The organism is Neobacillus terrae (genome assembly GCF_011393025.1).
Classification (GTDB): Bacteria; Bacillota; Bacilli; order Bacillales; family Cytobacillaceae; genus Neobacillus_A; species Neobacillus_A terrae.
On sequence record NZ_JAAOEO010000005.1, the window covers coordinates 173,014 to 288,356 of the forward strand.

The 115,343-nt window shown below is 36.8% G+C and carries 106 protein-coding genes, 9 pseudogenes, 2 riboswitches and 1 other annotated feature (1 of these 118 running past the window's edge); of the genes and pseudogenes, 35 read left to right on the forward strand and 80 right to left on the reverse strand.

Annotation, left to right across the window (positions count from 1 at the left end; genetic code table 11):
• A protein-coding gene (locus G8761_RS09190; protein ID WP_166025832.1) for a GNAT family N-acetyltransferase crosses the window boundary here: on the forward strand, positions 1 to 229 show its 3' portion. It extends 218 nt beyond the left edge of the window; only the last 229 of its 447 coding nucleotides appear in the window; its start codon lies beyond the left edge, outside the window; it ends in the stop codon at positions 227 to 229.
• A gap of 65 nt (positions 230 to 294) precedes the next feature.
• Here G8761_RS09190 and G8761_RS09195 read toward each other — a convergent pair whose 3' ends face one another.
• The 3 genes from G8761_RS09195 to G8761_RS09205 are packed head-to-tail and all read right to left on the reverse strand — an operon-like array spanning position 295 to position 4,080.
• Positions 295 to 741 (reverse strand): flavodoxin domain-containing protein, encoded by a 447-nt coding sequence (locus tag G8761_RS09195; protein WP_166025834.1) that lies wholly within the window; start codon positions 739 to 741, stop codon positions 295 to 297.
• Positions 731 to 1,777 (reverse strand): ribonucleotide-diphosphate reductase subunit beta, encoded by a 1,047-nt coding sequence (locus G8761_RS09200; protein ID WP_166025836.1) that lies wholly within the window; start codon positions 1,775 to 1,777, stop codon positions 731 to 733. The genes G8761_RS09195 and G8761_RS09200 overlap by 11 nt, the downstream gene beginning before the upstream one ends.
• A 17-nt stretch (positions 1,778 to 1,794) precedes the next feature.
• Complete coding sequence (locus G8761_RS09205) at positions 1,795 to 4,080, reverse strand: ribonucleoside-diphosphate reductase subunit alpha (RefSeq protein WP_166025838.1); 2,286 nt, start codon at positions 4,078 to 4,080, stop codon at positions 1,795 to 1,797.
• Between the two features lie 139 nt (positions 4,081 to 4,219).
• Positions 4,220 to 4,414: riboswitch (cobalamin riboswitch) on the reverse strand.
• 414 nt (positions 4,415 to 4,828) lie between these two features.
• Between G8761_RS09205 and G8761_RS09210 the strand changes: the two genes are divergently transcribed.
• On the forward strand, positions 4,829 to 4,978 hold the full coding sequence (locus G8761_RS09210; protein WP_166025840.1) for a hypothetical protein: 150 nt from the start codon (positions 4,829 to 4,831) through the stop codon (positions 4,976 to 4,978).
• A gap of 774 nt (positions 4,979 to 5,752) precedes the next feature.
• On the opposite strand, the pseudogene G8761_RS09220 reads toward G8761_RS09210, so the two are convergent.
• Both G8761_RS09220 and G8761_RS09225 read right to left on the reverse strand, forming a co-directional pair.
• Positions 5,753 to 6,432: pseudogene (locus G8761_RS09220) on the reverse strand (sensor histidine kinase).
• Between the two features lie 169 nt (positions 6,433 to 6,601).
• Entirely contained in the window at positions 6,602 to 7,018 is a 417-nt protein-coding gene (locus tag G8761_RS09225; protein WP_166025844.1) for a PspA/IM30 family protein, read from the reverse strand.
• 475 nt (positions 7,019 to 7,493) lie between these two features.
• Here G8761_RS09225 and G8761_RS09230 point away from each other — a divergent pair, with 475 nt between their 5' ends.
• Positions 7,494 to 7,772, forward strand: coding sequence for a hypothetical protein (locus G8761_RS09230; RefSeq protein WP_166025846.1), 279 nt, complete (start codon positions 7,494 to 7,496; stop codon positions 7,770 to 7,772).
• 1,699 nt (positions 7,773 to 9,471) lie between these two features.
• On the opposite strand, the gene G8761_RS09235 is transcribed toward G8761_RS09230, so the two are convergent.
• Together G8761_RS09235 and G8761_RS27100 are read right to left on the reverse strand one after the other, a co-directional pair.
• Positions 9,472 to 9,891: a FixH family protein gene (locus G8761_RS09235; protein ID WP_338000933.1), complete on the reverse strand. Its 420-nt coding sequence runs from the start codon at positions 9,889 to 9,891 to the stop codon at positions 9,472 to 9,474.
• A gap of 400 nt (positions 9,892 to 10,291) precedes the next feature.
• A pseudogene (locus G8761_RS27100) lies at positions 10,292 to 10,448 on the reverse strand (beta-ketoacyl-[acyl-carrier-protein] synthase II); the annotation flags it as partial.
• A gap of 181 nt (positions 10,449 to 10,629) precedes the next feature.
• Here G8761_RS27100 and G8761_RS09240 point away from each other — a divergent pair.
• Entirely contained in the window at positions 10,630 to 11,007 is a 378-nt protein-coding gene (locus G8761_RS09240; protein WP_166025850.1) for a VOC family protein, read from the forward strand.
• A 119-nt stretch (positions 11,008 to 11,126) separates the two neighbouring features.
• Here G8761_RS09240 and G8761_RS09245 read toward each other — a convergent pair whose 3' ends face one another.
• The 3 genes and pseudogenes from G8761_RS09245 to G8761_RS09255 form a co-directional block, all read right to left on the reverse strand.
• The gene (locus G8761_RS09245) at positions 11,127 to 12,260 is read right to left on the reverse strand and encodes a bifunctional cystathionine gamma-lyase/homocysteine desulfhydrase (RefSeq protein WP_166025852.1); all 1,134 of its coding nucleotides are present in this window, start codon (positions 12,258 to 12,260) and stop codon (positions 11,127 to 11,129) included.
• A 1-nt stretch (position 12,261) separates the two neighbouring features.
• Positions 12,262 to 13,184: pseudogene (locus G8761_RS09250) on the reverse strand (PLP-dependent cysteine synthase family protein).
• Positions 13,185 to 13,263: 79 nt separating this feature from the next.
• Positions 13,264 to 13,902, reverse strand: coding sequence for a class I SAM-dependent DNA methyltransferase (locus G8761_RS09255; RefSeq protein WP_166025854.1), 639 nt, complete (start codon positions 13,900 to 13,902; stop codon positions 13,264 to 13,266).
• A gap of 180 nt (positions 13,903 to 14,082) precedes the next feature.
• On the opposite strand from G8761_RS09255, the pseudogene G8761_RS27825 reads away from it, so the two are divergent.
• Positions 14,083 to 14,271, forward strand: a pseudogene (locus G8761_RS27825) (LLM class flavin-dependent oxidoreductase); the annotation flags it as partial.
• Positions 14,272 to 14,306: 35 nt separating this feature from the next.
• On the opposite strand, the gene G8761_RS09265 reads toward G8761_RS27825, so the two are convergent.
• The 3 genes from G8761_RS09265 to G8761_RS09275 all read right to left on the reverse strand — a co-directional run bounded on the left by G8761_RS09265 (position 14,307) and on the right by G8761_RS09275 (position 18,440).
• Positions 14,307 to 16,649, reverse strand: coding sequence for a YhgE/Pip domain-containing protein (locus tag G8761_RS09265; RefSeq protein ID WP_166025856.1), 2,343 nt, complete (start codon positions 16,647 to 16,649; stop codon positions 14,307 to 14,309).
• A gap of 82 nt (positions 16,650 to 16,731) precedes the next feature.
• The gene (locus tag G8761_RS09270) at positions 16,732 to 17,298 is read right to left on the reverse strand and encodes a TetR/AcrR family transcriptional regulator (RefSeq protein ID WP_166025858.1); all 567 of its coding nucleotides are present in this window, start codon (positions 17,296 to 17,298) and stop codon (positions 16,732 to 16,734) included.
• A gap of 125 nt (positions 17,299 to 17,423) precedes the next feature.
• Entirely contained in the window at positions 17,424 to 18,440 is a 1,017-nt protein-coding gene (locus tag G8761_RS09275) for an AI-2E family transporter (protein ID WP_166025860.1), read from the reverse strand.
• 544 nt (positions 18,441 to 18,984) lie between these two features.
• On the opposite strand from G8761_RS09275, the gene G8761_RS09280 reads away from it, so the two are divergent.
• Positions 18,985 to 20,064, forward strand: coding sequence for a site-2 protease family protein (locus G8761_RS09280; RefSeq protein ID WP_166025862.1), 1,080 nt, complete (start codon positions 18,985 to 18,987; stop codon positions 20,062 to 20,064).
• A 945-nt stretch (positions 20,065 to 21,009) separates the two neighbouring features.
• Here the strand turns inward: G8761_RS09280 and aspA are convergent.
• A complete protein-coding gene (gene aspA, locus G8761_RS09285; protein WP_166025864.1) occupies positions 21,010 to 22,440 on the reverse strand; it encodes an aspartate ammonia-lyase in 1,431 nt (476 codons plus the stop codon).
• A gap of 15 nt (positions 22,441 to 22,455) precedes the next feature.
• On the reverse strand, positions 22,456 to 23,460 hold the full coding sequence (locus tag G8761_RS09290) for an asparaginase (protein ID WP_166025866.1): 1,005 nt from the start codon (positions 23,458 to 23,460) through the stop codon (positions 22,456 to 22,458).
• Between the two features lie 177 nt (positions 23,461 to 23,637).
• Here G8761_RS09290 and G8761_RS09295 point away from each other — a divergent pair, with 177 nt between their 5' ends.
• Together G8761_RS09295 and G8761_RS09300 are read left to right on the forward strand one after the other, a co-directional pair.
• Positions 23,638 to 23,979 (forward strand): helix-turn-helix domain-containing protein, encoded by a 342-nt coding sequence (locus tag G8761_RS09295; RefSeq protein ID WP_166025868.1) that lies wholly within the window; start codon positions 23,638 to 23,640, stop codon positions 23,977 to 23,979.
• A 205-nt stretch (positions 23,980 to 24,184) separates the two neighbouring features.
• Complete coding sequence (locus G8761_RS09300; protein WP_166025870.1) at positions 24,185 to 25,570, forward strand: branched-chain amino acid transporter BcaP; 1,386 nt, start codon at positions 24,185 to 24,187, stop codon at positions 25,568 to 25,570.
• Between the two features lie 19 nt (positions 25,571 to 25,589).
• On the opposite strand, the pseudogene G8761_RS09305 reads toward G8761_RS09300, so the two are convergent.
• Positions 25,590 to 26,410, reverse strand: a pseudogene (locus G8761_RS09305) (GNAT family N-acetyltransferase).
• Between the two features lie 180 nt (positions 26,411 to 26,590).
• On the opposite strand from G8761_RS09305, the gene G8761_RS09310 reads away from it, so the two are divergent.
• Complete coding sequence (locus G8761_RS09310) at positions 26,591 to 27,163, forward strand: DUF4865 family protein (protein WP_166025872.1); 573 nt, start codon at positions 26,591 to 26,593, stop codon at positions 27,161 to 27,163.
• A gap of 85 nt (positions 27,164 to 27,248) precedes the next feature.
• On the opposite strand, the gene G8761_RS09315 is transcribed toward G8761_RS09310, so the two are convergent.
• The 4 genes and pseudogenes from G8761_RS09315 to G8761_RS09330 form a co-directional block, all read right to left on the reverse strand.
• Complete coding sequence (locus G8761_RS09315) at positions 27,249 to 27,440, reverse strand: hypothetical protein (RefSeq protein ID WP_243449954.1); 192 nt, start codon at positions 27,438 to 27,440, stop codon at positions 27,249 to 27,251.
• 200 nt (positions 27,441 to 27,640) lie between these two features.
• The gene (locus G8761_RS09320; protein ID WP_166025874.1) at positions 27,641 to 28,009 is read right to left on the reverse strand and encodes a Gp49 family protein; all 369 of its coding nucleotides are present in this window, start codon (positions 28,007 to 28,009) and stop codon (positions 27,641 to 27,643) included.
• Between the two features lie 221 nt (positions 28,010 to 28,230).
• A riboswitch (cyclic di-AMP (ydaO/yuaA leader) is annotated at positions 28,231 to 28,368 on the reverse strand.
• An 804-nt stretch (positions 28,369 to 29,172) separates the two neighbouring features.
• On the reverse strand, positions 29,173 to 29,343 hold the full coding sequence (locus G8761_RS09325; RefSeq protein WP_166025875.1) for a hypothetical protein: 171 nt from the start codon (positions 29,341 to 29,343) through the stop codon (positions 29,173 to 29,175).
• Positions 29,344 to 30,010: 667 nt separating this feature from the next.
• Positions 30,011 to 30,262 (reverse strand): annotated as a pseudogene (locus G8761_RS09330) (MFS transporter); the annotation flags it as partial.
• 69 nt (positions 30,263 to 30,331) lie between these two features.
• Between G8761_RS09330 and G8761_RS09335 the strand changes: the two are divergent.
• The 4 genes from G8761_RS09335 (at position 30,332) to G8761_RS09350 (ending at position 34,024) form a co-directional block, all read left to right on the forward strand.
• On the forward strand, positions 30,332 to 30,808 hold the full coding sequence (locus G8761_RS09335; RefSeq protein ID WP_166025877.1) for a hypothetical protein: 477 nt from the start codon (positions 30,332 to 30,334) through the stop codon (positions 30,806 to 30,808).
• A 224-nt stretch (positions 30,809 to 31,032) separates the two neighbouring features.
• Positions 31,033 to 31,557, forward strand: a complete 525-nt coding sequence (locus G8761_RS09340) for a CBO0543 family protein (protein WP_166025879.1) — start codon at positions 31,033 to 31,035, stop codon at positions 31,555 to 31,557.
• A 171-nt stretch (positions 31,558 to 31,728) separates the two neighbouring features.
• Positions 31,729 to 32,733 (forward strand): DUF3231 family protein, encoded by a 1,005-nt coding sequence (locus tag G8761_RS09345; RefSeq protein ID WP_166025881.1) that lies wholly within the window; start codon positions 31,729 to 31,731, stop codon positions 32,731 to 32,733.
• A gap of 322 nt (positions 32,734 to 33,055) precedes the next feature.
• Positions 33,056 to 34,024: an NAD(P)-dependent alcohol dehydrogenase gene (locus G8761_RS09350; RefSeq protein ID WP_166025883.1), complete on the forward strand. Its 969-nt coding sequence runs from the start codon at positions 33,056 to 33,058 to the stop codon at positions 34,022 to 34,024.
• Positions 34,025 to 34,248: 224 nt separating this feature from the next.
• Here the strand turns inward: G8761_RS09350 and G8761_RS09355 are convergent, their stop codons facing one another.
• From G8761_RS09355 to G8761_RS09375, 5 genes are all read right to left on the reverse strand, one after another.
• Positions 34,249 to 34,683 carry an SRPBCC family protein gene (locus G8761_RS09355; protein ID WP_166025885.1) on the reverse strand — a complete coding sequence of 145 codons (435 nt, stop codon included), beginning with the start codon at positions 34,681 to 34,683 and terminating at the stop codon, positions 34,249 to 34,251.
• Between the two features lie 259 nt (positions 34,684 to 34,942).
• Positions 34,943 to 36,298: an amidohydrolase family protein gene (locus tag G8761_RS09360; protein WP_166025887.1), complete on the reverse strand. Its 1,356-nt coding sequence runs from the start codon at positions 36,296 to 36,298 to the stop codon at positions 34,943 to 34,945.
• 87 nt (positions 36,299 to 36,385) lie between these two features.
• Positions 36,386 to 36,541: a hypothetical protein gene (locus G8761_RS09365; RefSeq protein ID WP_420800236.1), complete on the reverse strand. Its 156-nt coding sequence runs from the start codon at positions 36,539 to 36,541 to the stop codon at positions 36,386 to 36,388.
• Positions 36,542 to 36,792: 251 nt separating this feature from the next.
• Positions 36,793 to 37,920 carry a DNA polymerase III subunit beta gene (gene dnaN, locus G8761_RS09370; protein ID WP_166025889.1) on the reverse strand — a complete coding sequence of 376 codons (1,128 nt, stop codon included), beginning with the start codon at positions 37,918 to 37,920 and terminating at the stop codon, positions 36,793 to 36,795.
• A gap of 379 nt (positions 37,921 to 38,299) precedes the next feature.
• Positions 38,300 to 38,893 (reverse strand): CBO0543 family protein, encoded by a 594-nt coding sequence (locus tag G8761_RS09375; RefSeq protein ID WP_166025891.1) that lies wholly within the window; start codon positions 38,891 to 38,893, stop codon positions 38,300 to 38,302.
• A 274-nt stretch (positions 38,894 to 39,167) separates the two neighbouring features.
• Between G8761_RS09375 and G8761_RS09380 the strand changes: the two genes are divergently transcribed.
• On the forward strand, positions 39,168 to 40,292 hold the full coding sequence (locus G8761_RS09380; protein ID WP_166025893.1) for a betaine/proline/choline family ABC transporter ATP-binding protein: 1,125 nt from the start codon (positions 39,168 to 39,170) through the stop codon (positions 40,290 to 40,292).
• Positions 40,292 to 41,854 carry an ABC transporter permease/substrate-binding protein gene (locus G8761_RS09385; protein ID WP_166025895.1) on the forward strand — a complete coding sequence of 521 codons (1,563 nt, stop codon included), beginning with the start codon at positions 40,292 to 40,294 and terminating at the stop codon, positions 41,852 to 41,854. The genes G8761_RS09380 and G8761_RS09385 overlap by 1 nt, the downstream gene beginning before the upstream one ends.
• A gap of 46 nt (positions 41,855 to 41,900) precedes the next feature.
• Here the strand turns inward: G8761_RS09385 and G8761_RS09390 are convergent, their stop codons facing one another.
• From G8761_RS09390 to G8761_RS09435, 11 genes are all read right to left on the reverse strand, one after another.
• Positions 41,901 to 42,515 (reverse strand): GntR family transcriptional regulator, encoded by a 615-nt coding sequence (locus G8761_RS09390; RefSeq protein WP_166025896.1) that lies wholly within the window; start codon positions 42,513 to 42,515, stop codon positions 41,901 to 41,903.
• 207 nt (positions 42,516 to 42,722) lie between these two features.
• Positions 42,723 to 43,334, reverse strand: a complete 612-nt coding sequence (locus tag G8761_RS09395) for an FMN-binding negative transcriptional regulator (RefSeq protein ID WP_166025899.1) — start codon at positions 43,332 to 43,334, stop codon at positions 42,723 to 42,725.
• 461 nt (positions 43,335 to 43,795) lie between these two features.
• The gene (locus G8761_RS09400) at positions 43,796 to 43,960 is read right to left on the reverse strand and encodes a hypothetical protein (RefSeq protein WP_166025901.1); all 165 of its coding nucleotides are present in this window, start codon (positions 43,958 to 43,960) and stop codon (positions 43,796 to 43,798) included.
• Positions 43,961 to 44,107: 147 nt separating this feature from the next.
• The gene (locus tag G8761_RS09405) at positions 44,108 to 44,569 is read right to left on the reverse strand and encodes a GyrI-like domain-containing protein (protein WP_166025903.1); all 462 of its coding nucleotides are present in this window, start codon (positions 44,567 to 44,569) and stop codon (positions 44,108 to 44,110) included.
• 296 nt (positions 44,570 to 44,865) lie between these two features.
• A complete protein-coding gene (locus tag G8761_RS28045; RefSeq protein WP_420800244.1) occupies positions 44,866 to 45,294 on the reverse strand; it encodes a hypothetical protein in 429 nt (142 codons plus the stop codon).
• A 647-nt stretch (positions 45,295 to 45,941) separates the two neighbouring features.
• The gene (locus tag G8761_RS09410; protein WP_166025905.1) at positions 45,942 to 46,097 is read right to left on the reverse strand and encodes a hypothetical protein; all 156 of its coding nucleotides are present in this window, start codon (positions 46,095 to 46,097) and stop codon (positions 45,942 to 45,944) included.
• 120 nt (positions 46,098 to 46,217) lie between these two features.
• Entirely contained in the window at positions 46,218 to 46,787 is a 570-nt protein-coding gene (locus G8761_RS09415) for a hypothetical protein (RefSeq protein WP_166025907.1), read from the reverse strand.
• A gap of 173 nt (positions 46,788 to 46,960) precedes the next feature.
• A complete protein-coding gene (locus G8761_RS09420; protein WP_166025914.1) occupies positions 46,961 to 47,863 on the reverse strand; it encodes an NAD-dependent epimerase/dehydratase family protein in 903 nt (300 codons plus the stop codon).
• A 157-nt stretch (positions 47,864 to 48,020) separates the two neighbouring features.
• Positions 48,021 to 48,500: a methylated-DNA--[protein]-cysteine S-methyltransferase gene (locus G8761_RS09425; protein WP_166025916.1), complete on the reverse strand. Its 480-nt coding sequence runs from the start codon at positions 48,498 to 48,500 to the stop codon at positions 48,021 to 48,023.
• On the reverse strand, positions 48,493 to 49,401 hold the full coding sequence (locus G8761_RS09430) for a DNA-3-methyladenine glycosylase family protein (protein ID WP_166025918.1): 909 nt from the start codon (positions 49,399 to 49,401) through the stop codon (positions 48,493 to 48,495). The genes G8761_RS09425 and G8761_RS09430 overlap by 8 nt, the downstream gene beginning before the upstream one ends.
• Positions 49,398 to 49,970, reverse strand: coding sequence for a bifunctional transcriptional activator/DNA repair enzyme AdaA (locus G8761_RS09435; protein ID WP_166025920.1), 573 nt, complete (start codon positions 49,968 to 49,970; stop codon positions 49,398 to 49,400). Before G8761_RS09435 ends, G8761_RS09430 begins: the two co-directional genes overlap by 4 nt.
• 349 nt (positions 49,971 to 50,319) lie before the next feature.
• On the opposite strand from G8761_RS09435, the gene G8761_RS09440 reads away from it, so the two are divergent.
• On the forward strand, positions 50,320 to 50,490 hold the full coding sequence (locus G8761_RS09440; protein ID WP_166025921.1) for a hypothetical protein: 171 nt from the start codon (positions 50,320 to 50,322) through the stop codon (positions 50,488 to 50,490).
• Positions 50,491 to 51,016: 526 nt separating this feature from the next.
• Here G8761_RS09440 and G8761_RS09445 read toward each other — a convergent pair.
• Together G8761_RS09445 and G8761_RS09450 are read right to left on the reverse strand one after the other, a co-directional pair.
• A complete protein-coding gene (locus G8761_RS09445; RefSeq protein ID WP_166025923.1) occupies positions 51,017 to 51,646 on the reverse strand; it encodes a hypothetical protein in 630 nt (209 codons plus the stop codon).
• Between the two features lie 756 nt (positions 51,647 to 52,402).
• On the reverse strand, positions 52,403 to 53,083 hold the full coding sequence (locus tag G8761_RS09450; protein ID WP_166025925.1) for a type 1 glutamine amidotransferase domain-containing protein: 681 nt from the start codon (positions 53,081 to 53,083) through the stop codon (positions 52,403 to 52,405).
• Between the two features lie 388 nt (positions 53,084 to 53,471).
• Here G8761_RS09450 and G8761_RS09455 point away from each other — a divergent pair, with 388 nt between their 5' ends.
• Positions 53,472 to 54,323: a peptidylprolyl isomerase gene (locus G8761_RS09455; protein WP_166025927.1), complete on the forward strand. Its 852-nt coding sequence runs from the start codon at positions 53,472 to 53,474 to the stop codon at positions 54,321 to 54,323.
• Positions 54,324 to 54,472: 149 nt separating this feature from the next.
• Here the strand turns inward: G8761_RS09455 and G8761_RS09460 are convergent, their stop codons facing one another.
• Positions 54,473 to 55,015 carry a 2'-5' RNA ligase family protein gene (locus G8761_RS09460; protein ID WP_166025929.1) on the reverse strand — a complete coding sequence of 181 codons (543 nt, stop codon included), beginning with the start codon at positions 55,013 to 55,015 and terminating at the stop codon, positions 54,473 to 54,475.
• Between the two features lie 104 nt (positions 55,016 to 55,119).
• Positions 55,120 to 55,920, reverse strand: coding sequence for a nucleotidyltransferase domain-containing protein (locus G8761_RS09465; protein WP_243449956.1), 801 nt, complete (start codon positions 55,918 to 55,920; stop codon positions 55,120 to 55,122).
• 381 nt (positions 55,921 to 56,301) lie between these two features.
• On the opposite strand from G8761_RS09465, the gene G8761_RS09470 reads away from it, so the two are divergent.
• The gene (locus G8761_RS09470) at positions 56,302 to 56,847 is read left to right on the forward strand and encodes an NADPH-dependent FMN reductase (RefSeq protein WP_207789171.1); all 546 of its coding nucleotides are present in this window, start codon (positions 56,302 to 56,304) and stop codon (positions 56,845 to 56,847) included.
• 101 nt (positions 56,848 to 56,948) lie between these two features.
• Positions 56,949 to 57,803, forward strand: a complete 855-nt coding sequence (locus tag G8761_RS09475; RefSeq protein ID WP_166025935.1) for a VOC family protein — start codon at positions 56,949 to 56,951, stop codon at positions 57,801 to 57,803.
• A gap of 33 nt (positions 57,804 to 57,836) precedes the next feature.
• Here the strand turns inward: G8761_RS09475 and argS are convergent, their stop codons facing one another.
• The 4 genes from argS to G8761_RS09495 all read right to left on the reverse strand — a co-directional run bounded on the left by argS (position 57,837) and on the right by G8761_RS09495 (position 62,014).
• Positions 57,837 to 59,519: an arginine--tRNA ligase gene (argS, locus tag G8761_RS09480; RefSeq protein ID WP_166025937.1), complete on the reverse strand. Its 1,683-nt coding sequence runs from the start codon at positions 59,517 to 59,519 to the stop codon at positions 57,837 to 57,839.
• A 49-nt stretch (positions 59,520 to 59,568) separates the two neighbouring features.
• Positions 59,569 to 59,789 (reverse strand) — a binding site (T-box leader).
• An 82-nt stretch (positions 59,790 to 59,871) separates the two neighbouring features.
• Positions 59,872 to 60,231 carry a hypothetical protein gene (locus G8761_RS09485; RefSeq protein ID WP_166025939.1) on the reverse strand — a complete coding sequence of 120 codons (360 nt, stop codon included), beginning with the start codon at positions 60,229 to 60,231 and terminating at the stop codon, positions 59,872 to 59,874.
• A 277-nt stretch (positions 60,232 to 60,508) separates the two neighbouring features.
• On the reverse strand, positions 60,509 to 61,162 hold the full coding sequence (locus G8761_RS09490) for a DsbA family oxidoreductase (RefSeq protein ID WP_338000937.1): 654 nt from the start codon (positions 61,160 to 61,162) through the stop codon (positions 60,509 to 60,511).
• Between the two features lie 207 nt (positions 61,163 to 61,369).
• On the reverse strand, positions 61,370 to 62,014 hold the full coding sequence (locus G8761_RS09495) for an SDR family oxidoreductase (protein ID WP_166025943.1): 645 nt from the start codon (positions 62,012 to 62,014) through the stop codon (positions 61,370 to 61,372).
• 298 nt (positions 62,015 to 62,312) lie between these two features.
• On the opposite strand from G8761_RS09495, the gene G8761_RS09500 reads away from it, so the two are divergent.
• Entirely contained in the window at positions 62,313 to 62,594 is a 282-nt protein-coding gene (locus G8761_RS09500) for an AbrB/MazE/SpoVT family DNA-binding domain-containing protein (RefSeq protein ID WP_166025946.1), read from the forward strand.
• Between the two features lie 59 nt (positions 62,595 to 62,653).
• Here G8761_RS09500 and G8761_RS09505 read toward each other — a convergent pair whose 3' ends face one another.
• From G8761_RS09505 to G8761_RS09515, 3 genes are all read right to left on the reverse strand, one after another.
• Positions 62,654 to 63,466 (reverse strand): aminoglycoside adenylyltransferase domain-containing protein, encoded by an 813-nt coding sequence (locus G8761_RS09505; protein WP_166025948.1) that lies wholly within the window; start codon positions 63,464 to 63,466, stop codon positions 62,654 to 62,656.
• A 57-nt stretch (positions 63,467 to 63,523) separates the two neighbouring features.
• Entirely contained in the window at positions 63,524 to 64,063 is a 540-nt protein-coding gene (locus G8761_RS09510; protein ID WP_166025950.1) for a GNAT family N-acetyltransferase, read from the reverse strand.
• A 389-nt stretch (positions 64,064 to 64,452) separates the two neighbouring features.
• Entirely contained in the window at positions 64,453 to 64,605 is a 153-nt protein-coding gene (locus G8761_RS09515) for a hypothetical protein (RefSeq protein ID WP_166025952.1), read from the reverse strand.
• A gap of 821 nt (positions 64,606 to 65,426) precedes the next feature.
• Here G8761_RS09515 and G8761_RS09520 point away from each other — a divergent pair.
• Positions 65,427 to 65,759, forward strand: coding sequence for a PadR family transcriptional regulator (locus tag G8761_RS09520; protein ID WP_166025954.1), 333 nt, complete (start codon positions 65,427 to 65,429; stop codon positions 65,757 to 65,759).
• The gene (locus tag G8761_RS09525) at positions 65,756 to 66,436 is read left to right on the forward strand and encodes a DUF1129 family protein (protein ID WP_166025956.1); all 681 of its coding nucleotides are present in this window, start codon (positions 65,756 to 65,758) and stop codon (positions 66,434 to 66,436) included. Before G8761_RS09520 ends, G8761_RS09525 begins: the two co-directional genes overlap by 4 nt.
• A 510-nt stretch (positions 66,437 to 66,946) precedes the next feature.
• Here the strand turns inward: G8761_RS09525 and G8761_RS09530 are convergent.
• The 6 genes and pseudogenes from G8761_RS09530 to G8761_RS09560 form a co-directional block, all read right to left on the reverse strand.
• A complete protein-coding gene (locus tag G8761_RS09530; protein WP_166025959.1) occupies positions 66,947 to 67,690 on the reverse strand; it encodes an alpha/beta hydrolase in 744 nt (247 codons plus the stop codon).
• A gap of 408 nt (positions 67,691 to 68,098) precedes the next feature.
• Positions 68,099 to 68,575: a hypothetical protein gene (locus G8761_RS09535; RefSeq protein ID WP_243449957.1), complete on the reverse strand. Its 477-nt coding sequence runs from the start codon at positions 68,573 to 68,575 to the stop codon at positions 68,099 to 68,101.
• A gap of 192 nt (positions 68,576 to 68,767) precedes the next feature.
• Positions 68,768 to 69,217, reverse strand: a complete 450-nt coding sequence (locus G8761_RS09540) for a YfmQ family protein (protein ID WP_166026202.1) — start codon at positions 69,215 to 69,217, stop codon at positions 68,768 to 68,770.
• A 40-nt stretch (positions 69,218 to 69,257) separates the two neighbouring features.
• Positions 69,258 to 69,620 (reverse strand): annotated as a pseudogene (locus tag G8761_RS28050) (EamA family transporter); the annotation flags it as partial.
• Between the two features lie 181 nt (positions 69,621 to 69,801).
• Positions 69,802 to 70,140 carry an EamA family transporter gene (locus G8761_RS09550; RefSeq protein WP_166025961.1) on the reverse strand — a complete coding sequence of 113 codons (339 nt, stop codon included), beginning with the start codon at positions 70,138 to 70,140 and terminating at the stop codon, positions 69,802 to 69,804.
• A 531-nt stretch (positions 70,141 to 70,671) separates the two neighbouring features.
• Positions 70,672 to 70,962, reverse strand: a complete 291-nt coding sequence (locus G8761_RS09560) for a hypothetical protein (protein ID WP_166025965.1) — start codon at positions 70,960 to 70,962, stop codon at positions 70,672 to 70,674.
• A gap of 249 nt (positions 70,963 to 71,211) precedes the next feature.
• Between G8761_RS09560 and G8761_RS27110 the strand changes: the two genes are divergently transcribed.
• Positions 71,212 to 71,559, forward strand: coding sequence for a hypothetical protein (locus G8761_RS27110; protein WP_243449958.1), 348 nt, complete (start codon positions 71,212 to 71,214; stop codon positions 71,557 to 71,559).
• Positions 71,560 to 71,641: 82 nt separating this feature from the next.
• On the forward strand, positions 71,642 to 72,028 hold the full coding sequence (locus tag G8761_RS27115; RefSeq protein ID WP_243449959.1) for a hypothetical protein: 387 nt from the start codon (positions 71,642 to 71,644) through the stop codon (positions 72,026 to 72,028).
• 98 nt (positions 72,029 to 72,126) lie between these two features.
• Here the strand turns inward: G8761_RS27115 and G8761_RS09570 are convergent.
• The 3 genes and pseudogenes from G8761_RS09570 to G8761_RS09585 all read right to left on the reverse strand — a co-directional run bounded on the left by G8761_RS09570 (position 72,127) and on the right by G8761_RS09585 (position 76,636).
• A pseudogene (locus G8761_RS09570) lies at positions 72,127 to 72,611 on the reverse strand (GNAT family N-acetyltransferase).
• Positions 72,612 to 73,291: 680 nt separating this feature from the next.
• Positions 73,292 to 75,265 carry a lipoteichoic acid synthase gene (gene ltaS / locus G8761_RS09575; RefSeq protein WP_166025967.1) on the reverse strand — a complete coding sequence of 658 codons (1,974 nt, stop codon included), beginning with the start codon at positions 75,263 to 75,265 and terminating at the stop codon, positions 73,292 to 73,294.
• A gap of 999 nt (positions 75,266 to 76,264) precedes the next feature.
• A complete protein-coding gene (locus G8761_RS09585; RefSeq protein WP_166025969.1) occupies positions 76,265 to 76,636 on the reverse strand; it encodes a hypothetical protein in 372 nt (123 codons plus the stop codon).
• Positions 76,637 to 76,787: 151 nt separating this feature from the next.
• Here G8761_RS09585 and G8761_RS09590 point away from each other — a divergent pair, with 151 nt between their 5' ends.
• Complete coding sequence (locus G8761_RS09590; RefSeq protein ID WP_166025971.1) at positions 76,788 to 77,309, forward strand: tubby C-terminal domain-like protein; 522 nt, start codon at positions 76,788 to 76,790, stop codon at positions 77,307 to 77,309.
• A 45-nt stretch (positions 77,310 to 77,354) separates the two neighbouring features.
• Here G8761_RS09590 and G8761_RS09595 read toward each other — a convergent pair whose 3' ends face one another.
• A complete protein-coding gene (locus tag G8761_RS09595; RefSeq protein WP_166025974.1) occupies positions 77,355 to 77,846 on the reverse strand; it encodes a sigma-70 family RNA polymerase sigma factor in 492 nt (163 codons plus the stop codon).
• Between the two features lie 256 nt (positions 77,847 to 78,102).
• Here G8761_RS09595 and G8761_RS09600 point away from each other — a divergent pair, with 256 nt between their 5' ends.
• From G8761_RS09600 to G8761_RS09610, 3 genes and pseudogenes are all read left to right on the forward strand, one after another.
• Positions 78,103 to 78,618: a P-loop NTPase family protein gene (locus G8761_RS09600; RefSeq protein WP_166025975.1), complete on the forward strand. Its 516-nt coding sequence runs from the start codon at positions 78,103 to 78,105 to the stop codon at positions 78,616 to 78,618.
• Positions 78,539 to 79,041: pseudogene (locus G8761_RS09605) on the forward strand (ASCH domain-containing protein). The gene G8761_RS09600 and the pseudogene G8761_RS09605 overlap by 80 nt, the downstream one beginning before the upstream one ends.
• 494 nt (positions 79,042 to 79,535) lie before the next feature.
• The gene (locus G8761_RS09610; protein WP_166025977.1) at positions 79,536 to 80,888 is read left to right on the forward strand and encodes an Nramp family divalent metal transporter; all 1,353 of its coding nucleotides are present in this window, start codon (positions 79,536 to 79,538) and stop codon (positions 80,886 to 80,888) included.
• Between the two features lie 50 nt (positions 80,889 to 80,938).
• Here G8761_RS09610 and G8761_RS09615 read toward each other — a convergent pair whose 3' ends face one another.
• Entirely contained in the window at positions 80,939 to 81,505 is a 567-nt protein-coding gene (locus G8761_RS09615) for a competence protein ComK (protein ID WP_166025979.1), read from the reverse strand.
• A 467-nt stretch (positions 81,506 to 81,972) separates the two neighbouring features.
• Between G8761_RS09615 and G8761_RS09620 the strand changes: the two genes are divergently transcribed.
• Complete coding sequence (locus tag G8761_RS09620) at positions 81,973 to 82,701, forward strand: YqcI/YcgG family protein (RefSeq protein ID WP_338000934.1); 729 nt, start codon at positions 81,973 to 81,975, stop codon at positions 82,699 to 82,701.
• Positions 82,702 to 82,726: 25 nt separating this feature from the next.
• Here the strand turns inward: G8761_RS09620 and G8761_RS09625 are convergent, their stop codons facing one another.
• Positions 82,727 to 83,158 (reverse strand): hypothetical protein, encoded by a 432-nt coding sequence (locus G8761_RS09625; protein WP_166025980.1) that lies wholly within the window; start codon positions 83,156 to 83,158, stop codon positions 82,727 to 82,729.
• Positions 83,159 to 83,337: 179 nt separating this feature from the next.
• Here G8761_RS09625 and hpaB point away from each other — a divergent pair, with 179 nt between their 5' ends.
• Positions 83,338 to 84,783 (forward strand): 4-hydroxyphenylacetate 3-monooxygenase, oxygenase component, encoded by a 1,446-nt coding sequence (gene hpaB, locus G8761_RS09630; RefSeq protein WP_166025982.1) that lies wholly within the window; start codon positions 83,338 to 83,340, stop codon positions 84,781 to 84,783.
• Between the two features lie 18 nt (positions 84,784 to 84,801).
• Here hpaB and G8761_RS09635 read toward each other — a convergent pair whose 3' ends face one another.
• From G8761_RS09635 to larB, 14 genes are all read right to left on the reverse strand, one after another.
• Positions 84,802 to 85,377: a cysteine hydrolase family protein gene (locus tag G8761_RS09635; RefSeq protein WP_207789172.1), complete on the reverse strand. Its 576-nt coding sequence runs from the start codon at positions 85,375 to 85,377 to the stop codon at positions 84,802 to 84,804.
• Between the two features lie 49 nt (positions 85,378 to 85,426).
• Complete coding sequence (locus G8761_RS09640; protein ID WP_166025984.1) at positions 85,427 to 85,726, reverse strand: hypothetical protein; 300 nt, start codon at positions 85,724 to 85,726, stop codon at positions 85,427 to 85,429.
• A gap of 17 nt (positions 85,727 to 85,743) precedes the next feature.
• Positions 85,744 to 86,280: an HD domain-containing protein gene (locus tag G8761_RS09645; protein ID WP_166025986.1), complete on the reverse strand. Its 537-nt coding sequence runs from the start codon at positions 86,278 to 86,280 to the stop codon at positions 85,744 to 85,746.
• 21 nt (positions 86,281 to 86,301) lie between these two features.
• Positions 86,302 to 86,574, reverse strand: coding sequence for a hypothetical protein (locus G8761_RS09650; RefSeq protein ID WP_166025988.1), 273 nt, complete (start codon positions 86,572 to 86,574; stop codon positions 86,302 to 86,304).
• Between the two features lie 88 nt (positions 86,575 to 86,662).
• Complete coding sequence (locus tag G8761_RS09655) at positions 86,663 to 87,268, reverse strand: undecaprenyl-diphosphatase (protein WP_166025990.1); 606 nt, start codon at positions 87,266 to 87,268, stop codon at positions 86,663 to 86,665.
• A 445-nt stretch (positions 87,269 to 87,713) separates the two neighbouring features.
• Positions 87,714 to 88,976 carry a nickel pincer cofactor-dependent isomerase, group 22 gene (locus G8761_RS09660; protein ID WP_166025992.1) on the reverse strand — a complete coding sequence of 421 codons (1,263 nt, stop codon included), beginning with the start codon at positions 88,974 to 88,976 and terminating at the stop codon, positions 87,714 to 87,716.
• 115 nt (positions 88,977 to 89,091) lie between these two features.
• Positions 89,092 to 90,093 (reverse strand): 4-hydroxythreonine-4-phosphate dehydrogenase PdxA, encoded by a 1,002-nt coding sequence (gene pdxA, locus G8761_RS09665; protein ID WP_166025994.1) that lies wholly within the window; start codon positions 90,091 to 90,093, stop codon positions 89,092 to 89,094.
• 142 nt (positions 90,094 to 90,235) lie between these two features.
• Positions 90,236 to 91,579: a four-carbon acid sugar kinase family protein gene (locus G8761_RS09670; RefSeq protein ID WP_207789173.1), complete on the reverse strand. Its 1,344-nt coding sequence runs from the start codon at positions 91,577 to 91,579 to the stop codon at positions 90,236 to 90,238.
• Positions 91,580 to 92,101: 522 nt separating this feature from the next.
• Entirely contained in the window at positions 92,102 to 93,874 is a 1,773-nt protein-coding gene (locus tag G8761_RS09675) for a PrpR N-terminal domain-containing protein (RefSeq protein WP_166025996.1), read from the reverse strand.
• A gap of 276 nt (positions 93,875 to 94,150) precedes the next feature.
• Positions 94,151 to 94,966 carry an ATP-dependent sacrificial sulfur transferase LarE gene (gene larE / locus G8761_RS09680; protein WP_166025998.1) on the reverse strand — a complete coding sequence of 272 codons (816 nt, stop codon included), beginning with the start codon at positions 94,964 to 94,966 and terminating at the stop codon, positions 94,151 to 94,153.
• 261 nt (positions 94,967 to 95,227) lie between these two features.
• Positions 95,228 to 96,574, reverse strand: a complete 1,347-nt coding sequence (locus G8761_RS09685; protein ID WP_166026000.1) for a gluconate:H+ symporter — start codon at positions 96,572 to 96,574, stop codon at positions 95,228 to 95,230.
• A gap of 793 nt (positions 96,575 to 97,367) precedes the next feature.
• Entirely contained in the window at positions 97,368 to 97,838 is a 471-nt protein-coding gene (gene larC2 / locus G8761_RS27625) for a nickel pincer cofactor biosynthesis protein LarC2 (protein WP_166026002.1), read from the reverse strand.
• Positions 97,839 to 97,873: 35 nt separating this feature from the next.
• Complete coding sequence (gene larC, locus G8761_RS27630; RefSeq protein WP_166026004.1) at positions 97,874 to 98,764, reverse strand: nickel pincer cofactor biosynthesis protein LarC; 891 nt, start codon at positions 98,762 to 98,764, stop codon at positions 97,874 to 97,876.
• Complete coding sequence (gene larB, locus G8761_RS09700; protein WP_166026006.1) at positions 98,761 to 99,525, reverse strand: nickel pincer cofactor biosynthesis protein LarB; 765 nt, start codon at positions 99,523 to 99,525, stop codon at positions 98,761 to 98,763. Before larB ends, larC begins: the two co-directional genes overlap by 4 nt.
• Positions 99,526 to 99,938: 413 nt before the next feature.
• On the opposite strand from larB, the gene G8761_RS09705 reads away from it, so the two are divergent.
• On the forward strand, positions 99,939 to 100,277 hold the full coding sequence (locus G8761_RS09705; protein WP_166026008.1) for a hypothetical protein: 339 nt from the start codon (positions 99,939 to 99,941) through the stop codon (positions 100,275 to 100,277).
• A 795-nt stretch (positions 100,278 to 101,072) separates the two neighbouring features.
• Here G8761_RS09705 and G8761_RS09710 read toward each other — a convergent pair.
• The 5 genes from G8761_RS09710 to G8761_RS09730 all read right to left on the reverse strand — a co-directional run bounded on the left by G8761_RS09710 (position 101,073) and on the right by G8761_RS09730 (position 106,594).
• A complete protein-coding gene (locus tag G8761_RS09710; protein WP_166026010.1) occupies positions 101,073 to 101,981 on the reverse strand; it encodes an alpha/beta fold hydrolase in 909 nt (302 codons plus the stop codon).
• 114 nt (positions 101,982 to 102,095) lie between these two features.
• Positions 102,096 to 103,022, reverse strand: coding sequence for an alpha/beta hydrolase (locus G8761_RS09715; RefSeq protein ID WP_166026011.1), 927 nt, complete (start codon positions 103,020 to 103,022; stop codon positions 102,096 to 102,098).
• A gap of 336 nt (positions 103,023 to 103,358) precedes the next feature.
• The gene (locus G8761_RS09720; RefSeq protein ID WP_166026013.1) at positions 103,359 to 104,858 is read right to left on the reverse strand and encodes a nitrate/nitrite transporter; all 1,500 of its coding nucleotides are present in this window, start codon (positions 104,856 to 104,858) and stop codon (positions 103,359 to 103,361) included.
• A gap of 114 nt (positions 104,859 to 104,972) precedes the next feature.
• On the reverse strand, positions 104,973 to 105,326 hold the full coding sequence (locus G8761_RS09725) for a YolD-like family protein (protein WP_166026015.1): 354 nt from the start codon (positions 105,324 to 105,326) through the stop codon (positions 104,973 to 104,975).
• Between the two features lie 941 nt (positions 105,327 to 106,267).
• On the reverse strand, positions 106,268 to 106,594 hold the full coding sequence (locus G8761_RS09730) for a PTS sugar transporter subunit IIA (protein ID WP_166026017.1): 327 nt from the start codon (positions 106,592 to 106,594) through the stop codon (positions 106,268 to 106,270).
• A 416-nt stretch (positions 106,595 to 107,010) separates the two neighbouring features.
• Between G8761_RS09730 and G8761_RS09735 the strand changes: the two genes are divergently transcribed.
• Entirely contained in the window at positions 107,011 to 107,559 is a 549-nt protein-coding gene (locus tag G8761_RS09735; RefSeq protein ID WP_166026019.1) for a hypothetical protein, read from the forward strand.
• Between the two features lie 270 nt (positions 107,560 to 107,829).
• Here the strand turns inward: G8761_RS09735 and cysI are convergent, their stop codons facing one another.
• Both cysI and G8761_RS09750 read right to left on the reverse strand, forming a co-directional pair.
• Positions 107,830 to 109,548 carry an assimilatory sulfite reductase (NADPH) hemoprotein subunit gene (gene cysI / locus G8761_RS09745; RefSeq protein WP_166026021.1) on the reverse strand — a complete coding sequence of 573 codons (1,719 nt, stop codon included), beginning with the start codon at positions 109,546 to 109,548 and terminating at the stop codon, positions 107,830 to 107,832.
• A gap of 26 nt (positions 109,549 to 109,574) precedes the next feature.
• On the reverse strand, positions 109,575 to 111,386 hold the full coding sequence (locus tag G8761_RS09750) for an assimilatory sulfite reductase (NADPH) flavoprotein subunit (RefSeq protein WP_166026023.1): 1,812 nt from the start codon (positions 111,384 to 111,386) through the stop codon (positions 109,575 to 109,577).
• Positions 111,387 to 111,986: 600 nt separating this feature from the next.
• On the opposite strand from G8761_RS09750, the gene G8761_RS09755 reads away from it, so the two are divergent.
• The 3 genes from G8761_RS09755 to G8761_RS09765 all read left to right on the forward strand — a co-directional run bounded on the left by G8761_RS09755 (position 111,987) and on the right by G8761_RS09765 (position 115,017).
• A complete protein-coding gene (locus tag G8761_RS09755) occupies positions 111,987 to 112,862 on the forward strand; it encodes an aldo/keto reductase (RefSeq protein WP_243449971.1) in 876 nt (291 codons plus the stop codon).
• Positions 112,863 to 113,358: 496 nt separating this feature from the next.
• Positions 113,359 to 114,525, forward strand: coding sequence for a glucose-1-phosphate adenylyltransferase (locus G8761_RS09760; protein WP_166026027.1), 1,167 nt, complete (start codon positions 113,359 to 113,361; stop codon positions 114,523 to 114,525).
• A 243-nt stretch (positions 114,526 to 114,768) separates the two neighbouring features.
• Positions 114,769 to 115,017 (forward strand): hypothetical protein, encoded by a 249-nt coding sequence (locus tag G8761_RS09765; protein WP_166026029.1) that lies wholly within the window; start codon positions 114,769 to 114,771, stop codon positions 115,015 to 115,017.
• Positions 115,018 to 115,343 lie beyond the last annotated feature (326 nt).

A 115,343-nucleotide genomic window follows, 5' to 3' on the forward strand; every position in this document is an offset into this window, starting at 1 on the left:
GACAGGGAAAAACATTGGCAACGTTTTTCATCTGTACGTCTTTCCCGGATACAGAAATTTTGGAATTGGAAAAAATTTAATAAAGGCTGGTATTCAAAATCTTTCTGCTTTAGGGGTTGAGACCATACAGCTGAATGTATTTACGGGTAATCCAGCTAAATCTCTTTATGAAAAGCTTGGCTTCAGAAGTATCTCTACATTTATGGAACTAAATGTAGGAAAAAGCTAATCGTTTGGTTACAGAAAAGCGTGCATTAACCTAAAACGATTAATGCACCTCTTCTCATATTTTTATCACTTTAATCTCAAGCGTTTTATTATAGAGTCCGAAAATTTAACACAACGTGTATAGTCCTTTGATTGAGGGGCTAACTCAATTTTCAAAGTTGCTGCTAGGTTCGTTTGAACAACAAGCATGTCTCTAAATGCATCAACGGCTCCGCAAAAATTAGGATAGAAGCTGTCACCAGTCCCCGCAACCCCTGTTACTAGGTTTCTTATATCCGGCCTTTCGAAGCCTCGATAAATTTGCCGTATTTCTTTAGGAATGCATCCATTTCCCCATGTATAGGTGGCAATAATAATAGCATCATAGGCCGCCATCTCCTCGATTGGAAACTCTTGAGCTATAAAAATTTGAAGGGAGTGAGAATATTTTTGGAAACACTTCTCCAATATTTCTATTAATCTTTTCGTATTTCCAGTGACCGAAGTATAAATAAGGGCTATTTTATAGCTCATCGAAGCCGTTGGACTGGGTAACCTTGGTATAGGTTCTGGATTTTTGCTCAAAGAAATCTGACTTTGTTTCATTGATCATCTCGTCACTGAATACCTGGATCCATGGCATTGAATTATTTCGATCCTCATAAAAATTTTCAAGTCCGAGCTGGCGAAGCCTTTTATTTGCCAGATATTCCACATAACCATTAAATTCTTTTAAGTCAATTCCATTAATATCTTTCAAAACAACTCCAGCCCATTCCTTTTCTAGGCAAACCGCTTTGCCGATTGTATCGTATATATACTGAATATTTTCTTCAGTATTAAGCTCGGGATTTTCCGCTAAAAGGATTCGGATAAATTGGGAAATAAAATAAGAATGCTGCATCTCATCCCTTTGGATATAGCTAATCATCGTACTCGTTTTGAGCATTTTTTGCTGACTTGCAAGATTATAGAAGAAGGCAAAACCTGCATAGAAATAAATACCTTCTAAATTAATAGAGTTGATCCCCAGTTCAAAAAGACTTTGGGGCGACGGATTTTGCCTGAACTTTTCATATGCTCCTAAAATAAGCTCGTTCCTCTTTTGAACAATCGGATCCTCCTTTGCCTCATTAAATCGATGATTTTGTTCACTCAAAGGGACTAAGGAACTCAGAATATAAGAATAGGATTCATTATGGACAGCCTCCTGCTGGGAAATGACAGCAAATATCGCTTTAAAGCTTGAATCTGTCACATAGTCCATCACCTGGCTCATTGTTGGTGTTTGAAGACTATCGAGGGAAGCAAGCTGAGTAGTTATTCTTAGAAAAATAACCTGTTCCTCCGGTGAAAGAGAATCCCATTGTTTAATATCATCCTGCATATTGATTTCCTGAGCCTTCCAGAAATTTGATAATAGTGTCTGATAAAGACCATACATTTGCGGATAGGCAATGTCATTCCAATTGAGCAATCCTGAAGACGCACCGTTGATAATACCTGTTGAACGGTTAGGCTCCAATGGATTTAATAATTTACTTTTATTTAATGGCATATTAATATTCATCTTTAATCTCCCTTTGATTAGCTATGGCAGGCTTCACATTCTTCGATTTCTGACTGAGAAGTACTTCTTACATAATAGGTGGTTTTCAAGCCCAGCTTCCATGCTTCTAGATGCAGGTTTAATAATTCTTTCGCCTTTATATCATGCCTTACGTAAATGTTAAAGCTGATTGATTGATCAATATGTCTCTGCCGTTTTGCGTTTTGCCTGATGCTCCACTTCTGATCAATTTGATGTCTGGCTCGCCGATAGAATTCATAGGTAATATGGTTGAGATCAGGAGCAGTCACTTTAAATTTAAAGTTTTTCTTCTCTTCTGCATATTCCACCGCATATATGGGGTCTATGCCATCGGTTGACCCGCCGATCTTTGCTGTAGATGAATTAGGGGCTACAGCCATCAGCCATCCATTTCGAATTCCTGTCTGCGCTACCTCTTCCTGAAGTTCCTTCCACCTTTTTGAGGTATACTCCCTTCTCTCAAAATATTTTCCTGTTTCCCATTCCGAGCCTCTAAATTGGCTGTAAGCTCCTTTTTCCTTTGCTAATTCATTTGATGCACGAATGGCATAAAAAGCGATATCTTCATAGAGATGATCAGCATATTGTACAGCTTCCTCTGATTCCCAATACATTCCTCTTAATGCCAGTAAATGATGCCAGCCGAAAGTTCCAAGACCGACAGCCCTGAATTTTTTATTCGTCACTTGTGCCTGTCCAACTGTTATAGTATTTAAATCAATCACATTATCGAGCATACGGACCTGTATATTAATGATTCTCTCAAGGACATTAGCAGGAACCGCTTTTGATAAATTAATAGAAGACAGATTACAGACCACAAAATCACCTGGTCTGCGAACAATGACTAAGTCACCATCCTCATTCTGGTACTCTTTTATAATGGTTGTCGGCGACATATTCTGAGAAATTTCCGTACAAAGATTACTGCAATAGATAGAAGTTCTTCCTTCTCCCACCAGATGTTTATTGGGATTTTGTCTGTTTATCTCATCCCTGTAAAACATATATGGCGTGCCTGTTTCAAGCTGAGCAACCATGATTCGCGCCATGATATCCATTGCCCGGTATGTTTTTCTCGGAAGTAATGGATTATTGACCGCTTCATTGTATTTTTCGGTAAAATGTTTTCTATCAATTTCATCGTAGAAATCTTCCAGTCCCAACGGATTTCCCTCTATATCTTTCCAGCCCATCTGCTGTTTCACTTGATGTGGGCAAAAAGTATGCCATAAACCGATACTTTTCCCCATTTCGTCTGTTTCAAGAAGCTTTTCCATAAATAAGTCAGGAATGCTAACACCGGTAAAAATATCATGAGCTTTACGACGTTCGTCTCCGTTGTTGGTCTTTAGATCCAGAAAGCCATTCATAATGTCTTTATGGAAAATATCCAGATAAATAGCGATTGCTCCCTGCCGCTGTCCGAGCTGGTCTACACTAACCGCCGTATCATTAATCAGGCGTATCCAAGGAATCACACCAGAAGACATTCCTTTGAAGCCTTTAATATCAGAACCAAGCGCTCGGACCTTTCCATAGTAGATTCCAATACCTCCGCCATCCTTGCTTAACCTTGCAATATCCCAATTATTTAAGTAAATACCATCAAGAGAATCATCAACTGTATCAATAAAGCAGGAGGATAATTGTCCATATGATTTACCGGCATTTGATAATGTAGGAGTCGCAACAGTCATATACAAGTTGCTCATAGCCCAATATGCTTCTTTTACGAGGGAAACCCTTTTTTCTTTTTTCTCCTTCAACATTAAGGTCATAGCTATAACCATGAATCTTTCTTGCGGGAGTTCATAAATGTTTCGTTCGTAATCCCTTGCAAGATAACGGTCAGCCAATAAAAATAAACCTATGTAATTAAATAAATGGTCCCTCTCAGCATTGATTTCGTGCGAAAATTCTTCCATTTCTTCCTTTGAATAACTTAATAAATCTGCAGAATATACCCCTTTTTTTACCAAGGTTTTAACTAACTGATAAAAATCTCCATACAGCAGAGCAGCATCATAATTTCGATTTTTCCCTGCTTCCCGATACAATTCATTGAGATAGAGTCTGGCAGCCACAAATGTCCATTCCGGCTGATCCATGGCAATCCTGTTCAAAGCATAAAACATTGCTTGCTGGTTGGCGTCTTGTTCTGTTAACTCCAATTCTGCCAATCTCTTTTTTAATCCGGATACCTCTAATCCATACTTTTTGGCTGCTTCATCGATAACCCTTATTACATTTTGGTGTTCCGCGTCCAGCTTTTTATTCATGTTTATCCCCTCCAATAAAATAAAAAATCCGCTCATGTTATTGAGCGGATGAAACGATCACACCAAAAGGAATATGAAAAAAAGAATTGGACAAACCTTCTGATTGCCATCGTTTCATCTTCCCAATCCCCGAGGAAGTGAAACTACTTAAGATATGACAGGTCTCCTGACTCATGCTTCACTCTACTTTGAACCCTTCCCATACAAGCACCCGTTTCCGAGCATATTGTAAAGTGGTTTGTTCATTTCGTCGCATTTACAGTTGCGGGGGCAGTTCTGGATTTAAACCAGATTCCCTATTAAGCCTACTGGCATCGCATCTCAAGGCGTAACTATATGTAGTTGTTTTTAATTAAGAAAATCAATATGTAGAAATTATATTTTTTATGTTAGCGGAAATTTCTATATAAAGCAAGTAATTATGTATTGGCTTAAATTTAATTTTCCATTCTGTTCATTTTTTTTAGAAGGCTATGATAAACTTGCCCCGTTGATTTTGCTCTCGGCGCTTGCTTTCCGCTTCTGGTGTCTCCCTTTGACACTCTTTTCCCCCCAGGACATTGACACTGCATCCTCGTATTCACACCGCACGAAGGAAATGCAAATGCATTTTCGAAGAGTTTCCCGTCTTCCGCACCGATCAACATTGCAAAACCCACAAAATGATCCTTTACGCAGCGTTTTAGAAAAAAAGCTTGAATACACTCCAATTTAGCCGGAAAGAATACTGTTAAAAGCAGAGGTGAAGATGATGGATTCCCAGTCCTATACAGCAGCTAACCTGTCAGACAATTTAGTTGATGAGCTAAAAACTATTGAGGATAAGCTTAGCGAAAAGGCGAACAAGAAAGTTGTAGTTATCGCCTATGAAAAGGAAAATCAGGATAAACTAGATTAAATAATCAAAAAAGAGAAGTAGTCACTCTATTTCTCTTTTTTGTGGTTATTTTAATTCGTAACAAAAGTTATATCCGTTCTTTTAAAATTTAACTGGATTTCCCACTAAAACAATGCCATGATTGACAGGTAAATACAAAAAACAGAGCATGCAAATAAGATTAAAGCTCTTGTAAAACTCCTCCTAATTTTAATACCATAAGTACAAAAGAATATGGCCGCTGCTAATTTTGAACTACTCTGCAAATAAGCATGATTTGAAAAAAATGAACTGCTTAAAATAACGGAAGCTAGAAAAGTTATAGAGATTATTAATTTGAACCATAAAGGTTCATTCAGAAACCCTCTAATCATAAATTTTATCCTTGGCATGAGGATATCTCCCTTCAAAAAAACTGAATTGGTAATTAAGCATATGTTGGGATTAAAAAAGTATCACTTTTAGGAGTTTCCTAAATTGGGTTATATGAATTTTATTTATGGTCCTGTTAGCCCAAGCAATTCTGTATTTGGCCCTTGTTCCCCTGCTATTTAGCAAGTTATTTTTCTAAAATTTCGAAAAACCCCTTTTCTGCCCATTTATACAGTAAAAAAGCTGCCAAAATGACAGCTCTGGTCTAATGATATCCCCTTTAAGTTAAAAATCCCCTTCTTGAGGGGATTTTTGTTTCGGATATCGTATGTTCTATTATACAGTCCCATTTTTGCTAAAAAACTCAATTCACGGTTATTTTTCTTACAAGGGAAACGAATATAATTAAATAGTATTTTTCTTTTAGATGTTTATAGATTTGCAAAATATAGGGAGGCGAACAGTAAAGATGGTTCCTTTTCCTATTTCACTGCTCACTTTGATGGCTCCATGGCGGGTATCCACAATCCATTTTGCAATTGAAAGTCCTAGACCTTGCCCCCCATTTGTCTCCCCCGGGACTTATCAGCACGATAAAACCGTTCAAAAATATGAGGGAGGTCCTTTGCCGCGATACCCATTCCATTATCCTGTACTTTGATAAATAGATCGTTTCCTTCATGAGACAAATATAATTTTACAGTTCCTCCATTCGAAGTGTATTTAATAGCATTATCTAAAAGAATGTTTAATAGCTGCAATAATCTTTGAGGGTCTCCGGTTACAGGTATGGCAGCAGGGGTTTTCAAGTCAAGTGTGATTTCCTTTGCATCAGCAAGAGGGCGAATGGAGTCTGCTGTTTTTTCTCCCTGTTCGCAAAAATCAAAAGCTTCTGCCCTGGTCTCTAATAAATTTGAATCCGAACGGGCCAGTGTTAACAAATCGCTAACGAGATTGGTCATTCGCTTTACTTCCTGCCTCATATTCAAAACTACTTTTCCTATAAAATCTTCCTTTTGAGATTCGATCGTCATTTCCATTGCATCAATGGAAGATAACAAATCACTTAATGGTGTACGGAGCTCATGTGAGGCGTAAAGCAACGAATTTTCTTTGTCTTGTAAATGCTCCGCTAATGGGAATCATCGCTCTTTTTGACATAATAAAACTAATGTATAATGCAATCCCCAAAAATGCTAATGGTGCAGGAAATTGGTTTCCAGCCTGCACTTCTGCCTCCATCAGTAAAACTTTCTCTTCTGCACGGGCCATTCATCTCGCAATTGAGTCTGACTGGAAGGAAACCGTTGCTTTTTGGATTTGCTTCATTGACTGTGCAACATTTGCTCTTGAAGCAAGAATGATTTTCTTTTGCTGCATCTGCTGGTAGGTCACTTTTAGCTGCTCTAATTTTTCCAAAATAATTTTTGTTTGCTCTTTAATTGACTCCAGTTGTCCTTGGTATAGGCTTAGCTGCTTTTCATGAGTGAGTTTTTCCTGGACAGCCAATTTAGCGATTTCTTCTTCACCCTGGTCAATTGCAAGCTTTGCCTGGCGGGTTCTCTTTTCTACTAATGCCTTCGTCTCAGTTATAAGAGTCTCTTGCTTTTTTCTGCAAAAATTTGTCTGGCTAATGCCTTTTGACCTTTTACAATCTCCTGTTCCATTTCCCTTGTTTTCATTCAGCATTGCTATTTACTTCAACGGGACCCTATTGGGGGTCCTTCTTTTAATTGTTAATGATTAACAGTGCAACTAACTGGATATATTCTGTGAAAGAGTAAAGTAACCCAAACGAGAAAATTGCAAACTCTTTCTATCACTTGTTCAGCCATTACATGACGTGAATAAGGCATCCCATTCTTGAAAGACCGTTCCACTACTTCAACGTAAGATGCTGCAACAAATCGAAGAAATAATTGCCCATCCGAAATATGTGTTAGAGATCATACTGCTTTACCTGTGCGTCCTTTTATGCACCCCATTATTACAGGTAACCTTCTTAATGTAATTAATCCCTAGCACATTATAAATATATGGTGATAAATGAATTTATGGAGCATAGGCATCCGTTTCAATGTTGTTAATTTTCCGCGCTTGTCCACTTCAAACCAATTATGTTTTTCATATGTTACTAATAACTCAATAAGGAGGTGGAATTCATATGGATGAAAGAGTCAGAGAAAGGCTATTGAAAATCCAAGAAGTTCTCCAAGAGCAACTTCTTACTCAATTACAGACACAGCGTGTAGTCCAATCACAGAACCAGCGGCAGGCGCAACTTCAAGCGCAACTGCAAGCGCAACTGCAAGCACAGCTACAACGACAAACTCAAGCACAGGCACAAAATGATACTGACACTGTAACTTTAACAAATGTGGGTAACCCAATCGTTGTCGTGAATTGCAACTGTGATAATCAGAAACACAAAAAGAAATGGTAGAAAACAATCTTTTTTAAGTTCTTGCGTTGCTGTCCCTTAAGAGGCTTTGACTGATTCACCAGGCCAGACCCTTTACACCTCTAAGGAAGCGCCACAGTCGGTGCTTCCTTCACTCTGTTACACAGTATGGGTCTTAATTGTTTTTTAAGTTGTTTTAATTTCTGCTCTCATTCATTTATTCCTTCGATTTTATTAATTAACATATACAAAAATGAAGTTGTTTATCTTGAAGAGATAAATTCGGATTTACTTCAAAACTTAGGAAAACCTTTTGATGGAAACAGGCTAATAAAGTTTATAATTTGTGTCAACCTGCTTATAAGTCTTCAATCGATTTTTTGAAAATTTAATACACCTGAAGAAATTGCACCATGGGGTTAAATCCATTATGAGAATTAACAACAGTATCAATGTTGGTAAATCTGATAACATCCACCATTATGAAGGGATCCATGGTGGTGGCGTAAAGGATAGCTCCCATATCCATGGCCGTAACCATGCTAATCAATCAATCGGTTGGAAACGCAAACCGAAGTGACATCAAAACTATGAACCAAGGTGGTAGTGAAAGTGAGACGTGGGTAGGTAAGCGGCGGTAGTCCAGGCAGTGCGCTTGGCATTCAAGTTAGCTAGGGTGCTTGTGGAGATGCTCAAACTAAGAATCGTAATGTGAGAAATAAAAGCGATTCTATGAACGAGTAGGTAAATTTAAGGGCAGGAGGTATCTCCGCCCTCTTTCTGTTTTAAGGCTCTATTAAAAACATTGTTGATTTATTACCAAAGAAAAAAGACCAATTAGTTCGGGTCTTTTTGTATGCCACTATTGATAATCAAAAATATAAAGAGTCCATTAGACCCTATTATTGTTTATTGCTATATTTATATGTTAATCGTTCTTCCTTTTCCTATTGTCGGATTCTCAATTCTAACCCTTGGATTTCTTTTGGTAGAAATTCTTGAATATTTCCACGGATTTGAGGAAAACCATGATGGTAAATTACATTTAATGCATTATTGCCGTGTTCATTGATAAGTTCCAATCGATTTTTGGTCTCTTTTAGTGATTCTTTAAGATTTTCTATAAGACTGGGCATTCACATAATCCCTTTCAGCGGAAAAAAGTTTTTTCATAAACTTACTGATTGTAAATTATAAAATAAGGAACTTAACTCTGCTGTGATATTCATCACACCCCTCATCCTTTTTCCTGAACTAAGAGCAAGGGAAATAGAAACTAAACATATGGGTTAGTCTCTCAAGATTATTTGTTAGCGTTGTTGCCAAGCTCAACTCGATAAGCAAACTACACGAGAATTGCCATTGAAATAAGCACTTTTGTTATTGTGGATGTATGCTCCATAAAAATTTTTCCTAGCCCCTTTAACCGCCTCCGCATTCCTTTTTCTTACATTATTTATATCTTATTTTTACATAGAAGTTCGAAGTATAAAATTAAAAGTCTATTTAAACTCCCCGATAATGGAACCACATTTGTTTTGGATGCGATGCTTTATGGGTGCCAGGAACCGTTCCGATTAAACAAATCAGCTTGTTTATTCAATTAAAAAAGGCCTTAGGAAGTGTTCCTTAAGCCTTTTCTGTACTATTATTTAACTAATTTAAAAGCTTCTTTAAATTGGATTTCAATAAACTAAAGCTGCTTGCCCCTCATTGTTATCATAGCGAGTTTATCATTATCTTATTTCCTTATAATAGAAAATCGTTTTTCTTGTTCGAATTTTTTCCCATTTTGGTCCACTTTAATGGTTGCAGTATAATCCCCTTCCATTTGCAGATTGGCGTTGCCAGTATACAATCCATCTCCTGTTTCATTAGCGACCATGGAATCATTCCCAGGTTTCATATTCATCCCCTGCATTTTAAATTTAACACTAATTTTTGCACCTTTTATTGGGTTACCTTTATTATCAGTAACTTTCATTTTTATCGGCGAAACTTGACCAGGGGTAAATGTTTTTGGTGTCAAAAGGTCCACCTTTAAATGTTCCGAATTACATCCCGCTATAAAGATAAGCAACATACTAACACAAAAAACAGCTAATCTTTTCATCATATCTAACCTTTCATATATTTTTTCTTTAGTAAATCTCGCATACATAAGATGGGTTTACCATTTTTTTAATCACAATACTTTTATGGAAAAAGATAACCCAATCTCCCAAATCAGCTGCTGCATCCATGCATTGAAAAAGTTATAAATATAATCTTTTCCTTGTAAAACAACAGAAATTCTTTCCACTATAAACACTTCCGATACGTTTTTACTTATTTTATGCCACTTTGTTTCTTTTTCCGTGGATATAATAAAAAACACCCTTTTGAAAAGTACTCTGTAAACGTTTATTACAATAAAAACAACAAATATCAAGCCTTTGAAGTGGAAGGAGATATAGTAAAGGAAAAGGAAGAATCGTTTAACCCGGACAAAACAGCTGAATGTTCTGCTGTTTTTCTTCACGACTCTGTCTGGCAGCATCTACTCCACGTATTATCGCGGTTTATTTACTAAACTTTTTAAAAATTATTTTGGCATTATGCCCGCCAAATCCTAATGAGTTTGTTAGCGCGATTTGAATATCTTTTTCCTTAACTATGTTGGGAACATTAATCTAAATCAAGTTGTTCATCAGGTGTTTCAAAATTAATAGTTGGAGAGGATTCCTTACTTATAAAAATTTACATTCTTTTGAAGGAAGTTATACCGATGCTGGTTAAAAACGTTATTACCTTTCCTTTATTCAAATTATAATCATAAAGGGAATTGATAATAACAAAAGTGATTGATAAAATAATTAAGGATTTAAAAGAAAAAAGTGTAAAAAAGGAGTACATAAAAATGATAAATAAAATTGGAAAAGTTACTGTCTATGTGAAAGACCAAGAAGAAGCAAAAGATTTTTGGATTGATAAAATAGGCTTTGTCCTAAAAATGGAACAACCTATGGGGCCAGACTTTTCCTGGATAGAGGTTGGGCCTAGTGATGACGAGTTTACTACATTGGTCCTCTATTCTAAAGAGGCAATGGAACAGCAAAAACCAGAGGCCGTTGCTCACCCATCTATTCTTTTCAGCACAAACGACATAGAAGCAGCCTATGAGAAAATGAAACAAAATGGCGTAAAAGTTGAAGATCTGTTAAGAATGCCATTTGGAACGATGTTTTCATTCAAAGATCAGGATGGGAATGATTATTTATTAAGAGAAGATAAGTAATAGTTGGATCTAATATGTACACATAAAAAAAGCAGAGTAATTCAAAATGTACTCTGCTTCTTTTATGTGTTTTATAGATACAGCACAATTATGGAACTGCTTTTAAAATAATTGGTTGTTTACTCAAGCGCCTTTCGAAGATCCTCAATTAAATCTTCTACATCCTCTAGCCCTACCGAAATGCGAACCAAACCTTCAGTAATGCCGAGCTCTGCTCTTCGCTCCGCTGGAATGGATGCATGTGTCATGCGGGCCGGCACGGATATTAAACTTTCAACCGCACCAAGACTCTCAGCTAAAGTGAAGTAATGAATTTTACTTAATAGATGATCCGCTTTTTCCCCACTGCCCACATCAAATGACACCATTCCTCCAAAACCTCTGGCCTGTTTTTTGGCAATTTCATGGTTTGGATGGTTCTCAAGGCCAGGATAAAATACCTTTTTGACAGAAGGATGCTGATTCAGGAAATTTACAATAGCTGCAGTATTTTCCTCTGTCTCTTCCATTCTGATACCCAAGGTTTTGATCCCCCTCATTAATAGCCATGAATCCTGAGGTCCCAGTACACCACCTGTAGAATTTTGCACAAAGTGGAGATCCTGTGCAAGCTTCTCGGTGTTTACAACCACAAGACCTGCTACCACATCGCTATGTCCTCCAATATATTTGGTGGCACTGTGCAATACAATATCTGCACCAAGTTCAATTGGATTTTGCCAGTAAGGGGTGGAGAAAGTATTATCAACAATTGTTAAGAGACCGTTTTCTTTTGCCAAACTGGAAGCTGCCTCAATATCTGTAATTTTTAAAAGCGGATTGGTTGGTGTTTCTAAATAAAGAGCTTTGGTATTTTCACGTATCTCACTGTGGATATTTTTCGGGTTGCTTGTATCTACAAAGGTCGATTCAATTCCGAATCGATTCAGCACTTTGCTCATCACCCGGAATGTTCCGCCATATACATCATCTGTCATGATGACATGATCTCCTTTATTAAACAGCATCATGACTGCTGTAATAGCAGCCATTCCCGAACCAAAAGCAAAGCCGGCAGTGCCGCCTTCAATATCTTTTATTAATTCTTCAAGAGCCTGCCTTGTTGGATTACCGGTACGTGAATATTCAAAACCTTTATGTCCCCCTACACCTTCCTGTTTGTAGGTACTGACCTGGTAGATTGGCACTGAAACTGCACCAGTATGCGGGTCACTGCTGATCCCGCCATGAATAAGCTTTGTCTTCCTTTTCATCTTAAATCCCACCTTCATAAATATTCTTACTTAAGTATCTTTCACTTCCATCTGGAAAAATAACGACAATATTCGTTTCTGTAGCTGCCTGTTCAGCTTCAATAAGAGCAGCCTTAAAAGCTGCACCCGATGAACTTCCAACCAAAAGTCCTTCTTTTAATGCCAGTTCACTTACAAGGCTGAAGGCATCCTGATCAGAAATAGTATGGATGTAGTCAAAATAAGACGGGTCCATGAAATCAGGCAACGATTCCATTCCAATCCCTTCTGTTTTATGAGGTCCTGGCTGCCCGCCATTGATAATTGAACCCTCAGGTTCAACAATTACCGTTTTGATATCCTTATTTTTTTCTTTAAAAATTTAGCCGTACCCATGAAGGTCCCGCCAGATCCAGCTCCAGCAACGAATATATTCACTTTTCCATCCATCTGATTCCAGATTTCAGGACCAAGGGTTTTATAATACGTTTGAGGATTGGCAGGATTGGAAAATTGCTGAGGACAGAAGGAACCAGGGATTTCTTCCACCAGCTCTGCAGCTTTTTCAATAGCTCCCTTCATACCTTTTTCAGTAGGGGTGTGAACGATTTCCGCTCCTAACGCCTTCATAATTAGCTGCTTTTCTGTACTGAATTTCTCAGGAACACAAAAGATCACATTTATATCTTGGTTTAGCGCAGCAAGGGCTATACCAATCCCAGTATTTCCAGCGGTTGGTTCAATTATAGTTCCGCCTCTTTTTAACCTTCCGCTTTCAATTGCATCTCTTAGAAGCTCCTGACCTAATCGGTCTTTCACACTTCCTCCTGGATTCATAAATTCAAGCTTGGCAAAAATATGGACACCTTCCGGCAAAGAAAAGCTGTTTATTTCTACAATTGGAGTATTTCCGATTATTGAATGGATATCTTTAAATACCTTCATACAAACACCCTTTCCGGGCTATTGATTTATTTCTTTTTATTATTTTGCCACTTCTAACATCAGAAATAGCTGGAAAGGTTTATAATTTAACACCCTCCATAATCCAGACAAAATCATTGCATCGAAAAAAAGATACTAAAAAACCGTTTTTCTCCATCATTCCTTTTAAAATGGGAATGGTCGAATAGTATTCGGACTGCAGATTGCTCGCAAGATTATGGAAGCCTTTTTCCTTTGCATTGTTAATTGCTTTTAAATAATCTTTTTCGGATTCATACATTGTATCAGCGAACACTATTTTACCTTCTTTAGGCAAAAGTTTGCCATAAAGGCTAATCGCTTCCTCTTTTTCTACATCAGTTAAATGATGAAAAGCATATGAACTGACAATGGACATAACGTTATTTAGCTCAGGAAATACCAGGAAGTCGCCATCCATAACTTCCGCATGTCTTCCCAGTTTTTCTTTTGCAATTTTCCTCATCGGTTTTGATGGTTCTATTCCTGTTACTTTATGCCCTTTCTCGAGCAGCTTAACAGTAATATTGCCTGTTCCTACACCGAACTCCACAACATTTCCCCTTGAACGTAAAGCCACTTCCTCCAGAATTTTATCGTATTTCTTAAATACCTCTTTATATTCCTCATCTTGCCCCAATACTGAAGCATCATAAGAATCGGCCCATTCTTCAAAAACATCCAGAAATTCTCTTCCCATTTCCTTCACACCTCTGGTAAACTTATAAATCCTATAAGCATACTATGTTTTAAAAGAAAACCTGTTCTCAATTTAACATAATGATCTTGTATTATCAATTCGAATCATCCAAAGACCTATACTTCCCAGGCAGAAAGGTGTTAGTCCCCCCCTGGCATACTATTCTGCTTCGAATGAAATCAAGCTGCCCTTATTGTCAGATGCCCACAGCAAATCATCGAAAAAATCATGCACCATTAGGAGCTTTTCGGCCACAGCGTTTTTAGCACAAATGGATATCAGCGGACTTCCCTATAAAAAACGGCTGAAAACATAGAACGATTAGCAGCAGAAGTTGTTCCTGTTATCCGAAAAGAGACGAGGAAATAAAAAAGAGGCGGACCTTTAATTGGTCCGTCCTTCTCCTATACTTCTTGCACCTGTATATTAGGCTGGCGCTTGAATTTCGCAATAAAGAAAGTTAATGTGGCAGCTAGGAATAAAGCAAAGAAGATGGCAATATGTCCAATGCTATCCCACATAAATCCAAAATCTCCTGTTGAAATTACCGATCTAAATCCAGAAATTGAATAGGTCATTGGCAAGTAGTGCATGATGTCTTGCAGGAATTTAGGACTTAGTTCAATTGGATACGTTCCCGCACTGCCTGTTAATTGCAAAATCAAGATAATAACAGCCAGGAAACGTCCCGGATTATCAAGCACAGTAACAAGGAATTGAACAATAGCTAGGAATGTCCAGCTTGTAAAAATAGTTAGCATGATAAAATAGGGAACACTCTTTACTTCAAGCCCAAGGCCCAACAACATGATAGCATCCACTAATAGCGCCTGGCCAATTCCCACCGCTAAAATAACCCCTGCTTTACCCATAAACCAGCTGAATCCGCTCTTCGGTTTTGAGGCTGGGTCAAACATTGGAAAAATAACTGAGAGCATAAGCGCACCAACAAATAGACTTAATGACAAGAAATAAGGTGCCAATCCAGTTCCGTATGTTGGAACATGGTTCATTTTCTTATCCTCAACATTTACTGGCTTTGCAAACATATCATAAACATGTTTGTTGGCTTTCACCTCACCAGCTTCTTTAGCTCCGCTTCCCAGCTGGTCGCTCAATTCTTTTGAGCCATTGGAAAGTTTATTCATGCCATTTGATAACTCATTTGAACCATTTGACAGGCTGGTCATTCCGCTATTCAATTCTTTTTGTCCTCTATAAAGCGAAGTTGTACCATCTGTCAGTTGTTTTGATCCCTGTGCAAGTTTATTGGTTCCGTTTTGCATTAAAGCAGAGCCGGAAGCTAATTGCCCTAATCCTGAAGTTAGGGAACTGCTGCCATTCTCAATCTGGCTAAAACCTTGTTGGGCTTCATCAAGCTTGGAACCAAACTGGGCAAGCCCCTGCTTTAACTGTTCCTGTCCACCAGTCAGCTTATTAGCTCCTCCTGATAATAGGTTTATCCCATCTTCTAACTTTTGTTGGCCTTGATTTAACCTATTAGCACCTGCAGCCAATGAGTCGGAACCTTGTTTAATTAGCTCAGCATTGCTTGCCAAAGAACCAACACCGCCGGCTACCTGCTGGCTTCCGTCCGATAATTGAGAAAGATTTTCCTCAACTATTTTTAATTCTGCCTGTTCCTTTGGATTAAGCGTACCTTTTTCCATCTCTTTTACATTTGCGAGCAGATCCTGTAAACCGTTACTAACCTTATCAGCACCCGCTTTGGTTTTATCTGCCCCATTCTTCCATTCTCCAACGGAAGAAGAGAGTCCAGAGGCACCTTCTGCAATACTTTTTGAACCATTTTGCAGTTCAGGCATACTTCCCGCGGCTGAAGCTAAGCCATCAGATAATTGCTTTGTTCCAGCCTCCGATTGCGTTGCACCTGCTAACAGCTTAGTATTCGCCTCTTTCATTTGCCCGAGGCCCGTGCTGAATTGCTGCAATCCGCTTTGAAGCTGTTGTGAACCAGAAGAAGCAGAATCTACTCCTTTAGAGAAAGCAACTGATTTTTCTGCTAGAACCTCAAGATTTTGTTCTAACGTCTTGGCACCTGAATTAACCGTCTTTGCCCCGTCCTCTAAATTGGTTGTGCCGTTTCCCGCTGTTTTAATTCCTTCAGTTAGACGATTTGCACCATCCTTGGCGTCGGTAATACCTTTATGGAGTTCTCCGGCACCGTTACTAGCCTTATTCAACCCTTCTGCTACATCTTTTAAAGATTTGAACATAGACTCAGCATACGTTTTCGTTACAGAGCCTGAAACTTCTTCTTTTATTTTTTCAATGGCTGAGTCACCAATTTTTGAGGACAAATAGTTGTTACCTTCATTAACTGTATAGATTAAATTGAGTTTTTTTGGATGATCACTTTGCAGTGTCGTTGCATTTTTTGAAAAATCTTCAGGTATTTCAATTTCTAAATAATAATCCTGATCTTTCAGGCCTTTTTTAGCCCTGCTTGCACTGACAAATTCCCAATTAAAGGTTTCTTTCTTTTTTAAATTCTTAACTAAATCATCGCCAATTTTTAACTGCTTGCTATTGTAAACGGCACCCTGGTCATTGTTTACAATTGCAACTGGCATTCTGTCCAAATGGGCATATGGATTCCAAAAAGCCCATAAGTAAGTTCCGCTGTAAAGCACCGGAATCGTCATCACACCGATAATGGGGATTAGCAACTTCCGCGTGCGAAGGATCCGCATAAATTCACTTTTTATCGATGCGAAAGCATTCATTATATTCACCTCATTGATAGTCTTGTTGTAATCTAATTGACTAAAAACCTCATTTAGTCATTTTTCAGCAAAAAAAGAAACTCTAATCCGAAAGTCGTTTTAATAAAAATACCTTCATTATTTCTGCGATTTTTTCGGAACTTAAAGCTTCGTGATTCTTTTCCCAATCCGATACTAGAGCAATGTATAGCTTAAACAGCAAAAAACTAGTTATCTCCAGGTCAGTCTGCAAAATCGTATGATTAACGCCCTCTAGTTTATGCTTAATATAAGCAATGATTTCATTCTCTATATGCTGAAGCATTTCCGTAACCGCTAATGTCCCCATCTCTTTCTCTTCCTGGATTAGTTTGATCATGAGCAAATGCTCCGAGCGGAACTCAAGCATCCGAAATAAAGCACGATGGACATTTTCCGTAAAGGGCAGTCCTGGCTGAATTACAGCCTCCGCCTCTGCTTTCATCTCGTGTACTAAGGTAGAAGCAATTTCAGCAAATAACTCTTCCTTGTTTTTAAAAAAGGTATAAATGGTGCCTTTGCCCACACTAGCTAGTTTTGCGACCTGATCCATTGTTGTCGCTTTATAACCAAACAAAGAAAAGGATTTTTCAGCGGCCTCAACAATTAACTTTCTGCGATCTATTCCCATAACTTCACCTCTAAAATCAAAATGACTATTTTTGTTTTTTGGTCATTTTTAATACTGTATTAATATACCACACTGTTTTTTGGGATTCAACCATAAGAAAATAAAAAAACCGCCCTGTTGAGCGGTCATATTTCTTTGGTTTCTACATTGAAAAGGTCTAACAAAAACATGAGCAAAGGAATCCCTAATAACATTCCCCATACCCCTAAATAATGCTCAGATATGATTAAGGTTAAAAAAGCCAGGAAAATAGGAAGTTTAGTCGCTTGTGACATTAATTTCGGGTTAAGAACATAGCTCTCCAAGGCGTGAAGAATCAAAATCAGAACCACTACCGATAAGACTTTTGATATACCGCCGATTGTAAACGCAATAATAGCAAGCGGTACAAAAGAAATGATGGCTCCAACTACTGGTATCAGTCCCAAAATAAACATCATAACACCAAGGCCGATAACCTGATGAAATCCAAGTATTGTTAAACCAATAATCGATAAAACAGCATTTATCAGGGAAATAAGAATTTGCAGCTGGAGAACCCGGCCAAAGGTATTGGCAAAATTCGTCCCTAAGTATTTGTAATACGAATAGAAAAAATGGATATTACTTGTTTCTAGTTTTTTGCAAAAATCTGCTATCTCTTTTTTACCAATTAATAAGAAAAAGCTTAAAAGGAAAGCCAACACCAATTGAAGACTGAATTCACTTACATGCGGGATAGCATGAATGATTGATGTGACAGCTTCTTTTGCATACGATTCCAAATTTATGTCTTTTAAAAATGCTTCAATTCTTGGATTTAACTGATTCGTATATTTGTCGATATTAAACGAAGCTATATTTTTGGCTATTCCGCTTAATTCTTTTGCTGAACGTGTGATATATCGTGTCAAACCGAAAATGACGGCGAAAAGAATAACAGCATACATCACAACGGTGATCAACTTCTCTTTGACCGGTACCACTTTTGAAATGGTTTTACGGAGAACTTGTTGAAGACTGTTAAAGAGATATGAAAAAATAAAGGTCAATAACAATAAATTCAACAACCCTCTAATACTGTACAAAACAATTACCAGCAATACCAAAGCAATTACCTTTTTGACTCCATTGTCTTTAAAAAAACTTTTCAAAAGCTCCATGTGTTTCCTCTTTCCTATACTATTGATAGATACAGTATATCAATAACTCTGCTTACATTTTATAGAAAAATCATTAACCAAGCAAAAAAGACCGACTAAAGGTCATTTTGTTTGAAAAATCAAAGACACTTTCTTATCGAACAACCATGATTTGTACAGAATTATCCGGATGAACGGCCTTTTACTTACTAGGGAAGCCAGATTCGTTGTTCAAAGACCTTCAAGTGCTCAAAACCCTTAAACCAATTCCACATTCTTACACTATTGATCAGCCAGGCATTAGAGTAATTTTGTAATTATCAATCACAAGAATCATAAAAGTACTCCATTTCGCATTTACATAGTTTTAACGGAAGCCTCTATTTGTTTCCTTTTTTTAATCCAACTTAGAAACTCGGTCACAAAAGGCTACCTACCCATCATAATATGAAGGCAGTTTTAAACAATTCCCTTTTTTATAGAACAATTTACATAAGGAAAATAAGACCAATTATTAGTGTAAGAGATTATAATAGTATATAAATATCACAAATGGGGTGTTTGGTTGGAAAGCAAAAGTAAAAACAAAACGGTATGGGGAAGCCTGATTGCTTTAGGAACTTTTTTCGCTGGAAAACTTAAATTTCTTGCTTTTTTTGCAAAGCTTATAAAGTTTAAAACATTAATTTCCATGTTCATTTCTGTGGGGGTTTATGCACTTGCGTATGGTTGGAAATTTGCCGTTGGGTTCGTCTATTTATTGTTCATGCATGAAATGGGTCATTTAATTGCCATGAAGAATAAAGGCTTTCCGGTAAAACCTGCGATTTTTATTCCATTTGTAGGGGCTGTTATTAGCGTGGATCCAAGGCAGATTCCCAATGCGAAAGTAGAATCCTATATTGCGTTCGGCGGTCCTATCCTTGGGTCAATCGCATTCCTTCCCTTTGCCGGATTGTATTGGGCAACGAATGAACCTCTTTGGGGTGTGTTAATGTTTGTTGGTGCCTTCCTAAACTTTTTCAATCTTGCTCCAGTTTCCCCGCTCGATGGCGGAAGAATTGTTGGTGTATTATCACCGAAAATTTGGTTTTTAGGTCTTTTAGGAATGGCTGTGTACACATACTTCAATCCAAGCATTATTATGTTTCTAATCCTCATATTTGGCATAACTGCTCTTTTCGATCGACGAAAACAAATCCTGCATCATGATCTTTTGATAGATCAAATTGCTTTTTTAGAAAAAGAGCTTTTTGCCGGTTGGGGAAACCCGGAAGAAAACGAATGGATTTTAACTCAAATCCAACAAGAAGAAAGAAGATTGGAGAATCTTGACTATTTCAAGAAACGGAAGCTGAAAATACAAATGGAATTGATAAAATACAAGAAAAAAGTGCTCGAAGAAAAGGACAACAGTCTCAAAAGTTATAACGCTGAACTTTTAATGGAACAATTCGAAAAAAATCTTTCTGCCGATTTAAAAAACTTCAAATCTGAATTAAACAGGCTGAAAGGCTACTATAAAACGGATGCTAAAACCAAATGGGCTGTTCTTATAACCTATCTTGTTTTAGTTATATTTCTAGCAATATTCGTGGGATATGGTCACAGCATCATGGAAGCACACAGGGATGTTATCAGATAAAAAGAAGAGATTTAATGGAGAAGGGGTTATAGGAGCCATGTAAGTGCTAAACTGGGGATAAATACTTTAAGAAAACAACTTCCTGGGTAAACTCTTAGTAACATGGTGCTTTGTTACTTGAAAATACTGTGAGGCAAGAGCTTTATGTTATCGCTGAGAGTGGCGGGCCACAAGCGCGAGGCGCCGAAGCTAATTAGTTTTTTAATTCCAATAATATAATACATTCGATAAAGGAAACTTTATCCCTTTTCATTTCATGACCTGGAATTTCAAGCACATAAAAGTGCATTAACAAGTGATTCGGTGCAATAGCCAATCTCGGCGTGCATTAAGAAATCTTTTTATGCATTCCTTATTTGCAATCATGCATTCCTTCCTTGAAATCGTGCATTTCTATTAAAAAATCATGCATTCATTTCTCGATTTCGTGCATTTCTATTAAAAAATCGTGCATTACTTTCACATGGTTCTTCATTTCTTTTTAAAATTTTTTCATTTCTTTTAAATAGCTCTTAAATTCTATCGTAAAATACTTCATTTCTATTTAAATGTTCTTTTTTCCCTTCAAAAAGTCCCACTTTTTCCACAAGACGGGGGTTTTTAACAGAAAGTGTGTTCAAAGTTATTTTGATGTTGACTTAGAAAAACTAGGCCTTTGCCTAAAGGACTTCGCGATGCCCTAGTTCTGATTATGCCTTCAGCATTTATAATTAGTTTCAAAAGAGGACCTTTTTACAGGTCCTCCATTTTTATGATGTTTGCCTGAATTCTTCTAATTTCCTCTTCCCTATTCCAAACGCAAAATACCTAATCGTAATAAGGACTAAAAATACAATTCCAGCAATAAGTGAAATACGGGTATCCTTTTTAAACCACATACCTACTAATAGAGTACCAAGAAAACCTTCTTCCTTTAAAGCCTGTGTAATATTTTCTAGGAAGCTATTAATCCCTTTCTAATAAAGAAGCGCCTGCGATTCCGGGATGAGTCATTTCATAAGGATCCAGGATTAAATTTAGTTCCTCTTCAGTCAGAACATCATATTTTAAACATAATTCCCTAATCGGCGCTCCGCTTAAGATGGCTTCCCTAGCAATACGAGCCGCAACTTCATAACCAATGTGCGGGTTAACAGCAGTAATCACCCCAACACTCTTCTCTACATACTCTTTTAATCTATCTTCGTTTGCTTTTATCCCTTCTACACAATTATCTGTAAAAGTACGAAATGCATTATTCATAATGCTGATCGATTGAAGCAGATTAAAAACCAAGACAGGCTCCATGACATTTAATTCGAGCTGTCCGGCTTCTGAAGCTAGGCAGATCGTATGGTCATTACCAATTACCTGGAATGCGACTTGGTTAATAAGCTCTGGCATAACAGGATTAACTTTTCCAGGCATAATCGATGATCCAGGCTGTCTGGCAGGTAATGTGATTTCCCCTAGTCCTGCCCTCGGACCTGAAGCCATTAACCGAAGGTCATTTGCGATTTTTGACATGTTCATCATACAAACCTTTAATGCTCCGGAAACTTCTGTATATGCATCCGTATTCTGAGTTGCATCGACAAGGTGTTCAGCACCCGTTAACGGCAGACCGCTGATGTCAGCGAGATGCTTAACCACTAATTCAATGTATCGAGGGTAAGCGTTTAATCCGGTTCCGACAGCAGTTGCTCCCATGTTCAATTCGTATAAATGCTGCCTTGATTGTTTAATACGCTTAATGTCACGTGCTATAACGCGACTGTATGCTTCAAATTCCTGTCCAAGCCTGATTGGTACGGCATCCTGCAGATGGGTGCGTCCCATTTTAATCACATGATTAAAATCCTTCGCCTTTTTTTCGAAAACTGAATGCATATCTTCCATTGTTGCTAACAAATTTTCCAAAAGGTTTAAAACAGATATATGAATTGCTGTTGGAAATGAATCGTTCGTAGATTGAGACATATTAACATGGGTGTTAGGACTGCAAACGGAATAGTCCCCTTTTTCTTTCCCAAGTATTTCAATTGCACGGTTCGCAAGGACTTCATTTATATTCATATTAATTGATGTTCCTGCCCCACCCTGGATAGGATCGACAATAATTTGCTCATGCCACTTACCTTCTATTATTTCCTCTGCCGCCTGGACAATGGCATCGGCAAGACTAGGATAAAGACGTTTAACATCCGCATTCGCCATTGCAGCTGCCTTTTTAACCATGGCCATCGCCCTAATTAATTCCGTATGAATGCGATAACCAGTGATAGGGAAGTTTTCTACAGCACGAAGTGTTTGAACTCCATAATATGCATCAGCTGGGACTTCTTTTGATCCTAAAAAATCTTTTTCAAGGCGAAATTTACTCGTTGTGACTGTCATATTATCGCTCTCCTATTAATCTTCTTTTTCCGATTTTATTGTTAAGTCTCCTGCAATGGGAGTTTCAATCATTTCTTTAACCTGTTCTATTGTATCAGTTTGTCCAAGCGCCCACATTAATTTTGCCAAGATTGCTTCCGTATTCATATCTCCGGATAAAATGATCGGGAGCTGGGCTACCTTATGTCCAACTTCATAGAGAAGTAAATCTTCACCTTCTTCAAGGCATTGCGTTGTGATGACAACGGCAATACCCAGTTCAGTTAGCTCCTGAACTTTAGATACCAAGTCTCTTCCTTCAAAAGGTAAACCACCATTTCCAAAGCTTTCAATAATAATTCCTTTATATAAATCCTTAAGAAAATCAAACATCTCTGATTTCATACCAGGATATAACTTCATTAAAAAAACATCCGTACATAAATTTGTATTTAATGATAGGTTTTTTATTTCGCATGAAGGTTTCCAAAGATATTTAACTTCTTTATTATTCACATAAGCAACATAGGGATGATTGATACTCTCAAAGGCATCATAGCTTTTGGTGCGCATTTTTACCGCTCTCGTTCCGAGAATCACCCGGCCATCGAATACGACAAACACTCCGCCGATTTCTTCACAGGCAAATCGAAGCGCATCAGCAACATTTTTCTTTGCATCCGTTTTTTTAAAACTGATCGGAATCTGTGAGCCGGTTAGCACAACTGGTTTTTCCAGACCCTGAAGCATATAAGAAAGTGCAGAAGAGGTATAAGCTAATGTATCTGTTCCATGAGTAATGACAAATCCATCGTATTCACTATAATGGGCATAGATTGAATCAGCGATTTTAACCCAGTGCTCTGGCTGCATATTCGTACTGTCTATATTCATTAAGATTTTACCGTCAATTTTTATATCCTCTGATGAATCCGGTATGTAATGAAGTAATTCTTCAACAGATAAACCTGGAACAAGTCCCTCATTTCCTTCAACTGAAGCAATCGTACCACCAGTAGCAAGCAATAGTATTTTCTTCATAAGAAACATCTCCATAATAGGAACTTTTTTCGCAATATGCGTATTTCTATAAGTTATTATAGAACTATATTCCGAAATTTCAAGACTTTTCGTATTCAATTCGCGTACCTTTTTCTTTTCTCGTTTTTTTTACTATGTTATAATGACCTAAATATTTAGAAAACGGAGTTAGAAACGATGCTGGAACATTTATCCAAATTAAGAAAACAGCAAAAATGGTCCCTGCAGGAAACGGCTGATCAGCTGGGGATGGCGAAAAGCACTTATGCGGGATATGAATCTGGATACCGTGAACCCTCTCTTCAGTCGTTATCTCATATCGCTGATTTATTTGAAACCACTGTAGATTTTTTAATTGGGAGAACAGATCAGGAACAGGACTATATAGAAATCACGAACCTATTAGAAAAACCTGATGCTAAAATTTCAATAGACGAAAAACCTTTATCTGCTGATGAAATAGTGGACTTTGTCGCATTTGTAAGGTTAAAAAGAAGCATAAAAGAGAAAAAAATTTGACTGGCTTTATGTTCTGTTTGGTAAGATTTCTGCTGCCGTTATTCCATACTGTAAAAGGAAATCATGCAAACTATTTTTAGACATGAAACCCACCCTCTAATCCTGGTGGGCTTTCTTTAGTTTCCAATCAGAAAGACCATTTACATTATGGCATTTCTAAATATATTATTTTTTAAATTTTTCAACAAATTATTTGGAGGACAACATGAATTCAATATTTCGTAAAAAATCAATCAATTCTATGATGGTTAACAGCCAGCAAAAACAGCTAAAACGATCATTAAGCCTACTGGATTTAATATTCCTGGGTGTAGGATGTGTCATAGGCACTGGCATTTTCGTCATTACAGGCGTGGTGGCGGCTAAAGGAGCAGGACCTGCTATTATTATTTCTTTTATTTTGGCTGGTATTGCATGTGCGCTTGCAGCATTTTGTTATGCAGAGTTTTCCTCAAGTGTACCTGTTTCAGGAAGTGTGTACACCTATACTTATACTACATTAGGCGAGCTTTTCGCCTTTTTAATCGGCTGGGATCTTATGCTGGAATATGTCCTTGCTATTTCAGCCGTAGCAACAGGCTGGTCAGCCTATTTCCAGTCTTTTATATCAGGTTTTGGACTTCATATTCCTGATTCGCTAACTTCCGCGCCTGGCACCCATCAGGGAGGACTCGTGAATCTTCCTGCTGTATTAATCGTTTTGTTGCTAACAGCTTTGGTAAGCAGAGGAGCAAAAGAAAGTACCCGTATTAATAATTTAATGGTTTTTATTAAACTCGCCGTTATTCTTATTTTTGTCTTTACGGGTATTAGCTATGTTAAGCCCGCAAACTGGACACCTTTCCTCCCCTTTGGTTTTCAAGGAGTAGTTACAAGTGCAGCAACAGTTTTCTTCGCCTATATTGGATTTGATGTTATTGCAACGGCATCTGAAGAAGTTAAAAACCCACAAAGAAACATGCCTATAGGTATTATGGCATCACTCGCTATTTGCACCATTTTATATATTGCGGTATCACTTGTCCTTACCGGAATGGTGCCATACGATAAATTAAATGTAGCAGACCCAGTGTCTTTTGCTCTTAACTTTGTAGGGCAGGATCGTCTTGCTGGCCTTATTTCTGTTGGAGCTGTCGTAGGAATTACAACCGTTATTTTTGCACTCTTATATGCCCAGGTACGATTATCATTTGCTATGAGCCGCGATGGCCTGCTGCCTAAGGTTTTTGCGAGCGTCCATAATAAATATCGCACCCCTTATAAAAATACATGGTTAACGGGGGCAGTAGCTGCAGGTATTGCTGGATTTATTGATTTAACCACCTTGGCACACCTAGTTAATATGGGAACTCTGGCTGCTTTTACCCTGGTTTCTATTTCCATTATAGTCCTGAGAAAAAAATACCCGGATTTAAAGCCTTCCTTTAGAGTTCCATGGGTACCAGTACTTCCAGCTATAAGTGCACTCCTATGTATTTACTTATCATTAAGTCTATCCCGGCTTACTTGGATTTCCTTTATTATTTGGATAGCTGCCGGTTTAATCGTTTATTTCCTTTATTCCAAAAGACATAGTCATCTAAATAGATGATTGTGAACCTCCCCTTGTTTTATGGGGAGGTTTTTTTACTTGTTTTTTTAATCCATATGGACTTGGTATAAGCTATTTTAAGACCCGCTCTTTCCATATTATTTTGACTAACAGACCCAAACTTAGCCTGACCAACAATTAACTTACATTCTTCTAAATTGGCTTGATACATCCGCTGCTTAATTAAAGCCCTCTGAATACCTTTATTTCTAGAGTTAGGAATCGTTGCGGCAGCAGCAAGAGTAGCAATACTGTCTTTAATAAATAAAACCCCAATCCCAGCCGGTTCATTTCCAACACTGGCTAAAAAAAAGTCCAGCCTTTTCTGTCATAAAGGATTTCATTATTTTGAGCTACTCCATTTTTTAAAAAGGATGGCATTTCGAAACCTTTTGTATAGATTTCACCAAAAATATCAAATTCATCTCTTTTTAACTTTCGGATAGAAACATCTGTGTTAATTACTTCTTCTGCTTTGTATGTAGGTGCGTAAAGAGTTGTATGAAAATCATTTTGATAGAATCCTTTTTCGGATAAGTATGTAAGTAAATTAGAAGAAACATGTCCAGGAGTGAGCTCAAATCTTACAGGTATTTCTTTTTGACGGTAAAAATCAATGATTTCTTCAATGTACTTTTCATCCCCATCTTCTAACCCTTTAACCGTATTAAAGGATGGACCAGGAATATTTTTGATTGAAAAAGCTGTTGCCTTCCCAAAGGTTTTTATTTCCACACCCATTGGATTACCAACGAGACCTTCAATTGCAGTTAATCTAGACTTTAAACAATCTATTTCCGAATTTTCTAAAACCTTTGCTAATTCCTTATTCACTACCATTTTATTTTCCCACCATGTATTTAAGTTTTAACTAATAATTCAACATTTTTCATATATATCCTTTTAAAAATTAAAAAAGTAGGTCGAATCCTTTATGGATCAACATACTTTCAGTGCAAAGTCATTTATGTTTTAATAAAGTGGTATTCTTTTCCATGCGAGAATAAGGAGGGAAAAATAATGATTGCTACCCAGTACAAGATTTCCTTACCAAGTGATTATGATATGAATATTATCAAGGACAGGGTAAGAAATAATGGCCATAAAACAGACGGATTTGACGATCTAAAATTCAAACTGTATTTAGTAACAGAAAAGGGAATCAATGATAATTTACAAAATAGTTATAGTCCCTTTTACCTTTGGAAAGGCAGCAACGGACTTAACAAATTCTTATTTGATGGTTTTTATGACAATATCATAAAGTCTTTTGGATGGCAGAGCGTAAATGTTGGCATTCCTCTAATTGATACAACTACTTCTAAAATCAAAGAAAATAAATTCCTTTTTCAAATCACAAAAGAAATTCATCCTCAGGAAAGCTTAAATAACTTAAAAAATAAAATAGATGAAGAAATACCAAAGATTGAGGGTACCGAATACCTCATTATTTATAATCCAGAAAAATGGTTTTACGATGCGTACTACTTCCTAAACGATTTAAGCAGTTTTAAAGAAATAAAAGGAGTCATTTACAGTATTCTTCATGTATCAACCGAGGAACCGAAACAAAAAGTTTTCAAGGACATATGATTGACCGCTCAACTAAGTTTTGTCTAAGAGAGCCCTGCTTTCGGACTTTTCGCTTATCAACAGTCACTTGTCACTTTTGCTAACTTTAATAAAATAAATAAATCAAAAGCTTGGATATAAAATCCGAACTTCCAGGCATCAATAAGAGTACCGAAATAACAATAAAAGCAATGCCAAGAACATACGGGAAAAAAACTTTTTTAATTTTTTTTAGCGCCCCAACAATAAGCAGAACAACACCTGCAAAGAGTAATAATAAATAATAAAAACCCATCATGTCACCTCTGTTCTCCTTCCCCATTTTGAGGAAAATAATAAAAATGATACATTATATTTTTATATATATAGTTATTCTATGTATATAATAAACTAAGTAACAAATTAAGTAAATTTATTTGTAAAATTTTTCCTACATCCAAAGAAAAAGCTGTCAATTTGACAGCTTACCTTTGCCTTCATTCATTTAGATTAACATTACTATATTAAATATGCTCCCAATGCTACCATTGCTTTCTTTAAAGCTTGTTCATATGCTTTATCTTTTCCAATCACCAATCGAAAATCAGACTTATCACGAACAGTTGAACGGCCTTCTACTTCATATCCATTTTCAAAGATTAAAAGACAAATGGTGGATTTATCGCTCATTCGGTGAAACTTCTTCTCCACTATCATTTCCTCGAGCTTAACACGCTTGTCATCCCTGATATCAGAAGCTCTGGAATACGGAATGACAACATGATCATAAAAATGCTTGTTTTTACAGGTTACTGAAAGAATTTTTTCTCCCTTGTGATCAACCGTATTGATCTCTCCACATTTTGGGCAAATACTTTCAATTAACATTTTCATCTCTCCCAAGGCCCATGTTTTTATATTTCATTATCTAAATCTACTCTTTTTCTATTCCTTGGCTATTTTTCTGAAAGACGGTGAATCATACCTCAAACTTTTTTTTACCTTGTTTTCCTCCAATCCCTATAAAAAAACAAAAAACCGCCTTGAACGCAAGTATTCTTTTTGTACTTTAGTGCACAAAAAAAACACCTTCAAAAAGGTGGTCTTTTGACCTCCTTCGCTTTAGCCGACGAAGTTAGCTGACGGGTAGGATGGCGAAGAAGTAACATCCCTCCTGCAACAATCGCAGAATTAACCCCAATTAAGTGGGTCCTCCGTTTCCTTTCGGAATTAGGCTGTTAAATTTTTATTATTAATCCTGATAATACGGCGCAGAGAGTTTTAAGTAAAGGTCAAAAAAGTTTAAAAATAAAGAAAATTTCACTGATTATTCACAATAAAACGCTTACATCATGTTTTTACTTAAACAATCTCTTTATTTTAAGCTTTTTGACTGTTGAACTAGATTTTGATTCGAAGGGAATCTCCGACACTCCCGGCGAAAAACGGGACAGCAGTGATACACTCATTATCTTGGTATAAAACTTAAACTTTTAATTGTTTTTCAAGTATTAATAAAAACTTTCTTTGCGCCTTTACACTTTGAATCATTCTTTTAACTCGAAGGGAACTTTGTAAATATCCTCTAACATGTCTATTGGTAAAAAACAAGCGGTGATATTTCTTATCATCGTATATCTTTTTAAACCAATGTTTTTGTTTTAGCGGATCAAATGTTCTTACCGATTTTCCTAGTCTCCAAAACGCTGCTATATGAATTTAGTCAGTAATTCTCCAAGCATATTTTTTTAGAAGCTTATCATTTATAATTATCATCATAATTTCTATATTTACTCCTTAGCTAAACTTTAAATTCGTAAAGTCCATTTGGCTCGTGCCCTAGTTTTGTTTATAACGCTTATAAAGGCACATTCTCAAAAAGCTATGCTTTTTCTTCATGCCAGGCTAAGAAGTGCCCTGCGCCTTACTTGGCCTTCTTCTGAAAACAAGTTCCATTCCTTCGTTCTTTGATATAGCTGAGAAAGCCTCCCTGTCCTGTCCGCCGTTCAGAATTTATGGATATTTATTGTGAATATAAAAAAAGCAAGCTGTCAATTTGACAGCTTTTCTTTTGTTTGTTTTTTCAGTTTTAACTCAGAAAAATGAACCAGCTTTATTTCAGGATTTCCTTCTTGCACTATTTCACAGAAACCAATGGCACTTTGTGAAAGCATTATATAATCCTTTCCCTTATAAACAACAGCTATAGAATCTGTTTTCACTATTATCACATCCAGTAGGTTTTAATGTAATATTAGATGAACATTTTACTTCAGTCTGTAGATACTTTGTGAACAAAAGTTAACCATTAAAAAAATGGTTTGAAATACCATTCTTTAATTTAGAAGGCCTCATCTTTTTCGAAAACTGGCAGTTAATAAACTAAAAAAAAGAAAGACATATTCCCAGTAAAGACTTTGTACAAATCAGCAAGCCTACTTATAAGAACACGCCGTATTCACCAGACTTCGCCTAAATTGTTCCCAATGAGTACACGTAATGACATAGTCCCTCTTATAAGAAAACTCTTTTCGTAAACTTTGTTGTTTATAAAAGAAAAAATAGACTCGGTTTCCGGTGGCAATCAAGCTTCTGCCTGTAGATAACTTCGTGATAAGTATCTGTGTGCAGCTACTTGAAGCTTTGCGACGAGCTGAAGGTCGGCTTCTTCGAATATTCTCTGGCGTAGGAGCACGCCTCCTCGGTCGCTTACGACCTTGCGGGATCTCGACTGGCTTGCTTTTCCCGCAGGACGTTGAGATTGCATCGGTGAATCGTCACCGTACGAAGAAAATACAAATTCATTTTCGAGGATATCGCCTATTTTTGCTCACAGTTTCTTCAAATTGTAACGTTCTCATAGAAAAAAGCCTATGATAAAAGGTAACAAACAGCAAAGATTATACTGTGATTGATACCTAGCGAGATAATTGTAAGGCCACCAATAATTAGGGATCCTACTTTTCCGGTACAAAACACATACCCCAATGGAATCCCAATGAAATATCCATACTCAGCCTAACTTCCTGATAACTCCTTTGTTATATAAGGAAGATTAATTACTATCGTCACTCCCACTCCAAATTGGACAAAAGCTAAAAATACACCTAATCAAACGATAACTGGCTGTTTAAAAATATATAAATCCTTCATAACTAAATCATTTATGGAAACAATATTATCATTCCAAAACTAAAGTTGGTGATTAATATGAGGAGACTTAAAAATTTAATTATTTTATTGACCATTCTTCCTTGGCTGTCAGTTCCCTTTCTTGGCGGAAAGACATTGAAAAAATTTACCCCTGGTGTATTGTTTATTACTCTATACGTGACTGTTGAAGGATGGTTAGCAGAAAAGAAAAAATGGTGGTGGTTTTTTCACAAGGCCAAACCCAATGTTCTAGGCGAATTACCATTAATTGTAGGCCCATTTATAGTCGGATCATTTTGGACATTAAAATTTACCTATGGCAATTTAAAAAGATATTTTATCACCAACCTCATTATCGATTCATTTTTCACCTATATTTTAGTCGGTATTTTTAAGAGAATGGGATACGCTTCGCTCGTAAGGTTATCTAAATTTAAGCTTTCCCTTCTGTTCCTTATCAAAGCATTTTCAATGTACGGATTTCAATACAGTTATGATCTTTATAAAACAAAAAGCAAAAAAGAAGATATGTAAATTGGGCAAAAAAAATCTACCGCCAGACATAGGCAGTAGATTAAATAGGAAGAGGGATGGATAGGGGCATCCACCCTACAGTTAGCTATTTACCCACCGGATTTCAAAATAATCCTCTAAATAGAAATTTTACCAATAAAGTTTTAAAAAACAATGCAATATACAAAAAATTGCCATGTATTTCAGCGTTCATGAATCTTTGTATTTCTGCAAGGAGTTTTTATATGCATATACTCTATAATTTATTATTCTTAGCTGCTGCTATTAAATGGGGCGATTGGAAAAACTGGCGGACCTACTATCCAACGTGGCTATTTTTTGTAGGTGGTGATTTGTTTAAGAATACTCTCTTACATGATCACATGCTATGGACTTATAAGGAAACCATATTTGGAACCCAATTTTTATTCGGTCATTTTATCATAAATATAGTGATTATGCTATTCGCATATTCCTCTACAATGCTTATTTATCTAGGTAATTTTCCAAAACTGCCATATAAACAGGTATTGTGGATATTATTTTGGGTAGTTATTTATAGCAGTATTGAATTTATCAATCGGGATTATTTGCATTTAATTGAACATCATTATGGTTGGAATATGTATTGGTCCATCCTCTTTAATATTGTTATGTTTTCTGTTTTAAAACTGCATGTTAAAAGACCAATTGCTGCCTGGCTAATTTCTATCCTTGCCTTAATTGTTCTTTTAAAATCATTTGATATTCCAATGGAATCATTTAAGTAATTTAACCTGGAAAAATTATCAAATTGTTCTTCTTATAATTTTTTTGTCTTCCTACTACCTTATTCATCATGTTCTTCTTAGTGAAATCCATTTGATTGTTCTAATCTTTAGCATAGTAAATTCAATTCATATCAACTAGAAATTAGTAAATAATAGACATGAGGTGATAATGTGGAAGAGAATAAATTAAGACTCACATCTTCCGAAATAGGAACACTTTGGGGAGAATATGTGAACGGCACAATGGCAAATGCAGTAAATAAATATATGGTTACCATTATTGAAGACGAACAAATAAAAGCCATTTTTGAGGATGCAATTCATACATTCGAAAACCAAAAGAAACAAATTATTTCTTTTATAGAGAACGAAGGATTTCCCATTCCAATTGGGTTTAACGATTCAGACCTTTTTAAAGGTAAACAGAGATTGTTCACGGATATATTTTGCCTGAATTATTTACATATCATGACCTTACATGGTTTGCTAGGGCACACCACTTCTCTAGCAGTTTCTGTAAGGAAAGACTTAAGAGAATTTTACGACTCATGCGATAACGATGCGAAAAGAATGTATCATCAAACAATTGAGTTATTGCTTGAAAAAGGAATTTTCCAAAGAGATCCTTTGTTTTATCCAGCAAAAAACCCTGAATTTATTTCCAGCCAAGATTTCACGGATGGATTTTTCGGTAAGGGAAGAAAATTATCAGCGACAGAAATCATTAGTATTTCTTTTAACCTAAAAAAGAGCATTTTAGCTAAAACACTTTCCATTGCTTTCAGTCAAGTCGCTCAAACAAAAGAGGTAAGAAAATTTCTAACTGATTCTGAAAAAACGGCAGATGCTGAGATAAAAGCATTTGGAAAAATAATGCAAGCTGATAACTTACCCGTTCCGAAATCCTTGGAAACAGAAGTGACAACTTCTACGGACTCTCCTTTTTCTGATAAATTAATGCTTTATCATATAGGATTCTTGTTTCAGGCTGCCCAAAACTATCATGGTACTGGTCTAGCGTCAGCCATGCGAACAGACCTTGTGACTGCTTATGAGGGTACAATTTTAAAAAATCTAATGGTTACAAAAAAATGGTTTAATTTGATGGTACAAAATAAATGGTTTGAACAACCACCTCTTGCTCCTAATCGGGAAGAACTTGCAAGAGAAATGTAGTTAAAAAACAAGATATAGATAAGAAAATCCATTTACAATAATTGTGTGTGTCTTGCACTAATAAGCATCTTAAAAATCATCCTCTTTCATTGAAAGGGGTGTTTTTTTAATGAAATAAAATTCCATTATTTTTAACTAATTCGCCTTTATCCGGTATTGCAGTTCTCAACTATTTCGGCAACTTTTTAAAGGATATGCGAAGCCAGATTGTTCTTATAATTAAAATAAATCTGGGCTAAAAGTTGGATTCTAGTTTTTAATTTCCTTCAACTGGAATATCTTTTAAATAACAATATGAGAAACGAATAAAAGGAGGAGATTTATGAAAGCTATCACTTATGATAAATATGGATCGCCTGATGTTCTTAAATTAACTGAGGTGGAAAAACCAGTACCGAAGGAGGATCAAGTACTGGTAAAAGTACATGCATCATCTGTCAATTTTGGTAACCTGGTCCTTCTAAAAGGTGAACCTTTTTTAGCCCGCTTTGCTTTCGGCCTTTTAAAACCAAAATACTCCATACCCGGAGGTGATATAGCAGGCCTGGTTGAAGCAGTTGGCAAAAATGTTAAACAGTTTAAACCAGGCGATGAGGTTTTCGGGGACCTTTCCCGCTGTGGCTGGGGTGGTTATGCTGAATATGTATCCGTTCCCGAACATGCACTAGCTCTAAAACCTTCGAATATTTCATTTGAGGAAGCTGCTGCCGTACCGATGGCGGGCGTAACGGCTTTACAGGGAATGCGGGATAAAGGAAAAATTCAGCCGGGACAGAAGGTATTAATAAATGGTGCTTCTGGAGGAGTTGGTACCTTTGCTGTACAAATTGCCAAATCATATGGGACTGAGGTTACTGCTGTTTGCAGCACTAGAAATTTAGATATAGTAAAATCTTTGGGTGCCGATCATGTCATAGACTATTCCAAGGAAGATTTTCCGAAAAAGGCAGAAACTTATGACGTGGTTATTGGTGTAAATGGCCATCATTCGATATCTTCTTATAAGCGTGCATTAAAGCCTAATGGGATATTTGTGCATGTAGGAGGATCAGGTTCTCAAATGTTCCAGGCGATGACTCTTGGTCCTTGGATTTCACTTACCGAAAAAAAGAAAATGGGTACCTTTTTACAAAGGCAAAACCAAGAAGATCTTATATATATGAAAGGACTTCTTGAAGAAGGTAAAGTAAAACCAGTTATCGATCGATGTTATAAGCTAAGTGAGGTACCTGAGGCTTTCAGTTATTTTGAAAAAGGCCATGCACAGGGAAAAGTCGTTATTATTGTGTAAAAATTTCAGAAAAACTTGGCATTCACCAAGCCCTTTTGGCGAAAGCCATAGTTTTGCTTATAATGAACAAAACGGCATATACACAAAAAAGGCTATGCTTTTTCTTCGTACGAGGCAAAGCTGACGAAGCTTTCCTTGTGCTGTCCGTCGTGTGTTAAAATATCTTCTGATGAGCTAAAGAAAGCACATTTGACTAAATGTGCTTTTTCGAGTTCGTTCATATGCTACTTCACTAACCCGCCTCTTAACTGGGTAACACCAAATTCCAAATACCCTTTTAAGCAAGACAACATAAATACCCAGCCTTCTTTATTATCTAACAATTGACTAATCAATTCTTCATCATTATCTTTAAAGCCCTCTTCTATTACTTCGATAATTGTATTGGAATTGTCCAATTCTTCTAGCGAAATGGTTACAATATTTCCTTCTCCATTTGCACCCCATTCGTAAACAATTTTCTTATTTTTCTCGATTTCTAAAACTTTTATATCAAGCTGTGCATTGTATTCCTCATATTTAACCGTAATGATTTTACCTTGTTCCCATCTTTCAGAACTTGATGAAAACCAAAAGTTTCCGATTTTTTTGGGATCTACAAATGCTTCAAATACTTCATTAGCTGGCTTTAAGATTTTAAACTTAGTAACATTTTTCATACGTACCGTTCCTCTCTTTTGTAAGAAAATTCAAATTTAAGATTGTTTTTCCATATCCTCCCTCTTACAATTAACTCAGGGAGTGAGAGTATGGAGAGAATTGGATTTAAACCTTCTATAATTATTTTGTTCATCTTCGTTGTTTTGGGTTTTTCACTAAGATATTTTGGAATGCCATTCAGAGGACTAGAAAGCCTAGGACAGCTTTATTCTTTTCTCGTTACTATTATTGGAATACTTATTATTAAACTATCTTTTTTTAGTATTTTATAGGGTCTTTTGTTTCATTAAAGATTTTCATAAAATCCTCTAAATTCCGTTTGTTTTCTTCTTCACTCGGGACATTTTCCAGGATTTCAGATTGAGAATAAACTTTGCCTCCTTTTATAACTAAATCAATATCTTTTGTATTCCTGATATTCTCTAATGGGTTACTATTTAAAATGACAAGATCCGCAATGGCCCCCTCTTGTATTATACCTAATTCTAACCGGTTAAGTGATTTGGCAGCGACAGAGGTTGGCGCTCTTATTGCATCCAATTCGCTAAATCCTGCTTCCACAAATAACTCCAATTCCCGGTGGAGAAGCATTCCGGGAAAACTCCAAATCCCTGCGGGGCTATCGGTTCCGGCTACAACTGTACCACCAAGGTCAAAATATGTCTTGGCAATCGCTTTATTGATTTCAGTTTGAATCCCCTGTTGCTTTAATGCATCCACATATTGAGATAAATGTTCCCACTGACGGATTAATCCTTTATTTTCAAACGTTTTACTTAATACTATGTTTACCGGTTTCCAGCAATCATTCAATCTATTCATTTGATCAAATAGAGCCATTGTAGGACAAATAATTACTCCATATTGGATGAGTTGAATGCAAACTTCTTTTATTTTATATAAATCTGGCTCACTCCAATTAACTTCTTTCCAGGTTTGTTCATCAGCCTCCATATTCCATTGTGGATACATTGCTTGGATGATTCCGGATGCATGTTCATTCCACTTTACTCCAATTTCTCCCGCTTCTACGGCATTTACTTTAGTAGAATGGATCAAGTCGCAGCTTACTTCTTTTTGATGTTTTTTTGCTTCCAGTACCACTGCTGCCATCACTTCTTTTGAAAGCCAGCCGTATACTTTAATTAAATCTGCGCCTGCTTTCACCTGCCTGATTACTTCTTCACGTGCTGCATTGGGATCATCAGTATTAAAATTCCAAGGGCTTGTTTCTCCCCAAAGTCCAGGATGCCCATCAATCACCCTGTCAGCAGAAAAGACTCTGGGGGTAGCAGCGTCACCTGAAGCTTCTCTTAATTTTTTCAGCTCTAATACATTTCCCCCAGTATTACGAACCGTAGTAACCCCAGATGCTACAAACAATGGAGCAAATCCATCTTTAATATGAACATGCATATCGATCAAGCCAGGAATTACCCACTTTCCATTTCCATCAATCATCCGAATCCCTGTTTCGCTTAGATATTGTTCATCATTATTGAAAATTTTAGATATAAAACCATCTTTTATAAGTATTGATGCAGGAAAAACAAATCCTGAAACAACATCAACCAAGTTTATGTCTTTTAATAAAACATGCTGACTATCCGACATGTTAGGAAGACTCCCATTCTAAAAGTAATAGAATATCTATTCTACTAATTCATGGAAAAAACCCATGCCATCTCTCCAAAAAATCAATTATTCTGAATGATAACCACTATAATGCTCCTTATTCAACATAACCGCCAGGAATCTCCCATCCTCTTTTGGTCCTTTTATTAATAAAATAATTTCACCTTTATTATTTAATACAATAGTAGCTACAGAAACAATATATTTTGGTGCTGTATACATAATTTCCTCATTTAATTAATACCGACATAATTTCTATTTTATAACTATTTCAAATTCTCTATTTGGGTTTATTTCCCTACTTTATTGCATAAAAGAAAAAGGCCACTGATAATGATGGCCAGAATAACTATTTATATGATTACTTTAAGCAGAAACGGGTAATCTATTTACATAAGGATCGATCGATCTTTTCCATCACCCCCCCTATTAAATCTACTGTTCTGCGGTAGATTTTTTCATTTGCAATTTTATTAAGATCGGACGGGAGAAATAAGATGAAGATAGTTTGAATTACCTATGGGTTCAATGAGCACCGGCCTCATCGAGCCACAGAAACTTAATCTTACCTCTTCTTCTTTTATTACTTTTAAGGCATCCATTAAAAAGCTTCCATTAAGGGAAATACTTAAATCGGTTTCCCCCTTAAATGATCTAATATACTGTGTTTCTTCTATTTTCCCTACTTCTGAAGAGGTAGAAGAAATTCCAATTTTTGTGCCATCCTGAATTTCAATATGAACATTGTTATTTTTCCACTCACTAGCAAAAAGACTAGCTCTATCTATACCTTCTAATAGCTGTTTGGTATTCATTGTAATGGTTGTTTTTGATTGGTTAGGAATTAAACCTGAAACATTAGGATAATTCCCCTCAATTAATCTTGAAAAGAGTGAAACTGTTTTTGAATTAAAAACTATATGTCTTTCCGTTAAGAAAATATTTAGTTCATCAGATTCGTTATCCATTAATTTAGTAAGATCATTTAGACTGCTACTAGGAACTATGTAAGAACCGGTTATATTGGACTTTATTGCCAGGTCTCTTAATGCTAAACGATGTGAATTTGTTGCTGAACATGTAAGACGCTTCTCAGTAAAGGTCATATTGACCCCTGTTAAGGCAGGTCTTGACTCGCTCTTGGAGGCAGCAAATGCTGTTTGTTTAATCATATCTATTAATTCATCTCGATGAATTCTGATTATCTTCGCTTCATCGATTGAAGGAAGGCTGGGGTACTCATTAGAATTAAATCCATTCAATTGAGTAACAATCTCATCTGATTGGATTGTTACTAATTGTTTTTCGCTCACTTTTATATGTATTTTATCAGACAGCTTCCTAACAATTTCACTTAGATACTTAGCAGATATAACCACACTGCCAGTATGGTAAATTTCTAATATCTTTACTCCATTAATCATCATAGGAATAACTTTTTGAATGACAATATCAGAATTGCTTCCCACAAGGATTAAATAATCATTATTTGCAGTTATCTTAATACCTGTCAAAATGGGAAAAGGGGTTTTTGGAGAAACAGCTTTACTGACATCTGAAATTGCTTTATAAAAACATTCATGGTTTATCATAAATTCCATAATAAAGTCCACTCCATTTTTATCGTTAGTGAACCTATTTCGACAAAACTTCTAAAATACCTGTTATAAATTTCCTGGGTGGGAATAAGCTACTAATTGCAAAAACCGTTCTCGGTTCAGGATGGTTACGATATATAGAACAATGATAGGGTGTCGCTATTTTCCATCCTTTATAAAATGACGGAAATTAACCTGGCATTTAATGTCAGACTGGATCAAACGGCTGTTTATAATCCTTCTGTCCGTTAGTATAGGAAGAAGCTGTGGGGAGATCATGACACAAACATTCCGAAGATTAATTAAGGAAAAAGGATTTTTTCACAGTGAAAAAGATGATGCCGCAGCACCACCTTCTTGATTTTTCCCTGTTGATTAATCTTTAGTTGTTGTCTCGATTAAAACTCCATTTTGTAGTTTTACTCAAAAATTTAAAAAGGTCAGTTACCCATTTAGATGTTAAGCCGACTATTACATAACAAGTGAAAAGTAATAGAAAGTTCTCCTTCCCATTAAAATGAAATAGTCCAATTCCGACCATTAGCGGTTTCAAAAAAAACGCTAAAGCAAGACAGAGCAGAAGCATCCAAATATAATAATTCTTCCTTCTATTAAGTGTGTATTGGTAAAGCAGAATATAAGTAACAGGTACCAATGAAGCATCTAGAGTAATACTTGATGGTAGCAGGGGAAGAAATTTATAGGGATAAATCCATATGCCTCTGAGTGTACCCATGGCATCTGTATAAGTAAAAAAAACATGAACACTATACCCATAAAATCCAAGCTGGAATATGTTTTTTCGGTCAATGAAAAGAATTAATAAGATCAGAGGAATAACAAACATACCAAGAACAACCCAAAATTGCCAAGTTGTGTAGTTAGAATACTCCTGCCAGTAATTTATCCATCTATTACTTTCTTCAATATCTGCCTTGCTAATTTGTTCGATTATATGTAGTTGACCCGTTTTCAAAAGTGTTCTCCTCCCCTTTTTATTAGTATTTAGTTTTACCAGTAGGTTTTATTCATTGACCTGAAGTTGATCAATGTAAGAAAAACCAGTGGCTATTATATAATGCTTAATTTTATTGTTACAAGGACCAAAACGTTAAATTCATCTTAAACTAGAAAAATGTTTCCCTTTTTACATGTATTTCAAATTACCCTTCATAAGAAACAACTTTTATGTTATTATTAAGTTGTTACTTAACGGGTGAATATATAAATAACATTTTAGGGGGAATTTGGTGATTAAATTTGAAAACATTGTTAAAAGCTATCAGAAACGTGCAGTCATTGACAATTTCAATTTGGAAATCGACGCTGGTGAGCTGGTCGTCTTTATAGGGCCCAGCGGCTGCGGCAAGACCACTCTGTTAAAAATGGTGAACCGCCTTATTGAGCCAAGTTCAGGAAAAATTTTAATAAACGGAGAAGACATCTCAAAGATCAATCCCGTAGATTTGAGGAGAAACATCGGATATGTCATCCAAAGTACCGGTCTATTTCCTCATATGACCATCCAGGAAAATCTTGAACTCATTCCGAAGCTCAAGGGAGAATCACCTGAATCAATTGAAAAGAAAACAGAGTACCTCTTGAAGCTTGTCGGTTTAAATCCAAAAGAATACCTTAACCGCTATCCAAAAGAATTAAGCGGCGGACAACAGCAGCGTGTTGGAGTTGCCCGCGCCTTCTCAACTGACTCCGATATTATCCTTATGGACGAGCCCTTTAGCGCTCTTGATCCCGTTACAAGAAGTTCCCTTCAGGAAGAACTCTTCAACATGCAGAAAGAATTGAACAAAACCATTATCTTCGTAACCCATGATATGGACGAAGCCTATAAAATTGCGGATAAAATTTGTCTTCTTAAAGATGGCCATATCCTGCAATATGATACGCCTGAAAATATCCTTAAGAATCCAGCATCTGAGTATGTGGAGAGCTTCTTAGGAAAACGCCGTGTTTGGAACAATCCTGAGGTGTTAAAAGCAGAAGATATTATGATTACTAGTCCTGTAAAGGTTCTGCCAAAGCGGAATGTCTTCCAGGCAGTAGAAATTATGAAGGAAAACAAAGTAGATAGCCTTATGGTCACAGACAGTGAACAAACCTTAATCGGGCTTGTGACATTAAAGGATATTAAACTTGTTGACCGGAAATTGCCTGTGGGTGAAGTCATGGAACGGAATGTTTATTCTGTTACGGAAGATACTGATCTCATTTTTGTTCTAAAGATGATGAATGACAATAAAATTGGTTATTTGCCAGTAGTAGATCACTCTGGTCATTTAAAAGGGCTGATTACCCGGAGCAGCATTCTTTCTGCTTTGAGCAGTCAATTACTTGATTTGGAGGTGGCATTTTAATGAAGGACTTTTTTAACTACGCAACCAAAAATACCGGGCAAATCATCGATTTGCTTGGACAGCATATCTTATTGAGTATTGTATCTGTATTGATTGCCATCATTATTGGAGTTCCTCTTGGTATCCTGATTTCAAGAAACAAGAAATTCTCTAAACCTATCCTTGGGATAGCGAATGTAATCCAGGCTGTACCAAGCTTGGCGCTGCTCGGTTTCCTAATCCCCTTCATCGGCATAGGCAGTACTCCTGCCATCATTATGGTTGTGCTTTATTCTTTACTTCCTATTGTAAAAAACACTTATACAGGCTTAACCAATATCGATTCTGATATTATTGAGGCTGCAAGGGGAATTGGCTTAACCAAGAGTCAGACAATGCGGAAAATTCAGCTGCCTCTTGCCTTCCCAATTATTATGGCTGGAGTTCGTATCTCTGCAGTAACTGCTGTTGGACTTATGACAATCGCTGCCTTTGTCGGTGCCGGCGGACTGGGTTATCTTGTTTTCTCTGGTGTTTCAACAGTCGATAATAACATGATTCTTGCTGGGGCTATTCCTGCTTGTATCCTAGCCTTACTGATTGATTTTGCAGTCGGTAAAATGGAATCAAAGCTTTCTTATACAAGTAAAATGAATGGTTCTATTAAACAACAGAAAAAACCTAAGTTCAAAAAGATTTTAATACCTGCTGCTATTGTTCTATTAGTGCTGGGAATTGGTTCATCGTATGTATATAAAATGGTGGACGCTAAAAATAAAATTGTCATTGGATCAAAAAATTTCAGCGAATCGATTATTCTTGCCCATATGACAGCTGATTTAATTGAAGCAAAAACGGATATTTCAGTTGAACGAAAAGTAAACCTTGGCGGAACACAGGTAGTATTTGGTGCCCTCAAAAAGGGTGATGTTGATGCTTACGTTGAATACACAGGCACAGGCCTGGTTAGTATTTTGAAAAAAGATGTTTCGAATAACCCTAATAAGGTTTATTCCACAGTAAGAAATGAATTTGAAAAAAGGTATAGTATTGAAACGCTTAAACCGCTCGGATTTAATAATACCTATACCCTGGCAGTCAGACAGGATACAGCCAAAAAGTACGGTCTGGAAACCTTCTCAGATTTAGCAAAAGTCAGCAATCAATTAACCGCTGGTACTACCATCGAATTTTCAAACAGAAAAGATGGTCTGCCTGGTCTAGCACAAAAGTATACTATGAACTTCGCAAATCTAAAGGCTGTAGACGGCGGTTTAAGATATACGGCCTTAATGAACAATAAGAGCCAGGTTATCGATGCATTTTCTACAGACGGCATGCTTCAGGAATTTAAATTAAAAGTCCTTAAGGATGACAAGAACTTCTTCCCTCCTTACTATGCTGTTCCAATGGTGAGAGAAGAAACGCTTAAGGAATATCCTGAATTGAAGAAAGTCATGAACTCCCTGGCAGGAACTTTGACTGATGAGAAAATGCGTGAATTAAATTATAAAGTAGATAGTCTAAAGCAATCGCCTGAAAAGGTTGCGAAGCAATTCTTAATTGATGAAGGCTTAATTTAAGTTAAATAAAAAACGAGCTTGGAAAAATCCAGGCTCGTTTTCTTTTTTATCTATACAAGAAATCCCAAACTCTGCTATGTGTTTTCTCGTTGCCAATTACGAGCAGAATATCATTGAGCTGAATACTGGCATATGGGCCAGGAGAAATGGTTAATTCCCCTTCCCGTTTAATCCCTACAATCGTACCGCCTGTATTTTGCCAAAATTTAAGTTCTGAAACCGTCTGTCCAATATAGGGGCATTCGGCTGTTATCTCCACTTCAATGGGAGCCAGAGGATTGGTATGTCGCAGCTTGCCGGAATAATCCACAATTTTATTCATGGTCTCGAAAAGCTGTTCATCCAGCTTTTGTCGTTCTGTCATTAGCTTCCTCATCTGCTTTTCCATATCTTTTACACTTTCAATATTGGAAAAGCGATTAATATAAGTTAAGGCATTCTCCCTGGAGGAAATTTCAACCCCGGCCCCCTTGGTTGATTTAACAATCTCAACATCCTCAAGGATCTTCATGGCCTTGCGAACCGTCTCAGGAGATACATTATACTCGCTCGCAAGTGTAGATCTCCCATGAATTTTTTCTCCGACCTTATATTTCTCATTGTATATACGGTTTGCAATATCAATCGCTATTTGTTCATATACCGGTATCTTCGTACGCATGTATGTCTTCCTTTATCCATTTTTGAAAATTCTTTAATGATTGAATAAATTATTATACCATTTTTAAATATCGAGATTGAAATTCTAAAGTTATATTCAGTGTTTCATTTTAAGTGTATTTTATCTCATGTTCAAACTATGAAAATAATAGGCGATTTAAATTTTTAAGCAACCCCATCCCTGTTAACCTCAATCAGAACAAGTTTTTTATTTTTGAAGGTTTTTTCTCATAAGCGCGGCTACTTGTAGATTATCTTGATTAGTTGTTCTTTCTAAATGACTAATAATTAACTCTTGCCGTTCCACAGGATGATTTTGACTTAATTTAGCTTTTGCTTCAATTTTTGTAATTTTTATTTTGAACGCTACAATTCCTTTACTCATTCCTTCGATAAAACTGGGGTCTACATCATTTAAATTGTATGAACTATCTGTACTTTCATATTTTTTAACCATATCATTTAAAGAATCAAATATTATTTTTCCATCCGCTATCATCTCCATCTTTCCATATAAATGAATAGACACATAATTCCAAGTAGGTACGGCCTTGGTCGTTTCGTACCAAGAAGGTGAAATATAACAGTGTGGGCCCTGGAAAACCACAAGAACTAGTTGGTTATCTGCATCCTTCCATTGCCCGTTCGGACGTGCAAAATGTCCATATAAAGCATGTTCATCTTTATTTAATAGCAACGGAAGATGAGTGGCGCAAGGTTCCCCCTTATGTTGAGAAAATAAAGTTGCAAAGCTATACTCTTCGATAAAGTTATAAATAACATCTTGGTCCTTAATTTCGAAATGCTTTGGTATATACATATTGGATTCCACCTCTTTAAAAGAATGATTTTTACCTTTATTTTAAGTTTACTAGAATGATAAAATAATTGTTTTAGGCCGGAATAACTCTTCCTAGTTCAATAAAAAAATGCCCGGCAAAACAGGCAGCACGTTTGAGAGGATAAATGACTACCTGATTATGTATTCATATAAACTATTTTTTGTTTTTCCTCACACGTTTGCCCTCTTCTCCTATAGCTATTTACTATTCCATTTTCTGTATCAGAATTCCTTCTTCAATGAAGCTGCTCCTTTAGAATAAGTGCGTAAACAAAAAAGACAGGGGCTTTGGGCCAGCTGTCCTTTCTCCATTTTTATGTCCTTTTTCAAAACGGATGGTTTCCAGTATTTTGACTATATCCTGACCCAACTCATCCTGCTTGCCCAAATTCATATTCTCCAGGTGTTCATTTACTACATCTTCAATAAACTGTTTCATTTTAGGAGTGGGGGATTTTCCCTCTTTCATATGGCGGATAATGGGTAGAGCAATCTCCTATCTTGCGGGTAAATGGTTCGGTTGGCATACCTACGCCGTCGGCCATTTCCGCCCATCTTCTCCATTTATCCATGTACGATTCCAAAAATTGAATAGCCTTTTCCATGTATGTTCCCTCCATTGCAAATAACTCTCATTGTATGCGGGATTACTAGGAGAAAGCAATGACAATGTTGTGACGAGTAAAAATATATTCTTTGACCTTCTTAAACTGGTCTCGTTAGATGAGAAGGATCATTTTCTTCCATTTCGCTTATTCAACAGGGATCCAAATTTCCATTACATACTCATCTGTTTCTTCTTTTCCAAACATATTACTTTCTACTATCTCAATCTCGGGCATTCCTTCTCTGATTCTATAGCCTTCCTGATCAAACACCTTCCATAGTTTCCCGTATGAATTTGGAATATTTTTAACGTGCCCGATATGCTTGTAGACAACATATTTTTGTGCAGGAAAGGTATGTATAGTCATTCCTTTTTCAACTTTGTGGAAATCAACAAAATCTATTTCCATTCCACAGGTATAGAAATAATGATCACTTCTTGGAGGAAGGCAAACTCCTACTATTTTATCTGCATTGTTTTCACTGATAAATTTATACGATTTTTCCCATAGTTCTGGTATAGGATAAACAATATTGCTACCCCATTTTCCTGGCGCACTGTAACCTACTAATACAAAGGAACTCTTTATCAATTCTTTAAATTCCATTTTAAAACCTTCCCCTTCTTTAGTAATAATCCGAGTAACTATTCCTCATAGAAGGAGGAAAATCCTTCTTGGAATCCATCTTCCAGTTCAAAGGGGAAATGACCAATTACTCCTGCTAGTGGTTTAACTTTATCTTGGGCGTCTTTTCCTCCTTAACAAAAAAGTGCATCAATCCTTTTTGGATTCATGCCACGATTAGCTGGAAAAATATATAGTAACTTATTTTATGTTTCCTTTGCTCTATAAGGATCAAGAAGGAAGTTTAAAAAAGTGCTTTCGAGGTCACTCTTATGTAGTCAAACAACAAATCTTCTTGTTTTCTCAATCAAATACTGTACTCCATATAATAAATAAGCTTTATAGTGTAAGTATATAAAGAACTGAATATGATTTATCCGCTTTAGGCTTATGATTTTAAATCTTTTAAGAACATCAATAAAAAGAAAAGCAAAGAGTCCATCAGAGATGACATTAAGTATTACAAACTTTTTGAAGTTACCATACGAAATTTTAAGTATCCATAGAGAAATAGGCATGTAAGAACCAACACTAAAAGGAAGTTCGTCCTTAATAAATGACTTTCGCTTATCGTAAAACTTCCACCAATTCCTCCTGTGGCCATATAAATGATTTATGATCTCAAAAATTACAATAAAAACCCCTGATAAAGAAAAACGTTTCATATTACGCTTTCCTAAAAATAACAATGATAGCCATGGAATTATTATTATAGATAAATTAAATAGGAAGTGCTACCTTGTTATCATAAGTGTTTTCACCTCAACTTACTTTTCGACTCTTTTTTAAAATATTCAATAACACAAAAATAATCCTCCAATTATAGAACTTATCTCCTTTTTCACCTGCATTAGGAATAACACCTGGTTATTTCTTCACTAATTCCATTTGTTCTAAATTAATGACTCTATTAGTAAACTTTGTTGTTTAAGTAAAAATAGACTCGCTTTCCGCGGGCAATCCGCGAGCCTGTCAAAATTCAGCACCTAGCCCCTCGAGGTCGCTTCAGTCCTGACTTTGAAGTAAAGAACGACTTCATCGTCAGGCCCTCCAGCGCTTGTCGGGGCTGAACAAGGCGCTTCCGTTCTTCTTTCTCCTCGGTCGCTAACGACCTGCGGGGTCTCGCCTGGCTTGCTTTTCCCGCAGGACGTTGAGATTGCATCGGTGAATCGTCACCGCACGAAGAAAATGCAAATGCATTTTCGAGGATCTCGCCTATTTTTGCTCACAGTTTCTTCAAATTGCAATATTCTCCAAGAAAAGAGCCAATTAATAAATATCAAACACTCACCATGCACCTTTTATTATTGAAAAAGCTGCCGATTTGGCAGCAAGATTTTTAACAACCAGCAGGTCAGATTAGCTGATTGTTACCTTCTGGATCTTCCTTGTCAGAATCAGTACTTGATCTATCCAGTATTTCATTTAATTCCCCAGTATCACCTTTTGCATTTATAACTTCAAATATTTGATTTAAACCCTCAGACGTTATATCCTCATTATCTTTCATATAACTGACCTCCCTCTTAAAATCAATAATATGATTACCAACATATCATTAATTATCCCTGGACTTTAAAAGTAATCCCTCTTCTGTATCTAAAATAGTTTTTTTAAAATCTTTCATCCCTTAATCCTTTGAATATTTATATAAATGAAACCCTGAGTACTTAACATAAAATCCTTCTTTAATAAGATTATAATTGTCGGGTGTTATTCCAAAGAAAAAGTCAGAATCCGGGCCCTGCCCCACCTGACCTACTTCGATTTTTTGATGATTGTTATTATATAAATAATAATCATTAGGAGATAAATTATCAGTAAAGGAACCATCCTCATGAAATATTTCGTTATATAAAAAACTTCCCTTATTGCTACTCATATTAAATGTCGTTGTAAAACTGAAATAAAGATCATTTTTCCGATTTATGACATCTTTAAGGAAAATGTTTGTATTATTTTTTTCTTTTAGTTTGATATTAACTTCTTTTTCTTTACCGTTTTTAAAAGGTATCCATTCTGGCTTAATATAAACCTCAACTGTTACAGGCTTTTTAATTTGATGTAATGTATAGCCATCGTGAATTATTACTTTTTCTAATATACCTTCGCTGGAATAATAATTTTTAAAATAACTATATCCCAATAAAAATGCAGCTACCAATAGAATTACTAAAAAAGCAGCTTTTTGTTTTGGCACTTTATCACCCTTAACTAAAATTCTTTCTTCCTAATATATTCGGGAATGAACAAATAATCTCTTTTTGGGGAGCCTAATAAGCCATTGAGGATCATAAAAAAAGGTGCATAAACCCTTAAAAGTCCATGCACTCTTCTTATTGATGGTTTCGTTACAATGCAATCTTTATACTTTTAAGACTTCATTTTCGCTGTTTCCTCTTCAATTAACTTGCTTATCAACCCTGGAAGCCAGTCAAACAAATCAGTGAATTTGTAGCCCAGGTCAGCTGCCTTTTGATTGCTCATAAAATAGGAGGCAGGAATATTATAAGGCGACTCATTTTCTTCATTCTTTTTTTTCGCCAAAATAAAAGCTTTCCCTGTTCGTTCTTCTATCAACTCCATTAATTCCTTTAACGTATAAGTACCAGTCGCACAGGCATTAAATGGGCCTTCAAAATCAGATGTCCCTATCCATGCCAAAAACTTCCCTGCTTCCTCTTCGGAAATGTATCCAAAAGAAGAATCGGTATTGGTGAAATAGATTTCTTCTTCATTTAAGACTCGATTTATATGAAACTTGAGTCTATTTGTATAATCATTAAGTCCCAAAACAATAGGAAAGCGAACTGCAGCTGCCGAGAAACCTGATTTCTGGAAGATTACAGCCTCTGCCTGGCGTTTACCTTTCTGATATGATACCTCGTTCCCCTCTTTTATTTCGATTGGATAATTGTAAGGGTAAAAGTCCTTTTCCATTAATTCTTGACCGTTTTCCGGCAAATCATATACAGACAAAGTGGAGGTCAAAATATATCTGTCTGTCTTCCCTTTAAAAACTTCAGCCGCTTCCGTGGCATCTTTTGCTGAATAACAAATTTGATCAAAAATTATATCCCATTTTGTATCTGTAAAAGCTATTTTCATGCTATCTAAATCGGAACGATCAACCTTTATCCGGTGAACCCTGTCACCAAATGGATCTTCTGTATTGCCTCTTGTAGCGATTGTTACCTCTATCCCTCTTTCTAACAATGATTCTACTAAATGAATACCGAAAAATCGTGTTCCGCCCATAACCAATGCCTTTGTCATTATTTCACCCACCCTTTTGTTTAATCTTTAAAGGTCACAGTTTAATATATACACCAGAGTATATGTTAAATCCTTTATCTAATTAAACGGCTCTGTACCATCAAAAGATACGGGGTATGATAATACAAAAGGTCTCCGATTTGGAGGACCCTTGATTTTACATTTTACTATTCTTCTCATGTTCCAAAAGCCATTCCTTCCGCCATAGCCCTCCAGCATATCCAGTTAGTTTTCGATTGGAGCCAATAATTCGATGGCAGGGAATCACGATGCTCAGCTTATTTTTTCCATTGGCATTTCCTACTGCTCGTATGGCTTTATCATGACCTATAGAAACAGCGATATCTTTGTATGTAGCAGTTTCAGAAAAAGGAATACCTTTTAAGGTTTCCCATACCTTTCTTTGAAAGATGGTGCCCTCGAAAACATAGGGAAAGGAAAATGTCTGCCGCTCCCCTTTAAAATATTCGTCAAGCTGATGATAGCAATTCTCCAGTGTCTTTGGCGTGTCAGTCTGCTTAACATATAACGGATTTTCCCTGTCAACAAACAAAATGGAATAGACCGCATCATTTGTTCCTATTATTTCGAGTACCCCTATAGGAGATGGATAATCTAATTTATATTGATTAGTCATATAAGGACCTCCATAAATAAAACACTGCGTAGGCTTCCCAGCCTGTCCAGTTTAATGCCATTTCTTTAATTTCATTAATGGTTGGCTTGCCCTCAAGCCCTAGTTGAAACTTTATTGCATTATGAAGCCCTACATCTGTAATGGGAAATGCAGACCTTTGGTGAAGGCATTTCATCATAACATAATCTGCTGTCCAGGCTCCTATTCCCCTCATATTTGTTAAGTAGTTATGGATAGGCAGATAATCTTGTTTCTTAAGAAGGTTTTCCTTCTTTAGTTCGCCTTTTGACATTGCTTTTGCTACACCTATAACGTATTCAGCCTTTCTGACTGTAAACTGAAGTTCCCTCAAATGCTCTATGTCTATTTCTGCAATCCTATCAAAGGAAGGATATAACCAATAGGTTTCTCCTTCAAACATTAGGCCTTCCCCAAAGCGTTCCACAAACCGTTTTTTTAATGTGTAAGCAAATTTTAGATTGATTTGCTGCCCTAGGATAGCCCATGTAAGAGCTTCGAATAAATCCGGAATGCCAATGATTCTTAATCCTCTATATTTACTCGCTATTTGATTTAAAATATTATCGTATAGGGCCATTTCATAAAAGTCTGCTAAATCCTGCTCCAAATCAAACCAATCCACTATAAATTCGGCAGCCAATTTTCGTGCGTTTTTAGATGGATCTCCTAATGGGAACTCCACATTAAGAGCATCAATTTTGTAACTTATTTTCAATAATATTAACTCTTGATCGACCTTTATAAGTTTATATAAATATCCATCCTTAATCCTGTGAAGCAACTCCTGATTCGATCTGTCCAAAAAAACCAAGCATTCCTCAAAATTAAAGTCCCTTGGCGTATTAATTTTTATCATAGACGATAAGTTTGAACTGCTCATATGCCAGCCTCCTGGCTTACCTGGTTTCGATATTTATTCGGTGTACATTTTTTCATTCGTCTAAACACTCTATAAAAATTTGAAGGACTTTGGAACCCAACCTCGTAACAAATATCAAGGTTTGTCATTGCAGTACTTTTTAACAAAAACGCTGCTTTATCAATTCTTATTTTTTCCAAATAAGCACGTGGTGTTTCTTGAGTTTCCTGTTTAAAAAGTCTTTCCAAATAAAAGGGACTCACACCAATATGTGAGGAAATATCCTCCAAAGTCAGATTCTGTTTATAATGATTGACCAGGAAGGAAATCATTTGTCTTACCATACCTTCAAGTGGGGAATGTTCAGCTTCTGGCTGGCATCTCTTGCATGCCCGGTAACCCGCTTCTTCCGCTTGACTGATTGCTAAATAAAATTCAACATTTATTTTTTTGGGTTTTCTGGATCTGCAGGATGGCCTGCAATAAATCTTTGTTGTTTTCACCGCGGTAAAAAAGAAGCCATCATATGTACGGTCACATGCAAGGATTTTCTCCCACATTTCATCAAAAGAAAATACCAAATTTGTCATCAGGAACATACTCCCTTCACTCTAACTGCAACCTATTTTACCAATTATGGAAGTCGCTTTTCATCCTCATTCTTGCTCTTACAGTCTATATTACGTTTAAATACTAAAAAGCTGACCTTTAAAAGCAGCCCGTTAAGTCTTTAATTATTCATTCTGTTATACCAGTGTTTCAATAATCAGTGGGTATTATTTTCTTTTCTCATTTCTTAAAGAAGATTTTAGATAAATAACCCAGGCTATACAAGTATTCCGGACCCAAAATTTATATTTCCTCTTAGTGATTTATGTCACATAGATTTTTTAAAAAATCAATTAAAATACTTTTAAAAGATTCAAAGGAGGAAATAAAATGTTTGCTGCTTGGTTGATTACGATTGGTTTATTCTTTATTGGAATTTATGCATCTATGGTTATAATGAATAACCTAAAAGAAAAAGATCAATTGGATTTAGCTATTTTAGAATCTCAATTTAAAAATATCACAACAAATGACTCAGAGGCTTTGAAAGCCGTAATATAATTTTAGCAGCTTCAGCTTGAAGCTGTTTTTTTATCGGTTAGGAATTTATAGATTTTCACCATGTGCGTAACTCCGAACTAGGTTATTGTAATCCAGCTCCAGCGCCCAGCCCCTCGGGGTCATAAGCCAAATCACTTCAGAATTCAGGATTTCCTACGTGATTCGTCTTATGCCTGTTGGGGCTAACCAGGGCGCTTGCGCCTTTTGTTCTTCCTTGCATTATTATTAAATGCTAAAAAAAAAGGAATTTTACTTCTGTCCCTACAATAAAAAATACACTGATCATTTTAGGACCAATGTACCCCTTCAAATAGCAAATTTAACTAATTTGTCTTTCCTCTGCCTTTGGCTCCCTTGTACGATTATTATTGATTTTATATCCTAAAGCTATATTTCATTAAATATCTCCATTACCACGGTAAACTGAAAGCGCTCCATTTTAAAGATATTTAATTTCCGTTAGTCAACGGAAAAGTTTCTTACTACATCTTAAATCCTAGTAAAAATAAAAATGAAAAAGCTCTTCTTAATCAGAAGAGCCCTGATGTTCCTCAAGGTAATGCCAGTCTGATTCAGTTGGGGGCAGAATAGCTTTCTTTCCCTGTAAATCTACAAATTGACCGTTCCTCAAGATATAGAGGAATACTGCTCCTTCAAAAATATCCCGGTCATTAACGGTTATCGGGCCGACAAGGAGCCTGACTTTTTGATGCAGAAGATTTATCTTTGGGTCCTTAAAAAGCAGAAAGGAATAGGTCCTATTATTTTCATATGGACAATAGGCACCGCCTGCCCCTTGGTAGGATGTTTCTACCTGTATTCTCAAGGAAGAATTTCCATTTTTAAATCGTCTGAACTGAGTAATCGTGCCTTGAATGATATAAAGCCTTCCCTCCTGGATCCATCTTCCATCTGTGCGCAGAGGAGGAGGTGTGTAAGTAGCCGTATTTTCCGTTGTTGGCTGGGTTGATTCAGTGGATGGCTGGGTTGATTCAGTGGTCGTTTTGGCAGAACCTAAAGTGGTGTCGGATTTCGCTGGAGTGTGTGAGGAATTGTTCTTTTTGTGCTGCAGCTTTCTTTGTGTTGTGGATGATTCATGGCTGCAGGCAGCCAATAACAAAGCAATAATGAGAAACAGAGAAGCCGTCTTGTTCATAAGGGTCCTCCTTTTAATACAATTTATATCAATTAATTATTCTTTCTTGGGCAGTTTGACCAACCTTCCTAACCTAATCAATTAAATGGAAAGCCGCTTTTTGCCCACTCTTTAAAGAACCTCCTCCCACTGATAAAGATTCTGTAAAAACCCCCTTTTTTCCTTTTATGAAACGCCCCTTATTCAGCTGAGAAAAAAATAAATATAGGAAATCATCAAGTTGGATATTAACTGGTAATTCGTTCTTTAAGGAGTTAAAAGAAAGCCGGAAATTATTACAGAGTTTGGTCTATGGGTTAGTAATAAATCTAGAGCCATCTATCACCCAATTAAGCTGGACACCTGCCATCATTTTAGTGCTCAAAATAACTTATATAAGAAAAACCTGGCATTCGCCAAGGCCTTTTGGCGAATGTCTTAGTTTTTCTTATGCGTTCAGAATTTATCGATATAAATTCTGATTAGCTAAAAAAATAGAGCATTAATCCATAATGGATCAATGCTCCACAGTTCTATCATTAATCTTTATCAGGCAATAAGGTTTTGTATCCTTTAGTGGATGGAATCAGATCAACATGAATATGTTTTACCTGTGTATAGGCAAGTAATCCTTGAATCCCTAATTCTCATCCTAATCCACTTTGGGAAAAATTGCCACCAATGTACATTTCATAAAAAGTATTACTCATTGGTAATTTCCCTTCCTTCATGATGTCTGTTTAAGGTTTTTTCAGTTTAAACGTACACATGCACTTTCTATTTCCTTTTTTCTAAGGCTTTGACTAATTCCTCGCCCATCAATTCTGAAGAGAATGGGTCACGGCTTGTTACGATTTGTTCTTCTGCCCATACAGCATGTCCCTTTTTACTAAGGTCACCTTTATCATAAATTGCGATTTTTGTTAATTCGTTTTCCAGACTAAATGGTAATATATCCAACAAGCCTTCTGGCTCGATTTCATTTGGATAACCCGTCACTTCTTTACCAGCAATTATACTTTTTCCATCGGGGCGAAGGGTCCAAATTAGCGGAGCGGGTCCATGGCACTCTGCCGCAACAATACCTCCATTATCATAAACGGAATTAATAATGCTGTGCAGGTGATCATTCTTAGCTAAATCATACATGGCACCATGCCCCCCGACAATTAATACAACATCATAATCGGATGGATTAATATCGGATAGCTTTTTGGTTTCATCTGCCCGGCCTGATTCATAAAGAGCTTTATAGGTTCCTTCAGGATCATACTCAGGTAAGAAGCTTACCTTATCAACTGTCGGTTTTCCTCCTTGAGGTGAAGCAAGGTCAACTTGATGGCCAGCTTTTTCTAAAGCTTGTAAGGGCGCAAACAATTCTTCGCCCCACCAGCCTGTTTCATACTCATTCTTTTCATCCTTATATCCACTTGATAAAACAGCCAATACTTTTGCCATTAATAATGCCTCCTTCACTGTTATACGTCTAGTTATTCAGGTATCATTTTTAGTTTCCCTTAAACGTGAAATTAAATATATATACCCCATAAAGTAAATAACCTTATATTTTGTGCTTTAAACGCAGAGAGTTATTGAGCAGGAAGGCAGAATAGTACCCTTATGTCCATGAACGGCGATTTTGGATTCATTTGGAAGAAATCGTTCATCCGGTCTGTGAACCTAATTATTTGCGTTTTCTTATGTATTTTTCATCATTCTCTATTTCTTCATGGGTTGTTCATTTTTTATTCATATTCGTCAGGTACTCTATTTTTAATCAAACATTTAAGAGGCATATATGGAAGTATGTTTCCCTTTGAAAATTAAAAAATTTAGGAGTGACGTAATGAAAAAATGGGTGCTCGCAGGATTTTTAATAAGCGCCTTGGGTTTATCGGCGTGCAGCAGCAGTGCTGTTATGAAGTCCGATGCAGGGAATATCACGCAGGATGAGTTATATCAGGCTATGAAGTCAAAGTATGGAGCACAGACGCTTCAGCAGCTTGCTGCAGAAAAGGTATTGTCAAAAGAATATACCGTTTCTAAAGCTGAAATAGATTCGGAAGTTAAAAAGGCAAAAGACCAACTTGGAGCTCAATTTCAAACTGCTTTACAGCAATATGGTTTTCAAGATGAAAATGACTACCGAAACACTGTAAAACTAAATCTCTTGGAACAAAAAGCTGCCTTTAAAACCATTAAGGTAACAGATAAAGAGTTAAAAGATGCATACGCTGCCTATAAACCTGAGATACGTGCCAGCCATATATTAGTAAAGGACGAAAAAACAGCTAATGATATAGAAGCAAAGCTTAAAAGTGGGGCAAAGTTTGAGGATTTAGCAAAGGAAAAATCAACAGATACTGCCAGTGCCACTAAGGGCGGAGACGTCGGATGGTTCGGCACAGGCGTAATGGATCCGGATTTTGAAAAGGCTGCCTATTCGCTAAAACAAAACCAAATCAGCGCTCCGATCAAAACACAATATGGATACCATATCATTCAAGTGACTGACACAAAATCAAAACAATCATTTGCGAAGATGAAAAATACCCTTACCGCGCAGGTGAAGCAAAGTAAAGTCACACAAGATATGATTCAAAAGGTTTTAAAAAATGAATTTAAGAAATCGAATATTGATATATCCGATAAAGATTTGAAAAAAGCAACGGACCTTTCACAACCTGCTGTTTCATAAAAAAAAGGCAATCCACTTGGGTTGCCTTTTTTTATGATCGTTTTCAATTTATTAGCTGTTATACAATAATTTTTTTAGTCCCAGTGCGGCTGACTTATTTGTTCCTCCTGCAAACGCCATAAGAATTTTATTCAAAATGTCTCTTCACCCTATTTGTCTGTAAGTACTTTTGAGTAGATAATGGGTGCCTTATTTTTAATAGAAACATCAATTAAGGCAACTTCTTTTATTTTTCCATATAAGATCCCGGTTCTGTTTGAACAATAATTAAATGCTTCGGATAGTTTTTCTGAAGCCAGCCTATTTGCAATCGTACAATGTGGTATCCAATTATCAGGTAAGTACAATGAATTAGGATAATTATTAAATCGCTCGAAAGATTTGTGATGGTTTAAATGAAATTCCAGCAGCTCTTTTGTAACCGCAGGTGAAAGAAATAATGCTCCTGATTTTAAAAACGAGCCAATGGTGTTAAAAGTTACATCAATTGATGGCTTATATTTATAAAATTCATCCATCTTATCAATAAAATCAATTATTTTTATGTTGTTGTAACTCGCTAGTGTTATATGCGGTCTTCTATTCTCAACTTCATAGGAATAATGGGAGATGTTCTTTTCTGTCAATTCTCCCCAAATATCTTTTATAGTTTGTTCTGTTTGTCCATCGAAAATAGCAATAAATCCATACATATTGATTCACCTTCAAAATTTAATGAATAAATGTAAATATTAACATTCAACAAAAAAGTGCATTATTCCTTTTAGGATTAATGCACCTGTATTTCAATATTTTTTTAGTAAGCCATTTCTACGATTTTTTTAATGTTCTCTTCATTTGAGTCAATTTGAACCTTCTTACTTAGATGTTTATTTAGTCTATAAAATTCTGGAATTATACTGACCATCGTTTTCATTATTCCATTGGAATTGTGATTGGTGTCCCAATTTTCTAGAAGAGATAATTGCCATTGTTTTAATTTACTTCTTTTGCCCTCAATTTTTGACCAAACTCCGTAAGGACTATCTAAATGTTCTTCCATTTCCAAATACCAGCTGGAAACAATCAGCCATCGCAGTCTCTCCAGATTAGATAAGGCATAATATATTTCATTTCTCATTACTGCTCGGTAGGTTTCGTGAATAAACGCAAGGATCTTCCCTCTCCAAAACTCAACATCAACTGAAGATGGTTCGTAAACCAGTTTAGAGGATTCTATCTTTATCTTACTTAAAGTATTATGTGGGTCATGAAGAACCTCAAGTTCTTTTAACCAAATTGATGGAATAATTTCTTCTGGTGTATGATACCAGCTATCTACTTTAACAAAAGTATCATAATGAGTGACTACATGAGGTACAAAGGGATTAAAGCCTTCGAAAAATAAAACTTCTCCCCACTTTTGCGCTCTTTCCCTTTTTCCTTTGATAAAGGATTCCTTTTTTTCTGGGAGCACAATTGTATGTAAATCAATATCCGAGAAATTATCAAAGTCTCCTTTTGCTAATGATCCACATAAATAAACAGCTAAAACATAAGGATCTTCAGTTAAATCCTTTAAAGCTTTTTTTAAAAGAATTGCTCGATGCTGTGGCAAAGATGCATCCCTATTTAAATGTTTACTTAAAAATCCCACACATAAAACCATCTCCTTATAATTAAAAAACCATCAATGTATTATATTCCCTATATGATTGTAAAACCCTTCTCCATTTAACCAGCAAAACTTTAATAGATACGGGTTTTTGTGGTTTAATCTTTCTTTGTTTACCCTTTTAATTTCATACCCAATAAAAATATCTCAATTTCGAGATTTTTCGGTTGACAGTTAGCTTAGCTATGAGTTACTATTATCTCAGATTCAAGATATCTTATTTTGAAATAAATTATTTGCTTTTTTACTTACTTTAATGAGGTGAAACTTATGAGCTTTTTTAGCAATATATTTGGGACTTCAGCTAATAAGGAGGAGAAAAAAATGGAAAAATTAAATATCGGAATTATTTTAGGCAGTACGAGACAAGGCCGCGTTAGCCCACAAGTAGGAAAATGGGCAAAGGAAATTGCGGACAAACGTGGAGATGCTAATTATGAAATCCTTGATATTGCAGATTTCAAATTACCATTCTTAGGTGAAGGTACAGGTAATGAACCTGGATTAAAAGCTTGGTCTGAAAAACTTACTTCATTAGATGGTTTTGTCTTCATTGTATCTGAATATAATCACAGCATTTCAGGTGCATTAAAAAATGCCTTAGATTCAGCTCGTGATGAGTGGAATAACAAAGCTGCTGGAATAATAAGCTATGGTTCTACTGGCGGAGCAAGAGCAGCTGAGCACTTGCGGGGTATTTTGGGTGAATTGCTGGTTGCCGATGTTCGTGTTCATCCAACATTATCGTTATTTACCGACTTTACAAACTTCAGCGAATTCACACCATCAGATTTACACGAAAATAATGTAAACTTGATGCTTGAACAAGTTATCGCTTGGAGCGGAGCACTCAAAACGTTACGAAAATAATAAGGATAAAGTCCGTACTAAACGGGCTTTTTCTGTCATAAACGCATCTAATGTATTGATTCAAAGCAAAATCAAAAGATAATCAAAAGGAGGTACGTTAAATGTCAAGCTTCCACCGCAAACCTAATATTTTTGTTGGGCAGGTTTTTTTAAAAGTTGAAGATATAAACCGCTCGCTTTCGTTTTACAATAATGTGATTGGTTTTAAAATACTGGAACAAACGGAAAGAAAAGCAATATTAAGTGCAGATGGGAATACTCCCCTCCTTACCATTGAACAGCCGGAGAATGTTATTCCCAAGCAAAAAAGAACAACCGGACTATATCACTTCGCCATCTTATTACCTAACCGGACGGATTTAGGAAAAGTATTAAACCACTTTCTGAAGCTTGGTTACCCTTTACAAGGCGGTTCTGATCATCTTGTAAGTGAGGCACTTTACCTTGCGGATCCCGATGGAAATGGAATCGAAATTTATGTTGACAGGCCTTCATCTAATTGGAATTGGGAAAACGGCGAAGTCCTAATGGCAACCAATCCATTAGATGCTGACAGCCTTCTTGAGGAAGGAAAAGGAGCTCCTTGGGAGGCACTCCCCGTTGAGACCATGATAGGTCATATTCATTTACATGTGGCTGAATTAAATAAAATAAAGGAATTTTATTGCCTGGGCTTAGGATTTAACGTTGTAAGTAAATATGGTAATCAGGCGCTATTCATATCGACTGGCGGCTATCATCACCATATTGGACTAAATACATGGAATGGAACCGGAGCCCCTAAACCTGCAAAGTATAGTGTTGGGCTAGAAAGATTTTCACTTGTTTTTCCAAATAATGAGGCTAGAACGAAGGCTGTTAATGATTTAAGTAATCTAGGTTACATGAGCACTAGTATTGACGGCGATATAATTGTTGAGGACCCATCAGGTAATCTCATTCAATTAGAAATTTAAATAACAAAGGGATTGCTGCTGCAATCCCTTTGTTTACATCTCCTCTGGAGCTCCTATTCCTAATAATCGAAGACCCTCTTTTAGAACAATCTTAACAGCATAAACGATTGATAATCTTGCCTGCTTGTCATCTTCATCATCTAAAATACGGACAGAACCATAATATTTATTAAAGGCTCTTGAGAGTTCGATGACATACTTGGCAATTTGCGATGGATCATATTCTTCCATAGCACGTTTAATAACCTCCGGAAAAGCCATTAAGGAAGTAATAATCGGCCATGCTTCTATATCAAAACTGCTCGAGAGTTCCATGGTTTCTTTAAACTGCCCTTTTCTTAGCAGCGAAGAAGTGCGCGCATGAGTGTATTGGACGTATGGTCCAGTTTCCCCTTCAAATCTTAACATGTCTTCCAGGGAGAATTCTATATCGTTTAGCCGGTAGTTTTTTAAGTCATGGAAGATAACTGCACCCGTCCCAACCTGGCGGGCGACTTCCTCTTTGGAAACAAGGTTTGGATTCTTTTGCTTAATATCCTTTAATGCAAGAGCTATGGCATCTTTTAAGACTTCTTCGAGCAATACCACTTTCCCTTTACGAGTAGACATTTTTTTGCCGTCTTTTAACATCATTCCAAAAGGAACGTGAGTCATTCCTTCCTGCCATTGGCAGCCCATTTTATCTAGCACCGCAAACAATTGTTTGAAATGCAAGGTCTGTTCATTCCCTACCACATATAAAGATTTAACGAAGTGATATGTTTCCTGGCGATAAATGGCTGCTGCCAAATCACGGGTGGCATAAAGAGTAGTTCCATCTCTTTTCTTTATTAAACATGGAGGTAACTCCTCAAGAGGAACGACTTGTGCACCTTCTGATTCTTCCAGTAAATTCATTTCTTTAAGCAGCTCTACCACTCTTTCCATCTTGTCATTATAAAAAGCTTCGCCATGATAGGAATCAAAGTTTATCCCCATCAACTCATATATTTTTGAAAACTCCTTTAATGACTCCTCGCGAAACCATTCCCATAAACTATGTGCTTCTTTATCCCCGTCCTCCAGCTTTTTGAACCAGCCTCGAGCTTCATCATCCAAGCAGATGTCCTTTTCTGCTTCTTCATGGAATTTTACATATAATACTAGTAATTCTTTAATGGGATGCTGTATTACTTTTCCTTCATCTCCCCACTTTTTGTACGCGACAATTAGTTTTCCAAATTGAGTGCCCCAATCACCCAAGTGATTAATCCGGACAGGACGATAACTGCATTTTTCTGCTATCAATGCAAGGGCGTTACCAATCACAGTTGAGCGTAAATGCCCCATTGAAAAGGGTTTTGCGATATTGGGAGAGGAAAAGTCGATAGTGATAACCTGATCATTGCCAAGATTTATAGCGCCGTAATTTTCTTTTAGGGAAAGTACATGCTTAATAACTTCAGAAGAAACCTTCTTTTTATCTAAAAAAACATTTACATATCCACTTACCGCTTCGATTTTTTCAAAAACAGGAGATTGGATTTTATCTGCAATTTCAATTGCTATGCTATGGGGTGACTTTCGAAAAAGTTTTGCCAGTTCAAAACAAGGAAATGCAAGATCACCCATATACTCAAATTTTGGTTTTTCAACCATTAAGACCAATCTGCTTTTGTCCAATTGCCCATTTAGAGCTTCATACAATCCATCAGCAAAGTCATTCTTAAAGTTCATCCTTTATCTCCTCCTCCAAAATAAAAAAACTCCCGCCTCTTTAGTAAATAAAAGAGACGAGAGTTTATTGATCCCGTGGTACCACTCTAATTGTTCTTATCAAATAAAAACCACTCCATTTGGTAACGGGGTGATTCCCCGGTATTCCCTACTCACTTTCAGGAAAACATCTCTAAAGTGCGGTTCATTACCTGCTGCATGCCAAGCTCACACCATCCTTGACTCGCTTTAATTTCGCAAAATAACTACTCTCTTTATCAGTGACTTTATCATTATTTAGAATCATTATATCCAATTATTAGAAAATTACAATATATTTATGAAAATTTTTACTTTTCTTATTTTATCAATCTCATTCATTCTTGTTTAAATTTTCCAGGATATCAATATACCGTTTTTCAAGTTCTTCGTATGTTAATTCTTTTGCTTGTTTTCTTAATTGAAGAAGTTCATCTAAATACCGTTTGTTTTTACGGAATTCCCTTTTATCTTTTAAGTAAGTTACCCAAGTCCAAACAATAAGTGCTATTGAAAAAATCGTAAAAATAATCAAGAGATACAAATGTTTCGTTGGTTTTCCAAAAAATAATAATAAAAGATTTAGGGGAGGACCTAAGGCCACGAGTGTACTGCATATTACCTGCACCAGGTTTGGTTTTGATATATCATATTGTGCTTTCATAACTTTTAGCAGTTGTTTTTTCTCAGACAACTAATCATCCCCTTAGGTGAGGGACTCTCATCTCCTCGATAATCTCATTAATTTAATTCTATAGAAAGCAATGTTTATCCTACCTAGTGTCTTGTTTAATTTTTCCATCAGACTGTAAAAAAACACCCAACTTCTTATAAAAATATCTCTCGGGGATGGCTTTCCAAATCAAAATCATCAATGAACTTTCACTGCCAAAATAAAAAAACTAGTACCCCTGGGATACTAGTTCTTTATGTTAATTTTTAGTATTACAGTTTATTAAAGCAAACCTATACTACTTTTTAGGGATTTCACATCCATTTCCATCACAGATAACCCCGTCTTGACTGTTTAAAACGGTGATTTCATCTTCTGCAATGATTTTCTTCAATGCCTGTACAAACACCTCAGTTGGCTGGGCACCAGTAAGAGCGTATTTTTTATTAATAAGGAAGAAAGGGACACCCGTAACGCCATACTGCTGGGCTGTTTGCTCATCGGCACGAACCTCGTCAGCCATTTCATCGCTTGCAAGCATTTTTTCTGCAGCTTCCCGGTTTAACCCAACTTCTGCTGCCAAATCTGTTAAAGTTTCATGATTTCCAATATGTTTGGATTCGGTAAAATAGGCGCGTAAAATCCGTTCGGTCATTTCCTTCATTAAACCCTGTCTTTTAGCAAACATTGTCAAACGATGAGCATCGAAGGTGTTTGTTAGAATAAGGGTATCCATTTGATAATCCAAACCAACTTCCTTCGCCATTTGCACCATATTTTGAGTGTTTGCTTTTGCTTGAGCTATACTCATGCCGTATTTCTGGGCTAATTTTTCATACATGTTTTCTTTTATATCTCGTTCCATTGATGGATCCAATTCAAAGCATTTATAGGTTACTTCTATTGGATGGTCAATCTGCTTAATGGCGTCCTCCAGACGCCTTTTGCCAATATAGCAGAAAGGTCAAGCAAAGTCTGTCCACATTTCAATATGCATATTTTATCCCTCCAGTTCGATATTCTCCTATAGTATAGGGGTTAAGCTTGTATTTTACACGGGATTTGATTGACTCTCGGCTCGCTCTTGTTTTTGGCCTATTTTTGAAGTATATGAAATAAAATTCCACCTAAACCACTGTTGATATGAGTTAATAAACATTTATAACCTCTTCACTGCCTCTTCGATAGGAGTTACCCCTGACACCAGATCAAAGGCTTTATTAAATGTATTTTCTTCATTAATGACCGCCAGTATTGTTTTAGCTACATCCTCCCGAGGTATTGATCCTCTTTCAAGGTTTTCGGAGGCTTTCACCTTGCCTGTGCCCGGTTCATTAAGTAGGCCGCCTGGGCGGATGATTGTGTATGTTAAATCACTTTGTATGAGCATCCTGTCAGCATAATGCTTTGCTACATAATAAGGCTTAATTTGTTCATTCCAATTTTCACGGTTATGCGCTTGAAGTGCGCTTACCATAATAAATCGTTTTACTCCTGCTTTTTCAGCGGCCTCCACCATTTTCACAGCACCATCAAGGTCAATCAGCAGTGTCTTATCCAGTCCTGTATGTCCGCCAGAACCTGCTGTAAACACGACGGCATCACAACCTTTGGCAGCATCAGCCAGTTGCTCTACTGTACCTTCAAGATTACCCAATGTCCCTTCTATACCTGACTTTTCAAGCTCTTTAATCTGCTCTTCTTTTCGAACCAATGCTCTCACACTAAAATCACTGCTTTCCTTCAAAAGCCCCACAAGCAGCTTCCCGATTTGTCCGTTTGCTCCAACTACTAATACCTTCAAGATAAAAACCCCTTTCTATGAACCGTATCCTCCATATTTCTACCCTATTATTAAAAAAATAAAAGTAGAGAGGTATCTGACTAGTTAATCTTTTACCAGAAAAACAGTTATTTAAGAAATCTCATTTAAAAATTGGAAAATTTTAAGGAAAATTTAAGGAAACACAAGTAGAATGAGCATTGTTAAAGGAATGAATATCGAACTAATAATGGGTATAAGGCCTATATTTTTAAGATTGAATTATAGAGTTATCGTCAAGTAAGCAGAACTAATTTTTAATATAAGGAGATATATAAATATGAAGTCAATTGGCATTGTAAGAAAAGTGGATGAACTGGGACGTATTGTAATACCGATGGAACTCCGGAGGACTTTAGACATTTCAGAAAAGGATCCGTTAGAAATTTACACGGATGGAGATAGTATCATTCTAAAAAAATATATCGTTGATATGGCCTGTTCTTTAACTGGAGAAATATCAGATAAAAACCGCAAATTGGCCAATGGAAAAATTATTTTAAGCCCGGATGGTGCAAAAGAGTTAGTTAAACAGCTTAATGAGCTTTTCCAGTTAACTTGATAATATGTGTTTTTTAAAACAAAAAAACTCGTCCTACATGGCGAGCTTTTTTCGTTTTTTTAAGATTCGACCAGTTCCTGACAGTGTTTCATTAAATATTTAGGAAAGCTTAAAGCAGAATTTATTCTCTCCTCTTTAGCAGGGAAAATCCTGGCCTTCACACCTCTGCGAATATTTATTGCTTCCCGGATGATGCTGTGCCATTCTTCTGGCATATGTATCAATCCGTAATCACCCGCGCCCATTTTTGAAATAAAATCATATTCTTTTAAGGTATAATATTGACGTAACAATCCAAGGACGGTCCATTCAACTTCAAAATCAATTTCTTGAGCAGAAAGTTTAAGTAGATTCTCCTTTGAATTCTCTAATCTATGTACACGAGTTGCCCAATAGGTATTCATATTTTCCAGCACAAAAGAAATCAGTTCCTGTTGGTTAAGTTCCATTCTAAGTTCTGTTCTGTTTGGTCCTAAAATGTTTATTCCTCTCGTTTTAAGGAGCCACCAAGTAACGGGGTTAAAATGAGTGTCAAAGGCCATTTTTCCTCCATTGTAGTATGGGTAATAGGAGTTATCATAAGTTGCAATATTACCTAAGTCCTCCCAGAGAATATATACTCCATCCATTTCTGGCTTTTTATATTTATTGGAAATAATGTGGTGGATCTCCGATAATTCCTGTACTTCATCCTTACGTAAACGATTCTCAGTAATAGCAATAAAATCAATATCACTTGAATCTTTAATATATGCATCAAGTACAATTGATCCATGCAAATATAATCCTTTAAGTTTATTCGGCAAACGTTTCTTCCATAAGGTAATATAGTCGTCCAATAATTGATAAGCATCCTTGGGGATTCTGCTCATAATCCTCTCCTTGACTTCTAAGTGTGATATTATTGTATCCTGCCAAAAACAAACGTTTTATTTAGAAGTCTTTTCCTTATCGGTTAAATGTAAAGGATTTAAGCTTTTCCATTCATAAATTAATAAAGTTAATACCTTTCCCTGGATTTCAATTGTTGTCGACCTGTAAAGTTCCGCACCCAATTTTTCATAAAAGAACCTGGATTTATTATCCTCTAATACCTCAACAAATACTTTTTTGTATCCTAACTCATTAAATGTTGAAAACAATTTCTCGACCAGCTTATTTCCAATTCCTTTCCCTTGGTATTTTTCTAGGATATAAATGGAAGTTAAGTCACCTGAGTTTTCGACGTCATTGGTATCCCTTCTTCCTCCGTCGGCAAATCCAACAATTTCCCCCTCATTACTTTCTGCAACAAATACATTATTGTCGCTCCTTGAAATATTATTTATCCATAGAGTTGTCCTCTTATCATAAGTAAGATTGTCTAAATAGCTGTCAGGAATGATATTTTTGTAGGTCGTTCTCCAGCAATCTACGTGCACCTTAGCTATTCCTTCAGCATCAGATAATTTCGCTTGCCTTATTATCATTTATTAGCCCCCAATTGATTTATTATTGTAAAAATAATATGCCTGCCTAGAGGCTATACATTATCCTGTCTCTCTTTTGGTTTCCATAAATACTAGGTCCATAGGGAATGCATACTGCTAGTCAGCAAGCAGCAGCTTCCTTTTTTAAGTTTTCTACTGGAAGTTTTTACTCACTATATCCTATTCATAATATTACGTCAATTTCATTATTAACTAACCCCACCTCTTGGCTCACGAAAGAATTTCAAGTCTTGAATCCTTTAATTATGCTTTTTACTTCTTATTCAAAGCACCTAACATTTTTACTAGCTTCATTTCCTGAATGGTTGAAAGCAACTTAAATCGTTCTTCTTTTCTGTTTAAGTGCTTTCGAAATCTATTAGGATTTTTTATTTGTTTATATTTTCATTGTTCCTCTTATCGGCATCTTCAATAAATTTAATAGTTATTTTTTGCACCTTTCTATAGACTGCAGTAGCCATGATGGCGCCTCCGGCTGAAAGCAGTGAACTCCAAACAAGCTTCTTTGTCGATTTTTTCATATAAACATCCTCCCAGTGTTCGTTATAATATAGGTCTTACCCCATTTCTCTGCTCTTTAAAAAAGTCTTACCTTTTTTGACTTAAGGACTCTCATAAAATCAATAAAATAAGATTGTAATGATAATTACCGACTTTTCTAATATCAAAAAAACCAAACCGTATTGAATGTTCAAGTTCTAAATACAAAAGGCTTGCAGTGACATTCCAACTGCAAGCCTTATTATTATAGAAAGGTTTAGATGAAGAATGGAAAAAATGGACCAAATGCTCGTATTCCAAAGAATGGGAAGCCGAATAACCCAAATGGTCCCCAGAATGGAAAAAATCTGCTTTCATCACTTGATTCCATTGCTGTATGAGGCAGATTGGCGCTTGGCATAATGATATACATTTTATCATGGTCATAGCTGTGGAAAATTCCTTGATAAACTGAACCATCATTTTATTCTACCTGTACAAATTGAAATAAATGCTTTTTTGCCTTTTCATGGTGATCACTCATATCCCTCAGAAACTGGGTACTGCTTTGATCCAAATATGGATGCATTCGTTTACCTCCTCTTTTTATTCCATTTACAAAAAATTCCTAACCATAGTCAGGTGTTACGATGTTTTTTATAGACAAAGATTGTACGCCATAAATTTATCGATGTGTCCGTAATAATTGTAATTGACATTTATGGAATAAAAAGGATAAAATATACTTACCTACCATGTATAACAAAGTAGTTCTTTTTTTTGTTTAGCTATCTTGTTAAACCAAATAGCGGTCCTTAACCAATTTGCCTTATTAATAAGGAGTAAGAAAGGAAGCTATAAAATGTCATTAAGAAGTCAATTATTAAAAGGAGTTTTGGATGGCTGTGTGATGGCTGTTATAGAAAAGGAACCTGTTTATGGCTATGAGCTGTCCAAGAAGCTTCAGGATATCGGATTGGCTGATGTGAGCGAAGGTACTATTTATCCCGTTTTGCTCCGACTTCAAAAAAATGGACTTATAAAGGGAGAAATGCAGCCCTCCGAATCAGGTCCCAACCGAAAATATTATAGATTAACAGATGAAGGAAAAGAGTCACTTAATACCATTGCCTATGAGTGGAAACACATCGTTAATCCAGTTAATTCTTTATTTAAAGGGAGGAATTTACCGTGAAGGCCAAACAATTAATTGAGGAGAATAACAGAAAACGAGAGCTTCTTAACCCTCAGAATGAAAAATACTATATGGACATGTTACTTTACATTCGTCTGCAATTAACTCTTTCCGAGCAACAGTCCGAGGAGGTATTAATCGAAATGCTTGATCACCTTCTGGATGGCCAGCAGGAAGGCAAGTCGGCACAAGACATTTTCGGTGATGATCCCAAAGGCTATGCAGATGAAATTATTGAAAATTTACCGAAGGAGCGGAAACGAAAAGTTTTTCCTTTTATTAGTGGGATAGTCATTAATATCGTAAGTTGGTTTTTAATGATTCGTGGTGTGATTATACTGGCTGCCTCACAATTCAAGAGTATCCCCACAACAATTTATCCATTCACCGCTCTTATTGAGTTTGCAGTTACTTTGGGAATCACCTTATTTGGTGTATGGTATATCTTTAGGATCATCAGGCAATCGCTATTTCAAAACAAAACTAATGAGAAAAAAAATATGCTAAAAGTGGGTCTTTTCGCAGCGTTTTCCATGTTAATCTTCATGCTAATAAATCTTTTAATACCAAAGTTTGGCCCAACCTTCCAGTTTAACTGGTGGTCTTCTGTACTTGTCGGAGGAGGCATTTGGGCAATCCTATCTATGCTAAAAAAATTTGAAGTTGGGTTTAATTAAACACCGTCTTTCACCCCATTTTGCAGCTTCTAAATGGGGATCTTTTTAATTGTATGTAATTTGGAAATTCTTACTCAATATTCTTAAGATTTCAAGTTATTTTCCTATTCTGTGTATTTGGGAGATCCTTCCATTAGTGGAAATAGAGGTTTATAATAACCATATAGTGTTAATCAACCCGCTATGGGGGAGGAATTATCCATGTTAAACCATATTTTTCTTCAAATTAAAAATACATTTATCCCTACGTCATCTGATAAAATTAGAGAATTCGAACGGATCGAATCAAAACGCACAAAAACTCGCAGATAAATTCACATATTGAAAGAAGCCGTAAAAGGCTTCTTTTTTTATTTAAAAGTTGATCCCACTTGCTTGGTAAAACTAATTATGTCAGCACCTAAAATTTATCTATCTGTGCCTTTTAAGAACTTTTTACTCTATTAATCTGCTAGTTTTCTCTCAATGAACCTCTATTATTCAAAAAAAAGAAGACAATAAATTGTCTCCTCAAAGTGCTTGTTTGATAAAATCTAAGGTTCTTTCTATAATTACCCGCTGGTCATTATCAAGTGTTGCAACATGGTAACTATCACTCAACTGATGGATTTCTTTTATTTCGGAAGTAATACCATCATAAATAATTTTTGCATTATTTGGCGGTACCACATGGTCCTCATTTGAAACAAAAATTAATGCAGGACAAGTAATTTTTGATAGATTCTCCTTTACCTCATCTATTAATTGTAAAATTTCTTTAATCGATTGAACAGGGGTCTTTTCATAAGCCAGCTCTTTGACACCGGGTTTTTTAATATCAGATCCAATTGCATCTAAAAATCTGACTCCTTCTAATTGCCTCACTGGGTCCATTGCCGGAATATCCACAGCCGCATTTATAAGAACAATCGAACGAATCTCGGGATGTTTTTCCGCCATATAAAGTGTCAGCGTTCCTCCCATTGACAGACCAGTAACAAAGATAGTATCACAACGTTGTTTTAACCATTCATAACCTTCTTCTATCGAGGAAATCCAATCCTGAAAGCTAGTTTTTTCCATATCTTCATAATGTGTACCATGCCCTTTAAGACGCGGTCCGCAAACCGTAAACCCAGCTGCTGCATACGCCTCACCTAAAGGCCGCATGCTTTGAGTCGATCCTGTAAAACCATGAGAAACTAAGATTCCCACTCGATTTCCTTCAAAGTAGAACGGTTCAGCACCTTCTAAAATAGGGTACAATTCAGTCATATTCATTCCTCCACTTTAGTTGTCCTTCATAAAAAGAATTCGCTTCTCTTTCACTAAAACCTTCATTTTGTTTAAAATCTTTTACCTTTAATAAGTGAAGTAAATAGAATGGTATTTATGTAGTTTACATAATAATATTATTTACTTAAGCAAAGGAACTTCAATCTGAGTTCTTATTCATATTTAAATGATTTTCGTGGAGTCTTGCTATTTTTGCTCACCCTTTGTTCAAATTGCAATTTTCTCTTAGAAAATGAGTCTAATAAAATTACCAATTTTTTCTCAATAAAATACTAAAAGCAGTGAATTTCCTCTTGGAAGATCCACTGCTTTTCAATATTTTTGCATGTGCTTTTACCTAAGCGGGTACATCAAAAGAACTTTATTAAGCGATTTTATTAAAATTAATTATCCTCTATTTCTATTTTCAAACTGACTGTACCAGTTATCAATCAGCCGGTGCCAATTATAGAAAAGAGTACTCCTCGGTGCAAGTGGTACTTGACTAAAATCTTCATCGCCGAAAACATCCGCTCCGATTATGTGTATAGCAGCATGAAGGTTAGAGCTCTGAATAAAACTGCCCAATTCATCAGCCGAACCAAACGATGAAAGATTTCTCGTAATACGATTTTCAGCTTCATCTAGGCTTCTTCTCCATGCTGGATGCCTTTTACACTCCATTGGAATCGAAGACCAAGGTTCTACCCTGCGTAGGTTATACCCCTGCTCTTGAAACCAGCTTAAAGTTTTCTGTATAAAGTAACGATGAAAATCGAGGAACTCAATTCCACTTCCAGGTTGTGAACGCATATCCATATGCATGTTATGCCATCTTAAATGCTCATCAAGGAATTGCTTAGGGAAATTAGGTATAGTTGTCATTTGTTATCTCCTTTTTAATATAGCTATATTAGAAAGGAGAACTTTTGATTGTATACTTGTCCTAATTTCGGCCTTTATTTTTAGATTACAATAACCTAGTTCGGAGTTATCCACAAGGTAAAATTCTAATTTGCTAAATTGACAAAAAAAGCATTAATCCTTTTAGATCAATGCACTTGATTATCTTCATATTTAAATGGCATTCCCTATTTCCTTCAAAGAAAGCTTTTGGAGATTCTCAGAATCCAAACTATAAGCTTGTAATTTTTTCTTGAACTTTTTTACAACATCAATGCGATCGTTGTATATAAACACAAACAGCCTAACGTCCTTTTTGCCTCTTTTAGTATCTATAACCAAGCGAGTACCACTGTTTTCAGGGTTTAAATATACTTGCTCGTTCCCTGGCCAGATATAATTTCGTTCTAAAAATGCAGCATTATTAAAGTCGTGAATAATTTGAATTTTAGATTGTCCTTCTAAGTGCCTATCACCAAGCGTTATTGTTACATCTTCGCTTTTAAGTTTTGAATGCACTTCAAAGTTACTAATTAGCCATTCCACAATACCAGTTGGAAGACAAGTCATTAATATTTTAACTAAACTGATGAGAATTATAGAAACTACAACAGCCCAGGTCATCATATATCATCTCCATATCATCTGAATATATATTATAGCACTAGAGTATTATTTTTGGTACCCCATGAGGTAAAAGCTGCAACAAAAAACAGAACCTGGTGTTACTAGGCTCTGTTTTAATTGAACCTATGGTTATCTGTTCCTTTAAAAATAAAACACCCCAAACCATACCGAACAAAGGAATCATGTAGGTCACACTTACCGTTTTAGTTGGTCCTATATTTTTTATTAAATAGTAATAGACAAGATACCCCATCGCAGTACTTAAAAGGGCTACTCCCATAACGGATAAGGAAACAATAGGAGTTATAGCAGATAGTGATTTAGGTAAATTTAATAAGCTGAATGGAAGAATTATCAGGGAAGCACCCATTTGCTGGCCGAAGGCGACAGCTGCGGGAGAGACACTTTCAAAAGTTTTTTAGTATACCACACCTGCCAAACCATAAGAAAACTTGAAAGAATAGAACGGAAAAAGCAGCTATGACCTTTAACGTAAGAGGAATGGGGGCTCCGGCCAACCAATATAACTCCAATTATACCAAGGAAAATACCTGCCCACTTTTTTAAAGTTAACCTTTCATTCAACCAGCCCCAGGCACAAGTGCTGTAAATAAAGGAGTAAGGGAATTAATGATGGATATTAACGAAGAATTCAATTGAAATGAAACTATGGCCACAAGTGTAAAAGGAATTGCAGCATTCAATGACCCCACAATAAGATATTGTCTCCATTTCTTCCTAAACATCGTTGATTGGCCAGTTAGAAATGCGTAAATCAATAAACCAGCTGCAGCAAAGGTAACACGGCCTTGAGCTGTAAGAAACGGACCGATTGCCGGTGAAGCAATTCTAACAAATAAAAACGAGGACCCCCATAGGGCAGTTAATGCAAACAAGGCTCCAATTTCTCTAGTTTTCATCAATCACACCTATTAAAAAACGACTGCTTAATACAGTAATGTATTCCCTCCTTATAATAAATGTCGTTTTGAAAGATGGTTCCAATTAAGGGGCGGCCTAATTTTTTAATATTTCATATAATGGGCACTACTAATAAGTGCCCCTTATTCTGGAAATATATCAGTTTGGCGGTCTTTTTTTATTAAAAATAGATGATTTACATCAAAAAAATAAATTTTTTCTGTTCCGGAATGTATTTTCGAGGATAAAAGCCGGACTTTCCTTAGAAAATATTAAACTTGTTTTAGAGAAATGCACGATTTTTATAAAAGAATGCACGAATCTTAAAAGGAAATGCACGATTTTTATAAAAGAATGCATGAATCTTAAAAGAAAATGCACGATTTTTACTACGATTGCACGGCTTTATAAAGAAATGCCCACTTTACTATTTCTTCTTCATCAATTCTACTATTTTTCCCTTTCATCGCATTACATACGTTGCTGAATGGGCGCGTGTGCTTCTCTTTAGCTATCGGCCTTTTATAAATCTAATGCTCCTCTTTAATTAGATTAATGAAATCGTCTCTCTCCTCATCCATACTGGTGATCATTTTTATATTTTTTTCACTGCTTAAAAATCGCTTCACTCTGCTATTTTGGTAGATAATGTATTCATATCTATAATCCTTTTCCAATTCACCAAACCAGGTTTCTTCCTTTAATCTGTTAATATTCTTCTGGAATTTTGTTTCAAGAGCTCGTTCCGGGATGAAATGTCCAATAATTTCACCTGCGAGATCAAATAGCAATTCAACAATAAAACCGCTAATGGTAATCACCCCCATTAAAATTTGATGACTGTGAAATAGTTTAAGAAAAATAACAATTCATATCGAAATAATGGCCAGAGCCATTTATCATTTTTAAGGAGTTTCATTATTCTTCTATTTATTTAACTTAGTTTCCTTCTACGCTCTGATTATTTTTGGTAATTTTGTTTTAAAAAGTAATTAAGTTAGGAAAAAAATCAAATCTTATGAATTTCTTAAGGTTGGACTGTTAGTATAAGGATTGTTGGAGGGATGAAATTGAAAAAGAATATAATCAAAATAACATTAGATTTACTAATGGCGATCACATTTGCTTTACTAATGAACCCTAGGGTCCTAAATGGACTGCCTTTTCACGAGATTGTCGGGCTATTGATTGGAGTTGCCATCCTTACCCACATCGGCTTGAATTTTCGGTGGGTAATCCAGACTTCCAAGAAAATTTTTAACCCTGCTCATCCGGGAAAGACTCGTTTTAGTTTTGCATTAAATATACTCCTACTAATTTCAATGGCAACTATTATTATTACAGGTATCCTTATCTCACGTGTTGTCTTACCTAGTCTTGCCATTGAAAGCAGCCGGGGCCATTCGGGGACTACATAATCTTTCATCTAACTTGACTCTCGCCCTGGTTGGAATTCATATTGGTGTTCATTGGAAATGGATAATGGGAGTATTTAAGAAAATGTTTAAGTTTAAAGAAGGTAAATGGAGAAAAGAAGCGATTGTTTCAGCGATACTGTCAATCGCTATCCTAGCAGGCCGAATACAATGGTTTGCTTCCACTTCTTCTTCCAGTATGGGGAATTTTGAAGAAAAAAAATTCGCTGAAAATGGACAAAGACCTGACTTCCAGAACGGTAATGGGTCCGATTTTCAAGGACCGCCTCCAGGGAATTTTAATGGTCAGCATGAAAGATTTGATGGCCGCGAACGACATAAAGACCGTGGCGGAGGAAGCCCATTCCTGGTAATTCTAAACTATTTTATCATTTTTGGGGTTCTTACTGTTGGAACTTATTATCTTGAAAAGCGGATTTTACGTAAAAGAAGATTAGCTAAAAGTGCATAGTCAAAACGTCCGTTTCGCACGGACGTTTTTTATGTTTTTAGATATTGTTTCCGAGGCTCTAAAAAATAAGCCACTTTTAAAAAGCGGCTTGATTTAATCTATAAATCCTTAATCATGTTATACCAAACGAATCCGCCATGCTCTGAATTGGATATTCCTTTGTTGAGATACCCATGTTTTTCATAGAAAGGAATTAAACTCTCCTTGCATGTAAGAGTGATCGTTTCACGTTTTTTCACTCTTGCTTCTTTTTCCAGTCGTTCAAGTAATGCTGATGCAATGCCGCGTTTTAGATATTTCGGTAAAACCGCTATTCCTAATATACTTTGATGACCGCTTGCAGTTGGGTTAGCCTTTGTTTCAATAAAAAGATCATCAGTAATATAAGGAACGTCAATGACAGGGCCATTTATAAAACCTATTATTTTACCCTTCTCTTCAGCCACAAAAAACTATCGGCAATGGATTTAATTCGGACTTCAAAGGCATTTTTCGTTGCAGCCTCTTCTTTTTCAAAGCACAAGTTTTCAATCTCCACAAGTTCAGCTAAATCTTCGACTTTTACATTTCGAATTTCCAACAACCCTCTCATTCCTCCCATGATCACATGATATTTTTTTAAAATAATAAAAACTTTGTAAATAAATTATAAAATGAAATTTGAAGAAAGAAAATTAAAAAGATTGGCTTTTCTCATTAAGACAGCTTGAGCGGACCTTGGTACAATTATAAAAAACTTGTGCCTCTCGGGATTCTGCAAATATCCCGGCTAAAATGCGCAAAAAAAGAAACTCGCTAAAAGAACGAGTCTCATCCTTTTTTCTTCGTTAGTAATTCCGCTCCGCCAAGCAAACGTTATGTGACTTAGTGAGGTTTTTACGGATTTTTTCTTTGGAGGAAGCTGTAACTTTCCTGGTTCTAATCTGATAGTAGACAAACAATTGACCCCTGAGTATACTGATAATCTTGTTAATGCCGATATTGCAATTCCTATCAGGCAATGAAACTCGTTTAGTTTCCGAAAACCAATGCTAAAAAGAAAATAGGTGGCAATGAAGGTCGTTTAGTGGTGAACCAACGGTACGTACTTTCCGCCAATTTTTGTTTCTATTCCGCCAATCTCAGCCAAAATTCCGCGAAACCAATAAAGAATCCCGCCAAATCGCTCTGTTGTTCCGCCAAGCAGAAATACCCTTCCGCCAATCCCCTCTCTTTATTCCAAATAAAAAGAGAGAAGGAAAAATTCCTTCTCTCAAAAAACTCTTATTCAGTAGCAGATGTTTTTGTTTTAGCCTTTTTAGATTTTCCATCATTCGGTCCTAAATAAGAGTACGCGTTAGGATTAATCGGTTTAAATCCTTGTGGTGTATAAAAACGCAGTAAGTCTTTATTCACAACCTCGTCAGACATTTGCAGTTCAGTATTTACTTCATTCGAAGTTGATTTATATGCCTTTTGATCAGGCAGTAATTCACCAGTCACTGGATTATAGTATTTCTCCCCTATGGCTGTAACACCAGGAGATACGAAATCACCATTTCTAAATAATGCCCAGTTGCGGTGACTTTTTGATAATAAATCAGACCCAAATTCAATGTAATCCTTGGTATCAATACCTAGTAAATGAAGGAGTGTCGGACGAACGTCTACTTCGCCTCCATATTGATGCTGGACTCCGCCTTTTACACCTGGTACGTGGATATACAATGGAACTTCCTGAAGCTGAGCATTTATAGCTGGTGTGATTTTTGGAACACCAAGGACTTTTGCCATAGCTGTATTATGATTTTCAGAAAGACCATAATGGTCACCATAAAGGACGATGACAGTATTATCGTATAATCCATCTGCCTTTAAGGCATCAAAAAATTGCTTAAGAGCTTCGTCCATATAATGAGCAGATTGAAAATAATTGTTTACGACTGAATCGCCATAATCACCTGCTGGGAAGTTTGTATCCTGTTGATCCATTTCAAATGGGAAATGGTTTGATAGGGATATAAATTTTGTATAGAATGGTTTTTTCAACCCTTCAAGCATTGGCATGGATTCCTGGAAGAAAGGCTTATCCTTCATACCGTAGTTCTTTGTATTTCCTGGAGTGTTCATATCATAATACTCCGCATCGTAGAACTGGTCATAGCCCAAAGCTTTATACATAACGTTTCGATTCCAGAATGTCTTGTAATTTCCATGGAATACTGCAGATGAATAGCCTTGCTGGCCCAGAATGGCAGGTGTTGCCTGGTATGTGTTTTGAGCTTTGTTAACAAATACAGCGCCTTGTCCTAAAGGATATAAAGAGTTTTCCATTAAGAATTCCGCATCAGATGTTTTACCTTGTCCCGTTTGATGATAAAAATTATCAAAATAAAACGTGCTGCCATCATGTGCTAAGGAATTCAAAAAAGGCGTTACTTCTTGTCCATCAGGCATTTTATAATCAATCATGAAATTCTGGAATGATTCAAGTGATACATAAATAACGTTCATTCCTTTTGCTTTTCCAAAATATGCAGGATTTGGTGGCGCATAATGAGCTGTTCGGTAGTTCTGGATATTTGTAATATCACTGCTGCTCGCCATTGCCCGCTCACTTGAAGTTCGAATATTTTGGATGGCATCATAAATGGTAAAATTATATGCCCCTAAATATTTGACTAGGTAGTTTCTGTCAAAGGAACGCGATAGTAATTGCGGACGGTCCTTTTCTGCTAATCCTAGGTTAAAAAGAAAAGTACTTACAGATAATAAAAGAACCACTTGGTAGGATTTACGTGTTTTTGATACTGCCTTTTTGAATACAGTTAATGCAAGTACGATGAGGATAATCGTATCCGTAAAATAAAAAATATCAAGCAAGTTCATTAGGGAGTTTGCACTGTCTCCCAACTGTCCTGCATTTGATTTCGCCTGCATTAAAACCGGTACAGTTATAAAGTCATTGAAAAATCGGTAATAAACGATGTTAGCATATAAAACAAATGACAATAGAAAATTGATACTAATCATTAATTTTTTGGCATGCTTTTTAGAAAGTAAAGCTAGCCCGATAAAAAATAAAGCCGTGCTAATGGGGTTTATAGCTAACAAAAACTTTTGTAAATTATTATCTATCCCTAATTTAAACTCTGATTGATACGCTGCATACGTCTTGATCCAAAATAAAATTACAGCGATGGCAAAAAAGACTATATTACTATTTTCTAATTTTTTTATAAGTTTATTCTTTTCCATTCTAATCTCCTCTCACCTACCAAAAGCTCCGGTAAACGAAGTGAAGCCTTATTATACCATATTTTTTATCCATCCATTGTCCTATTTTTGTGGCTAGAATGGAAAAGTACTGATTCAATTCCCAAGAACTATCATACCTACTAAATATGAACGAACTATGAACAAACAAGAAAAAAATTAAAAAACCAACATAAAAAATTTTAATAGATTTAGTTGATCCTTTGGATTCAATTTACAAATCTTATTTTATGCTGTTTGTTATCATTTATGCTCTTTCGCTAATCAAAGTAATAAATTCCTAAAATAAATATAAGCTTCTTAGGAAACCGATAAAAGAAAGCGAATATTAGTTGTATAAAATATAGGAGGTACAATAAATGAAGCTTCGCCAGGAAACTTTTTTTAAGCAATTAGAAGGTTTTAGAGGTTACTGTTAAAAACCGCAAATGTTACAGACGCCGAAGCCGAAATCATTCCTAAAGGTTTTAAAAATAATATTCGCTGGAATCTCGGTCACGTTTATATTGAACGATATATGTGGATTAAGACATTGATTAAAGAAGATGTAGATGTTAATCAGCAATTCAATGAATGGTTTGGCTGGGGAACCTCTCGGAAGAACTTTACCGGCGAAACTCCTTCCCTGGAAAATTGAAGGCATGGCTTAGAGGGCAGCTTGGAAAAATTAAGGAGTCATATGGTGATAGATTAGAAGAGGAGTTTTCACCAACAGAAATGTGGAATATGTCTACCATTGAGCAAGTCCTGCTCTGGACAAATTTCCACGAGGGTATGCATCTGTAAACCATACTCGACATAAAAAAATTAATCAACACGCCTATTTAAAGTAACTAAATGGGGATATTTTTTTCCTATCCCCTCTTCTATAGCGAACAGAAGTACAGTTATAGTTCTGGAGGAAGTTTGTATATAACTTTCCCCTCAGCATCTAAAAATTCCATTCGTGGTATATCGTTTTCATCAATTGCCATTCGAATTCTAGGGTTTTCCTTTACTGTCTGATAATTGAACGATTACCTCTCCATTTTGATTTTTCCCCATAAAGGCACGGCTGGTATTGCCTTCCCATAATTTATCTAGCTCTAAATCCTTTTCTTCTCTGGATAAACTTGATTCTTGAAGTTCCTTATCTTTTTCTATAATTTCCGGTAAAGGTTTGGCAGGTCTATCATAAATAGAGAAGCCGTAATCCCTTTCGCCATTATTTTCTGTATAACTCATTTGTACAACTTGATCCTGTTTATATTGGTCAAAAGTTAAAGAGGCTGTCGATTCATAATTTCCCTTTTCATCTTTCCAGCTTCCAAATATTAACCCCCCGCACTCATCCCCTTCTCCGTTGTAAAACATTAATCCAGTGATTGGGCCATTCTGTCTGTGGCATGGAAGAATATCTCTTCCATCAATAATTGCAGGTGGAATATGATCTTATACAATGGTTGATAGAAAAGTGGGCAATCAACTAATATTATAAAAAGGACTCACACAAGAGGGGAGGAAAATGATGTATCACTTGAGTTATCAAGTTCCAGACACTGTGCTGCTCACAACAAAAATACCGGTTATAAACGACGAAGGTAAAACCATTTTTTTGCTGCAAAAACAGAGGCTTGGTTTCCTTGGTACAATCGCTGACCTTGCATTGCGATATGGAGTCCGTCATTGTTATCAGATTACCCTGCCAAATGGTAAGCCGATTTATAGCTTAAACAGTGCCTTTCCTGGCATCTGTTATAGGTTAACTGAACACCTCACCGCTCATAATGTCCCAATTAATCAGCATATCGTCCAGTTGCTCGAGTTAGCTTATTCGTTTTCACTTTCCAATCGCGTTTATTACTTTGAAAAGGATTTTAAGGGTAATGGCCATTTGAAATGTGATAACCATCTGATTGCTTCTGTTTCGATGCCTTCCCTGACAAAGGTTTCGATGGTTGATACCATTGTGATAGAAGCTACGACACAGGAATACGCCGCTCTTGCTGCTGCTTTATTTCATATTCTCTTCTATTATAATGCCTAAAAGAGAAAAGCTGCCGAAAGGGGAAATCATCCGGCAGCTAATGGATCAATATACTTTAATCCTTTCTTTCAGTTTCTCCATTGCCCCCTCCTTCCACCTTTTAACAGCAGAAATAGACAGGTTTTCGATATCTGCTATGTCCCTTACAGTAAATCCTTTTATATAGGTGTAAAGAACCCACTTAGTCTGATTTTCTGAAAGTTTTGAACGTCGGCAGTATTCCAAAAGTAAATCTTCCTCAAGAAAATAAACAGGCGAATCATCCTCAATTAATTCCCAAAACTCATCATTTGGATAAATCACTTTTTCCTCTTTTTGATTTTTTTGTGTCATTTCGTTCATAAGCGAGCCTCTCACATAGGAATAGGCATAGGATGAAAACTTTCCTTTATCAAAATTGTATCGCTTACTTGCCTTCCAAAGGGCAATTAATCCCAGCTGGAGGTATTCCTCTTTATTTTTATAAATGTTTAAGGAATGAATAATCCTGTTGATCATGGGTGAGTATTTCTGAGATAGTTCTTCAAAGCTCTCCATTTGTAACCTTTCGGAAAGCGCGCTTTACACTGTATTCCCGGGTACCTTTACCATAACGGTAAAGGCAGTTTCTAAACGAGCCAGCGTGTTTTCAAAAAATGTATAAACCTCGAGCCAAATATCATTCCTACAAGCTAAATTTCAAATTTCCTTTGCTTTTTTATCCTTTCGAACAAATTCATAGTAAATTTTTAAAAAAGGAGTTTTTATTAGATAAATAGAAGTGATATTCAAAAGAAATTTACGTGGTGATTAAATGAAAAGGAAAATCCATATTCTTGGTTCGGTAGGAAGCGGAAAAACAACCCTGGCGAGAAAAATATCCGCAAAGCTTAATATCCCTTGTTTTGAACTGGATAATGTAATGTGGATAAGGCACGAAGCAGGAGACATACGAAGAACAGAAGAAGAAAGGAAAGAATACTTGAACACCATTCTCTCTTCCGGCATGTGGATTATAGAAGGAGTTCATTATGGCGATTGGGTTGCAGCAAGTTTTGAACAAGCGGAATTGATTATCTTTTTGGATACTCCCTATATCTTAAGAGGATATCGAATTATAAAAAGGTTCATTTTCCAAAAAACAGGACTCGAAAAATCGAATTACAAACCGACTTGGAAGATCTTTTTTAAGATGTTTAAGTGGAATCGAGATTTTGAAATAGTCGGGAAACCTCGATTCTTTCAGAAGTATGAAAAATACCGCGATAAGATATTACTTTTTAAAAATAGTAAGCAGGCAATCGATAAATCGAGCGTCACAAAAGGTTAGGAATAAATTTTGGGAAAGAAAGGATCACGAAAAACCACAGACCGTTATTGCCTTGCAATTTGGAGCAAATCCGACCATTTAGCTACTTTAGTAATTGATGGTTTCAAAACCACCACATGCTCGCCCTATATCTTTTACGAGAAAGAAAATGGACCCCTGCCGGTATTGGATGACTATAGCATTATCTTAAACAGCAGCGATGACCTGTAGCAATAATCAAAATAACCGAAGTACTAATGCCAATGAATTTGGTTCCTGAAGATTTTGCAACAGCAGCAGAAGGCGAAGATGACCGGACTTACTAATATTAGAAAGAAGCTCACGAAAGTTTCTTTACTCATCAATTCAGAAAAATCAGCTTGAGTTTTTACATGATATATTACTAGTTGCGAACATTTTGAACTGGTTAATGAAAAAAGTTGATAACAAAAGCGACTGGAGCTCCAGGCGCGCTTAGTTTATTTTTTTAAATTCAACCTGCTTTTTCTATATTTATTTCCTTACGTACTTTTTCTCTTACCTTAAGTAACCCATTCTTAGCTTTCTATATATCCAGCAGAATTGATCAATAACACGCTGAACCTTGCTCATGTTTCACAGAAGTGGATGATGAAGCATCTAGTCAAAGCATATCGTTAACTACATGGCACCTAGTACTTTTGAAAAGGATCAATGGGATTCTTTGTTCGCTGCTCAGGAGTCCTTCCTTTGGCATAGGTATTTTTATAAAACCACAAAAGTTTCCGTAACCCAAAATTAATTCCTATATTCAACATTTTTACGAACGTTTTATTTCATCCTTCATATAATTTCTTTACGAGAAAGAAAAAATTTTTTACCCAAAAAGTTTCCTTGACGCAATTTTTTTAGAAAAGTACAAAAAAAAAAAAAAAAAAACAGATCTCAAGGAGGATATTATGAGTGAAAAGGTAAAAGAACTGCAACTATCACCCAATGAAGGATGGAGGAATAAACGGAGCCAGCCTACATTACCGGAGGTTTATCGAAGTATTCGTATTCCAAAGGCAGGCTCGTGGATTAAAAAATTTATGGCCTTTGCAGGGCCAGGGTATTTAGTAGCCGTAGGATATATGGATCCAGGCAACTGGGCAACGGATATTGCAGGGGGTTCTCTATTTGGATATACCCTGCTCTCTGTAATTTTATTATCCAATTTAATGGCTATTCTGCTTCAGGCACTTGCTGGAAAGCTTGGAATTGTAACAGGAAGAGACTTGGCACAGGCTTGCCGGGATCATTACAGCAAACCAGTCGCCATGGGGTTATGGATATTATGCGAATTAGCTATTGCTGCTTGTGATTTAGCAGAAGTAATTGGTTCAGCCATCGCCTTAAATTTATTATTTGGAATACCACTGATTTATGGAGTTATCATTACAGCCTTAGATGTATTAGTGGTACTACTGTTGCAAAATAAAGGATTTCGTTATATCGAAACCCTTGTGATCGTACTCATCATTACAATTGGTGGATGTTTTGCAGCTGAAATCTTTCTTTCAAGGCCAGAAATAGGAGGAATTTTAAAAGGCTTTGTCCCTAGTTCAGAGATTATTAGCAACCCTACTATGCTTTATATCGCAATTGGAATATTAGGAGCAACAGTCATGCCGCATAATTTATATCTTCATTCTTCCATTGTTCAAACCAGAAAGTATGATAATACCATTAGGGGGAAACGGGAAGCTATCAAATATGCAACCTGGGACTCCACAATTGCTCTGTTCTTTGCTTTATTTATCAACGCAGCCATCCTTATTGTTTCATCTGCTACATTTCATAAAGCAGGAATGACTGAAGTGGCAGAAATTAATGATGCTTATCAATTGCTTACACCACTGTTAGGGACAGCCATGGGCAGTATCCTATTTGGAGTAGCACTGCTTGCCTCTGGTCAAAACTCCACTTTAACCGGTACACTTGCTGGTCAAATCGTTATGGAAGGGTTTCTAAATATTCGCTTACCGGCTTGGTTCAGACGATTGATTACCCGACTCATTGCCATTGTGCCAGCTGTAATTGTAACAGCACTTTATGGTGAAAGCGGTACAGCTCAACTATTAATATTAAGTCAGGTGATCTTATCGTTACAGCTGTCATTTGCTGTAGTACCTCTTATTAAATTTACAAGCGATCAAAGGAAAATGGGTGAGTTCGTCAATCCATTATGGTTAAAAATACTTGCCTGGTTTGTGGCGGCCGTTATTATAAGCCTAAATGTATACCTGTTGTTCCAGACCTTTTTAGGTTAGAGCGTAGGATTAAAATAGAGCAGCCAGAAATCCCAGCTGCTCTCTCTCACCTATTCTTCTCCCTTTTCTTCCAGAGCTTGAAAATTGTACTTTCCGTTGGCACCTTTTTTAAATTCATGCGTGCTTTCGGGTTTAAATATAATCCTCTCCGGGAACCTTAGCCTGCTGGCAGTGATTTTCCGCAGATCAGCCGCAGCCGTACGTTTATGATTAAAAGGAGTCAATAGGGCATCGACCAATATGGAGTGGCCGCTATGAAAGACTACTTTCGTTTTCAGTCCCTGAGCCATAGTGTTGTAAATTTTGATTTCATTAAAGATGATAGCATCCTCATTATTCATGGATTTGTGGGAAAATACCACAATCTCATGAAATGGATTAATTACAACTGGAACCATACTGTTGCTTGGAACGATTGTTTTAGCACTGGCAATGGCTGCCCTTAAATCCGAATTTATATATTTAAGAGATTCATCAAGAATTTGAATAGGTGTCTTGTCAACTAGAAAAGAAAGGACTTCTTCCATCACCCTCGTACACAGCTTTCCGTTTTTATCATACTCCCCCACCATCATATTCATTTTTTTATCAATTATATAAAAAGGTATTATTCTCAAAAAATATTTCCCCCTATAATAAATGTTTACATTATTAAAGATAAAACGGTATACTAACATAGTTGGTAATCCAACAGCCAAGGACTCATGGGCGCTGTCTTAGCGGGCACATATCGCTCATGGGTTCTTTTTTTATTCAATCATACACATTCCCCCTTTAACCCCCCGGTTAAATAAATTTTTCGAAAAGTAGTACAATTTTCCCGCACCATCATTATAGACCAAAACAAAATACCAAAATAGTAATTAACCAAATCTACACAAAAACGACATAATTTTACTTTCGCGTATCAAATAGCGCCAAAATACAGCCCGTTTCTTCCTGGAAAAGAAAAAACATGAACCATAAAACGATAAACGTTCCCCTATTTATTATTGAAGAATATTACCTATGAATCTGCCCATATCCGAGCAGGACATTCACACGTAATTCTTATTGCCGAATATATTGTAAGAGCAATTAGGAGGTGATAGAGCTGAAACGTTTATATACAAACGATGCCTCCCAGCGGGAACAGCTGAAACAATGGGAAAAAAGCGCCCTGGAAAAATTCGAGGAAAAAATGTTAGATAAAGAAAAACCATTCCCCTGCATTCCTGCAACAATTGGGTATGCCAAAAATCGATTTCTTTATGGATTTGCCGATGATCCAAGGAAGGCTTCTTCAATTGATGAAGCTGCTGGCATGCTTTGTGAATATTCTTCTAAATTCAAACAAATTGGCTCCTACACTTCCCTTATTATCTTTTACAAGACACCAGAAATTTTGAGCGTGGAACAATTTGAACAGTTGTTTTGGGAACAGTTAAACGGTTTTGCAAATCGAGACGAACTGAAATGGCCGGACCTTTTCCCTACTGATCCCCATAATCCTATGTGGGAGTTTTGTTTTAACGGTGAACAATATTTTATGTACTGTGCGTCCCCTGCCCATACCAACAGAAAAAGCAGGCATTTTGATTATTTCATGCTGGCAGTTACCCCCCGGTGGGTCCTTCAGGAATTTAACAAGTCTGAAAACCAGGCAAAAAGGATACGCTCACACGTGCGGGAAAGACTAAGTAACTATGATTCAATCGGCATTCACCCTGATTTAAATACTTATGGCAATGATTACAACTATGAATGGAAACAATATTTTTTACGCGATGACGGAACATCTTTATCGAAATGCCCCTTTCATAATCCAAAATAATTAAAGCACCTTACAGAAAGGTGCTTTAATTTTTCCAGTTTGGATTAGCTGAACTTATAAAATGATCAATTCCCTCGGTGCTTAGCTTACCTTTTACAATTACGTAGTATTTCCCGTCTATTTTTAAAGGATTTGTAAATGTGATGTCCATTATCTTTTTGCTTCCACTATAAAAGACTGCATTATGTATCCAGCCAACAGAAGGCTCATGATCCTTCTCTTCTTTCACAATATAATGGTCCACCATTTGAATAAAGTCATTTACCTGTTTATGGTTATCTATGGTAACAGGCTTATTCCGGCCTCTGCCATCATAAAAAACAATTTTTGTAATTTCATTATATTTTACGTTTGTCACTTTGGTTATCTTTTGCTCCTTGCTTGGATGATCTGAACAGCCGAGTAATAATGACCCCAATATAACTATGATAAATGGCAGTATTAGTATCCTTTTCACACCATCCCCCCCTATACATAAAGACGAATAACCGTTGCTTTTTGTTACCTTCCTTCCATTTAAAAACAAGGCTTATCTAAAAAAAAATGTGTAGAACAAACTGACTACTTTTCCAATACAATGAAACTAGCTAGACTAGTACCTTGTATATAATTGTCCAATGAATAAGGAGTGGTTAAATGGGGGCAATTAATGGGAAAGATTTTATTGATCGTTTAAACCAGCAGAAGACGGAAATATGGTATAACGGGAAAAAGATAGAGGGCAATATTTCTGAACACCCCGCCTTTAAAGGGATCATTCATACGAAAGCGTCACTTTACGATTTGCAAAATGAACCTAGTCTTACAGGCCAAATGACTTTTAAATCACCCATAACCGGAAATCCTGTTGGAATTTCTTACTTGCAGCCCAAAACGAAGGAGGACTTAAAAAAAAGACGGAAAATGATTAAAATTTGGGCAAAACACACAAACGGCATGATGGGAAGAAGTCCGGATTATATGAACACAGCTATCATGAGTTTTGCTTCCACCGAAAATATTTTAAAAGGCAAAGAAAATTGTTTTCCTGAGAATATAATAGCCCTCTATGAAAGGGCTCTAGAAGAGGACTTATCCTTTACACATACTCTTATTACACCTCAAGTTAATCGTGCACATCTGTATTTCGAGGACTCTAAGGATCCAATTGCCGCGAAAGTTATAGATCAAAATGAAAAAGGCATTGTCATAAAAGGAGCTCGGCTTCTCGCTACTCAAGGCGGAATTACGGATGAAGTATTAGTGTATTCAGCTCCTGGGTTATTTGATCCAAGCGAAGCCTTCGCGTTTTCCATCCCATCAGATACGAAAGGATTGAAATTTATATGCCGCGAATCCTTTGTTGGCGGCGAATCAGCCTTTGATCATCCCTTAAGTTCGAAATACGAGGAAATGGATACAGTAATTGTTTTTGACAATGTTTTGGTTCCTTGGGATCGAGTCTTTTTTTATGACAACGTAGAAGCCTCCAACATCTTCATTCTGCAAAGTTCTTTTTACCCTAATGCTATTCATCAGGTTATAACCAGACAAGTAGTTAAAATAGAATTTTTGTTAGGTATTGCAGAGCTTCTTGTACAAACCATTAATGTTGGTGAGTATCAGCATATACAGGAAAAACTTTCAGAAATTATCGTGGGGCTTGAAACAATGAAAGCCCTGGCCGATAAATCAGAAACTCATGCCGAAATAGATGAATGGGGTAATATAAGGCCCTGTTATATCCCTCTGCAAGCTGCGAGTGTCATTTTCCCCAGGTTATACCCACGTTTTTGCGAAATAATCCAGTTAATTGGAGCTAGCGGTATGGTGACTCTCCCGTCCGAAAAAGACTTTCATTCTAAGCTTAGAACAGACCTTGACCAGTATTTACAGGGTGCGAGTAAAGACGCAGAGGACCGGGTGAAAATATTCCGTTTAGCCTGGGACCTAACCATGAGTTCATTTGGAACAAGGCAAATACATTATGAACGTTATTTTTTTGGCGATCCTATTCGTTTAGCAGGCAAATTGTACAAAAGTTATCCCCTTGATGGCCTTGTTGGAAAAGTTAATGATTTCCTGAATTTAAAAGATAAATGACGTGTTCCGATACACACGTCATTTATCTTTTAAATAGAGAACCAATATTTCGTCCGTCGTTAAAATGGTGGCAAACTCTTTATGAAGAGCAGCAAGTTCCGCATTTTGAATTTCGTCAGCCGAATGGTAAATCCCTTTATAATCGGTAATTTCAAAGGCTGCAATCGCATCCGAAATCAGGTATGTATCAAATCCCAGGTTTCCGCTCATCCGTGTTGTAGTGGAAACACAGTGCTGGGTGGACAATCCTGTAATCACCACTGTCTTGATTTGCTGATCTCTTAAATAGAACTCCAGTTTGGTTCCGATAAACGCACTGTTTACGTTTTTCGGAAACACCTTTTCTCCTTCAAGCGGCTGAATGACTTCTTTGAAATGAATACCGGTTTTATTTTTATGGTACAGTGGCGATTTTGGTAAAAGCGATAAATGCTGAGAGTAAAGGATTGGCCAATTCTTTTGCCTCCATGCTGTCAGCAGGCGTAAGATGTTCTCCTCAGCCTGAGGATTGTTTCGCTTCCCCCAGTTGGGATCATCAAAACCCTTTTGAACGTCCAGCACCATTAATGCCGGGGGATTTAAAAATTGCATCATAAATTCCTTCCTAACCTTTTTTGGTTAAGTTTTGCATTAAGGAACTGTTTCATTCTATTTTTCGTATCAATTGTCTGAGGAGATGCTGAGCCCCGGGAAGAACGAAGAGGCTGATTCCCTTCCCCCGGTATAATAGGTTTTGCTCAATCAGCCCTTGGGTCAATAATATTTTAAGGTCAATCAATTTCCCATTATAAATGGCAAGACCATCCTTGGAGGTTATTTTGATAATCTTCCAAAGCAGTCTTTTCTGTGGCTGAGGCAGACTCCTCATCCTATTTAATACGGGTATTTCTGAAACGGGAATCAGCTTATCTAAGCCGGCCCGGTAAGGAAAAGATTCTTTCACCTGGAATCATCTCTCCTTTATTTAAATAAATGCTGAACCTCTAACTGGAATTCTTTCAGCAGTTCAAAGTTTGATGTATATCCTAGACTCTCAACCAAGTTTCGGTAGTACCATTCCTGCTGCTCTCTGCCACGGTTAAACCTTTTCCAGACGGCATCCCCCTCCGCTGCATAATCCTTAATGATTGATCGGATATTATGTAATTTATCAGCACAGGCAACGGCCCGAATTTCTTCTGAAGCTGTTTTTAAAAAATCTATTGTATGCTCTTTGCGTACCTCCCAGGAAAGCTCCTTATTCGGTTCGGAACATCCGGCTACAATTTCAGCAATCTCAGCTCCAAACTCTTCCTTAATATCTTGAAGCTCCAGATTTGTATCCTCAATAGTATCATGCAAAATCCCTGCAGCTACCACTGCTTCCCCGTATCCTGCTTTTAATAAGATCATTCCAACTGCTGCCGGGTGGCTGATATACGGAATATCAGTACCTTTTCGATTCTGATTTCGGTGTGCTTTACTTGCTACCTGAAGAGCCTTAACAATAAGTTCCATTTACCTTCCTCCTTCCAAAAACTAAGCATTCTTGTGTTTTGTAATAAAATCGATACCTATATCTAATAAAAAAGAACATACCAATAGCATTAAGAGGCCTGTACTGACTATCCCCATTGTCAGCCAGCCCCATCCAAGCCATACCATTAACCAGCCTATAACACCGAAAAGGAATAAGCATGAAGAAGTGATGTACTTCCATCTAGTGTTTTTGGGTAAATAAACGTGGATAGCATACATTCCATAAAATAAGATAAGCACCAATCCAAAAAACCAAACAAGCAGCTCACCCATCTTTCCTTCACCCTTTTCACCAAAATTACTTACCCATATTTTACCACTGCTAAGCAATAAAAAAGAAGATGGAATTTAACCATCTTCTCTAAGAATTAATTGCTTTTCTTTTAAAAATTAAACCCTCTATCTTCGTATATAAATTAATCAAAAAAGTAATTAACTTACCAACTATTTTTGAACTGTTTGCAAGTTTATGAACAATAAAAGCTGAGACAGTACCAATTATCATTCCTGCAATAACGTCTGCTGGATAATGAACGCCTGTCCAAACACGAGATAAGGAAATACCTGCGGCTAATAGAAGCCATAACCATCCATCGCGCTTTTTCCATTGCCAAATAGCCATGGCAATGACAAATGACCCGGTTGCATGGTCACTTGGAAAGGAATCATTTTTCGCATGAGGAATCAGCCAATTGACATGGTGATGAACAAAGGGTCTGTCACGGTAAATAAACATCCCAATTAGTACATTAATCCCTAAAGCCAGACAAGCTGCCAGGCAAGCCTCCACTACCATTCTTCGATTGTCACTCTTCGAAATCCTAAAGAACCAATAGAAAATAAGACCTGCAAAAAATATATATTCAGCGCGTTCAGCCAGTAAAATCATTAAGGGATTTAGCACCCTCTCACTAACAGCAAGATGGTTAATGAATTGAAAAGCATTTAAATCCAATTTTGATAACATAATAAACCCCCATACCAAGCTATTTTTATATAATAAGAATAGTCCCCCATGCTTAACTTTTTCTAAACTATTAATTAAATTTGCATTAATTTACTTTCAAACTTGGCTTTGTTAATCTCCCATGTTGATTTCCGCTCTTGGACCACTTTTCCCGCAGGACATTGAATAGCTCCCTTGAAATCGCCCACGCACGAAGGAAATGCGTATGCATTTTCGAGGAGTCTCGCGCCTTTTTTTTCAATCAAATTAAGAAAAAATCAACAATGAGATTTAACAGAGACTCCTACATTAAAAACCCCGCTATTTATGGCAAGTGAAAAGTTAAATACAAAAAAACAGCTTCCATTTAGAAAGCCGTTTTTTGTGTTTTTTTAAATATAAATAAACTTAACACTCCAGCAGAGAAAAGGGCTGGACAATTCTTCTTTATATTTAAGTCATTTTTTTAATGAATAACAGACATAGGCACGAAATGGCCTTCGTCATCAAACTTCATTTCCTGGAGATCCTCTAATACCTCGATGTTTTTCTTATCTTTTAGCTCGTTAAAAATCACTTCAGAAACATATAACTCGCCTATATGAAGAGTATTTGGGATCCTTACAATTCTGGCCTTTTCCTCAACAACACCCCAGGTAGCACGTAAAGCTGCTTTTAAAGCTTCCTGGTCATTATCTAGAACAATTGGAATATTAGCTCGAGCTAAAAATGTACTTGTAACAACATTTTCATTCATTGTTTTCAAATCGATTTTTTTATATAACCGCTGGGTTGTTAAATCGGCCAAACCAATGCCTAATGCATTGCCGTGGCTTGCCTCACTTAAATTAGAAGCAATGATATATTTAATGCCCGGTTTTTTCGGTTCTTCTACACCTAATACACGAATCCGGCCAATAATATTCGTATCCATACCAGTACCACTGAAGTTTTTACCCATTTCATCAACGATTAAGATATCCATTTCATCAACCGGAAGACTTGGCATTAAATCAAATGCTTTTTTCAATAATTCTCTTTCGCGTTCTTCAATTTTGTCATTTTCGATTGCTTCAATGATGGCTGTTTCCTCGTGAGCATTTTCAACAATAGCGATAGCAAATAATGTTTTAGAATGACTAATCGCTACTTTTCCAACCTCAGGCATCATTTCACTGATTCCCTTAATGCCATAAGTATGTAAAGCTAATGCCTGCTTGTGTTTTCCCATACCGATTGACGCCATTTTCAAAACGCCGCTTTCAATCTTATTTTTAAAATCAGTATGCGGCTTCACACGTCCCATAACGATGATTCCATCCGCATTATATGCATGTTTATCAACATATACAGGGATACCTTCAGACGTTACGCCGACCTCTACAACATCCATGGATGAGCGAATTTCACAGCCAGTGGATTCTTCAGTTACACCCAAACCGTCCAATACTTCGATTTGTCCTTCAGCTGTAGCACCGCCATGGCTTCCCATTGCTGGAATGATAAAGGGAGTTGCCCCTCTCTTTTTAATTTCATCGGCAACACTTTTAACAATCGTTGGAATATTTGATATCCCCCTGCTGCCAACGGTAATGGCGATCTCCATGCCCGGCTTTATTTTTTCATCAGCATTTATTTTATTAAATTGATCAATGATAGCTGCAGGAATATCCCTTAGGCTTTCTACTTCAAAATGTTGTCTAATTCTTGCCATTTTAGGAAAAGACATTAAACGATCTCCTTTCAAAACGAACACATTGATTTTAGTTTAGTCATTTTAGAATATACAAAGCCAGCAAGAGATCAGTTATGACCTCTTGCTCGGCTGCTTGCTTATTTTATTATTACAATTCCTCAGGAGCTAATTCAATCGCCATGCGGATTGCTTCTTTTAATGATAGCTCGTCCGCAATGTTTTTACCTGCGATATCAAAAGCTGTACCGTGGTCAACACTTGTACGAATGATTGGAAGGCCAACTGTAATATTAACTCCTGCTTCAAGACCCAATACTTTAATCGGACCATGTCCCTGATCATGGTATTGTGCAACAACAATATCAAAATCACCGCGTCTTGCTCTGAAGAATAAAGTATCTGCTGGAAGCGGACCTTGGACATTGATTCCTTCAGCCTGTGCTTTTTCTACTGCCGGAATAATTTTTTCTTCTTCTTCACCATTACCAAAAAGTCCGTTTTCACCAGCATGCGGGTTAATACCGCAAACGGCGATGCGAGGATTTTTAATTCCTGCTTTTTGTAAAGTATCATGAGCTAGTTTAATAACTGTGTATTGGCGTTCAACATTATTTTTCTTAACAGCATCAATAAGTCCGATATGGGTTGTTACATGAATAACTCTTAAGCCAGGAGCAGATAGCATCATAGCAAAATCTTTCGTATTTGTTAATTCAGCTAAAATTTCAGTATGACCTGGATAGATATGTCCTGCTTTATGAAGCGCTTCTTTATTTAGAGGAGCTGTACAGATTCCATGAATTTTCTTTTCATTAGCAAAACCAATCGCCTTTTCTAAATAGCGGAATGCTGCATTACCAGCTTCAGAAGAAACCTGTCCCCATGGTAAATCTTCAGAAACTAAATCTAAATCAATAATATCGATTGTTCCAAATTCATATTTAGCATCTTCAGGATTTGAAATACTGTTCAATTGAAGTTCAATATTTGTTACCTTTAAAGCTCTTTTTAGAATTTTAAGATCGCCAACTACGAATGGTCGGCAATTTTCATAGACGGTTTTATCATTTAAAGATTTAACGATAATTTCCGGACCTACTCCTGAAGGGTCCCCCATTGTAATAGCAATACTTGGTTTATTTGCAGCCATGTTTATTTCCTCCGTTTTCTCATCTTATTTCTTAGGGCATTATCTTCCCTTGCTTTTCCCGAAGGAGTCTTACGCCTTCGGTTTTAATAACCATTGTTCAAAACCACATTTACCTTTAAAACTCTCTTTAGTAAAAAACCTTTTATAAAATTTCGGAATAACGCCAATCGCAATTTTTCACATGTGCATTAATTTCGGTTATAGTTTGAACCGCTTTTGATAATGCTTGTTCCGTTCCAAATGCACCTGCTTTAGTAACAAGCGGGATACCATCATATGAACCACCAAACAATTTCCCAAATGGAATACCAGCTTCTACCTCACCAATTACACGGATTCCTTCGCCATTTAGTACTTTACAGGTAGCTCCAGCAATATCACCGCCTGTTAAAATGGAACCGCAGATATTATTGTTTTCAATTAATTGACCTGCAATTTCCCCCATAGATTGGGCGATTGTATGACCAACATCGAAGTTCGATAAACCAAGCTGTTGTTGAAGAACCTTGACTCTATTTATCGTTTCCCGTTCACGATTAGTCGTAACCACTAAATCACCTTTTTGGAGTAATGCCTGGCCAACTCTTACAACACGGTCAATTTCAAGTTTTCTCCTATCCTCAAAGAAGAATTCTTCAGGAGAAATAACAATTTCATTAATAGGATATTTCACTTTCATATCTTCTATTTGACGCTGGATAATAGGATTCACACTTCCTGCTACTACTAGTACAGGAAGTCGTTCATCTACTTGTGCCTTTCGTAATTGTTCTTCTGGAAACCCCGTGTTGGTAAGATGATATGCAATTCCCGCTGAACCAACCAAAAGAAAATTACCACCTAATAACTGAGCAGCTTCGACAATTGTTTTTAATTCTTCATCAGTAGTTGCATCAACAATGATAATTTTTGAACCTTCACCAGATGACAGCTCATTCATTTTCTCTGATAAATGACTTTTTCCTTTTTGGACATCAGAAATGGAAATTAATTCGACTTCCCTCTTACTTTGCTCCTGCACTAAGTTTGGCAAATAACTCTCCTTTACTGGGCAGGCAGGATCAAGAGCAATTTCAGTTTCTTCTAGAAGTACTCCATTGACATAATGATTTCCGTTTACTGTTATTCGATTACTTTTCGGAAATGCCGGTACCACAAAAGCAGTCTTATAATTAAATACATCCATTACTGCATCAATTTCCGGACCGATGTTTCCCCGCATGGTCGAATCGATCTTTTTAAAGACTGAAGATACATCAAATTTGTTCAATTGCGTTGATAAATGAAAAACGGCATCGTAGGCCTTTTCAGAACTTAATGCTCTGCTATCCGTATATAAAACAATGACATCTTCACTTAAATGCGCAGCGTTTAATTCTGTATCTGAAAAAAGGACAATTGTATTTAAGCCTTGTTTTGCAAATTGAACACCTGTATCATTAGCGCCTGTTAAATCATCTGCAATAACTGCTAGTTTCACCTTCATCCCGACCCCCTTTATACGCAATTTCCGTTGTGTTATTTGCGATTTCTTATTTTTTGTTAGACTTAAGCTGCCTATTCTGATTGCTTGGTAGGTTGTCTATTCATTTCTTTCTGCAACACCTTCATTTGGTACCTTGCTAGCATTAATAAATCCTATATGTTTCCTTGTCCTAAAACGCTTTCAGGACTACTCTTTAATAATATATTATAATGTTGCATTTAGCAATTATTTTTTAACTTTTGTTGGGGTTTAAATTTAATACTGTTGTATTATGCAACAAAAAATAACTCGGGTAGTTTCCGCTTTTAGAGCAGGCTAACGAATACAGTCAAGCCACCTCGATTTTCATCAATGCTGAGACTCCATTTACCGAAGATCAATTATCATACTATCCCCCGAATGATGATCATACACTTAGCAATTGTGATAACTTTTCAAAGAGTTTTGCCTTCGCTCTAATCAAAATTCTTCAAAACCAGCTTTAGGTTTATAACTTCCCAGACAAAAGAAAGACGCAAGCTGTTATTTTAGCTTGCGCCACAATGTAGAACGGTTAATCCCTAAACGTTTAGCCGCTTTTGATTGATTTAACCCTTCCTCTTCAAGAACCTTCGATATTACTTGTTTCTCGATTTCTTCCAACGTGCCGCTTAGATCGATTTGTGCTAATGCATCATTCATTATCTCTTGCTGATCCAATCGTGTTAGAACACTCTCCACTTCTACTTTCTCGATATAATAAGACTTTGTTTGCAAGAACAATTGTTCAATTACTTGTTTTAGCTGTTCTACATTTCCTGGCCAGTCATAGCTCGTAATCTCCTCTAAAGCATCAAGACGAATTCCCACAACTTCATTTCCATATTTTGGATGTAATTCTGAAATGAATACATGAACTAAATCCTCAATATCTTCTCTTCGTTCTCTTAAAGGCGGAATGTTTATTTTTAACATGCTTAAAGCGCTATACAATTCAGGATTAAATGTCCCATTTTGGACCTTTTCTGCTATTTTCCCTTCAGAAGACAATAACCACTGCACCTTTTTATTGGTTTCCTTCTTTATTATCTGCAACAGCTCTTTTTGGGCAGAAGGGGATAATTTATCAATTTTTTTGAAGTAAATGACTCCATTAGCGTATTTTTGAAAAAAATCTTCGTTCATTAAACCTTTAAGCTGTTCAGCACTTAATACTTCTCCATGCAGCACAATGAAAGGTTCATTCAAGTGTTTCCGTTTTAAATAAATGGTGTGGGCGACTAATTCCTTTCCACTCCCCTGTTCACCGGAAATCCAGACAGGTTCTTCGCTTTCACTGTATTGATCGATTTCCTTTATCACATTCTGAATCATTTCGCTTTTTCCGGAAATCGGAATATAGGAAGGGGGATTTTGGAATTCTATTGCATTCAGGCTTGCTTCCCCTTGCAGTCCAATAGCTTGATTTGCAGGATCTTTTTCAAGAAACAATACAATTGTTTCCTCCTGAGGATGTGAGGTGATTTTCCAAAATGAATGATTAATATGAACTATATTTGTTTGTTTCTCGCGCAATAAAAAAGTTTCTTGAATAACCTTTTTTATTTCTGACAAATTTTCTAAATTAATCAGGGGAAAATCTTTATTAAAGCGCTCATTCCTATAAACCATTTTCACTTCACGGTTAAATACCCCTACTGCCTGTTCGTTACAGTCCAAAATGGATTGGAATAAAGAAACTTCGTCCTGAAGCTGCGAGAAAATGCGATAGGACCTTCTTGTTTCCTCTAACGCATCCATAATCGCTTCCTTGCCGGAGGTAATTAGAACTCCTGTCATTCCCAATTGCTTGGCTGTTTGTACAGTAACCACGTCACCAATCACTACTTCATAGCCCTGTTTCTTTAAATTTAATAATTTATCCTGAACCTCGGTATCTTTTGTAATTGTTAATGTATTAATATCAAAATCAAGTAGCTTACAAATAGTAGAAGCTCCTTGTGTAACATTTGAGAAACCAACAAGGGCAGTTTTGCGCGAGAATCCTTTTACAAGCGTTATAATTCGTAAAACATCATAGCCAGACACCTGAATGTCGATCACAGGAAGAGATACAGCCTCTTGAATCATGGAAGCTGTACCGCCACGGCTGATGATGAAATGATAGCCATTATTTTCAGCTTCCCTTGCAATTGCCACACCTTCGTGTAAGTTCCCCAATTCGATATGCAATTCCATATTGTGTACTTCCTGTTGGATTTCTTTCATCATTTCATATAGTCCCTCATACGGAACTATAACCAACGCTTTAATCATCGATTCCTTCCCCTTCTAACTGCAAAAATCAAATATAAATACCCTTCCCTTAATTAAAACGCTTACTATTCATATAAAAGGTAAGGGGCACCTTTCCTCATTCCGCGAGACAATCTCGGAACCTCCACATTGTGGCTCCCTTTAGGAGGAGTCGCCCTTCAAGGAAATTTCCATCTAGCGGATTTAAAGATTCATCCCGATAGCCCTTCTCTAGGACATCTTACCAATCTTCCTCTAGAGGATTTGCGCGCCCAATTCAGTTATCTAAAATAAGGCTTAATTTTCGTTCAAGCTTGTTGTTAAAACTTTGTTCATACTGCCGCTTACATAGCCTTGGAGGTCAAGGGTTACATATTTATATCCGAATTTTTGAAGGTTCTCCATAATATCTTGGTGGTTTGTTAATATCAACTGCATATCCTTTGGCTCTACTTCAATCCTTGCAATTTCCTCATGAGTTCTAACGCGGACCTGTCTAATACCAAAGGTTTTTATATAAGCTTCTGATTTTTCAACCTTCGTTAATTTTTCTTGAGTAATTTTTTCGCCATAAGCTATACGCGAAGATAGGCAAGCGAATGATGGTTTTTCCCAGGTAGGCAGGTCCAATTGTTTTGAAAGTTCACGAATTTCTTCTTTAAAAAGATTAGCCTCCTGAAGCGGACCGCGTACGCCATGTTCCCTTGCTGCGCGTACACCCGGACGATGTTCATTCATATCATCAGCAATTAGGCCGTATACCACATTTTCAAATCCGTTCTGGTGCATGATTGGGACGATTTCCTCAAACAATCCGTTTTTACAAAAATAACAACGGTTACGGTCATTTTCTACATAACCAGGGATATTGAGTTCAGACGTTTCAATCACCTGGTGTGTTGCACCTATTAAATTAGCAAGCTTCTTCGCTTCCTCTAATTCAGTCGAAGGATATGTTTCAGAATCTGCGGTGACAGCCAATACATTTTCTTTACCTAAAACATCCACCGCCACTTTTAACAATAAAGTACTATCGACACCGCCGGAGAAAGCAACTACTACATTGCCCATCTCCTTTAAGATTTCTTTAAGTCGTTCATACTTTTGGTTCATCTTTATTCCACCTATCTCAATATTTTTAAAATATTTAACTTTATGCTTGGAAATTCGATTGATGCAAAATCACTTTTTAAAACATCATTATTATAGAATTGTGCATTTTGCAACACATTAAAATTATAAGCGAATTCCGATCAAAGTAAAAGCATTTAATAAAGCGATTTCAAAAATATATTTTTTATAATTATTGGAAACTAAATTGCAAAAAAAGAAACCATTTTATAGAATCTATAAAATGGTCCCTTCTGTTCTTTTTTATATAATTGCACTTAATATTAGAGTAAATACTAAACCTGAAACGGCAACAATAGTGGAAAGAATGGTATAAGTTCCGAATGCTTCTTTCAATGACATCCCCAAGGACTCTTTAACCATCCAAAAACCAGCATCGTTTACGTGAGATGCGATTGCACTTCCAGCACCTGTAGCAAGTGTAACTAGCTCTAAGTTAACACCAGGCATAGTTGAAATTAACGGAAGAACTAAAGCTGGAGTTGCTAATGTTGCAACTGTACCTGATCCTAAGCAGATACGTAATATAGCTGCCACGATCCATGCAAACAGGATTGGGGACATATGAGTACCTTCAAATAATTTTGCTACATAATCACCAACGCCGCCATCAACAATTACTTGTTTTAAGGCACCGCCGCCACCGATGATTAATAGAAGCATACCTAATGCATTTACTGCCGAAGAACAAGAATCCATTAAATTCTTAATAGGAATTTTCCTTCTTAATCCCATTGTATAAGTAGCGAGCAATACAGAAAGTACTAAAGCAGTAGAAGAATTACCGATAAAGCGGATAAAGGTTGTAAACCAGCTATCTTTAAAACCTAATTCCGGCTGAGTCATATCAATGATAGCACCTAAAAACATTAGAATAACAGGGAATAAAGCTGTAAATACACTGATTCCAAAACCAGGTGTTTCTTCTAATTTAAATGTTTTGTGAACCCCGAAAGACTCGTTTCCTTCTCTAGTGAAAGCAGATGGTACGATTTTTCGAGCAAGCTTAGGATATAAAATACCCGCTAGAATAACAGTCGGAATCGCTACGATAATTCCATAAACTAAAACCATTCCCACATTGGCGTGATATTCAGCTGTAACAGCAATTGGTCCTGGATGCGGTGGCAAGAAAGCATGTGCCACTAACGCAGCTGTTACCATTGGAAGACCTAATTTTAAAATAGAAACTTTTAACTCTTTTGCAATTGTGAAAATAATTGGAACTAATAATACAATCGTTACTTCAAGGAATAATGCTACCCCTACAATAAATGATGCAATCAAAATTGCCCATTCAATTCTTTTTGCGCCAAATTTATTAATCAAGGTTGTTGCAATACGGTGTGCGCCACCTGCATCTGCAATTAACCTTCCCAGCATGGCACCTAGTCCAAAAATCAAACCAATGTGACCAAGAGTTCCGCCCAGACCGGTTTCAATTGAATGAACAACGTCCTTCATTGGAATTCCGAGCCCTAAAGCTACGATGAATGAAACAATAATTAATGAAACAAATGTGTTCAATTTGAAGCCCATAATGAACAAAAGTAATAATAGTACCCCTATTGCAATTATTACTAAAGGCATAATTGTTCTCCCCCATTTTCTTTCTAGTAATTTTGATTATAAAAATGCTGCATTGTATCTCATATCTTTCCATATAACTAAAACTATCAATCTTCATTGCACTTGCAAGTGCTTACATTAAAGATGAAAATTAGACACCTTAATCCTTTATTTTGTGATCCTTTAATTCTTTCCTTGCATATGGAAATGCTTACAATTACACATAAAAAAATAAAGTCCTTTCCATCTGTATATTTACTGCAAGGGCTTACTGCAAGTGCTTACAATTAAACTCAAAAAAATAAAAGGTATAAAATTACTATTTCTTTTTTAAGGCTTACCTTAGAAGCTAGATGTCCTAGATAATGGAAAAACATATTATATTGCAACACATTTATCAGATATTTGCTGTAAAGAATACATAACTTATAACAACTGTTGGTTATTACATCACATGTGAACAATATTCATTGTATTATCTCCCAATAATCTTGTCAAGTAGGTGAATTAGTTCTTTTTGTTACTTTTTTCAACGCTTAAAATCGTGTGTTTTAATATCAAACACCTATATATCGTTTTTTTACATGGATAGTGAGCATGTTCTACTCGTTTCAAAAAATTAATTTTGTTTTATTTACCGATATAACACAAATTTTTGCCAGCCACTTCACTCAGGTTTCAATGGTGGGTTTGCTGGCTCCCTATCCCTCTGAGTGTTTGCGGATATTACCGTTCCATTTGATAAATTACATATCAAAAAAACAAAAGCGGACAAAGGTCAAGTACCTTTATCCGCCTGGCTGCTCATTTTTCATTAAGCTTTATCAATAGTCTTCCATACCTGTTCATAAACCCGTTTCAACGGGACATTATGGACTTTCGCAATTTCTTTGCATTCTTCATATTCTGGGGCTCTTTGGATGAGTTCTCCATTATGATACCCTTCCTTTACCGTCACAGTTCCCCATTCCGTTTGCACACTTTTAAACTTTCTTTCAAGCCGATGCACTGTTAAAGGATAGTAGCGTACTCCTAAGGTAGTAGTTTCTTTAAACAAAATCTCTTTCATTTTATCTAATTTCTGCCGGGATGAAAGGAGCTGAAGCAAAACCCCTGGACGGTTTTTTTTCATATAAATAGGTGTATAAAATACATCATTAGCTCCAGCGTCAAAAAGTAAATCCATGACATAACCCAGCCATTCACCTGACACATCATCAAGATTTACTTCCATCTTGATCATTTCATCATCAATATGTTCATTGTTATGAGGATGAGAAACCATATTTTACTCCTCTCATAATCTTTTATTCCCCCATCCTATTCTCCAATAATCACCCGAAGAACATTTGGATGGTCTTTAAAAGTTTTTGTCCCTGCGCCATAGCCAATTGATTTTACTTCCATGGATGGAATGGTGCAAAATTCTTCTGCCAGAACAGCTACGATGCCGGCTCCTGTTGGTGTTGTTAGCTCAAACCTTACATTGCTTTGTTCAATAGGTACACCTTTTAATACTTCAAGTGTGGCTGGTGCAGGAACTGGATAAGTACCATGAGCTATTTGTACTTTTCCAGTGCCAACAGGAACCGCTGAAGATTTGATTTTCTCTATTCCTAATTGATGAATTAAGATTGCCGCTCCGACAATATCAATAATGGAATCAACGGCACCTACTTCGTGAAAATGAACATTTTCTAAAGGAATACCATGGATATGCCCTTCGGCTTCACCAATTTTCTGAAAGATTTTTAAAGAGGTCTCTTTCACTTCGGGTGCCAAATCGGAAGCTTGAATCATTGTTACAATACCACTGTATGAACGGTGATGGTGATCATGTCCATAATGATGGTCATGTTGGTGGTCAAGCTCATGTTGGTGGTCGTGTTCATGATGGTGGCCGTGTTCATGATAGTGGTCGTGTTCATGATGGTGGTCGTGTTCATGATGGTGGTCATGCTCATGTTGGTGGTCGTGTTCATGATGGTGGTCGTGTTCATGATGGTGGTCATCCGCTAACACTACATCAAATTTAGTACTTGTAATCCCATTTTTCACGACTTTTTTCCAAGACAAATCATATTCATCTTCAAAATGAAGCTTTTTTAATTCTTTTTCTAAAATGGTTGGATCTGCACCCGCATCCAGGAGAGCACCGATGAACATATCCCCGCTAATACCTGAAAAACAATCAATATAAAGTGTTTTCATCTTTGTTTGGCCCCCTTTTTTGCGATGTTATCAATCAGTACAGCGTTGTATGCAGCACCAAATCCGTTGTCAATATTCACCACACTAATACCTGATGCGCATGAATTCAACATTGTAAGTAATGCTGACAAGCCATGAAAATTGGCACCATAACCAACGCTTGTTGGAACCGCAATGACAGGATGTGAAACGAGGCCTCCTACAACACTTGGAAGAGCTCCTTCCATTCCTGCTACTACTACTGAGACTGTTGCCTGTTGAATTTGTTCAATATTATCAAATAAACGATGAATCCCAGCAACGCCTACATCGTAAAAGCGCCGAACTTCACTTCCTAATGCTTCAGCTGTAATTGCAGCTTCTTCAGCTACCTTTAGATCAGAGGTTCCAGCACAAACAATGGCAATGTAACCCTGATAAGGATCCTCACTAGTTGTGTTAGCGCTCTCTTTCCAGAAAAGAATTTCCGCCGTGTCATTATAAATGAACTCTGGGTGCTCTAAAAGGATATAATCCGCTTTCTCTTTTGAAATTCTTGTCACTAATACATCATTATCTTTTGATCTGATTGCTTTAATAATGGAAAGGATTTGTTCTTTCGTTTTCCCTTCCCCATAAATCACTTCCGGGAAACCTTGGCGATTCTTCCGGTGATGATCAACCTTTGCAAAGCCTAAATTCTCATATGTAGCTAACTTTTCTTTCGCCTCTGAAACACTTAATTCGCCTTTTTGAACTTTCAATAAAATATCTTCCATCATTGTTTTCACACACCTTAATCGGACTGTACGTTTCGCACTAATATCTTCTATGATTTTCTTTGGCAGGTTCAAAAATTTTGTTACAGTTATTAGCAAACATTTGAACCATCTTAAATATCCTCGTAATTACTTAAAAATCTAAAATTCTTTCTCACTGTAATGTAATACCGTTATTCTTTTTCAGCCCCACAATTATAGATTATTTTTTCGTAAATTCATAGCCGAATGTTTTTTGTTTTCGTTTTATGCGTTCGCTTTACGCGGAGTGTACGCGAGCATACTCGGCATTGGAAGGTTTCCTTTGCCCGGTTTATTTCCACTATCTGAATAAAACCCCTCATCTCACTTTGACATGAAAGTTATCCATTGAGAATGTGGTAATAACTGGTAAAATTAAGAAAACAGGTTTGAATGTGGGTGAAGTTTTGAAGAAGTTTATATTTTTCCCTTTAATCTTCCTATTTGTTTTTTTTACTGGTTGTACAATAATCGATAAAGAAAATGAAAAACATTCTTCTTCTATGATAGTAAACGGTAAATCCTTTCCTTATGATCAGAAATTAATAGAAGTTATAGATAAAACACAATGGATTGATACGTCGGAACCGCCCACTTTGAAAACGGGTTTTCCTGAAAGAGAACCTCAATTTATCGTAAAAGTGCTTAATAATAAAAATGACCAATATACACTCTTGGATACAGGCCGAAATTTTTTAATAACTATTATTAAAGGTGGAAAAAGCTACTGGTAAGCCCTTGGAAATGAAGAATATGTAAAAGCGAAAAAACAGACGGCTAAATATAAGAAAGTAGAAAAACCTTATCCAATATCAATTGACCTTGCAGCATCTGTACTGGAGCAGAAATATACTTATTCAAGCATACATCCGATTGAAGGGTTATTTCATCTTCCAGAATATGAACAAGAAAGACATTGTTTCTTAGAAGATAAAGAGTGTTTAAATTTTTATCAGGGCAATACAAGGGAAGATGCTTTATTCATAAAAGAAAAACTCGAGGCTAAATTCGCTTTAATAGATATAGCCATTACGCCTGCAATTTATACGGTTAGAAATCTAGTTATTATGTATATCCCTTACACCTCCAATAATTATGTTTTAGAAAAGGATATATTAACAGCTATAAAATCACTTGATTAGAACAGAGTAAATTTTTACACCCATTTTTCCTCACATAATACACTCCAAAAGCACGGTGGAATTTCTTTTCCTTTTCCAATTCTTGACCTGCCTATTGTGTATTCTTAAAAAAGAACAAAAGGCGCAAGCGCCCTATTTTTATGATGAAAGGCTAAATACGCCACATCCTGTGGCAACGCCTTTCTGACCCACTTCCTGTGGGCCTCCGACAGGCATAAGACGAATCACGTAGGAAATCCTGATTTCTGAAGTGATTTGGCTTATGACCCCGAGGAGCTGGGCGCTGGAGCTGGATTACAATAACCTAGTTCGGAGTTTTCCACAAGGTGAAAATCTATAATTTCCTAACCGACTAAAAAGGAGAGTCCTGGAACTCTCCTTAAGAAGTTATTTCAAAGGTTTATCTAATAAATAATTTATCACCACTTTGGAAAATAACTTACTTTCTTCATAGTGAGGTGTGTGTCCACTGTTATTAAAAATAAAAATCTTCCAATACCTTGCATTCTTTTTAAACGCATCAATTTGTTTCTGGCAGGTAACAGGGTCATACTTCCCTCGTAAAAGTAACATGGGAGACTGAATTTCCTTTATTAATGGCAAAAGAGTTTCGTAGATTGTCCCTTCATCTCGTAAACGGTCATAGTGGACTTCTGCATTATAATCGAAATTGTTCCATTCTTCCTGTGAATAAACCGAATAATCCGTTTGATTACTAAAATTATGTGTGTAGATTTCCATTCTTTTTTCGCATAAATAATAGCTTAAGTCCAAATAGCCTTCAACCAGTTCTTTCGTTGATTTGTTACTTTTTGCAAGAGACAGACATTCTTCACTTATGTTTTGAATATCGTGCTTTTCTGCTATTTGAGCCGTTTTTTCTAATAGACTGATGGTTGTGAGCCTAAAGTCAAATGTTGGACCTTCAAATATAATCTTACTAATTGAGGAAGGATATTTATATGCATACTTTAAAGCTACATAGCCTCCAAATGAATGACCGATTAAGGACCAGCGTTCAATTCCCAGAATTTTTCTTAGCTCTTCGCAATCCTCTATAATATCGTCCAATCCGAAAGCATCATTATCTTCAATCAGTTCGGAGCGGCATACCCCTCTTTGGTCAATAGCTATTAATTTTACAAACTCAGATAAAGATTTTGCTTGATGATAAGAAAAGTCATAACAGCTTTCTCCTGGACCACCATGTAAATAGAGAACGGGGCATTTATTGTTCTTGCCATGTACTTCAACATATATTTCTTTGCCTCTTATTTCGATTAGCTTCCCATTCATTATTAGCCCCCCAAATATTTAGTTATAAAACCATTTTATGGCGGTGGGCGGGCAAATAATGTTACGAAGTTGTAACGTTATAATTCATGTTCCTTTGTCAGCATACATTCCCCCTTAATTCTTTAGAAAAGAACCAATAGATTCATATATTTCTTTCAGGTCCTCTATTGAATCCATTAAACTGAAAAGATTAAAAAATCCGTGGATAAGCCCTTCCTCTCTTTCCAGGATAACTTCTACACCTGATTTACGTAATTTTTCCGCATATACTTCACCCTCATCCCGGAGGGGATCATATTCTGCCGTAATGATAAGGGCAGGAGGCAAACCACTTAAATCTGGTGCGTTTAAAGGGGTTGCATATGGATGATTTCTCCACTCACTGTTTTGAACATATAATTTACTGAACAAACCCATGGAATCTGTGGTAAGAAAATATCCCTTTCCGTTTTCAATGTAAGAATCATACTTTCCAGGCTGATAGGAATCTGTTACAGGATAAAGGAGAACCTGCTTTGAAATCGATAATCCACCTTTTTCTTTAGCCATTAAGCAAACCACCGTTGCCAAATTTCCGCCAGCACTGTCTCCGGCAACGGAAATTTTTGTGTTATCCCCCTTTAATTCGGAAGCATTTTTATATACCCACTTTGCGGCTGCAAAACAATCATTAGGAGCTGCTGGAAAAGGATTCTCAGGTGCAAGACGATAATCAACAGCAACTAAGATATGCTGGGATGCATTCACAATGCTTCGGCAAACAGCATCATGACTTTCAAGATCTCCAAAAACAAATCCTCCCCCATGAAAAAAGACAACTATAGGGAAGGGACCTTGTCCTTCAGGTGTATAAATTCTAATAGGTATTACACTTTCTGGTCCCTGAATGCTGCGGTCTTCTACTTTATAAACAGCTTCCACCGTTCCTTTAACGGCGCTTGACCTTGAACGGATATCCTCTAAAGTAGGAGAATAGCCTTCTGGATACACAGGCAACAGGTTTTCTAAGAAATAATTCATTTTAGGATGCAAAACTGCCATTTTCAATAACCTCCTTTGTTTGAATAACACGGATACTAACTGGATAGTATAGTTTAAATACAAGAATTAGAGCTTTGTTAAATCATATCAACTAATTGGTAAAAAATACAATAAAATAACCCTCTGAAAAGTAAAGGTGAAAAATATTGATACATCGAGTGAGACCAAAGCCACAGGGAGATATTCATCCATCCCGACTTTTGCATATTAAAAGAAGGTTATGCCTGCATACTCCACTTCGTAAACAGAATGGCTGCGAACTACAGAGACTAACTAGTTTACATTTCTATAAACTTGTCCTATTAGTACAAAAAGGAAAAAGGCCGAAGGATCCCTTCAGCCTTTTGATTCTTTCATATCACTAAATAATGCAAGGTAGTATTTTACCTCTCCTACATCATTCTTTACTTCACTTATGGTAAGCCATTCTAAATAGAGTTCCCCATTCTTTCGTTTGTTCCAAATCTCACCCTGCCAATAGCCGTCTTTTAACATAGATGACCACATTTTTTCATAAAAGCTTTTTTCATATTTTCCTGACTGCAGGATTTTGGGTGATTTTCCTACAGCTTCTTTCGCTTCATAACCGGTTACTCTGGTAAAAGCTTCATTCACCTTTTGAATCACTCCACCGGTGTCAGTTACCATCAAGCTTTGCCCCACATTTTCAAGTATCTTTGTTTCAAGGCTTAATCTTTCGAGATAATACATCCAGACGATTATTACAAGGCTCGCCAATGCAAACATAGCAAGTGACATAAATCCAATGGCATAATGCCCTGTAATACCAAAAACGATTGTCAGTACAAGCGGTGGGAAGAAACCGCCCAAACCTCCCATAGCGGAAACGATCCCGTTTACGATTCCCGCTTGTTTTGAAAAATAATATGGGACTAGCTTAAAAATGGTTCCATTGCCAACCCCCGCGCAAAATGCACTGGTTAAACAGCCAACTGTATAGAGATTAATTGTTGGTGAAAATGAGAGCAGCACACCTGAAAAGGTTAGTCCTCCAAACACGAATAGTAAAATCACAAAAGGATTAACCTTATCAGCAAGCCAGCCTCCAATCGGCCGTAAAAGGGTTGCCAAAGTAATGAAACCGGCTGTTCTTAATCCGGCATCTACTGGAGTTAATCTGAAATTCGATACTAAAAAGTTAGGAAGATAAACGGTAAAGGCAACAAAAGATCCAAAGGTAATAAAATAAAATAAGCTTAAAAACCAAAGCTTTTCATTCTTATAAACACTTTTGATCTGCCCCAATAAGGGTTTGTTTACCTTTGGCTCGTTTCGGTCTCCGAACAGGAAGTTTAATAAGGCAAACAAAATAACCGGAATCAAAAACAATCTGATGGTATTTTCCCAGCCAATATTATTTGCAATTACGGGTGCCGAAAAGGATGTTATAGCCGTTCCGATATTACCAGCACCATAGATTCCATTTACAAAACCATGCCGTTCTTTTGGATAATATTTAGGAATCGATGTGACACCTATGGAGAAAACGGCTCCCCCCATCCCAAGGAACAATCCTCCAATAATTAAATCGGTAAAGGAATTAGCAGTACTAAGATAAAAAACAGGAAAAATCAAAATGATAAAGCTTATGAAAAAAATAATTCGTGCACCAAATCGGTTCGTCCAGTATCCTAGGAAAATTCTTAAGATGGAACCAAGAATGACCGGGACTGCTGTAACCAAAGCCACCTGGTTTGCATTAAGATCAATGTCCTGTTTAATTCTTGACATTAAGGAAGAAATAAGAACCCAAACCATAAAGCCGACAACCAAGCTTAGGGTTTGAAGAGGCAATTGCCATTTCTGCAAACGCATTTGCTTCTCTCCTTTCAATTTAGAAAAAAATGCAGTCGTTTTCCCTTTGGAAAAGAAGTTACATTTAATTATTACTAGAATAAACTACATTTGAATTGAAAACTGTAACAAACCTCACATTAAAATAATGTATGTATTTACAAAAACATCTGAAATATCAAAAAACCTTATCTTTACCATTAAAGCTTCTTCCATCTCCAAATAAATTACCTTATTCATTTCATCCAGCCTGTGCAACAGTCCTTTATATTCATAAAAGAAACCATCCTCCCATATCTTAATGGTCAACTTGCTGGCAAACTCCATTGCCAAAAGAAGCTTCTGTTCGATTTCCTCCCATTGATACTCATCTAAAAGAGGCTTTTCCACCTTTGAATCCTCCAGCCTGGCTTTCCTTATCATCGTCAATTGGTCAGGCAAAAAAGAAGCAGGCTGCCATTTTATCTTTCCGCGGCCTCTAATCCCCATCGTAATCCTCCTTTCTGTCCTTATCCCCATTATAGAACATCTGTTCGTAAAAGATGCAAAAGATAAACCATCTGCTTAAAAAAGATGGTTAAGTATTAATACTTATTCTTTTTAAAAACATTAGAAAAACTTGGTATACGCCAAGTCCTTTGCGGATGCATTAGTTTTACTTTGCATTCAGAAGTTATGGATATAAATTCTGATTAGCTAAAAAAGTGAGGCACCTATATAAGGTGCCTGTCACTTTTAACAGCTTGAAACTTACCGTAATGTTAAATTAGAAGCTACTGGAAGTACGTCTTCTGGAAGAGCGACGTCTTGATGTACGTCTTCTGGAAGTGCGACGTCTTGAAGAGCGGCGTCTTGAAGTGCGACGTCTTGATGAACGCCTTCTGGAAGTACGACGTCTAGAAGTACGACGTCTGGAAGTACGACGTCTAGAAGTACGACGTCTGGAAGTACGGCGTCTAGAAGTACGACGTCTGGATGTGCGTCTTCTGGATGAACGTCTTGATGAGCGTCTGCTTAAAGGCCCCATTGAAAATGGGTCTTCAAACAAAAATTCCCCTTCCCCGGCAATCAATAACTCATCCACTGCTCCTTGGATATCTTGAGGTGCAATTGTTTGTAGCATAAATTAACCTCCCTAAAGAATTTTAGAAAGATATGAAAGATGAATTTCATTCCTTTCTTACTTCATGCTACGCACTTCTTACTAAAAAGCCTGTGTTATTTGTCTATTTTCCAAAAAATGTATGAATTGCTATTATGGCTGTTCGTCCTTGTCATCCATAAGTAAAATTAAAATTTGATTAGTTGGGGTTAAAATACAAAGACATCGGTTTGTGACCTAAATCTTTAAAAGATGGGGAAACATGTTTTCAAGACAGTAAAAAGGATTATTACGAACCAAAGCTCGCAATAATCCTTTTTTTGTTCATTTATATGTTATCGATTCTTTTATACATTTCAATCATTTCTTTTACTAATTCAGACATTGTCTCAGCACTTAGCAGCTGGTCCTCAGCATGCATGAAGAGCATCGAAAATTCTACTTTATCACCGCTTGCTTCTTTCTGAATTAATGAAGCATGAATTTTGTGGCCCTGTACAAAAAACTGCCTGGACTCTTTTAACTTCTCTTCTGCTAATACATAGTCTCCATCTTTTGCTGCATAAAGAGCTTCCATCACTAAGCTTTTGGCTGTTCCCACATTACTAATCATGGAAAATGCTATCATATTAATGTCTGTTGTTTCTTCCATCATTTTAAACACACCTTTTTATATGTATTTATTCTTAAGCAACTTTTGAGTAGATAATTCCTCCTATGCTAAAACGCATTTATAACAAATTAACCAACATTTATAAGCGTTTTTCCGGTCTGGGCGGATTTTGGCAGCCCAAAAAAACCCTTAAGCATATAGGATGAAATACCGTCTATTGTAACTTGATATATTTGTTATCTCTCTCCTATCATAAAACCCGATTTTCAGATAGGAATCAAACGTAAAGTAACATTACTCTGCTTCCCCCTTATATTAGTATTCTATAAACTTTTAGAAAAATCCTTTTAAAATATAAGCGGCAATTTGTAAATAAACCGACAAAACTCCTATCATTCTAAACATACTTCACACGGTACGATTAACCTGATTATATCCTGCCAAGCGAGGACTATGTCATGAAGAAACAACTTGTTTCCCTGCAAAAGTATATTATTTATTTGCTAAAGATATTTATTTGGCCTATTTTAAGAAAAATAGTAATTTTAATAGAAGTCCTATCTGTACTGATATATGCAGCTGGAAAGATGAATTGGGAGCCTGCGGAAAACTGGGCTATTAACAAGTTAATCCGTCAGGAACCCTTGGGAAGGCAGACTTACATGCCATTTCAGGGAAAAGTTGATATAACCGATACAAAGGCATATAAAAAAGAGAAATATTTAGTTTTTAAAACCAACATTAAAAATACAGTTCAATTGCTAGCTTCAGAGATTGGAATTAGAGCAAGCAAACAAAATGACAAACTTACAAGTATCAGTGACGAAATTTCTAAAAATAGCAGGTTTAAGGACCTTTCTTTATATGAATTTAATATTAAAGAGTCGCCTGATACAAAAGCTGTTTTAACCGATTGGGATATTATTAAAGATAATCTTAAGGATGGTTTCCGTGCCCTATTAGATATGGTAAATGTCAAGATTATCACGGAAGATGGAAACCAATGATTGTTAAGGTTGTAGAAGACAAACCGCTCATCGCTGAATATGATTCAGCTTCAACGCTTCGGTAATCTTGATTTGGCTCTGGCCGCTTATAATGCAGGACCTGGTAATGTATTGAACTCAAGGTATTTGTATATCTCTGAAACTCAATACTATAACCGCAGTGTACCAGCTTTGGCTAAAATATATGAGCGAAAATTTACAGAGGCCGCAAATGCTGCTAAAACGAACAAAAAAGACAGGAAATAGCAATCCTGTCTTTTTGATTATCTATTAATCATGGAAGTTTGTTCCATCGGTAGTAGCTTTAATAATTCCGGCACGGATAACATAGTCTCCGAAGTGCTCGCCTTCCAGGCGTTCCTTGGCATAGCCAGGGAGAAGTACACGCAATTCGTTAAGTATTTCTTCTTCACCAATGTTTTCGCGGTACATTTTGCTCAAACGGCTTCCATCAAAAGCGGCTCCCAAATACATATTGTATTTGCCTACTGCTTTTCCAATAAAGCCGATTTCCGCCAATGCATGGCGTGCACATCCATTTGGACAGCCTGTCATACGTACTGTGATTTCTTCATTGTGCAATCCGCTCTCATCAATGATTTCATCAATTTTATCAATCAGTTGCGGCAGATAACGTTCAGCTTCGGCAAAAGCCAATCCACAAGTAGGAAGGGCTACGCAAGCCATTGAGTTGCGTCTTAGTGCAGAATATTGGCTTCCATCCGTTAAACCAAATTTTTCTACAAGCTCACTGATCTGTTTCTTTTTCTGGCTTGAAACATTGCCAATAATCAGGTTCTGATTAGCTGTAAGGCGGAAGTCTCCTTTATGGACTCTGGCGATTTCTCTTAACGCTGTCTTCAGCTGGTAACCATCAATATCGGCAACACGGCCGCCTTCAATAAACAGAGTTAAGTGCCATTTTCCCTGTATACCTTTTACCCATCCATATCGGTCACCGTTATTTTCAAAATGATAAGGCCTTGCTTCGTCGAGGCTCCAGCCAAGGCGGTTTTCAAGCTCTTCCTTCACATTTTCTAGACCCAGGCGGTCAACAGTATATTTGAAACGCGCGTTTTTACGGACAGAACGGTTTCCATAGTCACGCTGGATGGTAATTGTTTTTTCAGCAACTTCATAAAGCATATCAGGCTTAACGAAGCCAATCACCTTGGCTACTTGCGGATATGTTACCGTATCACCATGGGTCATTCCCATTCCGCCGCCGATTGCCACGTTAAAGCCAACTAGCTCCCCATCTTCCACAATAGCGATGAATCCAAGGTCCTGTGAAAAGACATCTATATCATTTGATGGAGGAACTGCAATCCCAATTTTGAATTTACGAGGCAGATAAAGCGGACCGTACATTGGTTCGATTTCTTCTACTTCCGGAGTTCCAGCCACTTTTTCTTCATCCAGCCAAATTTCGTGATAGGCACGAGTTCTTGGCAATAGATCATTACTCAATTTTTTAGACCATTCGTAAACTTCCGCATGAATCTCAGACTGGTATGGATTAGACGTGCACATTACGTTACGGTTTACATCGCCGCAGGCAGCAATCGTATCCAGTAAAGCTCCATGGATTTGCTGGATTGTGCTTTTCATGTTCCATTTAAGGATTCCGTGCATTTGGAAAGTTTCACGTGTTGTAAGCTTCAATGTACCGTTTCCATATTTATCAGCAAGTTCATCCATTACTAGCCATTGAGATGGTGTGGCAACTCCTCCTGGCATGCGAACTCGCAGCATAAATTGGTATGCAGGCTCGAGCTTTTGTTTCTCACGTTCATTACGCAGATCGCGATCATCCTGCAAATAGCTTCCGTGGTGTTTCATTAGTCGGTTGTCGTCTTCAGGAATTCCGGCAGAGATCCGGTCAAGCATTACTTCCTTCAGAGTACCGCGTAAATAGTTACTCCGTTCTTTGATTCCTTCAACATCACTTGGCGGGCCTTCAGGCGCTTTTAAAATTGGATTCACCATGGTGTCAGTACTCCCTTCCATTTAAATCAGTATACATCTCGCTGATAACGTTGTTGCTGCTGCATTTGAGCTAGATATTCTTTTGCTTGCTCAGTGCTCATTACGCCTTCTCTGGCAATTATATCGATCAGAGTATTGTGGACATCATGGGCCATATTCTTTTCATCTCCGCAGATGTAAACCACTGCTCCATCTTCAAGCCAATTAAATAGTTCTTTGCTTTGTTCAAGCATTCTGTGCTGGACATAAACCTTTTCATCGGTATCGCGTGAAAACGCAACATCCATTCTTGTCAGAACACCGTCTTTAAGCCATTTTTGCCATTCAGTTTGATAAAGGAAATCCGTTCTAAAGTGCTGGTCACCGAAGAACATCCAGGACTTGCCTTCTGCACCGTTTTCCTCTCGCTCCTGCATGAATGCACGGAATGGTGCCACACCTGTACCTGGTCCTAGCATGATAATTGGTGTTTCAGGATTTTCAGGAAGCTTGAAGTTGTCGTTATTCTGAACATATACGGACACTGTATCACCTGGCTGTATACGGTCAGCAGTAAAGATGGAGCATACTCCATTCCGTTCCCGGCCGTGTGCCTCGTAGCGCACAGCGCCAATCGTTAAATGAACCTCTTCAGGATTAGCATTTAAGCTGCTGGAAATCGAATACAGGCGAGCTGGTATTTTTCGAAGAATAGAGACAAACTGCTGAGGAGACTCTCCCCATTGTCCGAAATCCCGAACTAAATCTAGTAAATCGCGACCATCCAGGTATCCCTTTAATTGCTCTTCATTCCCAGGTGCTACAAGCTTTTTCAAATCTTCATTATTTGATAGCTCCGCCACTTTTTGAAGAAGAGGCTTCGTTAACACAGTTATTTCATAGTAAGAAGTCAGCGCGTCCTTAAACGAACGGCCATCTCCCTGTTTGACAGTTACCGTTTCTTCCGGATTCCATTTCAATTCTTCAAGAAGAAGTTCTACTAATACAGGATCATTTTCAGGAAGAACTCCAAGACTGTCTCCGGGCTGGTATTCAAGACCTGAGCCTTCAAGAGACAATTCAAGATGGCGTGTTTCTTTATTTGAGCCACGGCCATTTAGATTTAAATTTTCAAGAACCTCTGCTTTAAAAGGATTGTTACGGGAATAAACTGTTCCAACTGTTTGAGGCACACCAGGTATTAAATCCTGTGCGGCGGTCCCATCTTGGGCTTCATTTAGGCTGCGAATGACTCCTTGAAGCCATTCAGCTGCAGGCTCATCATAATCAAGATCGCAGTCAAAGCGCGGATAAAGCCTCGTTCCGCCAAGCTCTTCAAGCTTCTTATCAAATTCCTTGCCTGTTTGGCAGAAAAATTCATAAGAGCTGTCCCCTAAAGCCAAAACAGAGAAGTTAAATCCGTCAAGTTTAGGAGCGCGTCTTCCGTGCAAAAACTCATGGAATACAAGTGCATTGTCAGGCGGATCTCCTTCCCCTTGTGTGCTTACAATAATAAGAAGATTTTGAACCTTCTTTAGGCTATTTGGTTTAAAATCCTTCATGGAAGAAAGAGTAACTTGATACCCTTGGCCTTCCAATGTTTTAGCCGCATTCTTCGCAAGCCCCTGGGCGTTCCCTGTTTGCGACCCGAATAAAACCGTTACTTCCTTAGAAACTGCCTGCCCGCTATTTACCGTTGGATCGCTGCCCGCAATTGTGTCAACAGCTGCACCAGACTGAGAAGCGGCTAAATACCCGCTTAGCCAGAATCGTTGAGATTCTGTCAAGGTTGGCAGAAGACGGTTAAGGAGCTCTGCCTGCTCCTGATTAAACGGACTGTTTATTACCTGAAGTTGCAATGTGTCCACCTCACAAAGGAATTTAAACTTATCAAACGTCAATTTTGAAAATGACGGATTCTAACAATCTTTTATTATCGTATTTCGTTTGTTACATGAGATAATCTTATCTTAGTTTGACAATTCCTATAAGTCAAGTCGGTTTTAATAAAGACATGCCTTTATAATGACGTATCCATTACTCTAAACTATTCTAATTTGACTTTACCTAAACGAGAAGCATTAGTAAAATACATATTAATTATCGTAACGATTAAGATTCTTAATAATAACTATGTATTCCCTTTCATTTTTAATTTTAAGGCTCTGTTAAACTTGCCAGTTAATTTCCGCTTTCCTCGCTTGCCTTCCGATCCAAGCATCATCGTGCAAAATCAACAATAAGCTTAAACATAGCCAATTTTACAACCTCCGCAGCTTACTTGAGCACAAACTCACCCAATAATCTCGCAAGAAAGTTCTCAATACCCCCTATAAGGAACAAACTGACTCTAATATAGCTTTAAATCTTCTTAATGTCCTTTTCCTTTTCATTAAAATTGCTTATCCCCACTTGCAGTTGCTATCATTTTATTAGAATAAGAGGAAAGGGTGAAATGGATGCTTTATACATACTTAGGGAAATCAAAAGTTAAAATTCCGGTTATAGGGCAAGGAACTTTTAAGTTTGGTGAAGATCCTGCTTCTGCAAAGGAAGAAATTGAAGCGTTAAGATTTGGGATTGAAAATGGGTTGAGTTTGATTGATACTGCCGAGGGATATGGTAAGGGAGGTTCAGAAAGGATTGTTGCTGAAGCTACACAGGACTGTCGAAGCAATGTCTTTATTTCTACAAAGGTTCTAGCCCGAAATTGTTCGTACCAGGGCATTATTGACGCGGCAGAAGCAAGCCTTGAAAGATTAAAGACCGATTATATTGATTTGTACTTTCAGCATTGGCCAAGCAAGGATTATGAGGTAGAAGAAACCATGCGCGGAATGGCTTATTTAGTTGAAAAAGGGCTTGTGAAACATATAGGTGTCAGTAACTATACCCCTGAATTAATGGAAGAGGCTCAAAAAGCACTTGGGGGATACGCCTTAGCCTGCAACCAGGTAGGCTACCATTTAAATGACCGACGGATTGAAAATAATGTTCTGCCATTCTGCCAGGAACAGAATATAACTATTATGGGCTACTCCCCTTTCGGCTATGCACCTGAGTTATTTGGCGGTCTTGGGTTCCCTCATGAAGGTACAGAACAAAGACAGACCCTAAACCAAATCGGAGCGAAATATGATAAAACGGCATATCAGGTAGCACTCAATTGGATTCTTAGACAGGAAAGCCTCGTATCCATACCTAAAGCAAAAAACATTGAACATATTAAAAGCAATTTGGGTGCTCTCGGATGGAATCTGTCTCAGGAAGATGTAAAGCTAATTAATCAGTGGTTTCCAAGACCAGCAGAAAGCATGCCTTTAGAAAAATATTAATAATCCTTATCCCCCTTTCAAAGGGGGATATTTTTTATAGAAATGATGTATCTCATTTGAAAATCCTCGGTCATTTGCTTTCATTTTTCACCCCTTTATCTCTCACATGTGAAATCTACCCTTCTTCACAGAATTGACACATTTGCTTTAAAAGTTTTTTATGAAATTCGACATTTTAATATAAAGTTAAACATTAAACATCCTTAGGTCTATATTGGCAGGTTGGATTTTTCTAGAGATATGTCGAAAATGGACTGGTTTGGTCGTTATTTTTTCGTTTAGTGCCAATGAGTCGTTTGTTACAATGGAAAACGTAATTGCTTAGACACACAAAATAAAGGAGCTAAATTATCAAATTTACTCATCACATAGAAAAGCATCAGGATACCCTATCACTTACCTCCGAGGAGGAAGTGGAATTAGAAGAGCACTACTACAAGCTTTGGGAAGACGACCATTTATAGGTCTTTAAAAATACGCCCCTGGAGGAACATTCATGACACAAAAACAATGTATTGCTTTGCTATTAGCTGGTGGCAGAGGTTCAAGATTAAGGGAATTAACTGAATATATAGCAAAACCAGCCATTCCTTTTGGAGGAAAGTATAGAATAATTGATTTCACGTTAAGTAATTGCAGTAATTCGGGTATTGATACAGTTGGTGTTCTTACACAATATCAGCCTCATACCCTGCAAAATTATATTGGTGACGGAAAACATTGGGATTTAAACAGAAGGAATGGCGGAATAACTATTCTTCCCCCTTACCAGTGTGAAAAGGGTGAAAGATGGTACGAAGGAACCGCCCATGCAGTTTTCCAAAACATTCGTTATATTGAAAGCTACAACCCGGAATACGTCCTAATTATATCGGGTGATCATATCTATAAAATGGATTATAGTAAAATGCTTGATCAGCATAAGGAAACTCAGGCAGATGCAACCATTTCAGTTATTCACGTGCCATGGGAAGAAGCAAACAGATTTGGAATAATGAACGTGGAACCCCATTCCGGCAGAATTGTGGATTTCGAAGAGAAGCCTGAAGATCCAAAATCCAATCTAGCTTCTATGGGGATATATATTTTCAATTGGAAGCTCTTGAAAGCATACTTAGAAAACGAGGAAAAAAACCTTTTCTCTTCCAAAGATTTTGGGAAAGATATTATCCCTTCCATGATTGGTGATAACCGTGATGTTTATGGCTATCACTACAAGGGATATTGGAAGGATGTCGGTACGATTCCAAGCTTTTGGGAAGCAAATATGGATTTGTTATCGGTTGACTCAAATACCATACTCCAAAAAGAGGATTGGACCATTTATACCCATGAACAAATTAAGCCCCCTGCTTATATAGACAGAAAAGCAAATCTGGATCAATCATTGGTAAGCGAAGGCTGCAAAGTGTTTGGAGATGTTGAACACTCTGTTCTCTTCTCCGGAGTGACGATTGGAAAAGGAGCCGTAATTAAGGATTCTGTCATTCTGCCTAATACGATAATTGGTGAAAATGCCAAAATTAATCGAGCGGTGATAGGAAGCGGATCTATCATCAAGGCTAATTCCAGAGTAGGAGAAGATTCACCATATAGCGAAATCACCTTAATTGGAGATAACCAAACCGTTATTCCAGAAGCTGTAAAGAACCACGCAGTTTAATAGTTTCAACTGACGGGTTTACCATTCCCAATGGAAAAAGTAATGCCCTAAACAATCAAATTCCTCGTAAAAAATATCATCTAGATCAGTGAAGCCCATTTCTTTTGTGATAAAGGAAATGGGCTTTTATATTGTTATAAATAAATCCTTGCCCATAAAGTGAACATTCCCATCTATTCTAAGATAATTGGAATTATGTGTTAAAATCATCAAAGGAGAGTGAATAGGAGAATAGGAGGCCGTATGAAGAAAAAATTAATTATTCCGATTGCAATTATAATCATTTTATTTTTAACATGGTGGACTAAATATTTGTTTTTTGTACCCCTTTTCCACGCTGGACCAAATAACACTTTGATTTCTATGAATACCAAACTAGTATTAGTGACTATTTCTCCCGAAGCAGAAAAATTAGGTATCCACATCCCAAGTTTTATCCCATTTTGGAAAACAATAGGCGAAGTTGATGGAGAAATGAAAGGTACTTTGTGAGAGTTTAAGGATAAAGGAAAAACGTATGTATCATATTATCCCGATGGAAAGATGCGTGTAGGAAGCGTTTATAAATACTCTTCTAAATAACTATTTCCGAACTACCGGTTCAAAACTACTGCCCCATTAAATGATTAGGCTCTATTCGTAAACTTTGTTGTTTATAATAGCAAAAAAAGACTCGCTTTCCGCGGGCAATCCGCGAGCCTGTCAAACTTCAGCACCTAGCCCCTCGAGGTCGCTTCAGTCCTGACTTTGAAGTAAAGAACGACTTCATCGTCAGGCCCTCCAGCGCTTGTCGGGGCTGAACAAGGCGCTTCCGTTCT

Excerpts from the sequence above, each read along its gene's own strand:
- G8761_RS09610 (WP_166025977.1), top strand. The coding sequence starts at position 79,536 with ATGAGTGAAAAGGTAAAAGAACTGCAACTATCACCCAATGAAGGATGG.
- G8761_RS09200 (WP_166025836.1), bottom strand. The coding sequence starts at position 1,777 with ATGAATATTAATATGCCATTAAATAAAAGTAAATTATTAAATCCATTG.
- G8761_RS09320 (WP_166025874.1), bottom strand. The coding sequence starts at position 28,009 with ATGTTAATTGAAAGTATTTGCCCAAAATGTGGAGAGATCAATACGGTT.
- G8761_RS09245 (WP_166025852.1), bottom strand. The coding sequence starts at position 12,260 with ATGAAAAGGAAGACAAAGCTTATTCATGGCGGGATCAGCAGTGACCCG.
- larC (WP_166026004.1), bottom strand. The coding sequence starts at position 98,764 with ATGAAAACACTTTATATTGATTGTTTTTCAGGTATTAGCGGGGATATG.
- aspA (WP_166025864.1), bottom strand. The coding sequence starts at position 22,440 with ATGACAGTCACAACGAGTAAATTTCGCCTTGAAAAAGATTTTTTAGGA.
- ltaS (WP_166025967.1), bottom strand. The coding sequence starts at position 75,265 with ATGGAAAAGAATAAACTTATAAAAAAATTAGAAAATAGTAATATAGTC.
- G8761_RS09265 (WP_166025856.1), bottom strand. The coding sequence starts at position 16,649 with ATGAATGCTTTCGCATCGATAAAAAGTGAATTTATGCGGATCCTTCGC.
- hpaB (WP_166025982.1), top strand. The coding sequence starts at position 83,338 with ATGGGGGCAATTAATGGGAAAGATTTTATTGATCGTTTAAACCAGCAG.
- G8761_RS09585 (WP_166025969.1), bottom strand. The coding sequence starts at position 76,636 with ATGTTTTACAACGGAGAAGGGGATGAGTGCGGGGGGTTAATATTTGGA.
- G8761_RS09505 (WP_166025948.1), bottom strand. The coding sequence starts at position 63,466 with ATGAGCAGAATCCCCAAGGATGCTTATCAATTATTGGACGACTATATT.
- G8761_RS27115 (WP_243449959.1), top strand. The coding sequence starts at position 71,642 with ATGTTTAAGTTTAAAGAAGGTAAATGGAGAAAAGAAGCGATTGTTTCA.
- cysI (WP_166026021.1), bottom strand. The coding sequence starts at position 109,548 with ATGGTGAATCCAATTTTAAAAGCGCCTGAAGGCCCGCCAAGTGATGTT.
- G8761_RS09635 (WP_207789172.1), bottom strand. The coding sequence starts at position 85,377 with ATGATGCAATTTTTAAATCCCCCGGCATTAATGGTGCTGGACGTTCAA.
- G8761_RS09755 (WP_243449971.1), top strand. The coding sequence starts at position 111,987 with ATGCTTTATACATACTTAGGGAAATCAAAAGTTAAAATTCCGGTTATA.
- G8761_RS09535 (WP_243449957.1), bottom strand. The coding sequence starts at position 68,575 with ATGACAACTATACCTAATTTCCCTAAGCAATTCCTTGATGAGCATTTA.
- G8761_RS09300 (WP_166025870.1), top strand. The coding sequence starts at position 24,185 with ATGAATTCAATATTTCGTAAAAAATCAATCAATTCTATGATGGTTAAC.
- G8761_RS09445 (WP_166025923.1), bottom strand. The coding sequence starts at position 51,646 with ATGAACAAGACGGCTTCTCTGTTTCTCATTATTGCTTTGTTATTGGCT.
- G8761_RS09455 (WP_166025927.1), top strand. The coding sequence starts at position 53,472 with ATGAAAAAATGGGTGCTCGCAGGATTTTTAATAAGCGCCTTGGGTTTA.
- G8761_RS09710 (WP_166026010.1), bottom strand. The coding sequence starts at position 101,981 with ATGAATGGGAAGCTAATCGAAATAAGAGGCAAAGAAATATATGTTGAA.
- G8761_RS09735 (WP_166026019.1), top strand. The coding sequence starts at position 107,011 with ATGAAGAAACAACTTGTTTCCCTGCAAAAGTATATTATTTATTTGCTA.
- G8761_RS09395 (WP_166025899.1), bottom strand. The coding sequence starts at position 43,334 with ATGTATATACCAAAGCATTTCGAAATTAAGGACCAAGATGTTATTTAT.
- G8761_RS09460 (WP_166025929.1), bottom strand. The coding sequence starts at position 55,015 with ATGTATGGATTTATTGCTATTTTCGATGGACAAACAGAACAAACTATA.
- G8761_RS09510 (WP_166025950.1), bottom strand. The coding sequence starts at position 64,063 with ATGATAATAAGGCAAGCGAAATTATCTGATGCTGAAGGAATAGCTAAG.
- G8761_RS09385 (WP_166025895.1), top strand. The coding sequence starts at position 40,292 with ATGAAGGACTTTTTTAACTACGCAACCAAAAATACCGGGCAAATCATC.
- argS (WP_166025937.1), bottom strand. The coding sequence starts at position 59,519 with ATGAACTTTAAGAATGACTTTGCTGATGGATTGTATGAAGCTCTAAAT.
- G8761_RS09335 (WP_166025877.1), top strand. The coding sequence starts at position 30,332 with ATGAGGAGACTTAAAAATTTAATTATTTTATTGACCATTCTTCCTTGG.
- G8761_RS09595 (WP_166025974.1), bottom strand. The coding sequence starts at position 77,846 with ATGGAGAGCTTTGAAGAACTATCTCAGAAATACTCACCCATGATCAAC.
- G8761_RS09725 (WP_166026015.1), bottom strand. The coding sequence starts at position 105,326 with ATGGGGATTAGAGGCCGCGGAAAGATAAAATGGCAGCCTGCTTCTTTT.
- G8761_RS09440 (WP_166025921.1), top strand. The coding sequence starts at position 50,320 with ATGTTTGCTGCTTGGTTGATTACGATTGGTTTATTCTTTATTGGAATT.
- G8761_RS09685 (WP_166026000.1), bottom strand. The coding sequence starts at position 96,574 with ATGCCTTTAGTAATAATTGCAATAGGGGTACTATTATTACTTTTGTTC.
- G8761_RS09205 (WP_166025838.1), bottom strand. The coding sequence starts at position 4,080 with ATGAATAAAAAGCTGGACGCGGAACACCAAAATGTAATAAGGGTTATC.
- G8761_RS09520 (WP_166025954.1), top strand. The coding sequence starts at position 65,427 with ATGTCATTAAGAAGTCAATTATTAAAAGGAGTTTTGGATGGCTGTGTG.
- G8761_RS09650 (WP_166025988.1), bottom strand. The coding sequence starts at position 86,574 with ATGGGTGAGCTGCTTGTTTGGTTTTTTGGATTGGTGCTTATCTTATTT.
- G8761_RS09230 (WP_166025846.1), top strand. The coding sequence starts at position 7,494 with ATGGATGAAAGAGTCAGAGAAAGGCTATTGAAAATCCAAGAAGTTCTC.
- larB (WP_166026006.1), bottom strand. The coding sequence starts at position 99,525 with ATGATGGAAGATATTTTATTGAAAGTTCAAAAAGGCGAATTAAGTGTT.
- G8761_RS09550 (WP_166025961.1), bottom strand. The coding sequence starts at position 70,140 with ATGAAAACTAGAGAAATTGGAGCCTTGTTTGCATTAACTGCCCTATGG.
- G8761_RS09355 (WP_166025885.1), bottom strand. The coding sequence starts at position 34,683 with ATGAAAAATGTTACTAAGTTTAAAATCTTAAAGCCAGCTAATGAAGTA.
- G8761_RS09450 (WP_166025925.1), bottom strand. The coding sequence starts at position 53,083 with ATGGCAAAAGTATTGGCTGTTTTATCAAGTGGATATAAGGATGAAAAG.
- G8761_RS09270 (WP_166025858.1), bottom strand. The coding sequence starts at position 17,298 with ATGGGAATAGATCGCAGAAAGTTAATTGTTGAGGCCGCTGAAAAATCC.
- G8761_RS09530 (WP_166025959.1), bottom strand. The coding sequence starts at position 67,690 with ATGACTGAATTGTACCCTATTTTAGAAGGTGCTGAACCGTTCTACTTT.
- G8761_RS09365 (WP_420800236.1), bottom strand. The coding sequence starts at position 36,541 with ATGTATACAGCACCAAAATATATTGTTTCTGTAGCTACTATTGTATTA.
- G8761_RS09310 (WP_166025872.1), top strand. The coding sequence starts at position 26,591 with ATGATTGCTACCCAGTACAAGATTTCCTTACCAAGTGATTATGATATG.
- G8761_RS09240 (WP_166025850.1), top strand. The coding sequence starts at position 10,630 with ATGATAAATAAAATTGGAAAAGTTACTGTCTATGTGAAAGACCAAGAA.
- G8761_RS09660 (WP_166025992.1), bottom strand. The coding sequence starts at position 88,976 with ATGTCTTTTCCTAAAATGGCAAGAATTAGACAACATTTTGAAGTAGAA.
- G8761_RS09400 (WP_166025901.1), bottom strand. The coding sequence starts at position 43,960 with ATGGAAAAGGCTATTCAATTTTTGGAATCGTACATGGATAAATGGAGA.
- G8761_RS09715 (WP_166026011.1), bottom strand. The coding sequence starts at position 103,022 with ATGGCAGTTTTGCATCCTAAAATGAATTATTTCTTAGAAAACCTGTTG.
- G8761_RS09295 (WP_166025868.1), top strand. The coding sequence starts at position 23,638 with ATGCTGGAACATTTATCCAAATTAAGAAAACAGCAAAAATGGTCCCTG.
- pdxA (WP_166025994.1), bottom strand. The coding sequence starts at position 90,093 with ATGGCTGCAAATAAACCAAGTATTGCTATTACAATGGGGGACCCTTCA.
- G8761_RS09470 (WP_207789171.1), top strand. The coding sequence starts at position 56,302 with ATGGAAAAATTAAATATCGGAATTATTTTAGGCAGTACGAGACAAGGC.
- G8761_RS09315 (WP_243449954.1), bottom strand. The coding sequence starts at position 27,440 with ATGATGGGTTTTTATTATTTATTATTACTCTTTGCAGGTGTTGTTCTG.
- G8761_RS09765 (WP_166026029.1), top strand. The coding sequence starts at position 114,769 with ATGAAGAAAAAATTAATTATTCCGATTGCAATTATAATCATTTTATTT.
- G8761_RS09275 (WP_166025860.1), bottom strand. The coding sequence starts at position 18,440 with ATGGAGCTTTTGAAAAGTTTTTTTAAAGACAATGGAGTCAAAAAGGTA.
- G8761_RS09430 (WP_166025918.1), bottom strand. The coding sequence starts at position 49,401 with ATGAGCAGTTCAAACTTATCGTCTATGATAAAAATTAATACGCCAAGG.
- G8761_RS09390 (WP_166025896.1), bottom strand. The coding sequence starts at position 42,515 with ATGCGTACGAAGATACCGGTATATGAACAAATAGCGATTGATATTGCA.
- G8761_RS09600 (WP_166025975.1), top strand. The coding sequence starts at position 78,103 with ATGAAAAGGAAAATCCATATTCTTGGTTCGGTAGGAAGCGGAAAAACA.
- G8761_RS09225 (WP_166025844.1), bottom strand. The coding sequence starts at position 7,018 with ATGCTGAATGAAAACAAGGGAAATGGAACAGGAGATTGTAAAAGGTCA.
- G8761_RS09540 (WP_166026202.1), bottom strand. The coding sequence starts at position 69,217 with ATGACCTGGGCTGTTGTAGTTTCTATAATTCTCATCAGTTTAGTTAAA.
- G8761_RS09675 (WP_166025996.1), bottom strand. The coding sequence starts at position 93,874 with ATGATTAAAGCGTTGGTTATAGTTCCGTATGAGGGACTATATGAAATG.
- G8761_RS09500 (WP_166025946.1), top strand. The coding sequence starts at position 62,313 with ATGAAGTCAATTGGCATTGTAAGAAAAGTGGATGAACTGGGACGTATT.
- G8761_RS09405 (WP_166025903.1), bottom strand. The coding sequence starts at position 44,569 with ATGGAATTTAAAGAATTGATAAAGAGTTCCTTTGTATTAGTAGGTTAC.
- G8761_RS09670 (WP_207789173.1), bottom strand. The coding sequence starts at position 91,579 with ATGAAGGTGAAACTAGCAGTTATTGCAGATGATTTAACAGGCGCTAAT.
- G8761_RS09290 (WP_166025866.1), bottom strand. The coding sequence starts at position 23,460 with ATGAAGAAAATACTATTGCTTGCTACTGGTGGTACGATTGCTTCAGTT.
- dnaN (WP_166025889.1), bottom strand. The coding sequence starts at position 37,920 with ATGGAATTTATGATAAACCATGAATGTTTTTATAAAGCAATTTCAGAT.
- G8761_RS09720 (WP_166026013.1), bottom strand. The coding sequence starts at position 104,858 with ATGCGTTTGCAGAAATGGCAATTGCCTCTTCAAACCCTAAGCTTGGTT.
- G8761_RS09360 (WP_166025887.1), bottom strand. The coding sequence starts at position 36,298 with ATGTCGGATAGTCAGCATGTTTTATTAAAAGACATAAACTTGGTTGAT.
- G8761_RS09195 (WP_166025834.1), bottom strand. The coding sequence starts at position 741 with ATGAGCTATAAAATAGCCCTTATTTATACTTCGGTCACTGGAAATACG.
- G8761_RS09410 (WP_166025905.1), bottom strand. The coding sequence starts at position 46,097 with ATGAAAGATAATGAGGATATAACGTCTGAGGGTTTAAATCAAATATTT.
- G8761_RS09645 (WP_166025986.1), bottom strand. The coding sequence starts at position 86,280 with ATGGAACTTATTGTTAAGGCTCTTCAGGTAGCAAGTAAAGCACACCGA.
- G8761_RS09255 (WP_166025854.1), bottom strand. The coding sequence starts at position 13,902 with ATGGGAAGAGAATTTCTGGATGTTTTTGAAGAATGGGCCGATTCTTAT.
- G8761_RS09515 (WP_166025952.1), bottom strand. The coding sequence starts at position 64,605 with ATGAAAAAATCGACAAAGAAGCTTGTTTGGAGTTCACTGCTTTCAGCC.
- larC2 (WP_166026002.1), bottom strand. The coding sequence starts at position 97,838 with ATGGTTTCTCATCCTCATAACAATGAACATATTGATGATGAAATGATC.
- G8761_RS09425 (WP_166025916.1), bottom strand. The coding sequence starts at position 48,500 with ATGACTAATCAATATAAATTAGATTATCCATCTCCTATAGGGGTACTC.
- G8761_RS09730 (WP_166026017.1), bottom strand. The coding sequence starts at position 106,594 with ATGATGGAAGAAACAACAGACATTAATATGATAGCATTTTCCATGATT.
- G8761_RS09590 (WP_166025971.1), top strand. The coding sequence starts at position 76,788 with ATGATGTATCACTTGAGTTATCAAGTTCCAGACACTGTGCTGCTCACA.
- G8761_RS09340 (WP_166025879.1), top strand. The coding sequence starts at position 31,033 with ATGCATATACTCTATAATTTATTATTCTTAGCTGCTGCTATTAAATGG.
- G8761_RS09435 (WP_166025920.1), bottom strand. The coding sequence starts at position 49,970 with ATGACAAATTTGGTATTTTCTTTTGATGAAATGTGGGAGAAAATCCTT.
- G8761_RS09475 (WP_166025935.1), top strand. The coding sequence starts at position 56,949 with ATGTCAAGCTTCCACCGCAAACCTAATATTTTTGTTGGGCAGGTTTTT.
- G8761_RS09235 (WP_338000933.1), bottom strand. The coding sequence starts at position 9,891 with ATGTATGCGAGATTTACTAAAGAAAAAATATATGAAAGGTTAGATATG.
- G8761_RS09210 (WP_166025840.1), top strand. The coding sequence starts at position 4,829 with ATGATGGATTCCCAGTCCTATACAGCAGCTAACCTGTCAGACAATTTA.
- G8761_RS09760 (WP_166026027.1), top strand. The coding sequence starts at position 113,359 with ATGACACAAAAACAATGTATTGCTTTGCTATTAGCTGGTGGCAGAGGT.
- G8761_RS09420 (WP_166025914.1), bottom strand. The coding sequence starts at position 47,863 with ATGACAAAGGCATTGGTTATGGGCGGAACACGATTTTTCGGTATTCAT.
- G8761_RS09655 (WP_166025990.1), bottom strand. The coding sequence starts at position 87,268 with ATGTTATCAAAATTGGATTTAAATGCTTTTCAATTCATTAACCATCTT.
- G8761_RS09350 (WP_166025883.1), top strand. The coding sequence starts at position 33,056 with ATGAAAGCTATCACTTATGATAAATATGGATCGCCTGATGTTCTTAAA.
- larE (WP_166025998.1), bottom strand. The coding sequence starts at position 94,966 with ATGAACCAAAAGTATGAACGACTTAAAGAAATCTTAAAGGAGATGGGC.